The organism is Tateyamaria armeniaca, from assembly GCF_045797845.1.
Classification (GTDB): Bacteria; Pseudomonadota; Alphaproteobacteria; order Rhodobacterales; family Rhodobacteraceae; genus Tateyamaria; species Tateyamaria armeniaca.
In genome coordinates, this window is record NZ_JBHDIY010000002.1 from 966,444 (window position 1) to 1,080,780 (window position 114,337).

General features: G+C 59.4%; 108 protein-coding genes, 1 tRNA gene and 9 pseudogenes (2 of these 118 only partly in view). 57 read left to right on the forward strand and 61 right to left on the reverse strand.

Translation table 11 applies throughout. The annotated features are described in order from the left end of the window. The 12 genes from ACERZ8_RS04790 to hisD form a co-directional block, all read right to left on the reverse strand. A protein-coding gene (locus tag ACERZ8_RS04790) for an aspartate/glutamate racemase family protein (protein ID WP_407594160.1) crosses the window boundary here: on the reverse strand, nt 1-416 show its 5' portion. It extends 238 nt beyond the left edge of the window; only the first 416 of its 654 coding nucleotides appear in the window; the start codon lies at nt 414-416; the stop codon falls past the left edge of the window. A 54-nt stretch (nt 417-470) separates the two neighbouring features. After that, a complete protein-coding gene (locus ACERZ8_RS04795; RefSeq protein ID WP_407590995.1) occupies nt 471-1,769 on the reverse strand; it encodes a TRAP transporter large permease in 1,299 nt (432 codons plus the stop codon). Then, the gene (locus ACERZ8_RS04800; RefSeq protein ID WP_407590996.1) at nt 1,766-2,287 is read right to left on the reverse strand and encodes a TRAP transporter small permease subunit; all 522 of its coding nucleotides are present in this window, start codon (nt 2,285-2,287) and stop codon (nt 1,766-1,768) included. Before ACERZ8_RS04800 ends, ACERZ8_RS04795 begins: the two co-directional genes overlap by 4 nt. A gap of 61 nt (nt 2,288-2,348) precedes the next feature. Further along, the gene (locus tag ACERZ8_RS04805) at nt 2,349-3,317 is read right to left on the reverse strand and encodes a TRAP transporter substrate-binding protein (RefSeq protein ID WP_407590997.1); all 969 of its coding nucleotides are present in this window, start codon (nt 3,315-3,317) and stop codon (nt 2,349-2,351) included. Between the two features lie 38 nt (nt 3,318-3,355). Continuing rightward, nucleotides 3,356-4,612, reverse strand: coding sequence for an NAD(P)/FAD-dependent oxidoreductase (locus ACERZ8_RS04810; RefSeq protein WP_407590999.1), 1,257 nt, complete (start codon nt 4,610-4,612; stop codon nt 3,356-3,358). A gap of 54 nt (nt 4,613-4,666) precedes the next feature. Beyond that, on the reverse strand, nt 4,667-5,773 hold the full coding sequence (locus ACERZ8_RS04815) for an alpha-hydroxy acid oxidase (RefSeq protein WP_407591000.1): 1,107 nt from the start codon (nt 5,771-5,773) through the stop codon (nt 4,667-4,669). A gap of 3 nt (nt 5,774-5,776) precedes the next feature. Further along, the gene (gene comE / locus ACERZ8_RS04820; RefSeq protein ID WP_407591001.1) at nt 5,777-6,331 is read right to left on the reverse strand and encodes a sulfopyruvate decarboxylase subunit beta; all 555 of its coding nucleotides are present in this window, start codon (nt 6,329-6,331) and stop codon (nt 5,777-5,779) included. After that, entirely contained in the window at nt 6,328-6,834 is a 507-nt protein-coding gene (comD, locus tag ACERZ8_RS04825) for a sulfopyruvate decarboxylase subunit alpha (RefSeq protein ID WP_407591002.1), read from the reverse strand. Before comD ends, comE begins: the two co-directional genes overlap by 4 nt. Nucleotides 6,835-6,885: 51 nt before the next feature. Further along, complete coding sequence (locus ACERZ8_RS04830; RefSeq protein ID WP_407591003.1) at nt 6,886-7,299, reverse strand: universal stress protein; 414 nt, start codon at nt 7,297-7,299, stop codon at nt 6,886-6,888. A 30-nt stretch (nt 7,300-7,329) separates the two neighbouring features. Continuing rightward, nucleotides 7,330-8,310 (reverse strand): alcohol dehydrogenase catalytic domain-containing protein, encoded by a 981-nt coding sequence (locus tag ACERZ8_RS04835; protein ID WP_407591004.1) that lies wholly within the window; start codon nt 8,308-8,310, stop codon nt 7,330-7,332. After that, entirely contained in the window at nt 8,307-9,068 is a 762-nt protein-coding gene (locus ACERZ8_RS04840; protein WP_407591005.1) for an SDR family NAD(P)-dependent oxidoreductase, read from the reverse strand. Before ACERZ8_RS04840 ends, ACERZ8_RS04835 begins: the two co-directional genes overlap by 4 nt. Further along, a complete protein-coding gene (gene hisD / locus ACERZ8_RS04845; protein ID WP_407591006.1) occupies nt 9,061-10,368 on the reverse strand; it encodes a histidinol dehydrogenase in 1,308 nt (435 codons plus the stop codon). Before hisD ends, ACERZ8_RS04840 begins: the two co-directional genes overlap by 8 nt. Before the next feature lie 323 nt (nt 10,369-10,691). Here hisD and ACERZ8_RS04850 point away from each other — a divergent pair, with 323 nt between their 5' ends. After that, nucleotides 10,692-11,714: a LacI family DNA-binding transcriptional regulator gene (locus ACERZ8_RS04850; protein ID WP_407591007.1), complete on the forward strand. Its 1,023-nt coding sequence runs from the start codon at nt 10,692-10,694 to the stop codon at nt 11,712-11,714. Between the two features lie 42 nt (nt 11,715-11,756). Here ACERZ8_RS04850 and ACERZ8_RS04855 read toward each other — a convergent pair whose 3' ends face one another. The 7 genes from ACERZ8_RS04855 to ACERZ8_RS04885 form a co-directional block, all read right to left on the reverse strand. Next, nucleotides 11,757-12,740, reverse strand: a complete 984-nt coding sequence (locus ACERZ8_RS04855; RefSeq protein WP_407591008.1) for a DMT family transporter — start codon at nt 12,738-12,740, stop codon at nt 11,757-11,759. Nucleotides 12,741-12,760: 20 nt separating this feature from the next. Continuing rightward, on the reverse strand, nt 12,761-13,864 hold the full coding sequence (gene leuB, locus ACERZ8_RS04860; RefSeq protein ID WP_407591009.1) for a 3-isopropylmalate dehydrogenase: 1,104 nt from the start codon (nt 13,862-13,864) through the stop codon (nt 12,761-12,763). Nucleotides 13,865-13,934: 70 nt separating this feature from the next. Beyond that, nucleotides 13,935-14,951, reverse strand: coding sequence for an endonuclease/exonuclease/phosphatase family protein (locus tag ACERZ8_RS04865; RefSeq protein ID WP_407594162.1), 1,017 nt, complete (start codon nt 14,949-14,951; stop codon nt 13,935-13,937). Next, entirely contained in the window at nt 14,948-15,784 is an 837-nt protein-coding gene (locus tag ACERZ8_RS04870) for a hypothetical protein (RefSeq protein WP_407591010.1), read from the reverse strand. The genes ACERZ8_RS04865 and ACERZ8_RS04870 overlap by 4 nt, the downstream gene beginning before the upstream one ends. Nucleotides 15,785-16,077: 293 nt before the next feature. Continuing rightward, nucleotides 16,078-16,683: a 3-isopropylmalate dehydratase small subunit gene (gene leuD, locus ACERZ8_RS04875; RefSeq protein WP_407591011.1), complete on the reverse strand. Its 606-nt coding sequence runs from the start codon at nt 16,681-16,683 to the stop codon at nt 16,078-16,080. Then, nucleotides 16,683-18,086: a 3-isopropylmalate dehydratase large subunit gene (leuC, locus tag ACERZ8_RS04880; RefSeq protein ID WP_407591012.1), complete on the reverse strand. Its 1,404-nt coding sequence runs from the start codon at nt 18,084-18,086 to the stop codon at nt 16,683-16,685. The genes leuD and leuC overlap by 1 nt, the downstream gene beginning before the upstream one ends. Nucleotides 18,087-18,321: 235 nt before the next feature. After that, nucleotides 18,322-18,810, reverse strand: a complete 489-nt coding sequence (locus ACERZ8_RS04885) for a hypothetical protein (RefSeq protein WP_407591013.1) — start codon at nt 18,808-18,810, stop codon at nt 18,322-18,324. A gap of 229 nt (nt 18,811-19,039) precedes the next feature. Between ACERZ8_RS04885 and ACERZ8_RS04890 the strand changes: the two genes are divergently transcribed. Next, complete coding sequence (locus ACERZ8_RS04890; RefSeq protein WP_407591014.1) at nt 19,040-20,401, forward strand: mechanosensitive ion channel family protein; 1,362 nt, start codon at nt 19,040-19,042, stop codon at nt 20,399-20,401. On the opposite strand, the gene ACERZ8_RS04895 is transcribed toward ACERZ8_RS04890, so the two are convergent. Together ACERZ8_RS04895 and ACERZ8_RS04900 are read right to left on the reverse strand one after the other, a co-directional pair. Beyond that, nucleotides 20,338-20,574 (reverse strand): helix-turn-helix domain-containing protein, encoded by a 237-nt coding sequence (locus ACERZ8_RS04895; protein ID WP_407591015.1) that lies wholly within the window; start codon nt 20,572-20,574, stop codon nt 20,338-20,340. The genes ACERZ8_RS04890 and ACERZ8_RS04895 overlap by 64 nt on opposite strands. Then, nucleotides 20,571-21,104, reverse strand: coding sequence for a hypothetical protein (locus ACERZ8_RS04900; protein ID WP_407591016.1), 534 nt, complete (start codon nt 21,102-21,104; stop codon nt 20,571-20,573). The genes ACERZ8_RS04895 and ACERZ8_RS04900 overlap by 4 nt, the downstream gene beginning before the upstream one ends. Before the next feature lie 67 nt (nt 21,105-21,171). On the opposite strand from ACERZ8_RS04900, the gene ACERZ8_RS04905 reads away from it, so the two are divergent. From ACERZ8_RS04905 to rlmH, 3 genes are all read left to right on the forward strand, one after another. After that, nucleotides 21,172-21,690: a hypothetical protein gene (locus ACERZ8_RS04905; RefSeq protein WP_407591017.1), complete on the forward strand. Its 519-nt coding sequence runs from the start codon at nt 21,172-21,174 to the stop codon at nt 21,688-21,690. A gap of 144 nt (nt 21,691-21,834) precedes the next feature. After that, complete coding sequence (gene rsfS / locus ACERZ8_RS04910; RefSeq protein WP_407591018.1) at nt 21,835-22,191, forward strand: ribosome silencing factor; 357 nt, start codon at nt 21,835-21,837, stop codon at nt 22,189-22,191. Between the two features lie 10 nt (nt 22,192-22,201). Then, nucleotides 22,202-22,672: a 23S rRNA (pseudouridine(1915)-N(3))-methyltransferase RlmH gene (rlmH, locus tag ACERZ8_RS04915; RefSeq protein ID WP_407591019.1), complete on the forward strand. Its 471-nt coding sequence runs from the start codon at nt 22,202-22,204 to the stop codon at nt 22,670-22,672. A 10-nt stretch (nt 22,673-22,682) separates the two neighbouring features. On the opposite strand, the gene ACERZ8_RS04920 is transcribed toward rlmH, so the two are convergent. Together ACERZ8_RS04920 and ACERZ8_RS04925 are read right to left on the reverse strand one after the other, a co-directional pair. Then, nucleotides 22,683-23,036, reverse strand: coding sequence for a hypothetical protein (locus tag ACERZ8_RS04920; protein ID WP_407591020.1), 354 nt, complete (start codon nt 23,034-23,036; stop codon nt 22,683-22,685). 37 nt (nt 23,037-23,073) lie between these two features. Next, on the reverse strand, nt 23,074-23,772 hold the full coding sequence (locus ACERZ8_RS04925; RefSeq protein WP_407591021.1) for a DUF599 domain-containing protein: 699 nt from the start codon (nt 23,770-23,772) through the stop codon (nt 23,074-23,076). Nucleotides 23,773-23,857: 85 nt separating this feature from the next. On the opposite strand from ACERZ8_RS04925, the gene ACERZ8_RS04930 reads away from it, so the two are divergent. The 7 genes and pseudogenes from ACERZ8_RS04930 to ACERZ8_RS04960 all read left to right on the forward strand — a co-directional run bounded on the left by ACERZ8_RS04930 (nt 23,858) and on the right by ACERZ8_RS04960 (nt 30,414). Then, nucleotides 23,858-25,306, forward strand: coding sequence for an FAD-linked oxidase C-terminal domain-containing protein (locus ACERZ8_RS04930; RefSeq protein WP_407591022.1), 1,449 nt, complete (start codon nt 23,858-23,860; stop codon nt 25,304-25,306). A 59-nt stretch (nt 25,307-25,365) separates the two neighbouring features. After that, entirely contained in the window at nt 25,366-26,481 is a 1,116-nt protein-coding gene (gene glcE, locus ACERZ8_RS04935) for a glycolate oxidase subunit GlcE (RefSeq protein ID WP_407591023.1), read from the forward strand. Beyond that, a complete protein-coding gene (locus ACERZ8_RS04940) occupies nt 26,481-26,834 on the forward strand; it encodes a hypothetical protein (protein ID WP_407591024.1) in 354 nt (117 codons plus the stop codon). Before glcE ends, ACERZ8_RS04940 begins: the two co-directional genes overlap by 1 nt. Further along, nucleotides 26,835-28,148, forward strand: coding sequence for a glycolate oxidase subunit GlcF (gene glcF / locus ACERZ8_RS04945; protein ID WP_407591025.1), 1,314 nt, complete (start codon nt 26,835-26,837; stop codon nt 28,146-28,148). A 150-nt stretch (nt 28,149-28,298) separates the two neighbouring features. After that, nucleotides 28,299-29,021: a trypsin-like serine peptidase gene (locus tag ACERZ8_RS04950; RefSeq protein WP_407591026.1), complete on the forward strand. Its 723-nt coding sequence runs from the start codon at nt 28,299-28,301 to the stop codon at nt 29,019-29,021. Continuing rightward, nucleotides 29,018-29,821, forward strand: a complete 804-nt coding sequence (locus ACERZ8_RS04955) for a trypsin-like serine peptidase (protein WP_407591027.1) — start codon at nt 29,018-29,020, stop codon at nt 29,819-29,821. The genes ACERZ8_RS04950 and ACERZ8_RS04955 overlap by 4 nt, the downstream gene beginning before the upstream one ends. A 129-nt stretch (nt 29,822-29,950) precedes the next feature. Next, a pseudogene (locus tag ACERZ8_RS04960) lies at nt 29,951-30,414 on the forward strand (Hsp20 family protein). 133 nt (nt 30,415-30,547) lie between these two features. On the opposite strand, the gene ACERZ8_RS04965 reads toward ACERZ8_RS04960, so the two are convergent. From ACERZ8_RS04965 to ACERZ8_RS04985, 5 genes are all read right to left on the reverse strand, one after another. Beyond that, nucleotides 30,548-32,539: a hydantoinase/oxoprolinase N-terminal domain-containing protein gene (locus ACERZ8_RS04965; protein ID WP_407591028.1), complete on the reverse strand. Its 1,992-nt coding sequence runs from the start codon at nt 32,537-32,539 to the stop codon at nt 30,548-30,550. A gap of 10 nt (nt 32,540-32,549) precedes the next feature. Next, complete coding sequence (gene queG / locus ACERZ8_RS04970; protein WP_407594165.1) at nt 32,550-33,578, reverse strand: tRNA epoxyqueuosine(34) reductase QueG; 1,029 nt, start codon at nt 33,576-33,578, stop codon at nt 32,550-32,552. A gap of 99 nt (nt 33,579-33,677) precedes the next feature. Then, nucleotides 33,678-34,343 (reverse strand): FtsZ-binding protein FzlA, encoded by a 666-nt coding sequence (fzlA, locus tag ACERZ8_RS04975; protein WP_407591030.1) that lies wholly within the window; start codon nt 34,341-34,343, stop codon nt 33,678-33,680. A 55-nt stretch (nt 34,344-34,398) separates the two neighbouring features. Further along, on the reverse strand, nt 34,399-35,067 hold the full coding sequence (gene mtgA, locus ACERZ8_RS04980) for a monofunctional biosynthetic peptidoglycan transglycosylase (RefSeq protein ID WP_407591031.1): 669 nt from the start codon (nt 35,065-35,067) through the stop codon (nt 34,399-34,401). Nucleotides 35,068-35,211: 144 nt separating this feature from the next. Then, nucleotides 35,212-35,862, reverse strand: a complete 651-nt coding sequence (locus ACERZ8_RS04985) for an SGNH/GDSL hydrolase family protein (RefSeq protein WP_407591032.1) — start codon at nt 35,860-35,862, stop codon at nt 35,212-35,214. A gap of 168 nt (nt 35,863-36,030) precedes the next feature. Here ACERZ8_RS04985 and ACERZ8_RS04990 point away from each other — a divergent pair, with 168 nt between their 5' ends. Continuing rightward, nucleotides 36,031-36,267, forward strand: coding sequence for a hypothetical protein (locus ACERZ8_RS04990; RefSeq protein WP_407591033.1), 237 nt, complete (start codon nt 36,031-36,033; stop codon nt 36,265-36,267). Here the strand turns inward: ACERZ8_RS04990 and gltB are convergent, their stop codons facing one another. From gltB to ACERZ8_RS05010, 4 genes are all read right to left on the reverse strand, one after another. After that, nucleotides 36,268-40,797: a glutamate synthase large subunit gene (gltB, locus tag ACERZ8_RS04995; protein ID WP_407591034.1), complete on the reverse strand. Its 4,530-nt coding sequence runs from the start codon at nt 40,795-40,797 to the stop codon at nt 36,268-36,270. After that, nucleotides 40,794-41,495, reverse strand: coding sequence for a hypothetical protein (locus ACERZ8_RS05000; RefSeq protein WP_407591035.1), 702 nt, complete (start codon nt 41,493-41,495; stop codon nt 40,794-40,796). The genes gltB and ACERZ8_RS05000 overlap by 4 nt, the downstream gene beginning before the upstream one ends. Further along, nucleotides 41,492-41,932, reverse strand: a complete 441-nt coding sequence (locus ACERZ8_RS05005; RefSeq protein WP_407591036.1) for a GFA family protein — start codon at nt 41,930-41,932, stop codon at nt 41,492-41,494. The genes ACERZ8_RS05000 and ACERZ8_RS05005 overlap by 4 nt, the downstream gene beginning before the upstream one ends. Before the next feature lie 99 nt (nt 41,933-42,031). Beyond that, nucleotides 42,032-43,501: an NAD(P)-dependent oxidoreductase gene (locus tag ACERZ8_RS05010; protein ID WP_407591037.1), complete on the reverse strand. Its 1,470-nt coding sequence runs from the start codon at nt 43,499-43,501 to the stop codon at nt 42,032-42,034. 217 nt (nt 43,502-43,718) lie between these two features. Between ACERZ8_RS05010 and ACERZ8_RS05015 the strand changes: the two genes are divergently transcribed. After that, entirely contained in the window at nt 43,719-44,522 is an 804-nt protein-coding gene (locus ACERZ8_RS05015) for an undecaprenyl-diphosphate phosphatase (RefSeq protein ID WP_407591038.1), read from the forward strand. Here the strand turns inward: ACERZ8_RS05015 and ACERZ8_RS05020 are convergent. After that, nucleotides 44,519-45,499: a complex I NDUFA9 subunit family protein gene (locus tag ACERZ8_RS05020; RefSeq protein WP_407591039.1), complete on the reverse strand. Its 981-nt coding sequence runs from the start codon at nt 45,497-45,499 to the stop codon at nt 44,519-44,521. The two genes, ACERZ8_RS05015 and ACERZ8_RS05020, sit on opposite strands and share 4 nt — an antisense overlap. Nucleotides 45,500-45,698: 199 nt before the next feature. On the opposite strand from ACERZ8_RS05020, the gene ACERZ8_RS05025 reads away from it, so the two are divergent. From ACERZ8_RS05025 to ACERZ8_RS05040, 4 genes and pseudogenes are all read left to right on the forward strand, one after another. Further along, nucleotides 45,699-45,785, forward strand: a tRNA-Leu gene (locus ACERZ8_RS05025). A gap of 388 nt (nt 45,786-46,173) precedes the next feature. Continuing rightward, a pseudogene (locus ACERZ8_RS05030) lies at nt 46,174-46,737 on the forward strand (MBL fold metallo-hydrolase); the annotation flags it as partial. 187 nt (nt 46,738-46,924) lie between these two features. Continuing rightward, nucleotides 46,925-47,868: pseudogene (locus tag ACERZ8_RS05035) on the forward strand (MBL fold metallo-hydrolase). A gap of 84 nt (nt 47,869-47,952) precedes the next feature. After that, entirely contained in the window at nt 47,953-49,017 is a 1,065-nt protein-coding gene (locus ACERZ8_RS05040; protein WP_407591041.1) for a YeeE/YedE family protein, read from the forward strand. 7 nt (nt 49,018-49,024) lie between these two features. Here the strand turns inward: ACERZ8_RS05040 and hemA are convergent. The 13 genes and pseudogenes from hemA to ACERZ8_RS05105 form a co-directional block, all read right to left on the reverse strand. Further along, nucleotides 49,025-50,227: pseudogene (gene hemA / locus ACERZ8_RS05045) on the reverse strand (5-aminolevulinate synthase); the annotation flags it as partial. Nucleotides 50,228-50,240: 13 nt separating this feature from the next. Continuing rightward, on the reverse strand, nt 50,241-50,669 hold the full coding sequence (locus tag ACERZ8_RS05050) for a DUF302 domain-containing protein (RefSeq protein ID WP_407591042.1): 429 nt from the start codon (nt 50,667-50,669) through the stop codon (nt 50,241-50,243). A 79-nt stretch (nt 50,670-50,748) separates the two neighbouring features. Continuing rightward, entirely contained in the window at nt 50,749-52,023 is a 1,275-nt protein-coding gene (locus ACERZ8_RS05055) for an FCSD flavin-binding domain-containing protein (protein ID WP_407591043.1), read from the reverse strand. Between the two features lie 24 nt (nt 52,024-52,047). Then, on the reverse strand, nt 52,048-52,755 hold the full coding sequence (locus ACERZ8_RS05060; protein WP_407594166.1) for a c-type cytochrome: 708 nt from the start codon (nt 52,753-52,755) through the stop codon (nt 52,048-52,050). Between the two features lie 2 nt (nt 52,756-52,757). Beyond that, the gene (locus tag ACERZ8_RS05065) at nt 52,758-54,080 is read right to left on the reverse strand and encodes a c-type cytochrome (RefSeq protein WP_407591044.1); all 1,323 of its coding nucleotides are present in this window, start codon (nt 54,078-54,080) and stop codon (nt 52,758-52,760) included. Next, nucleotides 54,064-55,326 carry a sulfite dehydrogenase gene (gene soxC, locus ACERZ8_RS05070; RefSeq protein ID WP_407591045.1) on the reverse strand — a complete coding sequence of 421 codons (1,263 nt, stop codon included), beginning with the start codon at nt 55,324-55,326 and terminating at the stop codon, nt 54,064-54,066. Before soxC ends, ACERZ8_RS05065 begins: the two co-directional genes overlap by 17 nt. A gap of 18 nt (nt 55,327-55,344) precedes the next feature. Next, nucleotides 55,345-57,045, reverse strand: a complete 1,701-nt coding sequence (gene soxB, locus ACERZ8_RS05075; protein ID WP_407591046.1) for a thiosulfohydrolase SoxB — start codon at nt 57,043-57,045, stop codon at nt 55,345-55,347. Between the two features lie 93 nt (nt 57,046-57,138). Continuing rightward, nucleotides 57,139-57,972, reverse strand: a complete 834-nt coding sequence (gene soxA, locus ACERZ8_RS05080; RefSeq protein ID WP_407591047.1) for a sulfur oxidation c-type cytochrome SoxA — start codon at nt 57,970-57,972, stop codon at nt 57,139-57,141. 32 nt (nt 57,973-58,004) lie between these two features. Beyond that, nucleotides 58,005-58,334 (reverse strand): thiosulfate oxidation carrier complex protein SoxZ, encoded by a 330-nt coding sequence (gene soxZ / locus ACERZ8_RS05085; protein WP_407591048.1) that lies wholly within the window; start codon nt 58,332-58,334, stop codon nt 58,005-58,007. A 23-nt stretch (nt 58,335-58,357) separates the two neighbouring features. Then, complete coding sequence (gene soxY, locus ACERZ8_RS05090; protein ID WP_407591049.1) at nt 58,358-58,780, reverse strand: thiosulfate oxidation carrier protein SoxY; 423 nt, start codon at nt 58,778-58,780, stop codon at nt 58,358-58,360. A 22-nt stretch (nt 58,781-58,802) separates the two neighbouring features. Continuing rightward, nucleotides 58,803-59,279 carry a sulfur oxidation c-type cytochrome SoxX gene (soxX, locus tag ACERZ8_RS05095; protein WP_407591050.1) on the reverse strand — a complete coding sequence of 159 codons (477 nt, stop codon included), beginning with the start codon at nt 59,277-59,279 and terminating at the stop codon, nt 58,803-58,805. Nucleotides 59,280-59,433: 154 nt separating this feature from the next. Further along, nucleotides 59,434-59,994, reverse strand: coding sequence for a thioredoxin family protein (locus ACERZ8_RS05100; RefSeq protein ID WP_407591051.1), 561 nt, complete (start codon nt 59,992-59,994; stop codon nt 59,434-59,436). A gap of 19 nt (nt 59,995-60,013) precedes the next feature. Further along, nucleotides 60,014-60,754 carry a cytochrome c biogenesis CcdA family protein gene (locus ACERZ8_RS05105; protein WP_407591052.1) on the reverse strand — a complete coding sequence of 247 codons (741 nt, stop codon included), beginning with the start codon at nt 60,752-60,754 and terminating at the stop codon, nt 60,014-60,016. A gap of 79 nt (nt 60,755-60,833) precedes the next feature. On the opposite strand from ACERZ8_RS05105, the gene ACERZ8_RS05110 reads away from it, so the two are divergent. From ACERZ8_RS05110 to ACERZ8_RS05120, 3 genes are read left to right on the forward strand one after another with little or no spacing between them, the layout of a single operon-like run. After that, entirely contained in the window at nt 60,834-61,202 is a 369-nt protein-coding gene (locus tag ACERZ8_RS05110; protein WP_407591053.1) for a hypothetical protein, read from the forward strand. Nucleotides 61,203-61,220: 18 nt separating this feature from the next. After that, nucleotides 61,221-61,592 (forward strand): ArsR/SmtB family transcription factor, encoded by a 372-nt coding sequence (locus ACERZ8_RS05115; RefSeq protein WP_407591055.1) that lies wholly within the window; start codon nt 61,221-61,223, stop codon nt 61,590-61,592. Between the two features lie 42 nt (nt 61,593-61,634). Further along, a complete protein-coding gene (locus ACERZ8_RS05120; protein ID WP_407591056.1) occupies nt 61,635-62,687 on the forward strand; it encodes a YeeE/YedE family protein in 1,053 nt (350 codons plus the stop codon). Nucleotides 62,688-62,742: 55 nt separating this feature from the next. Here the strand turns inward: ACERZ8_RS05120 and ACERZ8_RS05125 are convergent, their stop codons facing one another. Further along, nucleotides 62,743-64,020 carry a calcium-binding protein gene (locus ACERZ8_RS05125; RefSeq protein WP_407591058.1) on the reverse strand — a complete coding sequence of 426 codons (1,278 nt, stop codon included), beginning with the start codon at nt 64,018-64,020 and terminating at the stop codon, nt 62,743-62,745. Further along, nucleotides 64,017-65,387 carry a calcium-binding protein gene (locus ACERZ8_RS05130; protein WP_407591059.1) on the reverse strand — a complete coding sequence of 457 codons (1,371 nt, stop codon included), beginning with the start codon at nt 65,385-65,387 and terminating at the stop codon, nt 64,017-64,019. Before ACERZ8_RS05130 ends, ACERZ8_RS05125 begins: the two co-directional genes overlap by 4 nt. A 320-nt stretch (nt 65,388-65,707) precedes the next feature. Here ACERZ8_RS05130 and ACERZ8_RS05135 point away from each other — a divergent pair, with 320 nt between their 5' ends. The 7 genes from ACERZ8_RS05135 (at nt 65,708) to ACERZ8_RS05165 (ending at nt 73,706) form a co-directional block, all read left to right on the forward strand. Next, nucleotides 65,708-66,697 carry a DUF2793 domain-containing protein gene (locus ACERZ8_RS05135; RefSeq protein WP_407591060.1) on the forward strand — a complete coding sequence of 330 codons (990 nt, stop codon included), beginning with the start codon at nt 65,708-65,710 and terminating at the stop codon, nt 66,695-66,697. A gap of 154 nt (nt 66,698-66,851) precedes the next feature. After that, a complete protein-coding gene (rfbC, locus tag ACERZ8_RS05140) occupies nt 66,852-67,412 on the forward strand; it encodes a dTDP-4-dehydrorhamnose 3,5-epimerase (protein ID WP_407591061.1) in 561 nt (186 codons plus the stop codon). Beyond that, nucleotides 67,409-68,452, forward strand: coding sequence for a dTDP-glucose 4,6-dehydratase (rfbB, locus tag ACERZ8_RS05145; protein WP_407591062.1), 1,044 nt, complete (start codon nt 67,409-67,411; stop codon nt 68,450-68,452). The genes rfbC and rfbB overlap by 4 nt, the downstream gene beginning before the upstream one ends. Then, nucleotides 68,449-69,300: a dTDP-4-dehydrorhamnose reductase gene (gene rfbD / locus ACERZ8_RS05150; protein WP_407591064.1), complete on the forward strand. Its 852-nt coding sequence runs from the start codon at nt 68,449-68,451 to the stop codon at nt 69,298-69,300. The genes rfbB and rfbD overlap by 4 nt, the downstream gene beginning before the upstream one ends. Then, nucleotides 69,297-70,169 carry a glucose-1-phosphate thymidylyltransferase RfbA gene (rfbA, locus tag ACERZ8_RS05155; RefSeq protein WP_407591065.1) on the forward strand — a complete coding sequence of 291 codons (873 nt, stop codon included), beginning with the start codon at nt 69,297-69,299 and terminating at the stop codon, nt 70,167-70,169. The genes rfbD and rfbA overlap by 4 nt, the downstream gene beginning before the upstream one ends. Before the next feature lie 287 nt (nt 70,170-70,456). Next, a complete protein-coding gene (locus tag ACERZ8_RS05160; protein WP_407591067.1) occupies nt 70,457-72,685 on the forward strand; it encodes a M10 family metallopeptidase in 2,229 nt (742 codons plus the stop codon). Nucleotides 72,686-72,839: 154 nt separating this feature from the next. Then, entirely contained in the window at nt 72,840-73,706 is an 867-nt protein-coding gene (locus ACERZ8_RS05165) for a sulfotransferase family protein (protein ID WP_407591068.1), read from the forward strand. Nucleotides 73,707-73,820: 114 nt separating this feature from the next. On the opposite strand, the gene ACERZ8_RS05170 is transcribed toward ACERZ8_RS05165, so the two are convergent. Next, on the reverse strand, nt 73,821-74,624 hold the full coding sequence (locus ACERZ8_RS05170; RefSeq protein WP_407591069.1) for an ABC transporter permease: 804 nt from the start codon (nt 74,622-74,624) through the stop codon (nt 73,821-73,823). 218 nt (nt 74,625-74,842) lie between these two features. On the opposite strand from ACERZ8_RS05170, the gene ACERZ8_RS05175 reads away from it, so the two are divergent. From ACERZ8_RS05175 to ACERZ8_RS05285, 23 genes and pseudogenes are all read left to right on the forward strand, one after another. Continuing rightward, a complete protein-coding gene (locus ACERZ8_RS05175) occupies nt 74,843-76,135 on the forward strand; it encodes a capsule biosynthesis protein (protein WP_407591070.1) in 1,293 nt (430 codons plus the stop codon). A gap of 13 nt (nt 76,136-76,148) precedes the next feature. Beyond that, nucleotides 76,149-76,835 (forward strand): ABC transporter ATP-binding protein, encoded by a 687-nt coding sequence (locus tag ACERZ8_RS05180; protein ID WP_407591071.1) that lies wholly within the window; start codon nt 76,149-76,151, stop codon nt 76,833-76,835. Further along, entirely contained in the window at nt 76,832-78,193 is a 1,362-nt protein-coding gene (locus tag ACERZ8_RS05185; RefSeq protein ID WP_407591072.1) for a glycosyltransferase family protein, read from the forward strand. The genes ACERZ8_RS05180 and ACERZ8_RS05185 overlap by 4 nt, the downstream gene beginning before the upstream one ends. Next, complete coding sequence (locus tag ACERZ8_RS05190; RefSeq protein ID WP_407591073.1) at nt 78,190-79,461, forward strand: glycosyltransferase family 4 protein; 1,272 nt, start codon at nt 78,190-78,192, stop codon at nt 79,459-79,461. Before ACERZ8_RS05185 ends, ACERZ8_RS05190 begins: the two co-directional genes overlap by 4 nt. Continuing rightward, nucleotides 79,439-80,428 (forward strand): glycosyltransferase, encoded by a 990-nt coding sequence (locus ACERZ8_RS05195; protein ID WP_407591074.1) that lies wholly within the window; start codon nt 79,439-79,441, stop codon nt 80,426-80,428. The genes ACERZ8_RS05190 and ACERZ8_RS05195 overlap by 23 nt, the downstream gene beginning before the upstream one ends. A gap of 29 nt (nt 80,429-80,457) precedes the next feature. After that, nucleotides 80,458-81,789: a UDP-glucose dehydrogenase family protein gene (locus ACERZ8_RS05200; protein WP_407591075.1), complete on the forward strand. Its 1,332-nt coding sequence runs from the start codon at nt 80,458-80,460 to the stop codon at nt 81,787-81,789. Beyond that, complete coding sequence (locus tag ACERZ8_RS05205) at nt 81,789-82,802, forward strand: SDR family NAD(P)-dependent oxidoreductase (RefSeq protein WP_407591077.1); 1,014 nt, start codon at nt 81,789-81,791, stop codon at nt 82,800-82,802. Before ACERZ8_RS05200 ends, ACERZ8_RS05205 begins: the two co-directional genes overlap by 1 nt. Before the next feature lie 102 nt (nt 82,803-82,904). Beyond that, nucleotides 82,905-84,107, forward strand: coding sequence for a 3-oxoadipyl-CoA thiolase (gene pcaF / locus ACERZ8_RS05210; RefSeq protein WP_407591079.1), 1,203 nt, complete (start codon nt 82,905-82,907; stop codon nt 84,105-84,107). A 1-nt stretch (nt 84,108) separates the two neighbouring features. Next, nucleotides 84,109-85,086 (forward strand): 1,2-phenylacetyl-CoA epoxidase subunit PaaA, encoded by a 978-nt coding sequence (gene paaA / locus ACERZ8_RS05215; RefSeq protein ID WP_407591081.1) that lies wholly within the window; start codon nt 84,109-84,111, stop codon nt 85,084-85,086. After that, on the forward strand, nt 85,083-85,547 hold the full coding sequence (locus tag ACERZ8_RS05220; protein ID WP_407591082.1) for a DUF3291 domain-containing protein: 465 nt from the start codon (nt 85,083-85,085) through the stop codon (nt 85,545-85,547). Before paaA ends, ACERZ8_RS05220 begins: the two co-directional genes overlap by 4 nt. Before the next feature lie 5 nt (nt 85,548-85,552). Continuing rightward, a complete protein-coding gene (gene paaB, locus ACERZ8_RS05225; RefSeq protein WP_407591083.1) occupies nt 85,553-85,837 on the forward strand; it encodes a 1,2-phenylacetyl-CoA epoxidase subunit PaaB in 285 nt (94 codons plus the stop codon). Next, nucleotides 85,834-86,556: a 1,2-phenylacetyl-CoA epoxidase subunit PaaC gene (gene paaC / locus ACERZ8_RS05230; protein WP_407591084.1), complete on the forward strand. Its 723-nt coding sequence runs from the start codon at nt 85,834-85,836 to the stop codon at nt 86,554-86,556. The genes paaB and paaC overlap by 4 nt, the downstream gene beginning before the upstream one ends. Next, nucleotides 86,550-87,017: a 1,2-phenylacetyl-CoA epoxidase subunit PaaD gene (gene paaD / locus ACERZ8_RS05235; protein ID WP_407591086.1), complete on the forward strand. Its 468-nt coding sequence runs from the start codon at nt 86,550-86,552 to the stop codon at nt 87,015-87,017. Before paaC ends, paaD begins: the two co-directional genes overlap by 7 nt. Continuing rightward, nucleotides 87,014-88,077: pseudogene (locus tag ACERZ8_RS05240) on the forward strand (2Fe-2S iron-sulfur cluster-binding protein). The gene paaD and the pseudogene ACERZ8_RS05240 overlap by 4 nt, the downstream one beginning before the upstream one ends. A 9-nt stretch (nt 88,078-88,086) precedes the next feature. Next, nucleotides 88,087-90,098, forward strand: a pseudogene (paaZ, locus tag ACERZ8_RS05245) (phenylacetic acid degradation bifunctional protein PaaZ). A 67-nt stretch (nt 90,099-90,165) separates the two neighbouring features. Continuing rightward, nucleotides 90,166-90,852 carry a PaaX family transcriptional regulator C-terminal domain-containing protein gene (locus ACERZ8_RS05250; protein WP_407594167.1) on the forward strand — a complete coding sequence of 229 codons (687 nt, stop codon included), beginning with the start codon at nt 90,166-90,168 and terminating at the stop codon, nt 90,850-90,852. 42 nt (nt 90,853-90,894) lie between these two features. Further along, nucleotides 90,895-91,509 carry a ribonuclease D gene (locus ACERZ8_RS05255; RefSeq protein WP_407591087.1) on the forward strand — a complete coding sequence of 205 codons (615 nt, stop codon included), beginning with the start codon at nt 90,895-90,897 and terminating at the stop codon, nt 91,507-91,509. Further along, nucleotides 91,506-92,489, forward strand: coding sequence for a KpsF/GutQ family sugar-phosphate isomerase (locus ACERZ8_RS05260; RefSeq protein WP_407591089.1), 984 nt, complete (start codon nt 91,506-91,508; stop codon nt 92,487-92,489). Before ACERZ8_RS05255 ends, ACERZ8_RS05260 begins: the two co-directional genes overlap by 4 nt. Nucleotides 92,490-92,499: 10 nt before the next feature. Continuing rightward, entirely contained in the window at nt 92,500-93,096 is a 597-nt protein-coding gene (gene lptC, locus ACERZ8_RS05265) for an LPS export ABC transporter periplasmic protein LptC (RefSeq protein WP_407591090.1), read from the forward strand. Between the two features lie 43 nt (nt 93,097-93,139). Next, nucleotides 93,140-93,592 carry an LptA/OstA family protein gene (locus tag ACERZ8_RS05270; protein ID WP_407591092.1) on the forward strand — a complete coding sequence of 151 codons (453 nt, stop codon included), beginning with the start codon at nt 93,140-93,142 and terminating at the stop codon, nt 93,590-93,592. After that, the gene (gene lptB / locus ACERZ8_RS05275) at nt 93,592-94,350 is read left to right on the forward strand and encodes an LPS export ABC transporter ATP-binding protein (protein WP_407591094.1); all 759 of its coding nucleotides are present in this window, start codon (nt 93,592-93,594) and stop codon (nt 94,348-94,350) included. Before ACERZ8_RS05270 ends, lptB begins: the two co-directional genes overlap by 1 nt. A gap of 232 nt (nt 94,351-94,582) precedes the next feature. After that, nucleotides 94,583-95,147, forward strand: a pseudogene (gene hpf, locus ACERZ8_RS05280) (ribosome hibernation-promoting factor, HPF/YfiA family). Between the two features lie 39 nt (nt 95,148-95,186). Further along, nucleotides 95,187-95,651 carry a PTS sugar transporter subunit IIA gene (locus ACERZ8_RS05285; RefSeq protein ID WP_407594169.1) on the forward strand — a complete coding sequence of 155 codons (465 nt, stop codon included), beginning with the start codon at nt 95,187-95,189 and terminating at the stop codon, nt 95,649-95,651. 19 nt (nt 95,652-95,670) lie between these two features. Here ACERZ8_RS05285 and ACERZ8_RS05290 read toward each other — a convergent pair whose 3' ends face one another. From ACERZ8_RS05290 to cysQ, 8 genes and pseudogenes are all read right to left on the reverse strand, one after another. Continuing rightward, nucleotides 95,671-97,098, reverse strand: a complete 1,428-nt coding sequence (locus tag ACERZ8_RS05290) for a sulfotransferase family 2 domain-containing protein (RefSeq protein ID WP_407591096.1) — start codon at nt 97,096-97,098, stop codon at nt 95,671-95,673. 6 nt (nt 97,099-97,104) lie between these two features. Continuing rightward, nucleotides 97,105-98,801, reverse strand: a pseudogene (locus tag ACERZ8_RS05295) (DUF5927 domain-containing protein). Further along, a complete protein-coding gene (locus tag ACERZ8_RS05300; protein WP_407591097.1) occupies nt 98,798-99,808 on the reverse strand; it encodes a glycosyltransferase family 2 protein in 1,011 nt (336 codons plus the stop codon). Before ACERZ8_RS05300 ends, ACERZ8_RS05295 begins: the two are co-directional and overlap by 4 nt. A gap of 47 nt (nt 99,809-99,855) precedes the next feature. Beyond that, on the reverse strand, nt 99,856-100,971 hold the full coding sequence (locus ACERZ8_RS05305) for a glycosyltransferase family 4 protein (protein ID WP_407591098.1): 1,116 nt from the start codon (nt 100,969-100,971) through the stop codon (nt 99,856-99,858). A gap of 139 nt (nt 100,972-101,110) precedes the next feature. Continuing rightward, complete coding sequence (gene galU, locus ACERZ8_RS05310) at nt 101,111-102,004, reverse strand: UTP--glucose-1-phosphate uridylyltransferase GalU (RefSeq protein WP_407591099.1); 894 nt, start codon at nt 102,002-102,004, stop codon at nt 101,111-101,113. A gap of 126 nt (nt 102,005-102,130) precedes the next feature. After that, nucleotides 102,131-103,360 carry a glycosyltransferase family 2 protein gene (locus ACERZ8_RS05315; protein WP_407591101.1) on the reverse strand — a complete coding sequence of 410 codons (1,230 nt, stop codon included), beginning with the start codon at nt 103,358-103,360 and terminating at the stop codon, nt 102,131-102,133. Further along, the gene (locus tag ACERZ8_RS05320) at nt 103,357-104,157 is read right to left on the reverse strand and encodes a 3-deoxy-manno-octulosonate cytidylyltransferase (protein ID WP_407591102.1); all 801 of its coding nucleotides are present in this window, start codon (nt 104,155-104,157) and stop codon (nt 103,357-103,359) included. The genes ACERZ8_RS05315 and ACERZ8_RS05320 overlap by 4 nt, the downstream gene beginning before the upstream one ends. Continuing rightward, nucleotides 104,157-104,954: a 3'(2'),5'-bisphosphate nucleotidase CysQ gene (gene cysQ, locus ACERZ8_RS05325; RefSeq protein ID WP_407591103.1), complete on the reverse strand. Its 798-nt coding sequence runs from the start codon at nt 104,952-104,954 to the stop codon at nt 104,157-104,159. The genes ACERZ8_RS05320 and cysQ overlap by 1 nt, the downstream gene beginning before the upstream one ends. Nucleotides 104,955-105,072: 118 nt before the next feature. Between cysQ and ACERZ8_RS05330 the strand changes: the two genes are divergently transcribed. Then, a complete protein-coding gene (locus tag ACERZ8_RS05330) occupies nt 105,073-105,897 on the forward strand; it encodes an ABC transporter permease (RefSeq protein ID WP_407591104.1) in 825 nt (274 codons plus the stop codon). A gap of 5 nt (nt 105,898-105,902) precedes the next feature. Continuing rightward, nucleotides 105,903-106,505 carry a class I SAM-dependent methyltransferase gene (locus ACERZ8_RS05335; protein WP_407591105.1) on the forward strand — a complete coding sequence of 201 codons (603 nt, stop codon included), beginning with the start codon at nt 105,903-105,905 and terminating at the stop codon, nt 106,503-106,505. 6 nt (nt 106,506-106,511) lie between these two features. On the opposite strand, the gene ACERZ8_RS05340 is transcribed toward ACERZ8_RS05335, so the two are convergent. Then, nucleotides 106,512-106,916, reverse strand: coding sequence for a BLUF domain-containing protein (locus ACERZ8_RS05340; protein ID WP_407591106.1), 405 nt, complete (start codon nt 106,914-106,916; stop codon nt 106,512-106,514). Between the two features lie 66 nt (nt 106,917-106,982). Next, a pseudogene (locus tag ACERZ8_RS05345) lies at nt 106,983-107,581 on the reverse strand (alpha-ketoglutarate-dependent dioxygenase AlkB family protein). Between the two features lie 192 nt (nt 107,582-107,773). Here ACERZ8_RS05345 and dnaK point away from each other — a divergent pair. The 4 genes from dnaK (at nt 107,774) to radC (ending at nt 112,302) form a co-directional block, all read left to right on the forward strand. After that, on the forward strand, nt 107,774-109,687 hold the full coding sequence (gene dnaK / locus ACERZ8_RS05350) for a molecular chaperone DnaK (protein WP_407591107.1): 1,914 nt from the start codon (nt 107,774-107,776) through the stop codon (nt 109,685-109,687). 78 nt (nt 109,688-109,765) lie between these two features. Then, nucleotides 109,766-110,923, forward strand: a complete 1,158-nt coding sequence (gene dnaJ, locus ACERZ8_RS05355; protein WP_407591108.1) for a molecular chaperone DnaJ — start codon at nt 109,766-109,768, stop codon at nt 110,921-110,923. A 54-nt stretch (nt 110,924-110,977) separates the two neighbouring features. Further along, nucleotides 110,978-111,490 carry a GNAT family N-acetyltransferase gene (locus ACERZ8_RS05360; RefSeq protein WP_407591109.1) on the forward strand — a complete coding sequence of 171 codons (513 nt, stop codon included), beginning with the start codon at nt 110,978-110,980 and terminating at the stop codon, nt 111,488-111,490. Between the two features lie 62 nt (nt 111,491-111,552). Next, nucleotides 111,553-112,302: a RadC family protein gene (gene radC, locus ACERZ8_RS05365; protein WP_407591111.1), complete on the forward strand. Its 750-nt coding sequence runs from the start codon at nt 111,553-111,555 to the stop codon at nt 112,300-112,302. A 3-nt stretch (nt 112,303-112,305) separates the two neighbouring features. Here radC and ACERZ8_RS05370 read toward each other — a convergent pair whose 3' ends face one another. Together ACERZ8_RS05370 and ACERZ8_RS05375 are read right to left on the reverse strand one after the other, a co-directional pair. Beyond that, the gene (locus tag ACERZ8_RS05370; RefSeq protein WP_407591112.1) at nt 112,306-113,859 is read right to left on the reverse strand and encodes a substrate-binding domain-containing protein; all 1,554 of its coding nucleotides are present in this window, start codon (nt 113,857-113,859) and stop codon (nt 112,306-112,308) included. Between the two features lie 22 nt (nt 113,860-113,881). Continuing rightward, nucleotides 113,882-114,337 carry the 3' end of a hypothetical protein gene (locus ACERZ8_RS05375; RefSeq protein WP_407591113.1) on the reverse strand. Its footprint extends 552 nt past the window's final position, so 456 of the gene's 1,008 nt are visible here — the last part of the coding sequence; its start codon lies beyond the right edge, outside the window — the gene reads right to left on this strand; its stop codon occupies nt 113,882-113,884.

Here is a 114,337-nt window from a genome sequence, read left to right on the forward strand (position 1 = left end):
ATCGGATCGCTAAAGGCCGCGACGTCCTCCATGCCGCGCACGACGGCCCAGTCAGGGTCTATGCCACAGGCCGACAGATGACGTGCCGACAGATGGCCTGAATGCGCGGTGATCACACCCACGGGACGCCCCCCGACCATTTGGCGCACAAGCGGGACCAATGACAGGCTGGACGCAACAAAGGGGACAGACACGGCGGCGGCCATTTCCGCCTGCACCACGCTCAGGAACCCGCAGGAAGTGGTGATGGCTCGCACGCCTGCCGCCTCAAGATCGCGCGCGGCGGTGATGAACGCAGGTAACATGGCACGCGCCCGATCTGCGCCCGCGACCACCTCGTCCGTGGTCGCGCCCTGCACCACGTGAAAGCGCACCGGAAACGGATAGGTCCGGGCATTGCCCACATCGCCGTGGATTCTGCGGAAACCCGGTGTCGAGCATCAGGATACCAACCGACCGCTCCTCCATCGCTATTTGCTGAGCGTTTCTGGCAGCCACAGGGCCAGACCGGGGAACAGTACTAGCACCACGATGAACACGCACATCACACAGAACATCGGGAACGACGCCTTGGCGATAAAGCCCATGTCCTTGCCCGTCATGCCCTGCAACACGAACAGGTTGAACCCGATGGGCGGCGTGATCTGCGCCATCTCGACCACGATCATGAGGTACACGCCGAACCACAACATGTCGAAGCCCGCCGCTCGGACCATCGGCTCGATCACCGCCATGGTCAGTACGATCGAGGACAACCCGTCAAGAAAACAGCCCAGAATGATGTAGAACACTGTGAGGATCAGGATCAGCATCACCGGCGACGGGTCCCACGCGGAAATCCCGGTCGCGAGCGCCTTGGGGATGCCGGTAAAACCCATGGCCAGCGACAGGAACCCCGCCCCCATAAGGATCAGCATGATCATGGCCGTGGTGCGCACCGATCCCATGATGCTTTCCTGCACGTTCGTCCATGTAAGTCCGCCCTGAAACGCCGACAGGAGGAACGCGCCCAGCACGCCCAGCGCTGCCGCTTCGGTGGCCGTCGCGACGCCGGAATAGATGGAACCAATCACCGCCCCGATCAGGCATAGCACCGGCAGCAGGTCCAGCAGCTTGCGACCCAGATTGGAGACCTCGACCGTCAGGTCAGGCTTGAAGGTCGCCCGGTTCAGAACCGACCAGGCTGCCACGTAGATCATGAAGAACAGGGCCAGACACAGGCCCGGGATCATGGCCGCCATGAACAGCTTGGTGATGCTTTCGTTGACCGTAACGCCGTAGATGATCATCGAGATTGACGGCGGGATGAGCAAGCCGAGGGTGCCCGCGCCAGACAGGGTGCCAATGATCATGGACTCAGGATAATTGCGCGCCCGCAATTCCGGGATCGACATTTTTCCCACTGTCGCCACAGTCGCCGCAGACGACCCCGAGATGGCAGCAAACACTGCCGAAGCACCGATGTTGACGTGCAAAAGCGAACCCGGAAGGCCCCGCATGAACGGCGCGAGGCCCCGAAACAGGGTTTCGGATAATCGGGTTCGAAACAGGATTTCGCCCATCCAGATGAACAGTGGCAAGGCCGTGAGGGTCCACGACGATTGTTCGCCCCAGATGGTGACAGCCATCGAATCCCCGATGGGCGCATTGGTGAACAGGGCCATGCCAAGGATGGCCGTGGCCAGCAGCGCCGCACCCACCCAGACACCAAGGCCCAGCAGGATGAAAAGCGTCGACAGAAAGACGATGATGGACAGGGTTTCAGTCATACTTCACCGGGTCCCGCCGCATGCTCGGGATTGACGGCGTCATAGTCAAAGATCGCCTGTATCAGCGTGTGCACCACGGCCACGGCCAGCAACCACGCACCAGCGGCCACAGGGGCCTGCGGGATCCACATCAGGATCGCATCCGCCCCCTGACTGCGCTCGCCAAAGTCGTAGCTGTCATAGGCCAGCCGGGTCATGTACCACGCGACGAAAATGGCGATGCCGGACATGAAGGCCAGGCTGAACACCTCGATCCGCCGCCGCGCCGGACCCGTGAACCGCTGGACCAGCAATTGAACCCGGATGTGCCCGTTCGAGCGGAAGGTATAGGCCAAAGCCATGAAGGTGCTGGTTGCCATGACATATCCGGCCACATCTGCCGCACCGCCCGCATAAAGGCTGAGGAGGCGCGCCACGATGCTGTAAAGGATCAGGCAACACAGCAGGATCAGCAGCAGCCCCGCCAGGAACCCGGCGATGCGATAGACACCGTCCAAAGCGTTTGAAAGTGCCCGCATGCCGAAATCCTCTCCGTTGTGAACGAGGCGCGGCGGGCGACAAACCCGCCGCGCACGTGCCTTACTTGGCCGCTTCGAACGCTGCGAGGGCCGCAGCGCCCTTGTCGCCTGCACGCTCAAGCCATGCAGCACGCAGATCGTTACCGACCTTTTCGAACTCGGCCTGCATTTCGGGGTTCAGAGTGCCCACGTTCATGCCGTTGGCCGTGAACTGTTCGATGTACCAGCTGTCCAGTTCCTCGGCCTTGGCCCAGCAGGTTTCTTCTGCCGTGGCGGCGGCAGTTTCAATCACGGCCTTGGTGTCGTCATCAAGGGCCGCCCATGTGCGACCGTTCACGATCACCATGTTGCGGGGCAGCCATGCCTTGACGTCGTAGTAAAAGTTCACATGCTCCCACAGCTTACGGTCATAGCCTGTGGACCCGGACGAGATCATCGATTGCGCAACGCCGGTGGCAAAGGCCTGCGCCAGCTCTGCCGCTTCGATAGTGGTGGGGACCATGCCCAGACCATCGGCGAACTTGGATGTGGTCGCATTGTAGGCGCGGAACTTCATGCCCGAGATGTCATCGAGCGAGTTTGCCTCGGACACAGAATAGAACCCCTGTGGCGGCCACGGGCAGGAATACAGCAGATGCACACGGCTTTCTTCCAACGTCTCGATCAGGGTCGGTTTCGTCGCTTCGTAGAGCGTCTTGGCGTCGGCAAAACTGGTGGCGAGGAAGGGCACTGAATCCAGCTCGTAGATCGCATCGTCATTGCCCAGCGCGGAAATCAGTCGCTCGCCAATCGGTGTCAGACCACGGCGCACGGCGTTGAAGATTTCACCACCCGCGAACAGCGACCCCGACGGGTGCGTCACAATCTCGATATCCGAATTTGCGGTGACCTCGGCAGCAAAGGCTGCCGCGATTTCCGAATGGTAGTTGGTTGCGGAATAGGCCAGTGCCATGTCCCACTTTTCGGCCTGCGCGGCCCCTGCCATCAGCAGGGCGGTAGCCCCTGTCAGTACAAAGCTTCTAAATGTCATTTTGGTCTTCTCCCGGTTGGTTTTCTGTTGATCGAATGTCAGCGGATAAAGCGCGATGGCGCAAAGGGGTCGGCCGGTATTTCTGGCGATGTGCCCTCCATGAGGTCGGCCAGTACGCGGGCCGTTCCGGGGCCCGTATTGAAACCGACATGTTGATGCCCGAAGGCAAGGTACAGTCCCGGCCGTCCGGGTGCCGCGCCAATGACCGGACGGCTGTCCGGAAAGGTCGGGCGGCGTCCCATCCAAGGGGTGTTATCCCGCCGTTCGCCCAGATTAATCGCTTCGCGTGCGGACGCTTCCGCAAGGTCAAGTTGTGCGTGATTTGGCGGCGCATCGCAATCGGTGAGTTCAACACCGGTTGTCATCCGCAGCCCGTCCTCCATCGGGGACAGCACATAACCACCGGAAACATCGTAGACCGGGCGGGTCAGAGCCAGGTTGCCACCATCGCCCGCGCCCCCGAAATGCATATGATATCCACGCTCGTAGGCCATGGGCACGCGCATACCCGCCCGTTCCAGAAGGCTGCGCGACCATGGGCCCATTGCGACGACCACACGATCTCCGTCGAACGGCCCTTTTTCGGTGTTGGCCAGCCAGCGATCATCAAGACGTGTGAGCGACGCAACTGACGCCTGCACGATCCGCCCGCCACGATCCGTGAACAGTTTTGCATAGGCTTCGACCACGCGGCCCGGCGCATTCACCGACATCGCATCCTTGATCCAGAGGGCGCGTTCAAAGATCGGGTTCAGCCCCGGCTCAAGATCGCCGAGGCCGCGTCTGTCCAGCGCTTCGGTTTCAACATCGAACCGGTCAAGCATATCCCGCCCGAATGCGCCGGCGTCAAAGGCCGCACTGTTGCGATAAAGATAGATCCACCCGGTTTCGCGCAGCCGATCAAGCACGCCCGCCTCGCCGAGCAGCCGTTTGTGCGCCGGGAAGGACAGGTTGATCAGCCCGTCCATCGCGCGTGCCGTTTCCAGAAACGGAGCCATCCGCGCATTGGCTAAAAACCCGGTGGCCCAACCTATATTGCGCAGCATGAAGGGCCATGAATAGCGCAGACCGACAGATTGATTTCCCAGCAATTTGGGCAATCCCGACCAAAGTGCGGGATTGTTCAGCGGCATCAGGGACGAGCGGGCGATAACCCCTGCGTTGCCATACGACGTCTCTTGCCCGGGTGCGCGGCGGTCGATCAGTGTCACCTGTGCGCCGCGCGTCTGCAATTCGAGTGCTGCACAGACGCCGACCATTCCGGCGCCCAGAACGATAACTGTCTTGTCTTTCAAACCGGCATGCATCTGATCACGATAGGCGGACGCGCGCGGCGTGACCAGCGTCTGTCAGTTGCGTGGATGGGTTGGAATGCGATCCACGCCGATCTGCGCCATCGCGATGCTCATCTCGTCACTCAGCACGTCCCACAACCGGGTCAGACCGGGTTCGCCCGCCGCCGCGATGGCAAATTGCAGGATACGTCCGAAGAACACGAAATCCGCGCCCGCCATCAGAGCTTTCAGCGCATCCTCACCCGACCGCAGCCCACTGTCATAAAAAAGCGGAAAGGTATCGCCAACAGCCTCGCGGATCAGGGGTAACATCTCGATTGGGGCAGGTGCGCTTTCAAGTTGGCGCGCACCATGGCTGGACACCTGAATGGCGTCGACACCCGCATCACGCAAGGCGACGGAATCCTCAACGTCCAGCACACCCTTGACCACCAGATTGCCGGGCCACGCGTCGCGCAGGCGCGCCAACGTGTCCCAATCGGCTTTTGCGCGGCTTTCGGTGCGATCAAACTCGTACCCCGGCATCTCGAAATTCGCCATCTGTGGCTTGCCCGCCGCCAGCGAAGTCAAGGACCAGCGCGGATGCAAGGCAAAGTCGATGAACTGACGCGGGCCGATCTTGAACGGCATCTTGAACCCGTGGCGCAACTCGCGCGGTCGGCGGCCCACTTCGGGCACATCCACAGTCAGCACCAGTGTCTTGTACCCCGCCGCCTTGGCCCGTTCGACCAGCTTGAAGGTGCCCGTTCCGTCACCGCTGAAATAAAGCTGAAACCACGCATGCCCCTCGGCCACTTCGATGATCTGTTCCATCGGGGTGGAGGCGACAGTGGACACGCCATGCGGTATCTTGTGACGTGCGGCAAGACGGGCCAGCATCAGGTCCGCACCAGGGCCGGACAGGTTGCACATGCCCATCGGCGCAATGCCAAAAGGGCGCGCGGTTTCTTCGCCAAACAGGCGGGTGCCAAGAGAACGGTTGCTGACATTGCGCAGGATGCGTGGGCGCAAGGTAAGGGCGTTCATCGCGGCACGATTGCGATCCGCGCCGGTTTCGGCCCCTGCCGATCCGTCGATATAGTCAAAGATCATCCACGGCAGACGGCGGCGGGCCAGCCGCCGCGCGTCTTCCGCGGAATGGATGTGGGCAGCAGCCCCCATACCTTAGCTTGCAACCGCCTTCATAAAGCGGTCCTTGATCACCACAGGATCCATCGTAATGACAGGCAGCTTGATGTTGCCGCTGTCGCATTTGGACACGATGATGGTCATCTGCTTGCTGTCGATGGCCGCCTGCAATGCCTTGCCGGTGTCGACGTCCTGACAGGTCACCACGTTTTCACAGCCACAAGCCGCAGCCACGTTTTCTAGCTTGGTCTTTTTGCCCGCATATGTCGGCTGGTCACCAGTGGAGCCATAGGATCCGTTGTCGATGATCAGCAGGATGAAGTTGTCGGCCACGTTGTTTGCGATCGTCGGCAAAGTCCCAAGGTTGGTCAGGACGGACCCGTCACCATCAATGGAGATGACCGTCTTGTCCTGTGCCGGGGCAAGGCCAAGGCCGATGGAAGACGACAGGCCCATGGTGCCGAGCATATAGAAGTTGCGTTCGTTGTCGTCGATCATGTGCAGTTCCTGGCTGGGCAAACCGATGTTGCAGACAACCAGATGATCCCGAAGGATGGGCGCGATTTCGCGCAGGATTTCTGAACGGATCATTGGTCGCCATAGCCTCCCCAGAAGTTGGCGTCGGTCAGGATCGCCACGGGTTTGTTGCACATGAAGGTGTATTTCAGGATGTTATCGAATTCCTCGACATCCTTTTGCCAGTGAAAGTGGTAGGTCGGGATGTTCATCTGAGCGAGCAGCGCCTTGGTGTGAACCGCCATTTCTACCTGACAGGCGACCGGTTCGCGCAGCTCACCACGATAGGAGATCAGCATAGGCAGCGGCATCCGGTAGTACTGGGTCAGCGTCGCGAGCGTGTTGATGGTGACGCCAATGGCGGTGTTCTGCATGATGATCATCGGACGTTTTCCGCCCATATGAGCGCCTGCGCACAGCCCCATGCCCTCGTCTTCCTTGTTGGCGGGGATGTGGAAGATTTCTTTGCGCGCCTCGACTTCCTCAATCACCCCGGCCAGCTGTTTGCAGGGCACGGTGGTCACAAAGGAAACGTCGTTCGCGACAAGATCATCAACGATCTTCTTGTCGATATTCATGGGGGTTTTCGCCTTTCTTGGGTGAGGCCCGAAGCGGGCCGGTATCGCAGGTTAAGTGTCAGATCGGTGGACGTGCACGGCGCAAGGCGCGTGACGCACCACGCGCGCGGACGTCGAGCCGAGGAAATAATCGCTGAGGCCGGGTTTGTGCGAGCCAAGGACAATGCAGTCGACATCGTGGCTGGCTGCATAGTCGATGATGGCGCGCGCCGAATGGCCTTCGACCAGAACACCGTTGATTTCGGGATGCCCGGCCAGCTTGGCCGACATGTCAGTGCGGGCTTTTTCAAAGCCCGCGGCAATGGTTTTTTCGTCGACATATGCGCGCACGGATCCTTCGGGGGCTTCGTGCACGTGCAGCCCGACAATCTCGCCGCCTTCGTTCAGCAACGCCTTTGCGATGGTGAGTGTCTGTTCGGATACGCCGTGATCAAGCGCCATTGCGACCATGATTTTATTGTACATCCCAATTCTCCATTCTGTCTGGTTTCAACCTCACGCCCATGGGTCCAAGACGATTTTCGGAGCCGCGACTGTGCCTGCGCGCAAATCGGCAAAGGCTTGTGCCCCTTCTTCAAGTGGGCGGTGCTGGACCCAGTCCAGCGGACCAAGTCGGCCGTCGAAAATGGCCTGCGCGGTGTCGCGGAAGTCCTGGGCGGTGTAGGTATAGGTGCCGATCAGGGTGATTTCCTGCAAGGTCATGCGGCGGATATCGAGGCCGCCGGTGTCCTCGCCCAGACCCACATGCGCAATCGCGCCACCTGGTGCCGCAAGGGCGGATGCGGTGGCACGCGTGGCGGCATATCCGACTGCGTCAATAACAACGGCAAACTGGCCTTCGGCAAATTCGACGGCCTCTTGCCCGCATGTGTCAGTCAGAAAAGCACGCCGCCCTGCATTGGGTTCGGCAATGACGACGTCCTGAACCCCCATCGCCCTGAGAGCGAGGGCGGCTGCCAGCCCAATGGCCCCGCCACCAAGAACCAGCGCGCGCTGTTCCATCGCCGGATGCAGACCAGCAAGAGCAAGGCGCACGGCGTGCCAACTGACGGCCAACGGTTCTGCGAGCGCGGCAATGTTCAGCGCGATGTTGTCCGGCACATCCACTAGGTTGCTGTCCGGCATGGTGATGAACTGGGCAAAAGCCCCTTCGCGCGGCTGCATCGAGATGATCTGCCGTATCGGGCACAGGTTCTCACGACCCGACAGGCAGGCGGCACAGACATTGCAGGTGACCAGCGGATTGACTGTCACACGCGCACCATCACGCGGCCCACCCACAATCACGCCTGCAGCCTCATGGCCGAGGATCAGGGGCGCAGGCCGTCGCGCGTCGTGCCCGAGATAGGCATGCATGTCCGACCCGCAAATACCGACGGCCTCAACCTTGATCAGGTGTTCGCCGTCCTGCGCCACCGGATCGGGCACATCACGTATCGTCAGCGTTTCGACACCTTCATAGACAAGCGCTCTCATTTCGCGGTGAACCCCCCGTCAACCATCAGGATTTGCCCGGTGACATATGCGGATGCGTCCGAGCATAGAAACAGGATCGGGCCGTCCATATCCTCCATCGTGCCGTTGCGATTCATGCAGGTTTGCGCGGCATTCCGCGCCGCACGCTCTGGGTCGGAAAACACGGCTTGTGTCAACTCGGTCGGGAAAAACCCCGGGCCTATGGCATTTGCGGTGATGCCGTCACCCGACCACGCTTCGGCCATGGCTCGGGTCAATTGGCCAATCCCGCCCTTGGTCGCGCCATAGGCGATGCCTGACGGAAAGGCGCGCGTGGTCTGCAAAGAGGCAAAATTCACGATCCGCCCCCACCCCTTGGCCCGCATCGCAGGCACCAGCGCCTGGGACAAAAAGAACGGAGCCGACAGGTTCAGCGCAAGGGTCTGATCCCACGCCTCTGCTGTGACGTCATCTGCGGCCTGCCTCGGGTTCAGACCGGCGGCGTGGATCACGATATCCGGCGCGCCAAAAGGGTCCGAAATCGCAGCGCAGGTTGCGTGCACCGCATCGCGGTCCGCCACATCCGCCACAACGACATCCGCACTATCGCCAATGTCGTCCTTGAGCGATTGCAGCGCCTCGGCGCGCCGCGCCACGCCAATCACCTTTGCGCCTGCAGCTGCCAGAACCATAGCAGTACGCCGACCGATGCCAGAACTGGCCCCGGTCACACATGCCACGCGGCCTGTCAGATCAAACAGGCGGCACGGATCATCCATCTGCAGACAGATCGAAGTTTTCGCCGGGGAAGTATTTCGCCAGACGCACATCCGCCGCGCGCGCGTGGCCTTCCATGCCTTCAAGCCGTGAAATACGCGCCGTCGCTTCGGCCACGGCCTTGGATCCGTCGCGTGTGGCGCGCTGCCATGTGACGATTTTCATGTATTTGTGCACGCTCAGACCACCGGTATAGGAGGCTGCACCTGACGTGGGCAGCACGTGGTTGGTTCCGGTCGCCTTGTCGCCGTAGGACACAGTGGTTTCTTCACCCAGAAACAGCGAGCCGTAGCAAGTCAGCTTCTTGAGCCACCAGTCGAGGTCAGCGGCCTGCACGGTCAGGTGTTCGGGCGCGTATTCATCCGAACAGGCGGCCATGTCCTCGCGATCCTTGCACACGATCACCTCGGCATAGTCGCGCCACGCAGCAAAGGCGTTTTCGCGGTTGAGCTCGGGCAGATCGTCGATCAGGCCGGGGACCATATCCATGACCTTGACGGCCAGATCACGATCATCCGTGACCAGCCAGACGGGCGAGTTATACCCATGCTCGGCCTGGCTGACGAGGTCGGTCGCAACGATATGGGCGTCCGCGTCCTTGTCGGCGAGGATCAGGCTGTCCGTGGGGCCCGCGATCATGTCGATGCCGACGCGGCCAAAGAGAATGCGCTTGGCTTCGGCCACGAACTGGTTACCGGGTCCGACAAGGATGTTGGCGCGCGGCAGTCCGAACAGACCATAGGTCATCGCCGCGACACCCTGCACACCGCCCATGGCAAGGATGTTGTGCGCGCCGCAAATGTGGGCCGCATAGACGATGGCCGGGGCCACACCCACACCGGGGCGCGGCGGTGAACAGGCCGTGATGCTCTTGCAGCCCGCAACGCTCGCTGTTGTCACGGTCATGATGGCGCTGGCGATGTGGCTGTAGCGCCCGCCCGGGACGTAGCACCCGGCTGCATCCACCGGGATCACCTTTTGACCGGCAACAAAACCGGGCGTGATCTCCATCTCCACATCGGTGGTCGTGCCCTTCTGCAACTCTGCAAAACGGCGCACGTTGTCATGGGCAAAACGGATATCGGCCTTGAGCTTTTCGGGAACAAGATCGCATGCCGCGTCGATCTCGTCTTGCGTCATCAACACGTTGCCCTCGTAACGGTCGAACTTGGCCGCATATTCCCGCGCTTTGTCGTCACGGCCAGCCTCGATGTCGGCAAGAATGGACTTGACCGTTGCGTGGACTTCGGATGCGTCCGACGCGGGCGTAAGTGACGCTTTTTTCAGGTATTCACGTGTCATGATCTGCGGATCCTAGTCATTTGTGGCCATCTGGCGCTGATCGGCGCGGATTGGCATCGGGATGGTGAGGCGCGGAGGCATCGAATGGGCAAAATACAAAAGCAAAACGGCGTCCCGTGACATTCAGACGATACCCGGTTGCAGCGGCCGACGTCCTGACCAGACATCGGTGATCGCATCTGAGCGCCCTGAGAACAGCACGATTCGTGGGTCAATCTAGGCGTTTCCATACCTCAAATGCAAGCGCTTACATTTTGTGCGCGACATTTCGATTTTTTGGAATATGATGTTCGAGATACATGAATCTCTACACCAGGTTTTTGATGTCCAGCTTGCGATCCATCCCAACCCTAGACGATGTTGCCCGCGCCGCAGGCGTGTCCACGGCAACCGTATCGCGCTGTCTCAATTCCCCCGACAGGGTGATCGAAAAGACCCGGATCAAGGTGATGGCAGCGGTGGAACAGCTTGGCTACACGCCCAACTTTGGCGCACGTGCGATGGCTGCCAAGCGTACCTTCACCATTGGTGCCATCATCCCGACCATGGAAAACGCGATCTTTGCGCGCGGGCTTCAGGCCTTTCAGGAGGCGCTGCATGCACGCGGCTATACCCTGCTTGTGTCCAGCAGCGGTTATAAAGCGGATGTAGAGGCGGAACAGATCCGCGCGCTGGTCGCAAGGGGTGCAGACGGGCTGTTGCTGATCGGTCGCGACCGCGATCCGTCTATTTATGAATTCCTGCAGCACCGGTCCGTCGCAACCCTGATCGCATGGACGTTCGAGAAGGGCAGCACGCAGCCGTCCATCGGCTTTGACAACCACGCAGCGATGAAAGCGTTGGCCACAGCGGTCATCGGCAAGGGGCACCAGCACATCGGCCTGATTTCGGGCATCATTGAAGGCAATGACCGGGCGGCGGGACGGTATGCGGGGATATGCGACGCGTTGCGCGCCCATGGGCTTGATGCGACAGCGATGCCCATCATCGAAACACCTTACGAAGTCGAAAATGGTGCCGCCGCCTTTGCGGACATGATGCAGCGCACACCCCGCCCGACTGTTGTTATGTGTGGCAACGATGTTCTGGCCGTTGGTGCGATGAAGCGGGCGCGTGACATGGGATTGCGCGTGCCCGAGGACGTGTCGATCACCGGCTTTGATGATATCGAACTGGCCCGCATCGTCACGCCGGAACTGACGACCATGCACGTGCCCCACCGCGATATGGGACAGCGCGCGGGCGAAGAGTTGGTGAACATGCTAGAAGGCACAAGCGCCGGGTCGGTTGTCGAGTTGGAATGTGCGCTGAAGCTGCGGGCGTCACTGGGCCCACCGCCAGCATGACCTGTCGTTGCCGGGCAGGTGCCGGGCCCGGATCGCCCAGCGCTATTGCGGAGGTTTCTCTGTCTCGGCAACCTTGTCGCGGTGCCGCCCGCTGGTCATCATATCGCTGATCCGGAACGTGGATGGCGTGCCAATGCGGCTGCGGGTGCGCAGCACGGGTGTGTTCGCCGAATTGCCCCCACGGCTTTCGCGGAACACGATGAACACGCCGGAGGCGATGATGATGGCCGCGCCAATCCCTGTGTAAAGGTCCAGCCCCTCGTTGAAGAACACGAACCCGTACACGGTGGCCCACAGGATTTGGGAATACTGCATAGGCGCGACGATCGCCGCCTCGCCCGTCTGATACGCGGCAATGATGATCCGTCCACCAACCCAGGCAAAGACAGAAATGATGGCGAGATATCCCAGATGCTCTATCGGCATCGGAATGTAGACAAAGGGCAGCATCGCCCCCATCACCACGAAATTCGCCACCATCGGATAAAGCATCACGACCACGGGACGTTCTTCGCCCCCGATCTTGCGCAACACGATAGAGGCAAAGGCCCCGGTGAACGCGGCCAGCAGGGCGGCGGCGTGACCCAGACCCAACTCGGACCCGCCGGGGCGCAGTACCACCATCACTCCAATCAGCCCGACCAGAACCGCCAGCCAGCGTGGCAGTCGCACCTTTTCCCCAAGGATCGGGATCGACAGCACCGTGATCAGCAACGGAGTGGCAAACAGGATCGCATAGGTCTGGGTGAGCGGCAGATTGGAGAACGCATAAAACGCGGCAAAGCCGGTGATCACTGCCGCTACGGTGCGCATCGCAATCCACCACGGGTGCACCGGCATCAGCGTGCTGGGCGCGCGATCCCGCATGAGGGCAATGGTCGCCAGTGGAAAGCTGAGCAGGACGCTGAAGAACACCAACTGGATCGGCGAATAGGTCGCGCCGAGAGTTTTGATGAACACGTCATGGGTCGAATAGACACCAAACGCCAACAGGGCCAGCAATGCGCCTTTGATATTCGGAGACATGTGGCTGACCCTTTCGCGGGTTACGGGCTGGCGTCCAGAGCGGCGAGGATCACATCCCCCATTTCAGTGGTCGACAAAGCGGTGCCGCCTTCGGGACCCATCAGGTCAGCGGTACGTGCGCCATCGGCGAGCACCTTTTCGATCGCGTTCTCAAGGCGCGTCGCCTCGTCGCCATGATCAAAGGAATACCGCAACGCCATTGCAAAGCTGAGCATACAGGCGATCGGGTTCGCCTTGCCTTGCCCGGCAATATCGGGGGCCGAGCCGTGCACAGGTTCGTACATCGCGCGGGCCCGACCGTTTTCCATCGGCGCGCCAAGGCTGGCGGAGGGCAACATGCCGAGCGAGCCGGTCAGCATCGCGGCGCAATCCGACAGAATGTCGCCGAACAGGTTGTCGGTGACGATGACGTCGAACTGCTTGGGCGCACGCACCAGCTGCATCGCGCCGTTGTCGGCATACATGTGCGAAAGTTCGACCTCGGGGTAGTCCTGGCCGACCCGCGTCACAACCTCGCGCCACAGAATGCCGGACTCCATCACGTTGGCCTTTTCCATGCTGCACAGCTTCTTGCTGCGCTTCATGGCCAGATCAAAGGCGGAGCGGGCGGCCCGTTCGATCTCGCCCTCGGTGTAGCGTTGGGTATTGATGCCCACACGTTCATTGCCTTCCTCGAAGATGCCGCGCGGTTCGCCGAAATAGACGCCTGAGGTCAGCTCGCGCACGATCATGATGTCGAGGCCCGCAACGATGTCCTTTTTCAGCGAAGAAAAGTCCGCAAGCGCGTCAAAGCATTGTGCAGGGCGTAAGTTGGAAAACAGGTCCATCTCTTTGCGCAGGCGCAGCAAGCCCCGCTCGGGTTTGACCGAGAAATCAAGGTCGTCGTATTTCGGTCCACCCACGGCACCCAAAAGAACTGCATCGACCTGAAGCGCCTTGGCCATCGTGTCATCATGCAACGGCGTGCCGTGTGCGTCATAGGCCGCACCGCCCACCAGATCCGTCGACACATCAAAGGGCATGTCACGCTTGGCACCAAACCAGTCGATCACGCGGACGACCTGATCCATGACTTCGGGGCCAATGCCGTCACCGGGCAGGATCAAAAGAGATGGGTTGGACATATGTGAACTCCTGAAATCGACGTTTGGCTTCGACTACGCGCGCAGGGATGCGGCGTCAATAAGGCGGGGTTCAATAAGACAGGTCGACCCAGACAAGGTGGTGACGACTGGCCGTGGTCGCTGTTTTTGCAAGCGGATCATCGGGTGCAGGCCACAGCACGCCGCTGTCGATCACCCGCCAGTGGGTCGATGGCAGCACGTAATCCGAGCGCAAGTCACCGGGCACCGGATCGTCCCAATCTGCGGTGTCCGTGCCCGCATACCCGGACGGTCTCACATCTTGCAGTTTGTCCGAGCCAAGCAAGGCATGGATGGCGTTTTTGATGCCCGACCCGTCCACCGGATCAAGGTTCGCATCGCCCGCAATTACAAACGGACCGGGTGGTGGTGTCCCAATGACGCCGTCCAGCACCTGTAACCACAGCATGATCTCATCATGGTTGCGCTTGCCATTGCGATCCTCGGGGCCGTCAAACACAGGCGGGCTGGCGTGGAACGTCATCACGTGGAATGGGCCCTGAGGCCCCATAATCGGAACAATCCAGTGCCCGGTGGTCGACAGCCGTTGAATGGCTTGGGCCTCTTCACTTGGAAATGGCGCGCCATTCACCTCGGGCAGCAAGGCACCGGGCACATTCTTCCACAACAGGGCGGATAGGTCCTGCACGTTGGCGGCATCGATGGGGAACCGCGACAGGATCGCCATACCACCCTGCCCGGAAAACCGCCCATAGCTTTGCGCATCGCGGGGACCGCCAAGCCGCCCATCACCGTCCATATCCAGACCGGTTGGCATGCCGGTGTTGGGACGCCGCGCAAAGTAATGGGGGTATCCCGCCATATCCGCAAAACGGCGCAACGCTTCGCTTGTCAGATCATAATCGATGCCTTGCAGCGCCAGAACATCTGCGTCCGCTTCGGCAATAATGGCCAGAACTGCGCCGATCTGTTCATCCTGCCCGCGCGCCAGATCACGCAGGAACAGGCCCGGCCCGTCACGTTGCAGTTCAGTGTTGTAGGTGGCGATGCGCAGGGTTTGCGCCTGTGCAACTGTGCCTGCAATCAGGCACAGGCACAGGGCAATCAGGCGACCTGAAACTCGTTTTCGGCGGTGGCGTAGGCGCGCTTGCGCTGATCCCGGATCATCTCGGCGATCCGCTGCAAGGCGATACCACGCATGATCATGCTGGCAGGAAGGAAGGCCCATGCGCTCATTGTCCAGATCAGGGTTTGCGGGTTCTCAAGCGAGATCGGGTTTATCAGATCAGCGGCCAGTTTGACCACTGCAGGAATGGCGAAAGGCAGCAGGAACCCCAAAACGATGTTGATGCGCGCATCACGGTTCAGACGCTGCAACACGTCGCCACCGGTGGTCGGATCAAACAAGGGCAGATTCACCCAGACGTTGAATGCACCCTTGCGTGACGGCCAGCCAAGAACACGCACCAGCACAAGGAACGCGGCCATGGCCGTGAGCGACGCAAGGTAGGACAGACCGGCGGCAGTGCGCACGGACTGGACCACTTCGTAGTCCGAACCCGCAGGCAGCATCAGCACAACCAAGCGGACAGGCGAGTAGGGGAAATCGATGCTGTTTCCGACAATTGTGCCGACGGATGTCAGCGCGTTTGTGGTCGTTGTCGGGTCGACTTTGCCTTTGCAGATCAGGCTCAGCATCAGGACCGTGACGAACAGCGCGATGAAACGAAGACGGTTGAAGGGCGCGGCATCTCGGAATTCGACGATGCTTGGGCTGGCGGAATTGTATTCGACGAATGTAAGGAAGGCGGCCAAAAGCGCAACCAAAACAGTGGCTTGCGAGGTGTCTATCGACATGCCGGGCACAATCAATGCCGGCAGGGCGATCATTAACGCCATCAAAAGGCCGCGTATCGCGGCACCATATAGTCGTGCTATCACGTCTCGTTCCCTTCAAACTGGTCAGCCGCGATGCATTGCCGCGTGCTTGTCCCAACTTGATCCCACCGGGTCAGGCGGGTGCCTCATTGTTGCCCCATTTGTGCCTTGATTGACCCGGTCGCTCAAGTGTTGTGGTTAACTTGACGCAACTCCTTGGACATTTTCAGGGAAGGGGTGGTGCCATTGTGCATCATTACTATGGCGGGTTTTAGGCAAAGCCCAAGATGTTGTGCTTGGGCTTTGCGAGACGCATACCGATCTTAACTTTTCTACCTCAGGTGGTTAATTTTTGCTCACACCCAGGGACGCGCTTGCGCAGCTTGTGCCTCAAAGCTCTGGATGCTGTCAGCCTTGGCCATGGTCAGGCCAATGTCGTCCAGCCCTTCTAGCAGGCAATGCTTTTTGAACGCATCCACCTCAAAGCTGAACACCTCACCATCGGACGTGGTCACCGTCTGCGCTTCAAGGTCTACGGTCATGCGGGCGTTGGCACCCTTCTCGGCGTCCTTCATCAACACGTCCACCGCTTCGGCGGGCAGGGCGATGGGCAGAATGCCGTTCTTGAAGCAATTGTTGTAGAAGATGTCCGCAAAAGAGGTCGAGATCACGCAGCGGATGCCGAAATCCTTGATCGCCCAAGGCGCATGTTCACGGGACGACCCACAGCCAAAGTTGTCCCCGGCCACAAGGATCTCTGCATTGCGATAGGCATCCTGGTTCAGCACGAAATCGGGAATTTCATTGCCCTGTCGGTCAAAACGCATCTCATCAAACAGGTTCACGCCAAGGCCCGACCGCTTGATCGTTTTCAGGAACTGCTTGGGGATGATCATGTCCGTGTCGATATTGACCAGCGGCATCGGTGCCGCGATGCCCGTCAGTGTGGTGAATTTGTCCATTACATCATCTCCCGCACATCGGTGAGTTTTCCTGTGATGGCCGCCGCTGCTGCCATACCGGGCGACACCAGATGCGTTCTGCCCTTATAACCTTGCCGTCCCTCGAAGTTGCGGTTGGAGGTCGACACGCAACGCTCCCCCTCGCTCAGCTGGTCAGGGTTCATCGCGAGGCACATGGAACAGCCCGCAAGGCGCCACTCAAACCCGGCCTCCTTGAAGATATCGGCCAGGCCTTCTTCCTCCGCCTGCGCGCGCACGAGGCCCGAACCGGGGACGATCATGGCGCGTTTGACCTTGATCTTCTTGCCCTTGAGGATTTCAGCAGCAGCCCGCAAATCCTCGATCCGGCCATTGGTGCACGAGCCGATGAAGACCGTGTCGATTTCGATATCCGTCAGCGGTGTGCCAGGGGTTAGGCCCATATAGTCAAGCGAACGCTGCGCCGCGCCAACCTTGCCACCCTCAAAATCGTCTGCCGATGGCACCGATGCGGTGATTGGCAGAACATCCTCGGGCGATGTGCCCCACGTAACCACTGGTGCGATGTCTTCGCCCTTAATGGTGACAACAAGATCCCAGTGGGCGTCATCGTCTGAATAAAGCGTCCGCCACCATGCTTCGGCCGCTTCCCATTGCGCGCCTTTGGGGGCGTGCGGGCGGCCCTTGCAATAGGCATAGGTCTTTTCATCCGGGGCAATCAGACCGGCGCGCGCGCCACCTTCAATCGCCATATTGCAAACGGTCATGCGCCCTTCCATCGAAAGATCGCGGATCGCTTCGCCGCAATACTCGATCACGTAGCCGGTGCCGCCTGCAGTGCCGGTCTTGCCGATCACCGACAGGGTGATGTCCTTGGCGGTGACACCGGGGGCGAGTTTTCCCGTGATCTCGACCTTCATGTTCTTGGACTTTTTCTGGATCAGCGTCTGGGTGGCCAGCACGTGCTCTACCTCGGAGGTGCCGATACCATGAGCCAGCGCGCCGAATGCGCCGTGGGTCGCAGTGTGGCTGTCACCGCACACGACGGTCATGCCGGGCAGCGTCCAGCCCTGTTCAGGACCAACGATATGCACGATGCCCTGCCGGATGTCGGAAACAGGGTAGTAATGAATGCCGAAATCCTTGGCGTTCTTGTCGAGCGCTTCGACCTGCACGCGGCTGTCTTCTGTCATCGTGGCCGCGTTGGCGCGGTCAAGCGTCGTGGGCACGTTGTGGTCGGGCACCGCGATGGTCTTGTCCGGCGCGCGCACTGTCCGCCCCGTCATACGCAGCCCCTCAAAGGCCTGCGGGCTGGTCACTTCGTGTACCAGATGGCGGTCGATATAAAGCAGGCAGGTGCCGTCCTCGGCCTCGTGGGCGACGTGGGCATCCCAGATTTTGTCATAAAGCGTCTTGGGGGACATGTGGTCCTCTCCCTTGGATGTAGATGTGGAAACAGCAGGCGTCGGAGGCGTCATGTGACGCCTCGTTTATAGGCGTGCCAGCACCGTGTGCGTCGCCCCGAAAAAGCGTTCGCGCAGGCGCGCGCGGTCGTCCATATCAAACAGGCGTGTCATGAGAGATGCTGTTATCGGGATTCCCCGAGCCAATCAAGCAAGCGCATCATTCAACAAGGCAAGCCTTGATTAGCGGTGCCCGTCAGGGACGGGCTGTTGTGACGCGGGGCGGAACTGTCGGGCGTTTCGGGGAAATACGCGGCGGCCTGCCGTCCGGATGTGGCAGAACGGCCAGAAACAGTGCGGACCACCACATTGCCCCGGTCAAAAGCAAACTTGGCAGTGCAGTGAGCGTCGCAAGGTTGCGCGATGTGGGTTCTGGCAAATTCATGTTGATCACCGCAAGATACCCCAGCGCCATGGCCACGATAAAGACAGCCGACGACGCAAGCATCGCACCAAAGCCCTGCAACAGTCCCATGGGTTCGCGCAAAAATACTGGCTGCCATTGGGGTTTGCGCAATACAAGAGCAACGGCAAGCGCAATCAGCGTGAACACCAGCGAACGCATCAGAACGCCATCCAGCACAAAGATCGGCATCGTAAAGAAGGACAGGCCGACAAGCAGCATCATATAGCTGCTTTGCAGATGCAGGGCCAAACGATAGGTGCTACGGATAAAGCGATGCATGGCGCAATCCTTTGTGTTGCTTTGGCTGCTTGGCTACGGGCGAACTGTGCAAGGACTGTGTTCGCGGTTGGGCCATTTATCGCAACCAGACGGGCCCTTGCTTCGCTTGTCCTGCTCTGCCACGTTTGAAGCAACACGAGGAGCAGTATGGCCAACCACACGACTGAGCCAGTCATCGATTCCGTGACCGATGCCCTGGCGTCCACGGCAGAAGCCGCCGCCAGCGGCGATGGGGCGACCTTGGTCGAGATCGGTGTCGGAGCTGTTCCAGTCGCTGGTTCTGGCAGCCGAAACCATGTTGATGTCGCTGTTGCGGCCATGGGTCGGGTATCAGGTGCTGATCGCGCTTGCGTTGTTCGTGATTGCCCATTTGCTGCGCCGGTGGCTGGGCCCACCCATCCGCACCTGGATGGGCACGCGCGAAGGGTGGCCCAAATGGCGCATGCGGGTTCTGGTGGTCATTCATCAGCGGCTGCGCCAGATCTTTTTTGTCACCCTGATATGGCTTGTCGTGCTGGTCATGCGCGAAGTCACATGGCCATCGCGCAGTTACATCCTGTCGCTGGTCGGTACACTCGCGCTGGCATGGCTGCTGGTCACCTTTGCCACGCGCCTGATCCGGTCGATCCTTCTGCGTCGTCTCGTCCGGCTTGGCGCGCTGATATACGTCACGCTTTATATTCTTGGCATCGTGGATCAGGCGTCGCGCATTCTGGATGCAGCGGCGATCAGTATAGGCGAATTCCGCCTATCATTGTTGATGATCGTGCAAGGGATTGTGGTTATTGGCGTCCTGCTGGCCCTTGCCCGCTTTGTCACCACGACAACCTCGGCGCGCGTCGCCAGAAACGAAGATATTTCACCGTCCATGCGGGTGCTGATCACCAAGGTGGTCCAGATCGTCTTTTATGCGCTGGCGTTCTTTATCGGGGTACGCTCGCTCGGGATCGATCTGACGGGGCTTGCGGTTCTGTCCGGGGCGATCGGTGTCGGCCTTGGCTTTGGCCTGCAAAAAGTCGTGTCGAACCTCGTGTCGGGCGTCATCATCCTGCTCGACAAGTCGATCAAGCCGGGGGATGTGATCAGCCTTGGGGACACCTTTGGCTGGATCCAGACACTGGGCGCGCGCTATGCCTCTGTGGTCACGCGGGATGGCCGCGAATACCTGATACCGAACGAGGATCTGATCACCGGGCAGGTGGTGAACTGGTCGCATTCGAACGAATTTGTGCGGCTCGACATCTATTTCGGAACAGCCTACGGCGACGATCCGCATGTGGTGCGAAAACTGGCCGTTGAAGCAGCCGGAGATGTCGAACGGGTCCTGACCAGCCGCCCTCCCGTGTGCCACATCGTCGGCTTTGGGGACAGTTCGGTCGACTATATCCTGCGCTTCTGGATCACGGACCCGACCGGGGGCCTGACCAACATACGCGGCAACGTCTATCTGGCGCTATGGGACATCTTCAAGGAAAACGACATCTCGATCCCCTTCCCCCAGCGCGAGGTGCTTTTGCTGGGCCGGGATCAGCCCACGGACACATTCGCAGATACGCCTGCGCCTTCCGCTTCCAGCAAGTCCCCCGGCTGACAGTCAAGTGCTGCGCAAAGCCGGGCAAGCGTTTCAAATCGCACGCCCTTAACTTTGCCCGACTTCAGCAGGCTCAGGTTCTGTTCGGTGATGCCGATCTGCGCTGCCAGATCCCGGCCTTTGATCTTGCGCCGGGCCATCATCACGTCCAGCCGGACAATAATGCGGGTCATACGAACGCCTCGTTCTCTGCCGAAATACGGGCGGCTTCGGCCTGGATCCAGCCAAACAAGGCAACCAGACCCGCGGTCAGGAACAGGAACAGCTCGGACGAGCCAAACCCAACGGCCAGAGAGCGCTGGCCCGCCGGATTGCCCCAGGTCAGTGCTGCCACGACAATCGTGTGGTCGATCACGCTGACACCCGCAAGTGTGAGCAGCCCAATCCCCATCCGCCGGATCAGGCGAGCCGTTGTTGCTGCAAACACCTCGCCCTGCGCGCAGGCAACCAACCACGTGCGAAGGCACCAGATGACCCAAAGCAAAAGCGCCATCTTGGTCGCCTCGACCCCCGCCCAGATCAAGACAGGTGTCGTGCCCAACTGCTCTGGCAGGCTCAGACCGGCATAGTGCGCGCGCAAGGCGTCTTCGTTCACGCCGCCCGTGGCCAACAGTGCCAAAGCGCCTAACGGCAAGACCAGAAAGCATGTCATAGCCAGATAGGACAGCCAGCGGGCCCGGTGCGAGATTTTATCAGTCATCATTTTGAGCTTCCCTTTTCAGAACTACTTTTTATTGTAAAACAGTAATTTTTGATTCGAAAGAGTGAATATGCGTAAACAACTCCTACTTGCCGGTCTGATCCTCATCGGGGCGTGCAGTCACATCGCGCCTCGCACGCTGTTCGCCTTGCGCGACCTCGATCCGCTGACGGCAGACCCAGCGGATATCGCCGTGATGATCGACGTGCCCGACAGCGTCGCCGTGCAACGCGGAACGGCCATCCTGACATTTGGTGCCCGGCAAGACGCCGGTTCGCAGATCGAACGAAACTTTGTTCTGGCACGGCAGGCCAACACCTTCTTTGTGGATCAGCAGGATCACGCTGACCTCGCCGCCCTTCAGGCGCGCATCAAGGCGTGGAAGGATGACGATCCTGACGGAACCACCGGCTCAATATCGATCCATTTCCAACCCTGCAAAACCATGCCTGACATACCCGATGACCTGCGCGGTTCCGTCGCCATCCAATTGGAACAGGACGGCCCATTTCTGCCCCTGTTCACCGATGCACCCCTCGATGCATTGCTGAGCAAAGAGTCGCAGGAGACGATGGAACCCTGCTCATAATCCCGGCATTCATTGAAATGTCACCAAGGCGTTGTTACCATAAGGGTGTCCCAGCGCCGGGGACGTTGGCGGCGCGATGAAAAGGAGGACGATGTCCTGTCAATCTCTGCAGAAGCGGTGCGCGCCGCTGATGGGGCTGCGGCTATGGTAGCCACAGCCAAAACGCAAGCCACAAGCGAGCTACTCCTTGCGGCTGTTCTTTCCTCTCTCTCCGATGACAAAGCCGAAGACGTTGTGCAGATCGATCTGCGCGGCAAGACCGAGATTGGTGACTACATGGTCATCTGCTCAGGCCGTTCGACACGTCAGGTGTCTGCCATGTCGGAAAAATTGGTGGAGCGGCTGAAAGGCGAATTCGGCGTCAACGCCCGTACCGAAGGCAAGGGAACAGGCGATTGGGTGCTGATTGATACGGGCGACGTGATCGTCCACGTCTTCCGCCCCGAAGTGCGCGAGTTCTATCAGTTGGAAAAAATGTGGCAGCCCACCGCCACCAACTGATCGCACACTGATGCGCGTCCATATCTGTGCTGTGGGCCGCCTGCGCGGCGGGCCCGAGGCAGACTTGATTTCAGACTATACCACCCGCTTTGACAGAACGGGCCGGGCGCTGGGCCTCGGCCCGCTTTCGATTTCAGAGGTCGAAGACCGCAAGGGCGGCGGCATGACAGCCGAAGCCGATCTGCTGCGCCGCGCGATACCCAAAGGGGCGGTGATCTGTTGTTTGGACGAACGAGGCCGCGTCGAATCTTCGCCAAATTTTGCCAATCGGCTGGCCGCGTGGCGGGATTCCGGACGCAGCGATGTGGCCTTTGTCATCGGCGGGGCGAACGGGACTGATCCCTCCCTGCGCGGCGATGCCGATCATTTGCTGTCCTTCGGTGCTATGGTCTGGCCGCACATGCTGGTGCGCGTGATGCTGGCCGAACAGCTATACCGCGCCGCCTCGATCCTGGCCGGATCGCCCTATCATCGGGCATAAGCCCACACCGTTACGGCAGATCGACGATCACTGTGCCTTCGTTCCAGCCTGCAGGCAGATCACGCGCCTGCACCTGAACCTGTCCCGTCCCAGCAGGGATTTTCACGCCATCAAGGCTGCGCGTGAAGGGTTGTTCATCGACATGAGGGTGAAACAGAACCCGCATGCCCAACTCATTTCCATTCATATCCAGCACACGCCAGCCATCTGCGTAGTGATCCCAACCCGTGTCAGGGTGCCGGATCGTGACAGAAAAACGGTAGGTTTCGGGTGCTGTACGAGTGACAGCCACATCTTCGATCACAGGGTCTTCGGCCAGCGCCGGGGACGCTGCGATCAGCAGGGCAAGAACAAGTTTTTTCATGGGCACAGCATAAACCCGCCACGCCTCGCTTGTCTTGTCACGTCTGTGTGCCCAGCAAAATTGTGCGGGAATTCGAGGCGAATTCACGCCGCCAGATCACTCCGATGGTAAAGAGTGTCGCGGCGATCAACGGCACAGGCCCGGCAAGCCATGCCGCGCATGTCAGCCCGAAATAGACCGACCGCAGACCGCGATTGAACGAACGTGCGGCCGCGATGTTCACCTCTGCTGCCTGCATCGCGCGCGGTTCGCACAAGGAATCCGTCGCATCGTTCGGCACGGCCGCCATAACCACTGCCGCATAGCCAAACAGGCGGTTGGCCCAGACGAATTTCAGAAATGCATTGGTCAGGAACAGGCACAGGATGACCAGCTTGACCTCCCAGACAAAGGCGGGCGCGTCCATCAGGGTGAGTTCGTTGGCGATGTCCGTCACCCGTTCGGCGTTGCCAATCACCGCCAATGTCCCGCCAATCGCAATTACCGAAGTCGAGGCAAAAAAGGCCGTTCCCTGACGCAGGCTTGCAACCACCTGCGCATCGAAAATGCGCGGTTCACGGGTGATCATCTGACGCATCCATTCGCGGCGATACCCGGCCATGATCTGCGATGTGGACGGATGGCGTGACGTCGGATGTTCGATCCGCCAGCCAATCACCAGCCACGCAACCACCAGCAGCGATAGGGCTGCGATATCCAGCGTCGAAAAGAATGCGATACGTTCAAGCCATGTCATGGCTGCGCTCTTACACCGCAACAATTCAGATTGCATCCTGCCAAAATTGGTCATATTATTTTACCAATCCTAGAGGAGACGTTCGATGGAGATGCCAGTCCCTGATCCTGCCGTGCTTGCGCGCAAGGCCCGTGTGGTCGAGTGTCTGCGTGAGGTTTTGCCGCACGACGCGGTGATCGACGATCCTGCCCAGACGCGTGCTTATGAATGCGACGCCCTGACGGCCTACCGCTGTCCACCCATGGTCGCGGTGCTGCCATCGTCCACCGCTGAAGTGTCTGAAACCCTGCGCATTTGTCACGAGATCGGCGTTCCGGTTGTGCCGCGCGGATCGGGTACGTCATTGGCCGGTGGCGCGCTGCCCACGGCCGACTGTGTGATCCTTGGCGTGGCGCGGATGAACGAGGTTCTGGAAACCGACTACGACAACCGTTTTGTCCGCGTACAGACGGGCCGCACCAACCTGAGCGTCACGGGCGCCGTCGAATCGGACGGTTTCTTCTACGCCCCCGACCCATCCAGCCAATTGGCCTGCGCCATTGCAGGCAACATCGCGATGAATTCCGGCGGCGCGCATTGCCTGAAATACGGAGTAACGACCAACAACCTGATGGGCGTCACCCTGGTGCAGATGGACGGCACAGTGGTCGAGATCGGCGGCGCACATCTCGATTCCGGTGGGCTCGACCTGCTGGGCGTCATCTGCGGGTCCGAAGGGCAGCTTGGCGTGGTGACCGAAGCCACCTTGCGCATTTTGCACAAGCCCGAAGGCGCACGCCCCGTTCTCATGGGTTTTGACAGCGCCGAGATCGCGGGCGCCTGTGTCGGAGACATCATAAAAGCAGGCGTGTTGCCCGTTGCCATCGAATTCATGGACCGCATGCTGATCGAAGTGTGCGAGGACTTTGCCAAGGCGGACTATCCGTTGTGCGAGGCCCTGCTGATCGTCGAGGTCGAGGGATCAGAGGCCGAAATCAACGACCAGCTTGCGCTGATCACCGACATTGCCAAACGCCACAATCCCGTTGCGCTGCGCGAAAGCGCCTCGCCGGAAGAGTCCGCGCGCATCTGGGCCGGGCGCAAGGCAGCATTTTCGGCCATCGGGCGGGTCAGCGACTACATGTGTCTCGATGGCACAATCCCGGTGTCGGAACTGCCGTATGTCCTGCGCCGTATCGGCGAGATGTCAAAGGAATACGGTCTGCCCGTGGGCAATGTGTTCCACGCGGGCGACGGCAACATGCACCCGCTGATCTGTTATGACGCCAACAAACCGGGTGATCTGGAAATCTGCGAAGAGTTCGGTGCCGAAGTCCTGAAACTGTGCGTAGAGGTTGGCGGATGTCTGACCGGCGAACATGGCGTGGGCATCGAAAAGCGTGACCTGATGACCCATCAATACGCGCCCAACGATCTGGAGGCGCAGATGGCCATAAAGGATGTGTTTGACGCCAAATGGTTGCTGAACCCGGCCAAGGTGTTTCCCCTGGCGGTGTCAGAAGCCCGCCGTCGCCCTGCACTGGCCGCCGAATAGGGGCCAGCCCGCTCGGCGCTGCGCGCGTCGCCCACTGAGATTTTTTGGAATCAGAGAAGATGACCACATTAAAAAGTGAAGCAGACGTGGCGGCCGCCGTGCAGGATGCGAAAGGGCCATTGGTCATTCGTGGTGGGGGCACGCGTCTGGTTGGGCGCCCGGTTGAGGGTGACACGCTGAACGTTTCCGGCCTGTCCGGTGTGACACTTTACGAACCCGGCGCGCTGACAATCGTGGCCAAATCCGGCACGCCCGTTTCGGACATCGAGGCGACATTGGCCAAAGAGAACCAGCGCCTTGCATTTGAACCTTACGACCTGACGGGCCTGTTGGGCACCACCAGCAAGTCAACCATCGGCGGAGTGATCGCCACCAATGCAAGCGGGCCGCGTCGCATTCAGGCCGGTGCTGCGCGTGACTTCGCCCTTGGGGTCCGATTTTTGGACGGTGCGGGCAACATCATCAAGAACGGTGGCCGGGTGATGAAAAATGTTACCGGCTATGATCTGGTCAAACTGATGAGCGGATCGTGGGGAACCTTGGGCGTGTTGACCGAAGTCAGCCTGAAAGTGCTGCCATCTGTCGAGTCCACGATCACCCTTGTGATTGCCGATCTTGATCCGGTGCAGGCTGTTGCCGCGATGAGCGCTGCTCTTGGCTCGCCTTACGAAGTGTCGGGGGCTGCGTGGATCGACGGCGCGGTGTGGCTGCGGGTCGAAGGGTTCGCATCATCCGTGGACTACCGCGCCAAGGCGTTGGCCGACCTGTTGGCCTCGCATGGAACCATCACCCACAATGAGGATGCCGATTGGACGCGCGTGCGCGATGCCGCACCCCTGCATGGTTGCGCAAATGTCTGGCGCATTTCGGTCAAACCAGGCGACGGCCCGGCAGTGATTGCGGCGCTGCCCGAAGGCAGTCATGCGGTGATGGACTGGGGCGGCGGGCTGGTCTGGGCCGGGCATGACACTGCCGACGCGGCGACACATGGTCATATTCAATCGACCGTCGCCACCTTGGGGGGCCACGCCACATTGATGAAGGCGCCCGAAGCGCTGCGCGCAGCCGTACCCGTGTTCCAACCGGAAGCCGCAGGCGTTGCCGCGCTCAGCACGGCGCTGCGCGCCCGCTTTGATCCGCGCGGTATTCTCAATCCCGGGCTCATGGCGGCCTGATGCTGCTTGTTCTGTTCACAATGGCCTTTGTGCTGGGCCCGGCCCTGTTTCTGGCCCTTGTGCGCTATGACATCCGGCGTTTGCCGCTGGCCCTGATCGCCTCGGTGCTGGTGATTGCCAGTTTCGTTTTGCGCAGCGAGGCCAGCCTGACACTGGGGATCGATCCGGTACCTGTTTTCCTGAGCATCCTGTCCATCTGGCTGGCGTGGATTTTGGTGCTGGTGGTGGTCACGCGTGCCGTGCGCGCCGCGTATCCCGGCGCCGCCGCCCGCCGGTGGAGCCGTTCGATCGGTGCAATGGGCACAACCGTGCCGTGGTTCGGCTTTGCCGCTGCCCAAATGATGGTGAAATGAATGCAGACGACCTTTACCCCCGAACAGCTCAAGGACCCCGCCATCGAGCGCAGCAACGAAATCCTGCGCAACTGTGTGCATTGCGGCTTCTGCACGGCAACTTGTCCGACATATCAAGTGCTTGGGGACGAATTGGATTCCCCGCGCGGGCGCATTTATCTGATCAAGGACATGCTCGAAAACGACCGCGTGCCGGACGAGAAAGTGGTCAAGCATATCGACCGCTGCCTGAGTTGCCTTGCATGTATGACCACCTGCCCGAGCGGAGTACACTACATGCATCTGGTGGATCACGCCCGCGAGTATATCGAGGACAATTACAAACGTCCCCTGACGGACCGCGTGCTGCGTTGGGTGTTGGCACAGATTCTGCCCTATCCGATGCGCTTTCGCGTGGCGCTGCTGGGGGCCAAGATCGGGCGGCCATTTGCGTGGCTGATGCCCGATGCGCGGCTGCGGGCGATGCTGGAGATGGCTCCGAAACACATCCCCGCAGTCAGCCGCAATGATGATCCGCAAAGCTTTGCGCCCAAGACCGCCAAGAAGATGCGTGTCGCGCTGATGACCGGCTGTGCACAAAAAGCGCTGAACACCGACATCAACGATGCCACCATTCGCCTGCTGACGCGGCTGGGCTGCGAGGTGGTGGTGGCCGAAGGGGCCGGATGTTGCGGCGCGCTGACCCATCACATGGGCAAAACGGCGGAAAGTCACGGTACCGCGGCCAAAAACATCACCGCCTGGGCGCGTGAAATGGACGGCAATGGGCTGGACGCTATCGTGATCAACACGTCGGGCTGCGGCACCACCGTCAAGGATTACGGCCACATGTTCCGCAACGAAGCGCTGGCCGAGGACGCAGCGCGTGTGTCAGCCATCGCAATGGATGTCAGCGAAGTGTTGATGAAATTGGACCTGCCCGCAGGCGCGCCGCAGGACATGACAATCGCCTATCACGCCGCCTGTTCGCTGCAACATGGCCAGCAGATCAAGACCTATCCAAAGGATCTGCTGAAAAAGGCGGGTTACACCGTGGTCGAACCCGCCGACAGTCACCTGTGTTGCGGATCGGCAGGCACCTACAACCTGATGCAACCCGAGATTTCCGGGCAGCTCAAGACGCGAAAAGTGCGCACATTGATGGCAAAAAATCCTGACATTATCGCCGCCGGAAACATCGGCTGCATGATGCAGATCGGCTCTGCTGCCGGGGTGCCCGTGGTGCACACCGTTGAACTGCTGGATTGGGCCAGCGGAGGGCCACGACCGCCCGCCTTGGATCGCACGTTTTCGGACGTCCCAATTTTGCGCTAATTTGTGTCACTTGCCCTAATTCTGCCCCGTTTCCCACCTACACACGGACCTCACTAAGGTACGAAGTTAGGTAGTATATGCGTCGTTGGATGGCCCTTTCGATCATGACGCTTGTTGTGACGACCACTGCGTTTGCGCAGGATCTCGCAATTGCGCAGACTGACCACAGGCGATGACGCCAAAGCATGGGAAGCTGTCGGGCGACTGAATATCGGCGGCACCGGCTTTTGCACGGGTGCCCTGATTGCCCCCAATATGGTTCTGACGGCTGCGCACTGCCTGTTCGACAAGGACACCGGTCTGCGCATCAACCATACGCAGGTGGAATTCCTGGCCGGCTGGCGCAATGGGCGCGCGTCGGCCTATCGCTCGGTCAAAGAGGCGGTGGTTCATCCCGACTATCAATACATCCGACACGTCAACACCGAAGGTGTCGGCAATGATCTGGCGCTGCTCCAGCTTGATCACCCGATCCGCAACGGAAAAATCCAACCTTTTTTGACCGAGGCCAAACCGGAACGCGGCGCAAAAGTGGCCGTGGTCAGCTATGGGACAGGCCGGTCCGATGCACCGTCCCTGCAAGAGTTGTGCAGCGTGCTTGCCTTGCAACAAGGGATGCTGGTGACATCGTGCAGCGTTGATTCAGGCAGTTCAGGTGCGCCGATCTTCATGGTGCAGGACGGCGAAGTTCAGATCGTTTCCATCGTGTCTGCCAAGGCCGAAGTAGAGGGACAGGCCGTGTCACTTGGCACATCCCTCGGCGCGCCACTGGCACAGTTGCGGGCCGAAATGGTGGCACAGCAGGCCGTTCGCAACGGCCGCATCCGCCCGGGCATGCGCAATGACACCGGCGCAAAGTTTTTGAAACCATGAGGTGGCTTGCGATCATTCTGTGCCTCATGACAGGCGGCGTTGCCAGCGCGCAGACGACATCGTTGCGCACGCTTGATACCGACTATTCAGCGGCCAGCTGGAAGGCCGTCGGGCGTATTGATTTTGGGCGCGGGGCATTTTGTTCGGGCACGCTGATCGCACCGGACCTCGTATTGACGGCGGCACATTGCCTCTATCAGCCCGGATCGAACCGGTTGTGGCCCACGGACGCAATCCGTTTTCGCGCAGGCCTGCGCGATGGCGAGGCCGTAGCAACACGCAGCGCCAAGGGGGCGGCTGCCCATGCCAAGTTCGACCCAATTGGCCCGCTCAGCGTTTACAACGTGGCGCATGACGTCGCGCTTATTCAACTCAGTGAACCGATCTCGACATTCGACGTTCCGCCTTTCTACATCCACAATGATCGGATTGCGCCCGGGCCTGTCAGCGTCGTCTCTTACGGGCGCGACCGTGCCAATGCCCAAACCCGCCAAAAGCAGTGTCAGATGCTTGCGCAACTGGGCGATGCGATGGTCTTTGACTGCGATGTGACCTTTGGATCGTCCGGATCGCCGGTCTTTTCGCACCTCAACGGGCGCGGGCGGATTATGGCGGTGATTTCCGGCATGATGGATGTCGAAGGGCAAAAACGTTCTGTTGGCATGGCACTGCCGGACCGTGTGACCGAAGTGAAACGGCAGTTGCGTCTGCAAGTTGCACCCCTGACCGCCAAGGTCCGTCGCATCACGGTGGGCAATGGCCAGCGCAACAATACGGGCGCAAAATTTGTTCGCCCCTAGGGGTCTTGAACACGCAAAAATTCTCACCACATGTGTGCTATCGGATGCCCGCACGGGGTCCGACCATAGCAACCCGCGGGTCTGTCCATGAGGGAAGGCCCGCCTGTCATCGCTCAAGTGAGGATAACAATGCGTACATATGATTTTGCACCGCTTTACCGCGCAACCGTTGGTTTTGACCAGATTGCCGACCTGATGGACCGGGTCACGGCAAAGGACACAAACGCCAATACCTACCCCCCTACAACATCGAAAAGACAGATGACGATTCCTATCGCATCTCTGTGGCTGTGGCCGGGTTTTCCGACGCGGATCTCAGTGTCGAAGTGCGGGAAGGCAGCCTGATCGTATCGGCCAAGAAAGCCGAAGAAGAGGACAAGACCTACCTGCACCGCGGCATCGCAACCCGCGCGTTCGAGCGCCGGTTCCACCTTGCGGACCACGTCATCGTGACGGGTGCGTCGCATGTGGACGGTATGCTGCACATCGATCTGGTCAAGGAAGTGCCCGAAGCACTGAAACCTCGCCAGATCGAGATTGTGGGCCAAAAGGCGATTGAGACTGACGTGGTGGACGCAAAAGCCGTCAACTGATCCAGTCTAGCCAAACGAAGGCCCGGCGCACTCGCGTCGGGCCTTTTCTTTTTGGGGCCGTGTCGGATTGCTTATGGACCTCTACCAATCAAATCGTCCATGAATTTAGAAAACCGCGTTCGGCACAACTGAACTAGCCCACGGCAACCCTTGGGCGTCCCGCGGCCTCGACTGTGAGGGTTGCCTCGACGAACACTTCGCGCGCTTCGGCCTGCGCTGTGCGGATATCGCGACTGATCCGCACGTCGATCTCTTCGGCGCCTGCCGCAACCGCCGCCGCCATAGCCTGATCCCTCAGCACGGCCTCAAGCCGGGCCAGCGCCGGATCGGCACTGGCGAAATCCTCTGGCCCACTGTCCAGATGCACCCGAAACCGCCCCTCGCTGGGCGAGGTCACTGTCCCGCTGTGCCGCATCGTGACGCGACCAACAACTGCACCGATGGCATTGGCTACGCTTGCGTCTTCGGGCAGGATCATTTCCGTTCCCAGAAGCGTTCCGACCGCCGGATAATACGTCGCCGCGGACGCCCCAAGGCCCACAACAGGCACCGCGAGCCCAGTATCCAGACGCAGTGCACCTGTATGCCCACCCAGACCTTTCTGGACCAGCACATGCGTGGCCAACCCCTCGTCCAAGCCGTCCTCGGCCAATGCAGCCTGCAACAGGGCCAGTCCGGTCTGATGGGTCAACTGATCCACGATCATCTGCGCCATATCCGATGGATCAGCGGCCAGCTGGTCGCCTGCCCCCGTGCGGCGACGTCCGAACAGCTCGCACGCGATGCGGGCAGCGTTCGCATCCCACGCATCAAGCCGCCCAAGGACGTGACACGCATCTGACGGGGTCAGCGCAGACACCTGCACCAAGCCACGCGCCACCAGACGCTTGAGCGCACCCTGTTCCATCCGCGTACGCAGAACGGCACCCAAGGGGTGAACACCATCTCCGATCCGCGCCAGCAGATCACCCTCACGCGCGCCCAGCCCGCCTGCGTGTACTCCCTGCACAGCACGCACGAACCGCCCGTCATGATCACCCGGCGCAGTGGCGCGCAACTGTGCCTCAAGCGCGGGCAAGACCACGCCCGGAAACTCAGCAGCCAGCAGAGAGACCGGAACAACCCGGCGTGGCCCCAGCGTCACACCGCCGCGCAGACCAGAACCGACGAAATGCACTTCGCTGTCGCCGCCTAGCCCGGTTGTGCGCATGGCGACCGCCTCGACCATGGTGCGATGCGGGCCGACCCGCGCGCCGTTCGGGTCGATGACGGGCCGCCCGTCAGTCAGCATCGCCACGTCTGTGGTTGTCCCGCCAATATCACTGACCAACGCAGTGTCCGCCCCCGTCAACCAGCGTGCGCCCACAATCGACGCGGCAGGCCCGCTCAGGATGGTCTCGATTGGCCGCTGTCGCGCCTGGACTGCAGACATCAGCGCGCCATCACCGCGCACCACCATCATGGGCGCATCAATCCCGATGGCGCGCAATTCATCCTCTGCCCGACCAATCAATGCGTCGATCATCCCGATCAGACGGGCGTTCAGCACAGCCGTCAGCGCCCGCTTGGGACCACCCAGCTTGGCCGACAACTGATGGCTCGCCGATACGGGCGCACCCGTTACTTCGCGCACCAAGGTCGCCACGCGCAGCTCATGCGCGGGATTGCGGGTCGCGAACTGTGCAGCCACGGCAAATCCGCTGACATCGGCCTTATGTGTCTCCAGAAAGGCCAAAAGAGTGGGTTCATCCAGCGCTGCCGCCTCTGATCCGTCGTGATGATGACCGCCGGTCAGCACGCATACGGGATCACCGGCGAGGGTCTCGGCCAGCCCTTGCGTTTCCAAATCCTTCTCGCGAAATCCGACATAGATCAGGGCAACACGGCCCCCGTGTCCCTCGACCAGCGCGTTTGTGGCGAGGGTTGTCGATAGCGACGCCATGCCAACGTCGCGCGCATCTATTCCCGATGCGGCCAGAACTGCGCGCACAGCCTCGCCCACGCCAACGGCCAGATCGTGCCGCGTCGTCAACGCCTTGGCGCGCGCAAGCACAACTTCTTCGTCGCGCAGCAAAACCGCGTCCGTATAGGTGCCGCCCGTATCGACGCCCAACAAAATCGCCATGACCGATCCTCTATGCTTTGCCGCGCAGTCGGGCCACGGCCCAGATTGCGGCGTCTGCAACGGTGTCATCAACATCACCGCACAAGGATTGCGCAACCGAAATCAGACCCGGATCGCCGGAATTTCCGATTGCATAGAGAACATTGCGGACAAACCGATCCCGTCCAATCCGCTTTATGGGGGAGCCTGAAAACCGTGTGCGAAACGTGGCATCGTCCAAGGTCGCCAATTCGGCCAGCGGCGGCGCACCGACCACGCCTAGATACCGCATGTCGCTGGCGGCCACCGCAAATTTGTTCCACGGGCAAACCGCCAGACAGTCGTCACAGCCGTAGATGCGGTTGCCGAGGGCCGGGCGCAGTGCGAGGTCTACCGGCCCCTTATGCTCAATGGTCAGATACGAAATGCACCTGCGCGCATCGAGTTGGTAGGGCGATGGGAACGCATCCGTCGGGCACACATCCAGACAGGCCCGGCACGACCCACAGTGATCTGTCTCAGGCGCGTCCGGTTCCAGCTCCAGCGTGGTGAAAACAGACCCTAAAAAGGCCCAGTTGCCCCAGTCGCGGCTGACCAGATTGGTGTGCTTGCCCTGCCAGCCAAGGCCCGCAGCCTGCCCCAACGCCTTTTCCGGCACGGGGGCGGTGTCGACAAACACCTTCACCTCTCCGGCCGCAGTCTCGATCAGCCAGCGCGCCAGACGTTTGAGACGCTTTTTGACGATGTCATGGTAATCGCGTCCCTGCGCATAGACGGACACCGCGCCCAGATCAGGACGTTCCAGCACGGCCAGCGGATCATGTTCAGGCGCGTAGCTTTCGGCCAGCATGATCACTGTGCGCGCCTCGGGCCAAAGTGCGGCGGGATCGCCACGCCAATGCATCCGTTCGGCCATCCACCCCATCTGCCCGTGATGGCCAGCATCGACAAAGGCCGCCAGACGATCTGCCACTTCGGGGACTGCATCGGGGCGGCAGAACCGGGCCATCACAAACCCCTCTTCGAGGGCGCGCGTGGCAATGCGTTCTTTCAAGTCCATCTCTTGTTCTGACTGGAAACGCCGCGGGGGGTCACCCATGGAGCGCTACCGACCCGAGCGACGATGGCGACGGGCCAACCACCGATCCGACAGCGAAAATCAGAAATCCAGATCATTGTAGTGTTTGGGGGGCGGAAAGCCCGGCACCTGATCGGCCAGTATAGACCGAAACGCAGGGCGTGACTTGATCTTGGCATACCAGTCCTTGACCACCTCACTGCGGTTCCAATCCACGTCCGAGATGTAATCAAGTGCTGACAGATGTGCGGCCGCCGCAAAATCAGCGAGAGTCATAACATCCCCGGCAAGCCATCGGCGATGATCCAGCAGCCATGTCATGTAGTCGAGGTGATACTTGATCGCCTTGGCACCATCCTTGACGTTACGGCTGTCGGGAAATCCCTGCCCCATGACTTTCTTGTTGACCCGCTCATAGAGCAGCTTCGAAGTCACCTCGTTGTGGAATTTGTCGTCAAACCAGCCCACGAGACGACGGACCTCAAGGCGTTGTTCCGCACCTTTCGGCATCAGGGACGGATCAGGGCGGGTTTCCTCGATATATTCGCAGATGGCGGCACTTTCGCTCATCATGATGCCATCAAGGCGCAGCACGGGCACTTTGGCCGCCGGGTTGCGACGCAGGAAATCGGGATCAGCCTCCCAATACCGCTCTTCGACCAGTTCCACCTCGATCTTCTTTTCCGCCAGCGACAGGCGCACCTTGCGGCAGAAGGGGGAAAGAGGGACGTGAAACAGTCGGGCCATGATCAATCCGGGGCAAGTAGTGGTCTGGCATGCATGCACTTACGGCACGGCATTTTCAACTCTGGAAACACCGCGCGCGCCCATCCGCGCGGATCGTGGCCGCCCCATCAAGGATCTGGCTGGCCCGTTTGCGCACGTAATTTGAGGGCTGACGGGCCGAGCGGCCCTTGGGATCCGGCAGGATCGCCGCCAGTCGCGCCGCCTGCACATTCGACAATGATGCGGCGTCCACACCGAAATAGTGCTGCGCGGCGGCCTCAACCCCAAACACGCCTTCGTCAAATTCGGCCACGTTCAGATAGACCTCTAGGATGCGCTGCTTGGACCACAGCGCCTCGACCAGCGGGGTCATGCCCGCCTCCATCACTTTGCGCAGCCACGACCGCCCGTGCCACAGGTACACGTTCTTGACGACCTGCTGGCTGATCGTTGAGGCACCCCGTGCACTGCCTTCGTCGATGGCCTTGCGAATGGCCGTAACGTCCAGACCCCAATGCAGGCAGAAATTCGCATCTTCAGCAGCGACGGCGGCGCGGGGCATGATAGAAGCCATTTGTTCAATATCGACCCACGTGCGGTCCACCCCACCCAGTCGACGGGATTCCTGCAACATGTAAAAGGTCGTGGGCGGGTTCAGCAGCGACCACAACAGCGTCGCGACGACGGCCACAAGAAAGACGACAGACACCAGCCGCAGCGTCCAGCGCAACAGCCAGCGTTTCAATCCGAACGACCGCTTCTTTGAAGCCCTTTTTTTGAGGCACTGCTCTTTTTTGCCATAACGCAGCTATAGCCCCAAGGATGCGGGGTCGCCAAGACATGTTGGACCATGTCAGGTCCATTCCCCCGCAGCACGTGCAAACGGGCACTACTGTGTCAGGGATTGCGCCAGATAGGCCCCGATGCGCTGCGCACCTTTGGGCGATGGGTGAATGCCGTCAAAGGCAAACAGGCTGCGATCGTCCCGGTCAACCGCTGCTTCGCTGTCGATAAAGGTCAGACCGGGCGTCTGATCGGCGAGACGGGCCAGACGTGCATCGTATTCCACCAGATAAGGGCGGCACCCGGTGAATTGCCCGGACCGCGCACTGGCATAATAGCCCATCCAGACAACCTCGACCCCGCTGGTCAGAACCTCGGCAATCATGGTTGCCACTTCACCGGTCAGATCGGCGGCGATCAACCCGTCAAGCACGGTGTCACACGCATTGCAGCCGCAATCAGCGAGAAAATCGTTCGCCCCGCCATTCATCAGCACGATATCCCACGGACCCCGCCGAAACTGCGCGCGCACGTCAAACCCGGCGGCGCGACCAAGCGTTGATGCGTTGGAAAAGCGGGCCCCTGCCACAGCGTCATTTTGCACCTCGGCGCCCAGTATGCTGCCCATTTCAGAGGGAATGTCGCGACCGGTCCACTTGTGCCACGCCAGTATGCTGTCGCCGATGGCCAGTATCCGCAAGGGTTCCGCCACCGCCGGTGTGGACAGGCAAATCAGCAGTGCAATGATGTATCTCATGCCCGTTAGATATGACACAGGCCTGCACTTGCCAGACGTCAACGAATAATTCACCGTAATCTCGAAAAACTCTATTCAATTACAAAGTGTTAATTGCTCACGACTCAAATCTGCTTCTGCTATCGTCGTTATGTCCCGAATGATGTCACCCTATCTCGGAGATTGGAGATGATAGAGCCCACAACACCCCAAATCCCCGGCACCGTGCCGCAGCAGTTTCGCGTTCTGAACGCGGCAGACGCAGCACTGGTCTGGGTCCTCAAATGGTCAGGCGACGCGGACCACGTGATCGCGCACAAGCTTGGCACCATGCCCAGCCGTGTGACCGACGTGTTGTCCGAAAACACACATGTCGGAAGCCGCGATCAGGCGACCAAGATGGTCGCCAAATCGGACGAGCACTGATCACTCTGCCGGAATAGCCCCTTTGTCGAGGCTGAGCGGGGCGGGCAGATGCACCAGCATCTCCTTCGGACAGACCTGAAGGAAATGATGCTGTTCGCTGTCCCAATGCTGCAGGATGTTGGCCGCCTTGGCACTGCCCGTTTCGCGCAGGTGACGTTCCAGCAACTCTTCGAGCTGGGTCATCCAGTGCAGGACGGTCACCGGGCAGGCGACAAGCGTTTCCATGTTCATCAGATCCATGGCGACGCCTTCGGGATCGTACAGATACGCCATCCCCCCTGTCATCCCCGCGCCAAAGTTGGCCCCGATTTCACCCAGGATCACAGCGACGCCACCGGTCATATATTCGCACCCGTTGCTGCCGCAGCCTTCGATAACGACCTTGGCCCCCGAATTGCGCACGGCAAATCGTTCGCCTGCACGGCCTGCAGCAAACAGATACCCATCCGTCGCCCCATAAAGGACAGTGTTTCCGATGATCGTGTTATCCGCCGCCACGATGGGCGATGACATGGGCGGGCGCACGACGATGGTGGCCCCGGACAGACCCTTGCCCACATAGTCGTTGGCATCCCCGGACACTTCCAGCTTCAGCCCCGGCGCGCCGAATGCGCCCAGCGACTGCCCGGCCGATCCGGTCAGCTTGACCGTCAAATGATCGGGTTGCAGCGTGTTGCGCATACCGAATTTGCGCACGATATGGCTTGATGTGCGCGTTCCGACGGTGCGGTGCGTGTTCTGCACCGCATAGGACAACTGCATCTTTTCCCCGTCTTCAAGGAAACGCGCCGCGTCGCGCACGATCTGCGCATCCAGCGTGTCAGGCACGGCATTGCGGTCCTTGTCGCGGTTGTAGACGATGTCCGCCGCGCCATCGACGGTGATCAAAAGCGGGTTCAGGTCCAGATCATCCAGATGAGCAGAGCCACGCGACACCTGTGTCAGCAGGTCCGCACGCCCGATCACGTCATCCATGCTGCGGGCGCCGATTTCGGCCAGCAGCTCGCGCACTTCCTGCGCGTAGAAGGTGATCAGGTTGACGACCTTGTCTGCATTGCCGGTGAACTTGTCGCGCAACGCCTCGTCCTGTGTGCACACGCCCACGGGGCAGGTGTTGGACTGGCACTGGCGCACCATGATGCAGCCCATGGCGATCAGGGCGGCGGTGCCGATGCCGTACTCCTCAGCCCCGAGCATCGCCGCCATGACGATGTCGCGGCCTGTGCGCAAACCTCCATCGGTGCGTAGGGTTACGCGTTCGCGCAGGTTGTTCATGCTGAGCACCTGATGCGCTTCGGTCAGCCCCATTTCCCAGGGCAAGCCCGCATATTTGATCGACGTCGCAGGCGACGCGCCCGTGCCACCGTTGTGCCCTGAAATCAGGATCACGTCAGCTTTGGCCTTGGCCACACCGGCAGCGATGGTGCCAACGCCGCTGGAGGCCACAAGTTTCACCGTCACCTTGCAGCGCGGGTTGATCTGCTTGAGGTCATAGATCAGCTGCGCCAGATCCTCGATCGAATAAATGTCATGGTGCGGCGGGGGCGAGATCAACGTCACGCCCTTGGTCGAATGGCGCAGACGGGCAATCAGGTCAGTGACCTTCATCCCTGGCAACTGGCCTCCTTCACCGGGCTTGGCGCCTTGGGCGACCTTGATCTCCAGCTCTTCGCATTGGTTCAGGTACTCAGCCGTCACGCCAAAACGGCCAGAGGCAACCTGCTTGATCTTGGCCGACGGGTTGTCGCCATTGGGTTCGGGGTGGAAATGCGCGGGGTCTTCGCCGCCCTCGCCACTGTCTGACTTGGCCCCGATCCGGTTCATTGCAACGTTCAGCGTCTTGTGCGCCTCAGGCGACAACGCGCCCAGCGACATGCCCGGCGTCACGAACCGTTTGCGGATCGAGGTGATGCTTTCGACCTCTTCCAGCGGAATGGGCGCGCCCAGCGGTTTGATGTCGAGCAGATCGCGCAAATGGATCGGCGGCGCCGAGCGCATCTTGGCCGAATACTGCTTCCACATCGCAAAGGACGCCTTGTTACAGGCCGTTTGCAGCATGTGCATGCTGGTCGCTTCCCATGCGTGGGTCTCGCCCGAATTGCGCGCTTTATAAAAGCCGCCGATGGGCAGCACGTTGGTGCCGGCCCAACCGAGCCTGTGAATGTCTTCGGCCTTGGATTGGATGCCTTTAACGCCGATCCCACTGATGCGGCTGGTCATGCCGGGGAAGAATTCCGCACACATCGCACGGGACAGGCCGACAGCCTCAAAATTCAGACCACCGCGATAGGAGGACACAACCGAAATCCCCATCTTGGCCATGATCTTGAGAAGACCCTGATCAATGGCGTTGCGATAGCGCGCAACCGCCTCGGTCAGGGTGCCGTCCAGCAAGCCCCGGTCAATGCGATCCGCCAGCGAATCCTCGGCGAGGTAGGCGTTGACCACTGTGGCGCCGCAGCCAATCAGCACGGCAAAATAGTGCGGGTCGATACATTCGGCCGACCGTACATTCAGCGAGCAGAAAGTGCGCAGACCCTTACGGATCAGGTGGCTGTGCACGGCAGATGTCGCAAGGATCATCGGCATTGCCACCCTGTCGGCGTTTGAGTGCTGATCGGTCAGCACGATGTGGCCGGCACCAGAGCGCACGGCGTCTTCGGCTTCGTCCCGGATGCGGGCAAGGCCCATGTTCAGCGCGAAATCGCCAGGTTCAAAGGTACAATCGATCTCGACAAGTTCCGCATTCAAATGGCCGGTGATCTCATCCCATTGGGCATTGCCCACAAAGGGACTGTCGAGCGTAATGATCTCGGTTTGCGCGCTGCTTTCGTCCAGCACGTTCTTGAGGTTTCCAAACCGTGTCTTGAGGCTCATCACCCGGAATTCACGCAAGGAGTCGATGGGCGGATTGGTGACCTGGCTAAAGTTCTGCCGGAAGAAATGGCTGAGCGGGCGATACTTTTTGGACAATACCGCACTGGGCGTATCATCGCCCATAGACGCGAGCGCTTCCTTGGCGTCCTCGGCCATGGGGGCGAGGATCTGTTCCAGTTCCTCTATGCTGTAGCCGGCGGCAATCTGACGGCGGCGCAATTCATCGCCTGAAAACAACGCTTTTTCCATCACGCCCGTGATGTCGGTTTCCAATTCCTTGATCTTGCCGACCCAATCGCCAAAAGGCTGGCTGGCGGCCAGACGATCCTTGATTTCAGTGTCGTGATACAGCTTGCCCTCCGCCATATCGACAGCCAGCAACTGACCCGGGCCCAGCGCACCTTTTTCGATCACGTTCGCCTCGTCCAGCGGCACCATCCCGGTTTCGGAGCCCGCAATGACCATCCCGTCGCGCGTCACGACATAGCGCATCGGGCGCAGTCCATTCCGGTCAAGCCCTGCGCAGACCCAGCGCCCGTCGGTCATCGCGAGGGCGGCGGGGCCATCCCAAGGTTCCATCACCGAGTTGCAATAGGAATACATATCACGCCACGCTGCGGGCAGTTCGACCGCCTGTTTGGACCACGATTCAGGCACCAGCATCGTTTTGGCCATCGGCGCATTGCGCCCCGCGCGCACCAGCACTTCGAATACGGCATCAAGTGCTGCACTGTCGGACGATCCGCTGGCCACAATCGGTTTGATGTCTTCGGCCATGTCGCCAAACGCACCGCTTGCCATCCGGATTTCATGGCTTTTCATCCAGTTGAGGTTGCCTTTCAGCGTGTTGATCTCGCCGTTGTGGGCGAGCATGCGGAACGGTTGTGCCAGCCACCACTGCGGAAAGGTGTTGGTGGAATAGCGCTGATGATAAATGGCAAACGCGCTTTCAAAGCGCTCGTCCATCAGGTCGGGGTAAAACTCCGCCACCTGTTCGGCCAGCATCATACCCTTGTAGATGATGGACCGGCACGACATCGACGCAATATAGAGGGTCGGTACCTGCGCGGCCTGTGCCGCCTTTTCGATGCGGCGACGGATGACATACAGCTCGCGCTCGAACGTCTCTTCATCCACACCTTTTGAGTTGGATATCAAGATTTGTTCGATCTCGGGGCGGGTCGCATTCGCCTTTTCCCCGAGACAGGCGATGTTCACCGGCACATGGCGCCATCCGTAGATGTAATAGCCCATCCGCAGCACTTCGGTTTCGACAATCGTGCGGCAGGTTTCCTGCGCGCCAAAGTCAGTACGTGGCAAAAACACCTGCCCGACAGCCATAAGCGTGCCGCGGTCAGGTTTGTGGCCGGTCCGCTCGATCTGATCATAGAAAAACGGTACGGGAATTTGCACATGGATACCGGCCCCATCACCCGTTTTGCCATCGGCATCGACAGCACCGCGGTGCCAGATCGCCTTCAGCGCCTTGATGCCGTTTTCCACTACTGCGCGACTTTTTGAGCCATCGACAGATACGACGAGGCCAACCCCACAGGAGCTGTGCTCTTCACCTTCGGAATACAGACCCTTTTCGGCCATATAAGCGCGTTTGGCTTCCTCGCGGGCGACCCATTCGGCATCATATTTGGTCATTGGTCATATCCTTTCACGGTCGGGACATAGCGGGCCAAAGAGGACTCGCAGTCATAGAGCGGTGTCTTGGTGAAAAACCCGGGTTCGCCGGGATAGATGAAATCGACAGGAGAGCCGTCACTCTCGAACGCTCCGTTCGCGCCGGTGCCGGAATAGGTACCTGCGATGAAACGGCGGTGACGGACCGACACATATTCATTGCCGGACACTTCCAGAATGGTGCCGCTGGTTGTTTCATGGCGCGCTTCGAACTCAGTGACGAGCAGCGGTTCGCCGTCGATTACGACTTCATCCCCGGTCAGTCGGTCATAGCCCACAACCCGGATCGGTCCGGTCTCGCTGCGCTGTACAAAATCGTAGCTGTCCGTGCCGGTTTCCAGCAATTCCGTCAGGCTGGCCGGGTCAGGTGCAGGCTGCACTAATGTTTCGCGGCGCATGGGGAACATGTCATAGCTTTCCAGCCACTGGGTTTCGCTGTCGATCTTGGACAGGAAGATGGGGCCATCAACATCAAACTCGATGCGCCAGTTTTCACCCGGTTGATCCGCCGCACAGGTGTAGATGTTCGAAACAGAACAGCCGCGCGACTGCACGGTCAGTTGCGGCGTGCACCCCTCGGGCGGATAGAACCGATCAGAGTCTTGCGCATAGGCTGGAACCGCCAAAAGAGCGGTGCAAAAGATCATCGTTGCTTTCACTTTGTCCCCTCCAGATCAGGGTTGAGCGCAAGCACGTCGGCGCGTGTCAGACGTTTGTGATCGTCACCGGCATAGGCAAAGCTGTCCGGTTTTTGATCGACGAAAATCTCGTGTGTCAGGGTAAAGCCGTCAGGGTCATCAAACACACCAAGCGGCACTTCGGTGCTGCCGAACCATTTGTCGCGTTTGGTATGGCGAAAATACATGTTGGTGCCGCAAGTCTTGCACCACGCCCGCTCAGCCCAACCGCTGCTGGTGTGTACGGCAATATTGTCTGCGCCATGCCAGGTCAGGTCTTCGGTCTTGATACTGACCTCAAGCAGGGCAGATCCGGTCCAGCGGCGGCACAATTCACAATGACAGATGCCGTACGTGTCGGGCACATTTGCGGCGTCAAAGCGCACAGCTCCGCACAGACATCCTCCCGACTTGTTCATCTCGTTTCTCCACTTCAGTCAGCCGCGCTGACCTATCACTCTGCCTTGCCTGATGGTCGCTGCATGTTTGATGCACGTGACCCTGTCTCGATTTCCCTATTATTCCGCCGCAATTGCTGCTGTGCCGAACTCTGCCAGAATGGCGTCTGCACAGTCGCGCCCGTCCCGGATGGCCCACACGACCAGGCTGGCACCGCGCACGATATCGCCCACGGCATATACCCCGTCCATTTCCGTTTTGCCGGACGTAAACGCCGCCTTGATTGTGCCCCAGCGCGTGACTGCCAGTTCGGGTTGATCCCACAAGGTTGGCAGCGCCTCGGGCTCAAAGCCGAGCGCTTTGATCACAAGGTCGGCTTCTTCGACATAATCCGCGCCTTCGATCACCTCGGGGGCCTGACGCCCTGTCGCATCCGGCGCGCCAAGACGCATTTTTTGCACCATGACGCCGGTGACGCGGCCCGCTGGATCTGCGGGGTTGTCCGCATCGGTCACTGCCAGATCAGTGGCAAAGCCTTTAGGCGCGGACAGCCATTCAAATACTACGCCTTCTTCCTCGGCGTTTTGCACTTCGCGCTGGCTGCCGGGCATGTTGGTCCGGTCGCGACGGTACAGACATTTGACCGACTTGGCACCTTGACGGATCGACGTGCGCACGCAGTCCATTGCCGTGTCACCCCCGCCAATCACAACGACCCGCTTGCCGCTTGCATTGAGACGGCCAGAGTCAAAATCAGGAACCTCGTCACCAAAGCTTTTGCGATTGCTTGCGGTCAGGAAATCAATTGCCTTTTCAACGCCTTGCGCCTGACTGCCGTGCAAGGACAGGTCGCGGGACTTGTAGACACCCGTGGCGATGATCACAGCATCATGTTCTGCCCTGATCGATGTGAAGATGTCCGCGTCGACATCGCAATTCAACTCAAAGGTCACGCCGCCCAGTTCAAGCTGTTCGTTGCGGCGCATCACCACATCCTTTTCCAGCTTGAAGCCGGGGATGCCGTAGGTCAGCAGACCGCCCGCGCGATCATACCGGTCATAGATCGTGACTTGCACCCCGGCCCGGCGCAGCACATCTGCCGCGGCCAGACCACCGGGACCCGCGCCAATGATGCCAACGGATTCAGTACGCTCGACTGCCGGTTTGATGGGCTGCACCCATCCCTTTTCCCACGCAGTGTCGGTAATATATTTCTCGACAGACCCGATGGTGACAGTGCCATGCCCCGACTGTTCGATCACGCAATTGCCCTCGCACAATCGGTCCTGCGGGCAAATACGACCACAGATTTCGGGGAACGTGTTTGTTGCCTGAGATACCTCGTACGCTTCCTGCAACCGCCCCTCGGCAGTCAGGCGCAGCCAGTCGGGGATGTTGTTGTGCAGGGGGCAATGGGTCTGGCAGTAAGGTACACCGCACTGCGAACACCGGCTGGATTGCTCTGCGGCCTTGGCGGCGGCATACTCTGCATAGATCTCGTTGAAATCCTCGCGACGTACCTCCGCGTCACGCTTTTCGGGCATGTCGCGTTCAATCTTGGTGAATTTCAGCATGGGCTGTTCAGCCATCGGAGTCTCCTGCCGGTCAGGGGTGGTTCACGCGCAATAAATGATCTGATCACGGAATAAAAGGCAACCATGCTGACCTATTATAAGATTCTTTTCATGAACCAAGCATGTTGCGGCCCATTTTTCACAATTTTTAGGTCCGTTTCGGACCATTATGGGCATTTGCGTTCAGAATCATGGGCTTGTACACAGACGGTATCACAAGGATGCGCAGGCCATGACTCTTTTTCAACTTCTGATCGTGGCTATCATTCAGGGCGTGACTGAGTTTTTGCCTGTCTCCTCTTCGGGTCACCTTATTTTGTTGCCTGCTTTGACCGGTACACCAGATCAGGGATTGGCGATTGATGTCGCCGTGCATGTGGGCACCTTGTTGGCTGTGATCCTCTATTTTCGAGCTGACGTGAAAATTGCGGCAGGTGGGCTGATACGTCTTGCCAAAGGGCGCATTGATACGCCGGGGGCATTCCTCGCGCTGTGCCTGATCGTCGCGACGATACCTGCCCTGATCGTCGGTCTTGCCATCAAGGCCACAGGTCTGGACGAGGCGATGCGATCTGTCGCCGTGATCGGCTGGACTATGCTGATCTTTGGCCTTGTCCTTTATTGGGCGGATCGTTTTGGCAAGACCACGCGCGGCGCTGGCGACTGGACGCTGAAACACGCAGCGCTGATGGGACTGGCCCAGTGCCTTGCCCTGATCCCCGGCACCTCGCGCTCGGGCATCACAATCACTGCCGCGCGGCAATTGGGGTACGGTCGCGAGGGCGCGGCCAAACTGTCCATGCTGATGTCGATCCCCGTCATCCTCGCCTCTGGCGCGGTGCTGAGCCTGGATGTCATCGGACAAACCAATTGGGCGCTGGCACGTGATGCAAGCATTGCCGCCGCCTTTGCGTTCGCCGCTGCCCTTGGCGCACTGGTGCTGATGATGCGCCTGTTGCGCAGCGTCAGCTTTACGCCTTACGTCATCTATCGGGTGTTACTGGGGATCGGCCTGCTGATCTGGGCCTACGCTTAGGCGCGCAGGTTCTTGGCACTTTCCTTGATCGCATCATATTGGCCCGACGGACGGAAGCGCCACAGATAATCGGGCAGCACGGATTCCATCGCGACAGGTTCGATGCCCAGATCGGCCAGCCCTTTGGCCCGCTCACTCACAACATTGTCACGGCGCAGGTTGCGCACCTGATCACGCGTGATTTGCGCGCGCACCAACCCGAGCGACAAGGTTTGGACAAGCTCGAGCCCAAATGCCATGACGTTTGCAACCGGGAAGGGGATGTTCACAATGGCGCGGCGGCGCCGGATGATATTCAGCATCATGGTCATGAGTGCCCGGAACGATTTCACATCTGGCCCGCCAAGTTCATAGATGCCCGATGCGTCTTTGCCGGTCAGCCCAACCTCGGCCGCCTTGGCGACATCGCCGACATAGACAGGTTGAAACAGCGTGTCCGCCCCAACGACCGGCAGAACCGGACCCATTCGGGTCATACCGGCAAAGCGGTTGAAAAATCCGTCTTCGGCCCCGAACACGATGGACGGGCGCAAGATGACGGCATTTGGCATATGCTGAAGCACAGCGGTCTCGCCCAGCCCTTTTGTCCGCGCATAGTCGCTGTCACTGTCCACATCGGCGCCTATGGCCGAAATCTGCACCATCTTGGTAATTCCGGCCTGCGCGGCCAGACGGGCAACGCGGCCCGCGCCCTCGGCCTGCACAGCGTCAAAGGTGTTTTTGCCGTCTTTTGCGAGAATGCCAACGCAGTTCACCACCGCGTCCGCACCCTGCATGACCTGCGCCACCGATGCGTCATCGCGGATATTGCACAGCACCGGCTCGACCTGACCGACAACGCCATAAGGTTTGACAAAGATCGCCTCGTTCGGGCGGCGCACTGCAACGCGCACGCGCCATCCGGCTTTGGCCATCCGCTGCGCGATGTACCGCCCGACAAACCCCGAACCGCCGTAGATGGTGACCAGTTTGGACATAACCCGCTCCTCGCGCCTGATGACCTCAATTGTCTATCGACACGCCGCAACACAGACAAGACGCCAAATTGGCGCGTTTGCGTGGTTCGTCCGGTCTGACAGTATCCGACCCGAAGCGTTTGTGCACGCGCTCCAACGGGACTGAGAATCGGATTGACAGCCCTAGCCTGTGTGCTTAAACGCCCCCTTACCAACCCGTGCCCAGATGGCGGAATTGGTAGACGCGCTGGCTTCAGGTGCCAGTGACCGCAAGGTCGTGGAGGTTCGAGTCCTCTTCTGGGCACCATATATCCCCAACACTCATATGTATTGCCTGGCGCTGCGTCGTATCAGTTCGTTCTGGGCCATCATTTGCGTGTCCCCCTTTTACGGGCTGGCATGGCCGCGTGCGCGCTTAGTGGTTTTCCATTCGGAATGTACAAAACGCTTCCACGCCCAGTGCACATTTCCTTGTATTAAGACAAAAATACCGTCATATTCAGATATAAGAATTTAATGTGAAGGGAGAGACCATGGGCTTGTCACGCCGTTCTTTTTTGGGAGGTGCCGCCGCCGCGCCTCTGGCTGGTTCTCTACCCCACTTGGCCACGGCGGAAACGTCCCTAGGCTCGGCAACTTTGACAACTGTCAGCGATGGATCCCTCATGTTGCCCGGCAGCTTTATCTTTGACTCAATGCCAAAGGACGAACTCGGTTCAGTTCTGGCGGAGTACGGCCTTTCGGATGACCGGCTGACACCGGAATGCAACCTCGCCCTTTATCGCGACGAGACGAACACCGTGCTGTTCGACGTGGGTTCCGGTCCGGATTTCATGCCCACTGCGGGTACCATTCTGGACAGCCTTGAGGCTGCGAACGTCGCGCCCGAGGATGTAACGCATGTTGTGTTCACCCATGCCCATCCCGATCACATTTGGGGCCTGATCGACGAATTTGACGAACCGCTGTTCTATGATGCCACCTACATGATGGGGCGGGCAGAGTGGGATTATTGGTGGGACCCGGAAACCGTGAAAACCATTAGCGATGCGCGGGCCGCCTTTGCCGTCGGCGCAAAGCGCCGGATGGAAGTGATTGAGGACAGCGTGCAACTGTTCGATGCCGGGCAGGAAATCCTCCCCGGTGTTGCCGCGGTGTCCACACCGGGCCACACGCCCGGTCACATGAGCTTTGAGTTGCGCAGTGGCAGTCAAAGCGCCCTGGTCATCGGGGACGCCATTGGGAATCACCACGTGGCGTTTCGAAAGCCGCATTGGATCAGCGGGTCGGATCAGGATGGTGACCTCGCGGCGGCAACACGCGCGATGCTGTTTGATCGCATCGTTTCCGAGCAAATGCAGATCGTGGGCTTTCACCTGCCTCAAGGCGGGATGGGGCACGTCGATCAGGATGCCGAGGGGTACGTATTTGTGCCCGGGGGGCGTGATGCGCGTGCTGGCTGTCCTTGGGGCATGTCTCGCCCTGCCGGCTTTGGCAAGCGAGGATATCGCGGATCAGTATCCGGGCTCAATGCTCTATTCCAAACCGGTCGAGGTGATACCGCATGTCTGGTCCGCCATCGGTGCGACTGCTCCGCCGACCTACGAGAACAGCGGACACAACAACAACCTCAGCTTTATCGTGACGGGCGATGGCGTGATCGTGATCAACGGCGGCGCCGCGTATCTGCTGGCCAAGGCCCTGCATGACGAGATCAGGGCGATCACCGACCAGCCCGTGAAATTGGTCATTGACGAAAACGGGCAGGGCCACGCGATGCTTGGCAACTCGTATTGGGCGGAACAAAACATACCCATCCTCGCCCACGTGGACGCCGCGCATGAGATTGAGGAAAACGGCCGCCGCATCCTTGAAGGCATGAAGCGCTACAATCGCGACAAGGCCGAAGGCACATCCGTGGCCCCCCGACCCAGACGTTCGAAGACAAACACATCATCGAAATGGGCGACTTCCAGATCGAGGTGCTGCACCTTGGCCCCGCGCACGGCCCTGGCGACACACAGGTCTGGTTGCCAGACCAAGGCCTTGTGATTGCGGGCGACATGGCCTTTCACGAACGGATGCTTCCCATCTTCGAAGACACGATAACGGCCGACTGGATCGAAACGTGGGAGACTGGATTTGAGGCGCTGAATGCAACCTACGTGATCCCCGGTCACGGGCACCCGACCAACATGGATCAGGTGCGACGTTATACGCGCGACTACCTTGTCTACCTGCGCGCACAGATCGGTGCGCATTTGGAGGATGGCGGTGATCTGGCTGACGCATACTACGTCGATCAAAGCCCATATGCCCATCTGGACACGTTCGAAGAACTGGCCACACGGAATGCCGGTCGCGTCTATGAACAGATGGAATTCGAATAAACCACGCCAGTTTGCGCTGCATCAAAGCGGGCGTGCCGCCATGCTGTCACACCGCACCGCAGAAGACGAAGCCGGGGGCGTGTGGTGCTTGAAAGCCTGACAGATCGTTTTGGCGAACCAGCCGTGATGTGCGCGACTGGTCTGTTTGTCGGTCTGTTGTTCGGGGCTGTGGCCCTGCATTCGAAATTCTGCCTGCGTGCTGCTGTCGTCGAGGTGACCGAGGGCCGTCCTGGCCCGCGTCTCGCGATCTGGTTGGTGGCGTTCTTCGCCGCACTCGTGACTGTGCAGACGGCGGTGCTGGGCAAGATTTTGGATACAGGTGAGGCGCGCCAATTGGCAGCGACGGGCAGCCTGTCGGGTGCCATAATTGGCGGTTTGATGTTCGGCGCAGGCATGATCCTTGCCCGCGGTTGTGTCAGCCGATTGCTCGTTTTGTCTGCAACCGGAAATCTGCGCGCCATCGTGACCGGGCTGATGGTCACGATTGTGGCCCAAGCGGCGCTCAGCGGTGTGCTATCGCCTCTGCGAGAGAGCCTCGCCCTGTTGTGGACCGTTCCGGGTGGGTCAGCGCGCAACCTTGCCACGTTGATGGGCATGGGACTTCCAATTCTGACATGTCTCGCCGCTCTGGCATTCTTGGGCGCTTTGGTCTTTGGCCATCTCAATCGCGTACCATGGTCCGCACTTGTCGCCTCGGCACTGGTTGGTGTTGCTGTCTTTGTCGGCTGGGCTGCGACATACGCGATTGCGCAAGTGTCGTTCGAGGTCATCCCGGTCCAGTCCGTCACCTTCACCGGCCCCTCGACCGACACGTTGATGGCGCTTGTCACAACGTCGGATGTTATTCCCACCTTCGGCCTTGGACTGGTGCCGGGAGTTTTCTTTGGCGCGCTTGTGATGGCCTTGATCAAGGGAGAGGCACGCATCCAGCGTTTCGATGCCGATACGCCCATGGAGCGCTATCTGGCAGGCGGTGTCCTGATGGGGTTCGGCAGCATGCTGGCAGGGGGCTGCGCCGTTGGTGCGGGCATGGCCGGAGGGTCCATAATGGCGCTGACAGCGTGGGTGGCCGTGTTCTGCATGTGGCTGGGGGCCATGATCACTCACCGGTGGCTGATACTGCGGTCCCAACAGACCCGTTCGGCCTGACCGGGTGCTACTGCGCCGCCACGGGCATGCGCGACAACTGGCACTGCGTCCACAACGCCTCAAGTGCGGATACCAAACGCTCTACATCTGCGTCGCTGTGTACGGGTGACGGCGTGATACGCAACCGCTCCGTTCCGACAGGAACCGTGGGATAGTTGATCGGCTGGATGTAGATTCCGTGTTCGCGCAGCAACGTGTCAGAGATGAATTTGCACTTGATCGCATCGCCCACCATCACGGGGATGATGTGGCTGGGGTTATTGATATGGGGCAGGCCGATCTCATCCAGTCGCGCGCGCACCTGCGCCACCCTCACTTTCTGCGCGTCACGTTCGGCAGAGCTGTGTTTGAGATGCCGGATCGACGCGGCTGCACCCGCTGCAACAGCGGGCGGCAAGGCAGTGGTAAAGATGAATCCGCTCGCAAAAGAACGCACGAAATCACACAACTCTGCGCTGGCCGCGATATAGCCGCCCATGACACCAAAGGCTTTGCCCAACGTCCCTTCGATCACCGTCAGTCTGTCCATAAGGCCCTCACGCTCGGCAATGCCGCCGCCGCGCGGGCCATAAAGGCCACCGGCGTGCACCTCATCCAGATAGGTCATGGCATCGTAGCGATCTGCCAGATCGCAAATTTCGGCAATCGGCGCGATATCACCATCCATGGAGTAAACGGATTCAAAGGCGATCAGCTTGGGCACGTCTGAGGGCAGTGCTGCAAGTTTGGCCTCAAGATCGGCAATGTCATTGTGCTTCCAGATAATCTTTTGCGCGCGGCTGTGGCGGATGCCCTCGATCATCGAGGCATGGTTCAATTCGTCAGACAATACGATGCAACCGGGGATGCGCGCCGCCAGCGTGCCAAGTGCCGCCCAGTTCGACACGTAGCCCGAGGTGAACAACAACGCGGCCTCCTTGCCATGCAGATCTGCCAACTCGGCTTCGAGCAGCACGTGATCATGCGTGGTTCCGGAAATGTTGCGCGTGCCCCCGGCCCCTGCACCGGTCCGGTCAAGCGCTTTGTGCATGGCGTTTAGCACATCGGGGTGCTGCCCCATGCCCAGATAGTCGTTGGAACACCAAATCGTCACTTCGCCCGGTCCGTTGTGACAGGTGGCAGCAGGGAACGCGCCACGGTGACGCTCAAGCTCTGCAAAGTCACGATAGTTGCCGCTGTCCCGCAGGGCGGTCAGCTCGGACCGGAAAAATCGGAGTAGTTCATCAGTTCTCCACTGCGTCCGCGACGATTCCGGCCAGCAGCGCTTGAACTTGCTGCATCTCACCTTCCGGGTATTCACGGTAGCCAACCATCACGCCATCCGCGTTCTCGGCCACAAAGACGCCATAGGGGCAATGGGCGATATTCATCGGATCGGCTTCCATCACGTCGCGCGACACGACGGCTGAACAAAAAACAAAAATGTCCGCTTCCTTGAAAAGCTGAACATCGCTGCCGACATCCGCGCCTGTACGGTTCAGCATTTCCCCGACATGGCTGACGTAATCAATGACGAGCCCACGATCAACAATCGCGCTTTCCACGGCAAAGGTCGCATCTTCGAAACTGCCATCGAATGGCACCACGACGGAACTGTCGGCATGAGCGGCGTTGGCAAGGGCCAGCGTGACTGCAAGTACGGTCTTTTTCATCATATCCTCCTGATCATGCCGCAGGATAGCGCGGTGCTGTCGGAGGGGCCTTGAGATGCATCAAGGCCCCGCCGCATTCTCAGGCCTTTGCGCCGAACATGTCGGCGGTGATGCCCGCGTACCAGCCTTCGGATTCTTCGTACGTCGCCTTGCGCACATCCGAGGTTTCGCCGGTTTCCGAGATGAACCCATCGACCTTGGCGATCTTTTCGTCGGTGGCCTCGTAGGTTGCCCCAACCTTCACGCCGTCATTGGTGTCAATCAGCGACCAGCACGTGTTCGAGAACTTCGCCGGGAAAACCTTGGATCCGGTCAGCGCACCACGCACAGCATTGGCGCAAACCTTGGCCTGGCTGTTTGCCGAAAAGCCCGATTTGGGCATGTCGCCCTGTTGGCTCGCATCGCCGAGAACGTAGATGTCCGGGTCGGCCTTGGTCGACATATCGGCAGCGTTGACCGGGGCCCAGTTGCCATCGGTCACGCCAGCGATATCTGCGATGCGGCCCGCTTTCATTGCGGGTATCACGTTGCAGACATCCACCGCGGTTTCTTCACCATCAATGGTCATGGTCATTGCAGCCGGATCAACCGACACGACACCGCCGCCAAAGTCTTCGCCAATCCAGTCGATCATGCCGGCGTAGTGATTGTTCCAACCTTCCTGGAACAGCGCCATTTTCGAGAATTTTGCCTTGGGGTCGGCCACAATGATCTTGGCTGTCGGATTGTTGTTTTTCAGATAGTGAGCCACCATAGATACACGCTCGTATGGACCGGGTGGGCACCGATAGGGGTTGGGCGGTGCGACCATTCCAAATGTCCCGCCTTCGGGCATCGCGGCCAGTTGCGCCTTGAGCAGTTCGGTTTGCGAACCTGCCTTGTAAGCGTGCGGCATCGCATTCTGGGCCGAGATGTCCCAGCCGGGTACTGCCATGTCGACAAAGTCGATTCCGGGGCTGAGGATCAGCTTGTCGTATTTCAGGGTGGCACCACCGGCCAGCGTCACCGATTTGGCGTCGCGGTCTACCCCGACGGCCCAGTCATGCACCACGTTCACGCCGCTTGCGGCCAGACCGCCATAGCTGTGGCCGATTTCGTCAATCTCTTTGAACCCGCCAAGATAGAGGTTCGAAAAGAAACATGTGTAATACGTGCGGGTCGGTTCGATCAGCGTGACGTCGACTTCGCCCTTACTGTCCTTGGCGATATAGCGCGCAGCCGTGGCACCGCCCGCACCGCCACCGATCACGACGACGCGCGGTTTGCCGTGCCCGTCCGCCAGCACCATCGGGGCCGCAAGGCTTGCCGCGGCAACGGCAGATGTTCCAAGAAACGTCCTTCTGTTCAATGTCATTTTAGTCTCCTCCCTAATTTGACCTCAGTTTTCGAGGTCTTTGAAATATGCAGCGAGCGCTGCAATCTCGTCGTCGCTCAACCGCCCGGCGATCATCTGCATGACCGGATGATTGCGTTGTTTGCGCTTGTAGGCATGCATGGCCACGACGAACTGTTCTTCGGGCCAAAGCGTGATCGATGGAATCCCGGCATCACCCCCCGCTGCCTGATGGCAGGTCGTGCATTCTCCGCTGAGGTAAGCGCCGTATTCCGGGTCACCCACAAGCGCGAGAATGGCGGGATCAAGGTCATGATCAACGCCTTGCGCCGTCGGGTCAGCCTCGGGAATGTTCGCAGGGTCATCCGAGAACTGACGCAGGAAAGCGATCAGCTGTCTCCTGTCCTCCGCGTTCTTCACGCCGCGAAAGCTCATCCTTGTTCCGCTGGTCATCGCGCGCGGATTCTCAAGAAACACATCAAGTGTGTCTGCGTGCCATTCCAACCCGCCCGCTCCGGCGCGCTGAAAGCTTTTGGAGTACCGGAAATCCTCAAGACCTGCGGCGTTGCGCCCGAACAGGGCATTCAGATGTGGGCCAATCGCGTGCTCTGCCCCTGCGCCAACCTGATGGCAACCTTTGCACTGCTGGAACACTTTCTCGCCCGCCTCAATGTCGGCTGTGTCGGCGTAGAGGGGCGACGATATCAACCCGGCAACAGCGAGTGTAGCGAGATATCGAGACACCCGATCCATCATCACTCGGGAAAGCTTAAGAGGTAAGCGACAATGGCGGCGAGGTCCTCTTCCTTCTTGAGACCTGCAAAGGCCATTTTGGTGCCCGCCATGTAGGATTTGGGATTGGCAAGGAAGGCCGTCATTTCCTCGACCGTCCAAGTTTTGCCCTCTGCGTTGGCCTCAACAAAGCCGTCGGAGTATTTGAACCCGTTGACCGCACCAAAGGTCCGCCCGATGACGCCGTTCAAATGCGGGCCGACCTTGTTTTTGGCACCGTCCCCGACGGCGTGGCACGCCTTGCATTTGCGGAACACTTTTTCGCCCTGCGCAATCAGCGCGTCTTCGCCGGCGGGCTCGGCAGGCGTTGGCGCTGGGTCTGCCGCAGGTTCAACAGCTACGTCGGGTGCGGGTGCTGCAGTGGGAATAAAGGACGGACCCTGCGCGGTGAACGACGGCAAATCATCGACAGTAGCCGGGTTCATGACCGAATTCGACCCGCCCTCGGGTGGCGTTTCAACCAGAAAGACGGACCGCATTTTGATCTGGACCTCTTCCTTGCAGTTTTCCATGCAAGGCTCGGTTCGCCATTCCGAGTATTCCGTGTCAGCCCGATCATCCACGACAAAGCCGTCGGCGTTCGGCATCTCGACATCCATGAACGTCTCGCGGCTCAGAACAAAATCGTCGTCCACCAGATCATTGGAATAGAGAATGTACGCGACGATGGCATAGGTTTCATCCGCCGTCAGCGTACCTGCCGCGCCAAAGGGCATGGAGCGGTGAACATAGTCGTACACAGTCGACAGGTACGGCCAGTAACTACCCACAGTCTTGACCGGATCCTTGTCGGCCAGCGTGTCGAACCCGCCTGCAAGCACGGGCCAGTTGTCGACCCCTTCGGCAAAATCGCCGTGACAGGACGCGCAGTAGTCAACAAAGACTTCCTCGCCTGTCCAGACGTCGCCACTGCCTTCCGGCAGACCACGCCCATCGGGCAGGACATCCACATCCCAGGCTGCGATTTCCTCTGTAAGCGCGGCCCGTCCCAGACCATACCGACCTTCGATTTGCGGTGCAGGTTCGGCGATGGACCCGGCGGCGACCCGCGACTGTGCGGCTACCTGTATCTCAGCAACCTTCACTTCCAGTTCTGCAGCGCGGGCCGCTTCTGCCGCCGCCATGTCTGCGGCCATGTCGGCCTGCGCGGTCGCCTGATCAACGCGCGTTTCCAGCGTGTCGATCTTGTCTGCGGCATAGTCCCTGTTCATCAGGCCAAAGGCGACACCCATGACCAGCGCGGCGCCACCAAGCGCGGGGATGAAAATGTTAGGAGACTTCGACATTCTCGGCGATCCCTTGTGCGTTCACATACCAGGTCTGGATGCAGTTGTTGTGATAGACCGAGTTTTCGCCCCGCTTTTCACGAAGCTGTTCCTTGGTCGGCTGAACATATCCAGTGTCATCAATGGCGCGTGATTGGAGCAGCATCGGTGCGCCATCCCAATCCATGTCCACATAGAAGCGGGTCAGCGCCTTGGTGTCGCCCTGCTTGCCCAGTCGCGCGGTTTCCCATGTGATGCCGCCGTCTTTGGAGACATCGACGCGGGTGATCTGGCCATGACCGGACCAGGCGAGGCCCGAGATGACCAATGGGCCAGCGCCGTGTGTAATCGGCATTTGGGGGCTGGGCGACGTGATGACGGATTTCGCATCCATCTCCCATGTCCATTTGCGGGCCGTGCCGTCCTCAAGCACATCTGTGTACTTCGAGGTTTCCTCACGGCTTTCGACCGCCATGTCGGTCACTTCGATGCGGCGCAGCCACTTGACCCACATGTTCCCTTCCCACCCCGGAACGACGAGGCGCACTGGGTATCCGTGCTCCATACGCAAAGCCTCGCCGTTGGCCTTGAAGGCGACAAGTACGTCGTCCAAGGCTTTGTCCATCGGGATCGAACGGCCGTTCGAGGACGCATCAGCCCCCTCCACATAGACCCACTTGTCGGTGCTGATGTCTGCGCCTGCCTCTTGCAGCAGGGTGCGCAGGGGCACGCCGGTGTACTCCATGTTGTGGATCATGCCGTGGGTGAACTGTACGCCATTCAATTGCGCGCCGGCCCATTCCATGCCCGTGTTTGCCGCGCATTCGCAGAAATAGACGTGGTTTTCGCGCGGGAAGCGCATCAGATCGTCATAGGTGAAGACCAGCGGTTGATCGACCAGCCCGTTGATCATCAGCCGGAAATCCTGCTTGGACAATTCGATTGCCCCCGAGTGGTGGCGTTCAAACGCGCAGCCCTGCGGCGTGATCGTCCCGTCCAACGCATGGATCGGCGTAAAATTAATCGAAGAGATCGGCGACGCGGTCAGCCATTCGACGTTGCGGCGCACCACGTGGCTCTCGAAACTGATCGGCATGCCATAGGGCGTCTCGTCCACGCCGACGCCGGTATAAGACGCCCAATCCTGCAACTCGGTGATCAGCGGATCAGGTCCGTTGGCCGATGCCACCCCCGCGACGGTTCCCGCAGCCACAGCGGCCGAGCCGCGAAGGAAGGCCCGTCGGGATGGTTTGAACATGTCATCCATGGTGAAGGGTTCCCCTACTTAAACGCCGGTCACGACGACGCTGTTGTTGTCCGGGTTCGCGGTGACGGTGCCCATCTTGGCGATGTGGCTTTCCACAACATCCCATATCTGCGGACCCTCGGTGTCTTCGTTGACCGAGGCCCAGCCTGCGACCACGTAATTGCGTGCGGGGTCAATCGCCTCACCGGTGCTGAGCAATGTCATGTTGCTGATGCGGCTGCCCTGCGGCTGGCTGACATCGATGTGGTAGCCAAGGCCGCCCGTGCGCACCATGTCGCCGCCCTGCTGGTAGTAGGGGTCGGGGTTAAAGATGTTGTCCGCGACATCCTCCAGAACGACCTTGAGGAACTCGCCGGTCATTTCGGTGCGATAGGCCTTGCCGTAGGTCATCGAGGTGACGTTGAAGATATCTTCGCGCGTGATGTCCTGACCGGGGATCAGGGACGGCCCCCAACGCACGCCGGGGCTGAGCGCGATTTCGGCGTCTCGCTCGCTCAGCAACGCGTCACATATCAGGTCGTCCCACGTGCCGTTGAAGTTGCCACGCCGGTACAGCAGGCTGTCGGTCTGGCCAATGACTTCGGACAGTTCGGATACGTATGGTGCGCGTTGTTCATCAATCAATGCCGCCATGTCCGCGTCAGGCGTTATGACATCGGAAAAAATGGGGATTAGTTTCGAGCGATACCCCTTCATGCGACCGTCGCGAATGTCCAAATCAATCCGCGTCACGAACTTGCCATTTGAGCCGGACGGGAAGATCAGCGTCTCGCCCGAAACGACGGGTTCAGGCAGGGCGTCATGGGTATGGCCGGACAGGATCACGTCGATGCCACCGACGACGGTCGCCATTTTCTTGTCGACGTCAAAGCCATTGTGGCTGAGCACAACGACACATTCCGCGCCCGCTGCGCGCACTTCGTGCACCATGGCCTGCATGTTCTCGTCCCGGATGCCAAACGCATATTCTGGGAACATCCAGCCGGGATTGGCGATGGGCATATACGGAAATGCCTGCCCGATCACGGCGATCTTTGTGCCGCCGCGTTCGAACATCTTGTAGGGCGGGAACAGCTCGGTCGGTTCGTCCCATTCCACGTCAAATATATTCTGGCCAAGGGCGGCGAAAGGCAGGCTTTCGACCAGTTCCTGCACCCGGTCCGACCCAAGCGTGAATTCCCAGTGGAACGTCATCGCGTCGGGTTGCAGGGCGTTCATCACGTTGACCATGTCCTGCCCTTGGGTCTTGAGACAGGTGTAAGAGCCGTGCCACGTGTCGCCGCCATCCAGCAGGATCGCATCGGGGCGGTCGGCGCGGATGGCCTTGATCACCGTGGCAACCCGGTCCAGCCCGCCAACGCGGCCATAGCCCTGCGCAAGGGAGGAAAAATCGCCAGAGCTGAGCGCGTAATGCGAGGGCGAGCCGTCTTCTATGCCGTAAAGCTTTCGGAACTCGGCGCCGGTCACGTGGGGCACGGCCCCCTTGTTGCCGCCCACGCCGATATTCACAGACGGTTCGCGGAAATAGATCGGCTTGAGTTGCGCGTGGATGTCCGTGATGTGGATCAGGGACACGTTGCCAAAGGTGTCGAATTCCAACAACTGATCCTGCGTAAGTGCCTGTTGCGCCGCCAGCCGCGCCCAGTTGCCAAAACCCGAGGCACCGACCAAGGCCGATGCCGCCATGCCAACCTGAAGGAAGTCTCGCCGCGAGATCATGTCAGAACATCCCTTCTTACATATGCGTATGTTTGAATTCATACGCCGGAAAAAAGGGGCGCTGCCCGTGGCGCGCCCCTTTCAAGTCAGTGATTACTGTCGGACGGCAGGTGTCTCGATGTCCAAACCGTTTGCGCGGCTTGCCACATAAAGCTCAAGTGCCTTGAATTCGTCCGACCCTTCGGCAAACGTTTCGGCCCGTGTGTCCCGGATGCAGCCACGGAAACGGTTGTGACGCGAGATCAGCTTGGCCTGTTTCAGACGGTATGTCGGAAAGCCGTTGATCATGCCCTGGCTCAGGTGATCGGCCCGGATCATGTTGCCGTAATTGTCTTCGTGGCAATTGGAACAGGACAGCTCAAGCTGGCCGTAGCGGGTGTAGTAGATTTCCTTGCCCTTTTCCCAATACGGCGCTGCATCCCCATCGATCGCAACATCCATTGGCATGCCACGCGACTGCAGTCCAATCAGGGCCACCATCGCCTGCATGTCCGCACCGGACCATTTCAATGGCTCGGCGCCCATGACATCCTGACGATGCGTGTTGATCAGATCCTCCATCACCATCAGCTTGCCATCGACAACCTTGGGCATCTGCGCGTGCAGGCCCGCAAATTCCTCTGGTCCGTCGGTATGGCACGAGGCACAGGATTTACCTTCGGTGCCGTCGACTGCGTTGAACAGGTCCATGCCCTGATCCACAAAGATCATCGCCGGGTTGTCAAAGTCGTCGATCTGAAGCGCCTGCGTTTCAGGTGTGCGGAACCGCCAGCCGGAATAGATCGTGCTGATGTTTTCCAGATGCTCGGGCGCTTTGGTTTCGGTGACAAATACCTCGCCATCAATCGACAATGTGCTGTCGTCTTGCGCACACGCGGCCCCGGCCATGCCGATGAACGCTGCTGTCATCCATGGTTTCAAGTTCATTCTCGTCCCTCCCTGGCGAGATCCCTGTCTTCTTAAGAGACTTCGATCTTCTTGCTTGTTTCATAGACGTCGCCGTCGTCGTCATACCATGTGAACTTAAACTCACCGGTTTCAGGCACGATGGCTTCGAACTGAAAATACGGGTTCGTCGAGATCGCCGGTTCCAGCGTCACGTCGATCACGTTCTGGCCGTTGAAGTCAGCGGTAAAGCGATTGATGATCGAGCGAGGAATGACGTTGCCATCATCGTCTTTGCGCTGACCGCTTTCCATCTTGTGGCTGATCAGGGTCTTGATCGTGATCGTCTCGCCAGCAGCCGCCGTTTTGGGGACCTTGACGCGGGGTTTTACACCAGATGCCATATCTTATCTCCTCGTCCTTGGGATCAGCCGCCGCAGCCGCCGATGGTCACTTTTACGTTTGCGGTTGCCTGCTGGAATGAACCGTCTTCCATCTTGGCGATGGCGACGACATCCTGCGTGGTGGCAAGACGAATACGGGTGGATGCGTTGCGCGATCCGCTCAGTGGGCCGAAGTTGAACGTGGCCACATTGGGAACCGGGTTGCCGGAGGCAAACAACGTGATCGACACCGCGCCGGGTGCGCTGACCTCGATCGGAACGGTGTTGCCGTTTTCCGCGATTTCAGGGGCCGTCAAGGTGATCGCACCCTCGCCCAGTTCTGCGCCACCTGTCAGTTCCGCAATTGCGTCATCCGTCAGGCTGGCAAAAGCCGGCAGGGCAGTCAGGCTCGACAACGCGACTGCGCCAGAGCCAAGTACAAGCAATTTTCGCCGTGTCAGTTCCATCGAACTCTCCAAATGTCTCGTGTTACTCTTCTTTCAGGGTCACAAGGAACGACACCACGTCCTCGATGTCCTGGGCGGTGAGAAGGGGTTGCACCGATCCGTCGGCGTGCGCCTTGCCAGTATAAGCGTCACCCAGACGCGTGAACCCTTCGGTCTTGTAAAAAGCAGGCATCATGGTCCCGTCGAACATGACTTTAGCATTGGCAACGATCCCGCGCAGTTCTGCTTCGCTCCAGCGGTCTGCAACGCCGTCCAGCGGTGGGCCAACTTCGCCATGGAACGGCAGATGTGACAGCGCCTCAACCGAGTGGCAGGCGATGCAATTGCCCGAGCCCTTGTTCATCAGGATCGCGCCATTGTCCGGATCACCTGCCTGGCCGCTCAGCGATACAGCAACGGCACCGTCCTCATAAACAACTGCGGTGGGGTCCACCGGCTCTGCGAACACCATTGTGGCTGCGAATGCCGTTGCAAAGCCAAGTCCGATTACATGTTTCATTTGCCCTCCATTGGACGATTCCCGTCCGTTCTTGGTGGGTACACTACTGTACACATTCTCGATTACGCAACATCAAATTCAACTAAGTGAATTTTTGTATTTGTTCGCGGCCGCAGCATAGGACGCAACAATCACTTTGCACATGCAGCATTGCCTAGCCCTTTTGCGCCTCGAACTTTCGCGCGTGGTATTTCTGGAACGGCTCGTCACCATCATACCCTTTTTCGACAACCCAGGTCAGCATGTTGAGCGTGGTCCAGCGGCCAAAAGCACCCGGCATGTTGGCCACCGCAGCCTGTGTGGCTGTCATATCGTCACTCACATCTTCGGGTAAGAAGTAGATGCTGGGCGTGAATAATGCGCCCCACCGTTTCACCATGTCCCTTTCCGGCAGGGTGGTGCCGTCGAAATCAGTCACTTCGACATCGCCGAACATATTGATCTGCACCACAAAGAAATTGTCTTCGATGTATTGCGCGATCTCGGGAACGACAAAGACTTCCTCGTGCATCTTCTTGCAGTAGATGCATCCGCGCTGTTCGATGATCAGCATCAGGCGTTTGCCCTCGGCGTTGGCCTCATCAAGATCTTCGGTCAGGTCCTTGAACGTGTCGCGCATCCACGGTGCCTTGTGCAGACCGTCATCCCCCAATTCCGCCGCGCCCAGCGGCAGCGCAATGCAGAGGGCCATCAGTGGTGCCAAGAAACGAAACATGCCTATCCTCCCTTTTGGTTTATCCAATCGCGCTGAACCACGGCACGTGCTCCAGCATCCATTGGGCGATGTAATTGATGGAATTGGTTGCGATCAGCACGCCGAACAGGATCAGCAACACTCCCATCATCTTTTCGATCAGGCCAAGGTGACGGCGAAATCGGGCCAGCCATGACATGAACGGGCCGATGAAAAGGGCCGCAACCACAAATGGCAAAGTCATGCCAAGCCCGTAAACAAACAGTAGGCTCGCCCCTTGCGCCGCTGTGTCTTGCCCGGCAGCAGTGAACAGGATGGCCGCCAGCACCGGGCCAACACATGGCGTCCAGCCGAAAGCAAAGGCCAGCCCGATCACAAAGGCTCCCACTAAGCCGACATTCGATGTGTTCCCGGCATCTGCGCGGAACTGGCGGTATAGAAACCCGATCCGTACGACGCCCAGAAAATGCAGCCCCATCGCGATAATGATTGCTGCTGCCACCCACCGCAGCATGTCGAAGTATTCCCGCACCAACTGCCCAAAGGCTGTGGCGGTCGCACCAAGACCCATAAAGACGGTGATCACGCCCAGCGCAAAGCAGCAGGCGGCCAGAAAGGCACGCAGCCTGACCTGTCGCGATATCTCGGCCTCGGCAGAAATCTGATTCATGCCGACACCGGCAAGATAGCTCAGATAGAACGGGACAATCGGCAGAATACAGGGTGACAAAAAAGACAGCAGTCCCGCCAGCAAAGCGCCCAAATATGTCACATCAAACATGTCTCGTCGGCCCCTAGCCTTGAGATATTCAAAAATTAGATTATGATAAAAGGTGAAGCGGCGTCAATCGGAGCGGGTCGTGAAAGCACTCAAGACATGGCTGATCACGGCCCTTCTGGCGCTGCCCTTGCCCGCGGCAGCGCAGACATATTTGCTGATGGCAGAAGAAGTCGGTTGCATCTGGTGCGCGCGATGGAACGAAGACATCGGGCATATTTATCCAAAGACGGAAGAAGGGCAGGCAGCGCCTCTTCAACGCTATGACCTTCACAGCGAAACGCCGGATGTCACCCTGAAACAACGGGTCCACTTCACCCCTACTTTCATCCTTGTGCAGGATGGCGTCGAAGTTGGGCGGATCGAAGGATATCCGGGCGAGGATTTCTTTTGGGGTCTGCTCACAATGATGTTTGAGCGGGCGGACATCCCCTTGGACAAGGCAGGTTAGAACGCTATGACGCTTGATATGACCAGCGAACCGGATCCACAGATCGACACCCCGTCACGCCTGCCCGTCTTTGATGCCAACATGTGCGCCGAAGACATGGAACGGATGATGCGCAACGCACAGGCGGCGTCCAATTTCCTCAAAGCTATCAGTCACGAGGGGCGGCTGATGATCTTGTGTCATCTTACGTCAGGCGAAAAATCGGTGACCGAGCTTGAGGATTTGTTGTCCGCCAGGCAGGCCGCCGTGTCTCAGCAACTGTCCCGCCTGCGGCTTGAGGGGCTGGTGAAACCACGCCGCGATGGCAAGGCGATCTACTACAGCTTGACAGACGACCGACCCAGGCAAATCATGGAAGTGGTCTACGACCTGTTTTGCAGGGAAGACTGACCGGTTGCCTCGCCAGCGATCGGTCCGGGGGAGGAAGCCGATATGCTGGAACTGCTTGGAGAAGCCAACACTGTTGCTTTGATTGGACTTTTGGGCGGCATCGCCCTGGGTTTGGCTGCACGTATCGGACGCTTTTGTACGCTCGGTGCTATCGAAGACCTGCTCTATGGCTCTGATGACAGACGAATGCGGATGTGGGCCATTGCCATAGGTGTGGCGATCATCGGCGCCCACGTTGCGATGTCGTTGGGGTGGTTTGACTCCGCGCAATCGGCATACCTTGATCGGGTTTGGAATCCTATCGGGACGATCATCGGCGGGCTCATGTTTGGCTATGGCATGGCGCTGAGCGGGAATTGCGGCTACGGCGCTCTGGCCCGGTTGGGCGGTGGCGATTTACGTTCTTTCGTGATCGTTCTTGTGATGGGATTATCTGCTTATTTCGTCATGTCTGGCCCGCTGGCCCATTTACGCGTCATGCTGTTTCCGGTCGAAACCGACGCGTCGTCTGCGCAAGGGTTCACTCAATTACTTGATGGCTTCGGGGTCGCACCGCTGGCCACCGGCATCATTGCCGGAGGAATTCTGCTGGTCGTGGCGCTGATGTCGGCCGACATGCGCCGTTCGTCTGGGCACATATTCTGGGGCACGATTGTCGGCCTTGCTATCGTGTCGGGCTGGATTGGAACCTACTGGGTTGCGATGCACGGTTTCGAGGCAGAGCCGATTGAAACCCACACATTCGCGGCCCCCATCGGTGACACGATTTTCTACTCAATGACCGCCTCGGGCAACGCGCTGTCGTTCAGTGTCGGATCCGTGGTTGGCGTCGTTATTGGCGCGGCCCTTGGGTCATATTCCAAGGGGCATTTCCGATGGGAGGCCTGCGAAGATCCGCGCGAGTTGCGACGGCAAATCCTTGGAGCAGCGATCATGGGTCCCGGCGCAATCATCGCCGTTGGATGCAGTGTCGGTCAGGGCATCTCTGCTTTCTCACTGCTGGCGTTCAGCGCCCCAGTCACTTTTCTGGCCATCTTTGCCGGTGCCGCTTTGGGCTTGAAACAGTTGATCACCGGCTTTGCGCCCGCAGAGTAGTTACTATTAGCCTGTTAGCTCATGAAATGGTCCGCGTCAGTGGTTTCGCGCCACGCTAGAAGACAAAGTCATCCGCACCCAGATCGGCAAGATTGACATCAAGCAGACGAATTGAACTGTTCGACCCGGTTGAAATCAAAACATCCGAGCCAACTTGCTGCGACGCAGCAAGGACACTGTTGACTGTGTCGAACACGGACAATTCCGAGAAATCCATCAGCTCAAACCCGTTATTGGCGTCAAAGTCACCGATCGTGTCATTGCCATGATCGTTCGCAAACACAAAACGGTCGGCGTTGAAGTCCCCCAACAACAGATCGTCGCCCGTGCCGCCAATCAAGGTGTCAAACCCGGCACCGCCATAAACTGAATCATTGCCGGATTCACCCATCAGGATGTCATTGCCCGAACCTCCAAAGAATCGGTCATCTCCTGCTCCGCCCCATGCGGTGTCGTTGCCTTGATCGCCGAAATGCCCGTCATTGCCCGAACCGCCAATCAATTGATCGTCACCCGCACCACCGAACAGCCGGTCAAGGCCCTGACCACCGAACATCGTGTCATTGCCCGCGCGCCCGTAAAGGTTGTCGGCCTGATCACCGCCATCCATCAGGTCATTGCCGTCGCCGCCATCCAGCAGGTCAAAGCCTGCGTTGCCGAACATGGTATCGTTACCTTCTTCGCCCCAAAGCCCATCGACGGTGAGGCCGAAATTGATACCCGCACTCATCCAGTCGTCGCCCGCACCGCCGTAAAGGCGGTCGGCAGTGTCGCCCGACCACATTGTGTCATTGCCGTCTTCGCCAAACATCTGGTCGAAACCTGCGCCGCCGATCATCACGTCGTCGCCGTTGCCGCCATAAAGCGAATCCGCGTTATCACCGCCGACAATCGTATCGTCGCCGTTCTTGCCAAAGATCGTGTCAAATCCGATGCCGCCAAAAATCAAGTCGTCTCCGGCTCCGCCATCAATCAGGTCTTCGCCGCCGTCACCGCTGAGGGTGTCATGCCCGAAATCACCGACAATCGTGTCATCCCCGGCATTGCCGAAAATCACGTCGTCCCCGTTCGTACCGTTGGTTTGTTCTGGTGCGGCACCGCCCTGAATGCTGCCTGCCGCATCAGGCAGGGCAAAGGTCGGTTCCGAAATCCAGATCGGTGCAGCAGGCTGTGGCCCGGCGCTTTCGGTCAGCGGATGAATGGGGTCGGTGACCGGTTCTTCTACCTCATAGACTGACGGGTCGGTGGGTGGGCGGTTGCCAATGATGATCGCATCACCAGCAAAATCCGAAGCGGAGAGCGACGAACCATTGGCGGACCGCACCTCAATCACGGAGGTGCCATAACGCAATTCGGCCCCCAGCTGCGCGATGAGATAATCAGGTTTTCCACTCCGCCGACGACGCCCAGCGCCGAGATATCGATGCGATCCTGACCCGGTTGAAAGTCCAGAATGACGTCTGTCGCATCATCCTGGGTCAGCACGAACAGGTCCGCACCTGCGTCGCCGCGCAGGGTGTCGCTGCCTGCCCCATCAATGATGATGTCGTTGCCAGCACCGCCTTGCAGCAGATCGGGGCCATTGCCCCCGTTCAGAATGTCATCCCCACCTGTTCCGTTGACAGTGCCACCAGCGGCATCTGCCACCCGTGTCACGCCGGGAGCGTCATGGGTGATCGCATATTCGACCAGAAACGGAGCAGATTGGGTGGACACGAAAAGGCGCGTGCCCGTCGCAGTTTCCACTGCTTCGATGCCAGATATGTTGTTAAGCGGGCTTTCGATGCTGCCCTCGATGGTTTCGACATGCTGCAAGCGTCCACCGTTCAGCATCACGAACAGGCTGAGGCCAGAATCCGTGCCCGCCGCCACAACATAATCCTGACCGTTGATGGTGACTGTGCTGACATAGCTGGCATCGTCGAACCGCGTATCAAGCGTGTCCAGCACATGATCCACCATGCGCATCCCGGTTCCGTTTTCGTCAATTTCGAGGACGGACAGCGATCCACTTCCCGAGGCTGTCACAACAACGTACAGCGCGCCATCTGCGCCAATCACAGTTGTCATCGCACCGGGGCGGTTGGCCCACAACCCATCCTCAACATCCAGGTCGGCCATGTGCTGCACGGTGCCGTTGCCTGCCATTCGGAACAGAGACACCGTATTGTCCGCGCCATATGTGACGACGGCCACTGTTTGCCCGCCATGTGTTGCAGTGACAATATCGGTGACAGAGCGACCGTTCATGGCCGTCCCTTGGCCCACAGATACGCTTTCCATCTGGGTGCCGCTGCCAAATGTGACATGAGACAGGCCACCACCGCGCAACGCCACGAGCCCGCCGGAGCCATCGTCCCACAATGCCATTTCCGTGATGTCGCCTGCATCCAGCCCTGTGGCGGACCTGCTGATGGCAGCATCAATCGTATTTGATCCTGCACCGGCGTTTACTGTCACGCCCTGCAATGCGTCACTATTCAGGCCTGCCATATACAGTTCAAATCCACTGCCGCCGGTCTGGCGGATTTCAATGTCCGTGCTTTCAAGCTGCAGATAGGACGACGCGATAGACCAGCTGTCGGATTGGGCGGTGTCGCCCGCGTTTGTACCCAGATCAAAGGCCGTCAGCCAGCCGCCGCCGCGTGTGGCCGCAAACAGATAGGTGCCGCTGCTGGTCTGGACCACGTCCAGATCCATCACCCCCACCACAGAATCTACGTTCGAAACCGAAACAGCGCCGTGCGCCGTAAATGACATCCGCATTGTTACCCCCAAGGTATCGCGTTCTTGAGGAGATATCTGGCGGTGCGACGTGCAATCACGCGGACGAGTTTGTGGCGCTTCTGCGACCTATCACATGGATTTTAACCTATCGCGCAAGGCCCCGTTTACCATGCGAGATCACGAGCGGCGTTGCTACACAGGGTAAACAACCGTGCGCTGCCTTTTTCGGAAGTTAACGCCAAGCGAGGAACGTACGCTGAATTAACCCGCGCTTTCCCGAAAGGACCGCCTGCATGTCTGAGACCTCACCGATCCTGTCATTGCCCTACATCCAGCCGTCGCAGGCACAAAAGCATGTCACCCACAACGAGGCGCTGCGCCAGCTTGACGCCATTGTGCAACTGGCGGTCATCTCGGCAGAACTGACAGCACCCCCGACAACCCCGGATGAAGGGGACAGATACATTGTCGCGGGCGGTGCAAGCGGTGCGTGGTCAGGTCAGGACAATGCCGTCGCCGTCTGGGCAGACAACGCATGGACATTCCACGCGCCGCTCACGGGCTGGCGCGCCGATGTGCAGGGCACCGGAACGGTTGTGCGTTTCGATGGGTCCGACTGGGCCGTACCAGAACTCGCACCATTGCAAAACGTCGCCTATGTCGGAATCAATGCGGCGGCCGACGACACCAACCGCCTGACTGTCACGTCACAGGCCACATTGCTGAACCATGCAGGCAGCGGCCACCAACTGAAGCTGAACAAGAACACCGACGGTGACACTGCAAGCCTTCTGTTCCAGACCGGCTTTTCCGGTAGGGCCGAAATGGGCACGGCAGGAAACGATGACTTTGCAGTCAAGGTGTCTGCCAACGGAACGCTTTTCAACACCGCCATTGTCGCGGATGCAGCCGATGGCGCCGTGCGGTTTCCACAAGGCAAATGCTACTTCGACGAAGTGTTTATCGCAGATGATGCGGCCTATGGCTTTGACATTCCGTTCTCTGACCCTGCGCGGATCATGATGTGGCTCTCGCTTGATCTGGCAGGTGAGTTTTATTTGTTCTCGGTGACCGGAACATTGGCAGGCGCCAGCAACTTTGCCGCGATGTTCAACAGCCCCGCAGGCAGCCTGAATTTTCTGAGCGGTGTGCTTGATGGAACGACCGGTCCGGACAATGCCATCAGCATCTCGATTGACACCAGCGGCGCGGCGCCACGCATGTATCTGGAAAACCGCCTTGGGTCCGATCGGACCTTCACGATGTCCACCTTGGGCAAGTAAGGTCGACAGGTCCGCGCGGCACGCGCGCAAATAGAACAAGACGGTAGAAAACTGCCGCTGCACGACAGGGTTTGCGGGTTCAGCCCACATCTTTCGTGACATCCAAACACCCCTTTGTTATGCGCCACACAGCATTGCAAAGGGACCCTCACACGTGAAGATTACCGAGACCGCGCTCCCCGGCGTCCTGCTCATTGAACCCCGCCGGTTTGGCGATGATCGCGGGTTTTTCAGCGAAAGCTGGAACCGCAAGACCTTTGCGACCCACGGCATTCACACGGAATTCGTACAGGACAATCATTCGATGTCCGGCGCTGTCGGCACGGTGCGCGGCTTGCATTTTCAGGCCCCCCCGTCCGCACAGGCCAAGCTGGTGCGCTGCGGGCGCGGTGTCCTGGTTGACGTGGCCGTCGATATCCGGCGCGGCTCGCCCACCTATGGCCAATGGGTGGGCTACGAGCTCAGCTTTGACAACGGATTGCAGTTGCTGATTCCCGAAGGGTTCCTGCACGGCTTTGCCACCCGCACGCCCGATACCGAGATTATCTATAAGTGCTCTGACTATTACGATGCGACCGCCGACGGCGCCGTGGCATGGGACAGTTGCGGCATCGACTGGGGCCTGACCGGCGACCCAATCCTGTCTGAAAAGGACGCAGCCGCCCCGGCACTGGCCGATTTCGACAGCCCCTTTACCTACGAGGCAGCGCCATGAAACTTCTTGTCACCGGCGGCGCCGGGTTCATCGGATCAGCAGTTGTGCGGCAGGCCGTGGCGGCCGGTCACGAGGTGATCAATCTGGATGCGCTGACCTATGCGGCCTGTCTTGAAAACGTGGCCTCGGTCGGGAACGCACCGAACTACACCTTTGTCGAGGCGGACATTCGTGACCGCCCCGCGCTGGATGCCGCTCTGCAAACTCATCAGCCCGACGCCATCATGCATTTGGCTGCCGAGTCTCATGTGGATCGCTCCATCGACGGACCCGGCACCTTTATCGACACCAATGTTATGGGCACCTTTCACCTGCTCGAAGCGGCGCGCAGCTATTGGGAGGGCGCGGGCCGCCCTGACACGTTCCGTTTTCACCACATTTCGACAGACGAGGTGTTCGGCTCGCTAGGCGCGACAGGCATGTTCACCGAAGAGACCCCTTACGATCCGCGCAGCCCCTATTCTGCCTCGAAAGCATCGTCAGACCATCTGGTGCGCGCATGGGGCGAGACTTATGGCCTGCCGGTTGTCCTGACCAACTGTTCGAATAATTACGGCCCCTTCCACTTCCCGGAAAAGCTGATCCCGGTGATCATCCTGAAAGCGTTGGCCGACAAACCGCTGCCAATCTACGGGGATGGATCGAACGTGCGCGACTGGCTTTATGTCGAAGATCACGCCGATGCCCTGTTGCTGGTTGTGCAAAAGGGTGCTGTGGGGCGCTCCTATAACATTGGGGGCGAAAACGAACGCTCCAACCTCGAACTGGTCAAGACGCTGTGCGCCATTCTGGGCGAGGTGCGGCCCAAGCCGTCGGGCTCTTACGCGGACCAGATCACCTTTGTGACGGACCGGCCCGGGCATGATGCGCGCTATGCCATTGATCCGACCCGCATCCGCGAGGAACTGGGTTGGTCGCCCTCGGTTACGGTCGAGGATGGGCTGCGCCGCACGGTGCATTGGTATCTGGAAAACGAGGCGTGGTGGCGTGCGTTGCAGGATCGCGCGGGCGTGGGTCAACGGCTGGGCACTGGCGGATGAGCATTCTCGTCTTTGGATCAACCGGGCAGGTGGCCACGGAACTCGCCGCGCTGTCCGACACGGTTTGCCTAGGGCGTGCGGACGCTGACCTGAGCGAGCCGCAAGCCTGTGCCGCCGCCATCCGCGCCCATGCCCCCCACGCCGTCATCAACGCGGCCGCGTACACCGCCGTGGATAAAGCCGAATCCGAAGAAGAACTGGCAGCGATCATAAACGGTCACGCCCCGACGGCGATGGCAGACGTCTGCGCGGACCTCGGTATCCCAATGGTCCACATCTCGACCGATTACGTGTTCAACGGCAGCGGCAGCGATCTGTGGAAACCCGACGATCAAACCGACCCGCTTGGCGCTTATGGGCGCAGCAAACTGATCGGCGAAAACGGCATACAGGCGTCAGGGGCAGTGCATGCCATCCTGCGCACCTCTTGGGTCTTTTCGGCGCATGGCGCGAACTTTGTTAATACGATGCTGCGTCTGGGGGCAGAGCGGGACGCGCTCACCATCGTGGCCGACCAGATCGGCGGCCCGACACCAGCACGGGGCATCGCCGGTGCGTGCCACGCGATCGCGACACATTTGATGTCCAGCCCAGATGCCGCTGGCACCTATCACTTTTCCGGCGCGCCGGACTGTTCGTGGGCCGATTTTGCGCGCGCCATCTTTGAGGACGCGAACATTGACTGCTGTGTAACGGACATCCCCACATCCGCCTATCCCACGCCCGCAGCCCGCCCTGCCAATTCCCGGATGGACTGTGCGTCGCTGGCAGAGACATTTGGCATCGTACGGCCGGACTGGCGCGCTGCCTTGCGCGAAACCATCAAAGAGTTGAAAGAGACGTCATGACCAAACGCAAAGGTATCATTCTGGCCGGTGGTTCTGGCACGCGGCTTTACCCGATCACCATGGGTGTCTCGAAACAGCTTCTGCCGATCTATGACAAGCCGATGATCTACTACCCGATCTCGGTGCTCATGCTGGCCGGGATACGCGAGATTGCGATGATCACGACGCCGCAGGATCAGGACCAATTCAAGCGCACGCTTGGGGACGGAAGCCAGTGGGGCGTGACGCTCACCTATATCGTGCAGCCGTCGCCGGACGGTCTGGCACAGGCCTATCTGCTGGCCGAAGAATTCCTTGATGGCGCGCCATCGGCCATGGTGCTGGGGGACAATATCTTCTTCGGGCATGGCCTTCCCGAACTGCTTGCCGAAGCGGACGCGCACGAAACGGGCGGCACGGTGTTCGGATACCATGTCTCTGATCCGGAACGCTATGGTGTGGTCGGGTTCGACGCGGAGGGGATGGCACGTGAGATCATCGAGAAACCGACCAACCCGCCGTCGAATTATGCGGTCACAGGCCTCTATTTTCTCGACGGTGATGCACCGCAGCGCGCGCGCGAGGTTCAGCCGTCTGCACGGGGTGAACTGGAGATCACAACCCTGCTCGAAATGTATCTGGCCGATGGAAACCTGCGGGTGAACCGCATGGGGCGTGGTTATGCGTGGCTGGACACGGGCACCCATGGAAGCCTTCTGGATGCGGGCAATTTCGTACGCACGCTGACCAACAGGCAAGGATTGCAGACAGGCAGCCTTGAAGAGATTGCCTATGAACAGGGCTGGATCACCAAGGACGATCTGAAAAAACGGGCGGCCATGTTCTCCAAGAACGACTACGGCGCGTATCTGGACGGCCTTATCGACTGAAAGATAGCGACCCGGTTCGGCCCCTCGGGCCAACACACCTGCTTCACCAAAACGGACATGCGGGCGATCCCTGACGGGTATCGCGCGCGCACAGCCATGCGCGCCAAACGGACAGCGGATACGATTGTTTAACGTGCGCAATGCTAAGCTGAGAGTCCGGCTACAGCCCTGATTTTGAATAAAAACGTCAGGATTTGCAGCCCGCGGCGCCAAAGTTGCGCCCGATTTCTGGCTGAAAGCCTGTCCCATCACTTTTCACTGTTTGTTGCAACGAGGGCCCCTTCGCTATGTGTTCGATCTGTTTCGCCACCCGCACCTTTGATCCACTGCGCCATGATGAGGGCGGGGATCCGGAATTTGCGAACCTGACCGAAGACCCGAATGCGCCGGATTCGATCCTGACGACCAACACCATGTCCGTGGGGGACACGTTTTCCGGCGCATTGTCCGAAAGCGGAGACGAAGACTGGATCGCGATCAGTCTCACAGCAGGCGAGCAATACCAATTTGCCCTTGATGGCGGATCGTTGAGCGACCCGCTTGTCCGCCTGTTTGATGCGCAAGGCAATCAGGTCGCCGCCAACGATGATGGCGGACCGGGTCTGAATTCACTGCTTGTGCATACGGCGAGCTCCAGCGGCACCTATTTTATCATCGCGGATGCCTTTGCGACCCAATCCGGCAGCTATACGCTGAGCGTTACGGACAGTTCCAGCACACCCGAACCAACTGGCGCGGGCAGCCTTGATGATCTGGCGCTGTTCCTGACCGAAGGGTTCTGGGGTGACCGTCAAATTACTTTCAACACTACTCAGTCCAATGTCATCACCGTCAGCATCGAGGGCCTGACAGCCGCCGCCCAGCAACTCGCAACGTGGGCCATGGAGGCTTGGGAAATGGTCGCGAATCTGGACTTTCAGATTGTGACCACGGGCGAAATGATCACCATGGACGACGAGTTGAGCGGCGCATTTGCCTATGCACCCAACAGCGGATCATCAGGCGGCGTTGAATTGAATGTATCGACCAATTGGGTGTCCACCTATGGCACCTCAATCGATACCTATTCCTTCCAGACCTACATGCACGAGATCGGGCACGCGATCGGGTTGGGCCATCAGGGTGACTATAACGGCAGCGCAAATTACAGCACCGATGCCACCTTTACCAATGACAGTTGGCAAATGTCGCTGATGTCGTATTTCAACCAGAACGAAAACACATCCATCACCGCGACATACGGGTATACTGCAACGCCGATGATGGCCGACATCCTTGCGATCCAAAACCTCTACGGCGCGCCGGACGTTCAAAGTGTAACTGCGGGCGACACAACCTTTGGTCTGGGTGCACAGCTGGGGAACTACCTGGATTCAGTGTTCGAGTGGATGGCCGGGGGGGCGACAAATTCCGAGGTTACTGGCAACGCGATGGTGTTCACCCTGTACGATCAGGGCGGCAGCGACACGCTGGATCTGAGCTATATGCAGGACGCCGCGCGCCTTGATTTGCGCGAAGAGACCTTCTCGGACTTCGGCAACCTGATCGGTGTGATGGGCATCTCACGTGACACCGTCATCGAAAATGCAGTGCTGGGCAGCGGCAACGACCGGGTGACGGGCAATGACGCCGCAAACGTGATCGACCTTGGCGTTGGCAATGACAGCATCACGGCAGGCGACGGGAACGACCATATCTCTGGCGGTATCGGTTTCGATACGATGGAAGGTGGCACCGGCAATGACAGCCTGTTCGGAGGAAACGGCGCCGATTCCCTGATGGGTGGTGCCGGCAACGATCTGATTGAAGGCGGCGATGGGTACGACCAGATCAACGGCGGTACGGGCGACGACAGGATACTGGCGGGCGCAACGGCGGATCGGGTTTATGGCGGTGACGGCGACGACTGGATCAGTGGCGGTTCCAACTTTGGCCTGACGGTGGACGGGCTTTGGGGTGAGGCGGGCAATGATACGATTGTCGGCGACGGCGGCTTTGACCTGCTGGATGGCGGCGACGGCAATGACCTGCTGGATGGCGGGGATCAGGCCGACAACCTTTATGGCCGTGACGGCAACGACGTGATGCGCGGCGGCAATGGTCTGGACCGTTTGTTCGGCGGGAACGATGACGATCTTGGCCACGGCGGCAGCGGCAACGACGGCCTGTTCGGAGAAGCGGGAAACGATACGCTTTACGGCGAGGACGGCAATGATCGCTTCTTTGGCGGCAGCGGCAATGACCTGCTTTTTGGCGGGGCTGACAATGACACACTGAATGGGGGCTCCGGTTTCGATACAATCGACGGAGGGGCGGGGGACGACAGCCTGTTCGGCCAGTTCAATGCCGACACTTTTGTGTTCGCCGACAATCACGGTAACGACACGATTGGCGACTTCAACGCGTTGAACAACTTCGAACGAGATCGATCTGTCTGGCATCAGCACAATCACGGGTCTGGGCGATCTTGCGCTGGCAGACAGTGCAGCGGGTGCTGCAGTTCAGTCGGGCAGTGACGTGGTGATAACCACTGGCAGCAACAGTTCCATCGTGTTGTCCAATGTCAGCCTGTCCGATCTTGACGCATTCGACTTCATCTTCTGAGGGCGATGTCAAAATGCTGGACTTAGTTACTGGAAATTAACCAATTCCACCAAAAATGTCCGCGGTATGCAGACACCCAAACCCTTTGACAAACTGTTCCTCAGCATCGGCGCGATGAAGGCGGGGACAACCTGGCTTTACGCAGTTCTGGGTCGACACCCGGAACTGCATTTCGCGATGGAAAAGGAAATTCATTACTTCTACCACCGCTTTGTCAACTCAGACCAACTCAGCGAAAAGCGGAGGTTGGAGGAAGCGCACAACCGCTACATCCCGCGCTTTGATCCCAAGACCAGCCATGTGGATGTCGTGCGCCATAACCTGCGTTGGATCGCGGCCTATCTGGATCGCCCTGTCGACGATCTGTGGTATCGCAACCTCTTTCAATTGCGCGACCACGAAACATATGCTTGCGATTTCTCCAACCTGAACGCACATCTTCCGGCCGAGGCCTGGCCGCGCATCGCCGACAGCTGTCACGACTTGCGCGTGCTTTATACGCTGCGCCATCCGGTCAAACGATTGTGGAGCCATACGAAATTCCACCTCGAAGTTATAGGTTCAGCAGACAAGCTGGACACTTGGCGAGAACGCGATTTCGAGAAGTTTTTGCGCCAGCCTCACATCTGGGACAACGCAGAATACGGTGCCGTACTGCGCCGCGTGAAATCTGGATTGCAGCCCGCACAGTTCAAGGCCATCTTTTACGAAGACCTGCATGCAGACCAACGCGGAACACTTGCCGAGATCGAAGAGTTTCTGGGCATCGCCGCGTTTGACTATCCTCAATCCTTGCTCGAACGGCGCTTCACCGAAAGCGTCAAACGTCCGATGCCCGCCTTCTTCCCAAAGCTGGTCGAACGGGATGTCGCCCGCATCAACGCCGAAGTGGAAGCCGAAGGGTATCGCATTCCAGAAAACTGGCGTCAGTAAGCCGCCCGGAACAATCTTTCATTACACCTTCGAACGGAACCCCCGGCAGACAGGCGGCGCGGGCGCCACGCTGCCAAACCTGCGGCCATTCGATCTGAACCGGCGCACTGACCCTCACTTGTCCAAAATGTCGCGATGAAACCTGTTCAACAGGAACAACCCAACCAACGCCATGCCGCCGCCCACCGCGATCGGATACATGACCGAGATGAATGTCGGCTGATAAAAGGGATAAAACCCGTCCCGCATCACGCCCACGACATGCACAAGCGGATTGAACCAAAGCACATCGCTGTAGGGTTGTGGCACCACCTCAAAATTGAAGAAAATGCATGAAATCAGGAACAGGGGCCGATTCACCACGGCCCATGCCGTCTGCCAGACCGGATACGCCAGCGTGAGAAAGCTGTTGAGCGTTCCGACACCAAAGGCAAGCGACAGCAGCATCATATAGGCCAGCGCGATTTTTGATGCGTCGAATGCCGTATCGGGCCGTTGCATCACAATGATGAACCCAAGAACCAGACCATGGACGACCAATTGGGTTAGGGTGTTCAGCAAGAATCGTGCCAGCAAAGCATCCACAAACGTCACCCGTGGATAAGCAAGAAGCGCGCGACTGAACTGAACAGTCTGCCCGATTTTTCCGGACACATCGGAATACATCAAAAAGGGCAAAATGCCCGCCGCATAGAAGAGGGCAAAATTCGTTCCGAGGGGTGGGCTGCGAAATCCTGCGGAAAAGATCAGTGTGAGCAAGGCGATACCGGCGGCGGGCTCCAGCACAGCCCACAGGTATCCCCCCGGCGAGCGTCCATAGGTCGTTGAAACCTCTCGCAATATCAGGGCCGAGACTGCGCGGAACGTGGCCAACCGCGGGGTGTGCCGCTGCTCAAGCGCTGCAGAACTGGGATACATTCGATTCCCCTCTCATCTGTAGAAAATCTTAAGGAGTTCAGGCTAGCCAAGTGAGAACAACAAACACTTAACCCACGATGGAATCGAAACTCATGGCGCACAGCACTTCAAAGTCGGCGGTCCTAGACGTGAACACTTCATCGAGAAAACCGCGTGTCCTGAGAGCCAAACAAAGGGCCGATGCGGCCATCGATAGTATCAAGTCCGATACCGCAAAGGTGCAGCAGCCAAGCCCTCAGCCCCAGCCCGACGCAGAAACACAATCGGCAAACCCGGCCACGTCGCGGGCACCAACGGCAACACCGGAAACGGCAAAGCCGCAAACTGCTGAGCCGCAAAACAGCGAAGCCCGAATCGCCACGCTCCCCCTTCCGGTCACGCCTGCACCGGCCCACCGGGCACGCACCCGCGGGCGACACTGGTTTCTGGCACTGTCCTTTCTGCTGGTCTGTGCCGCACCCGTTGCCGCAACCGCCTATTACCTCTGGACCTATGCGGCAGATCAATATGCCTCGAACCTCGCCTTTTCAGTCCGGTCAGAAGAACAGGGATCGGCCGTCGAGTTGTTGGGGGGTGTGACCGAGCTGTCGGGCTCAAGCTCCGCGGATACCGACATCCTTTTTGCCTACCTGACCAGTCAGGAACTGGTGTCAAAGGTCAATGATCGCCTTGATCTGGCGCGTGTCTGGAGCAGGGTGCCGATCACTTCTGACCCTGTGTTTGCCTATGATCCCACGGGCACGATCGAGGATTTGCTGGCCCATTGGCAGCGCAAGATTTCCATCATCTATGACAGTGGAACGCGCCTGATCGACGTGCGTGTTCTGGCCTTTGATCCCGGCGATGCGCAGGCCGTTGCGCAGGCGGTGATGGATGAGAGCACTGCGATGATCAACGCGCTGTCCGACATCGCACGTGACGACGCCATCAAATACGCACGTGACGAACTCGCCGTCTCGTCTGGCCGGTTGAAAGAGGCGCGCCAAGCCCTGACCCGCTTTCGCAATCGTACGCAGATCGTCGATCCCAGCATCGATACGCAGAATCAGATGGGCGTTCTGGTCACGCTGCAACGGCAACTGGCCGATGCATTGATCGAATTTGACCTTTTGCAGGACACGACACGGGCGGGTGATCCGCGCATCTCGCAGGCCACGCGGCGGGTCGACGTCATCCAGAAACGGATTGACGCCGAACGCCAAAAACTCGGCCTTGGTACAGGCGCTGAGGGCGGCGTTGTTTTCGCCGATCTTGTTGGCGAATACGAAGGGCTGATCGTGGACCGTGAGTTCGCCGAGGCGGCCTATACCAGCGCGCTGGCCACACATGACGCCGCACTCGCCGAAGCCCGCCGGCAAAGCAGATATCTGGCCGCGCACATCCGCCCGACGCTCGCACAGCAGGCCGAGTACCCCGAGCGGATGAAGTTTGTTCTTCTGGTGGCGCTGTTCGGGTTCCTCGCGTGGACCATTTTGAGCCTTGTGTATTACAGCCTGCGCGATCGCGCCTGAGAGGGGGAATGCCATGATCAGTTTGGATCGACTGACCAAGACGTTCTGGGCGAAAGGTGGACGCAAACACGTTGTGGACAACGTGAGCGCCATCTTCCCGACCGGCGCAAGTGTTGCTCTTTTAGGTCGCAATGGTGCAGGCAAAAGCACACTGTTGAAGCTGATTGCAGGCACGGTCCGTCCGACGTCGGGGCGTGTCCTCTCAACCGGATCGATTTCGTTTCCTGTCGGGTTCGCGGGGTCGTTTCACCCGGACATGACAGGCCTTCAGAACGCGCGGTTTGTTGCGCGTCTCTACGGTATCGATACCGACGAACTGGTCGATTTCGTCGAGGATTTTGCCGAACTGGGCCCCCATTTCAGGATGCCATTGCGCACGTATTCATCGGGCATGCGTGCGCGCCTTTCGTTCGGCGTGTCCATGGGAATTCCGTTCGACACCTACCTTGTGGACGAAGTGACATCCGTGGGTGACGGCGCATTTCGCGACAAAAGCATCGCGGTGTTTGATGAACGGCGGCGCAACGCAGGCGCTATCGTGGTGTCACATTCCGAGTTCATGGTCCGCCGGATTTGCGACATGGCCGCGGTGCTGGAAAACGGCAAGATCACGATACATACCGATGTCGAAGCCGCGCTTGAGCATCACGCAGAGAACCTCAGCCGCGCTCCGACCCACCAGTTGCAACGCGCGTCATGAGTACGACGGAGTCCATGAAGGTTGGGGGCGCGGGTGCGATGTTGCGGGTGCTGCGGCAGTCATTTCGTCTGTCGTTGCTGCACCGGTTTGTAACAATCGCCCGCCAGGATGGTCTGATCCGCGCAACCGCCAAGGCGCGTGGCTTTCTCAGCATGCAATGGCGCGGCTCTTCCCATACTGTCTTGCGTGATGCATCAAGCGGCGCTCAGGGCGAGACGCAATACCTGCACGGCATCTGGCAGCAACTGGCGCAGGGTGAGGCATTTCATGTCAGCACCCCGACACAGTCTGCCGATCATCGGTTTGTGGCCATCATCGGCGATCTCAACCTTCCTCAATGTCGCAAATACCGCGTCGAGCAACTGGCGCATTTCTGGCAAGCGCGCGGTGTGTCTTGCGAATACGCCCATTACGAAGACTTGCCGCGCGTCACACGTTTGTTGAGCCAGGCGACGCATGTCACCGAATATCGGCTGCCATCAACGCCACTGACAGAAATGCTGCGCTACGAGGCAAGGCGGCTGCGATTGCCGATCATCTACGACATCGACGACCCGCTGTTTTCCGTTTCAGCCTATGAAACCTATGGCAACATGACGGCGCTGACGCCGTGGCTCAAGCAGCACTTTTTGGCCGAGGCGCCCAAGTACCTGTCCATGATGAACGGGGCAGACATGATCACTGTTTCAACCCCCGGATTGGCGCAGCATACCGCACTGTACTCCGCGCGCCCGATCCATGTGCGCCGCAACTATGCGGACGAGGCCACGTTGACGGCGGGCGCGCGTGCCTTGGCCTTGCGCGGCGAAGATGACGGTGTGTTCCGCGTCGCCTTTGCCAGCGGGTCGCAAGGTCACGAAGTGGACTTTGCCGAGATCGCAGAGGCGATGGAGGAATTTGTGACGGCCGCGCCAAACCGCCGGCTACTATTGCTTGGGCATATCGATCAGAGCGCATTGCCCAAAGCGCTCTCTCAGCGCACGGAAGCAGTCCCGTTTTCAACCTATGACGACTATCTTGCAGCGCTGGCGCGCGCCAACTGCGCCGTGATGCCATTGGCCGATGATGCATTCAATCAGTGCAAAAGCGCTGTACGGGTGATTGACGCGAGCGCAGTTTCCGTACCCTCCATCGTCAGTTCTGTGGGCGATCTGGCACAGATGATCGCCCCGGGCGAAACCGGCCATGTCGCGCGCGCACCCGGGGATTGGCTCAACCACCTCAACACGCTGGCAAAAGATCCGGCCAAGACCGCACAGATGGGCAAGGCCGCTCGGCAAGCGCTGGAATCACGGTGGTCGGGCGCGGGCACTGCCCAGATCGTGGATCAGGACATACTCGACTGGGTTCATGGATGAGCAAAAGGCACATTCTGCTCGCAAATGTGTTCTACGCTCCGTTCACCTATGGCGGCGCGACAATTGTAGCCGAAGAGCTGGCCAAAGCACTCGTCGCGCGCGGTGATTGCCGGGTTACAGCCGTATCCCTTTGCACCCGCGCCGAGCTGAAGACCTACACCGTGGTCAAATCCGAGCGTGACGGCATCGTGAATTACGTGATCAACGTCCCCGAACACCGCAGTTATCACGAGATGTACAACAACCCACACGTCACGGCGCTGCTGGGCGAGTTGATGGACGGGCTGCGTCCCGACCTTGTGCACGCACATTGCATTCAGGATATGGGCAGCGGAGTTCTTGAGGCGGCCAAGGCCCGCAACATCCCCACCATCCTCAGCATCCACGATTTCTGGTGGATTTGTGAACGCCAGTTCATGATCCGACCAGACGGCAGGTATTGCGGGCAATCCCCGGTCAGCATTGACGCCTGTCGTGGTTGCGTGGGTGATATGGGTGCTGCGCGGGCACGGTTCGATCACCTTCAACGGATGGGCGCATTGGCAGATTGCGTGACCTATCCCAGTCAGTTCGCCCACGATCTGGTCACAGCCTCGGGTTTTGCACCACTGCGTGGCGTCGTCTTAGAAAACGGGGTGCGCCTGCCTGACCCGGGCTTTGCCGACAAGCAGCGCGCACGCCGCGCCGCTGATCCAAGGCTGACCTTTGGCTTTGTCGGGGGGCCATCGCATATCAAAGGCTGGCCGCTGATCCGGTCTGCGTTCCGGAATATGCAGCAGGATGATTTCCAGGTTCTGTTGGTCGATGGCAGCAACGATGGATCATGGTGGACCCCTTTGGACATCGAAGGATTGCCTGGCGACTGGCGCATTCACCCGCGTTTCGATCAGGTCGATATGGATGATTTTTACGCACAAATCGACGTGCTGCTGTTCATGTCGCAATGGAAAGAAACGTTTGGACTGGCCATCCGCGAAGCACTCGCACGCGGCGTGAAGGTCATCCAAACCGACAGCGGCGGCACTGTAGAGCACGTCGCGGCCAAATCCGCCGACTTGATCCCGATTGATGCATCTCCATCCATTCTGCAGGCCCAAATTTCCGAAGCACTGGACCGGCATCCGACGCCAACCACGCCCGTTCCCGTCACCAGCTATGCGGATCAGGCAGCCGAGTTTCACCAGATTGTGGAGTATGCCCTTGCCATCCCCGCCAGACGAACACCCGGATCGCGTTCACATTCTGATGGCCGTGTTCAACGGCGCTGACACGCTGCCCGCCCAACTGGCCAGTTTCGTTGACCAGACACACAAGAATTGGTCTCTGCTGGCAAGTGACGATGGGTCGCTGGACGATACGCGATCTGTCTTGAATGGGTTTCGCAACACGCATGATCACGCCCGCATTGAGATTATTGATGGGCCGAAAAACGGTGCTGCTGCCAATTTCCTCGCCATGCTGCGCCACGTCGCAAATCAAAAATCCGCACCTCAATGGATCGCGTTTTCCGATCAGGACGACGTGTGGCTGCCGGACAAGGTGGCGCGCGCGCTGACAGCGCTGAAAAAGCAGGATCCGACGGTGCCTGCGCTCTATTGCGGACGCACTTGGGTGACGTGCCCATCGCTTTCGACGCGACGGCTCTCTGCGCCAAGACCCAGAGCGCCCGATTTTCGCAACGCCCTCGTCCAGAACATCGCGGCGGGCAACACAATCGTGTTGAACCCCGCGGCGGTCAAATTGGTGCTGAATGCAGTGCGCAAGGTCAGGACTGTCGTGGTGCATGACTGGTGGCTTTACCAGTTGATTACCGGTGTCGGGGGCGTGGTCATTCACGATGATGCGCCCTGCCTGCTTTATCGTCAGCACAGCAGAAATCAGATCGGCGTGAACGACACGATGCGGGCGCGACTTTACCGAATGATACAGTTGCTGCGGGGGATTTCCGAGCATGGAACCGAACCAATATCGCTGCGCTGCGCGCCACGGCGAACATGCTGGACCCTCACAATCGCGCCCGGCTCGAAGCCTTTGCCAAGCTGCCATCGCAACCCCTTTGGCGCCGCTTGGCATCACTCAGGAACTTGCGGCTATACCGCCAGACACTTGGTGGCACAGCGACGCTGTGGTTCGCCGTGGTGTTCCGTTTGGTGTGATCCCGGGCACAGTCGCCGGTGCCCTGCGAATGCTTGGTATTCTGGGCTTGCGCTGCATCCCGTTCTGCTCAAGACATAGGAAGAGCAGAAAATTCATGGAGTAAACTCATGAAAATCGCGGTGATTGGCACAGGCTATGTCGGTCTTGTTTCAGGCGTATGTTTTTCGGACTTTGGCCACGACGTCGTGTGCGTCGACAAGGATGCCTCCAAAATCGCGACTTTGAAACAGGGCGAGGTGCCGATCTACGAGCCCGGTCTTGACGCACTTATGATCAAGAATGTCGAGGCGGGCCGCCTGTCCTTCACCGACGATCTGACCAGTGCCATCGACGGCGCGCAGGCCATCTTTATCGCCGTCGGCACGCCGACCAGACGGGGCGACGGGCACGCCGATCTTACCTACGTGATGGCCGCGGCAGAGGAAGTGGCAAAGCTGGCGTCGGACTACGTGGTGATCGTCACCAAATCGACGGTGCCCGTGGGTACCAATCGGCAGGTCAAGCAGGTGGTGCGCAAGGCCAACCCGGACCTTGATTTTGACGTGGCCAGCAACCCTGAGTTCCTGCGCGAAGGTGCTGCGATTGACGATTTCATGAAACCTGACCGCGTTGTCGTCGGTGTCCAGAACGATCGCGCTGCCGACGTGATGGCCGAGATTTACCGCCCCCTCTTCCTGCGTGACTTTCCCATCGTGACCACCGATCTGGAAAGTGCGGAGATGATCAAATATGCCGCCAACGCCTTTCTGGCGACCAAGATCACCTTCATCAACGAAATCGCCGCCCTGTGTGAACGGACCGGCGCGGACATCAAACAAGTGTCCAAGGGCATGGGGCTGGACGGGCGCATCGGAAACAAGTTTCTGCATGCAGGGCCCGGTTATGGCGGGTCATGTTTCCCCAAGGACACCAAGGCGTTGGCCCGGATCGGTCAGGAACACGCCGTGCCCATGCAAATCACCGAGACGGTCATCAAAGTCAATGAAGAGACCAAGCGGCGCATGATCGACAAGATTTTTGACCTTTGCGATGGTCAATTGTCGGGCAAGACGGTCGCCATTCTCGGGGTCACCTTCAAGCCAAACACGGACGACATGCGCGACGCCCCGTCGCTGACCATCTTGCCTGCGTTGATCGGGGCCGGGGCCAAGGTGCGGGTGACAGACCCCCAGGGCCAGCACGAAGGCACGGCCCTTTTGCCGGGTGTGCAGTGGTCTGACAATGCCTACAAGGCCGCGCAAAATGCTGATCTTGTGGTTATCCTGACCGAATGGAACGAGTTTCGCGCGCTTGACCTCAAGCGCTTGGCACGGCGCATGGCGACCCCGCGCATGGCTGACCTGCGCAACATCTATTCTGCACAAGATGCTAAGCGTGCAGGGTTCGCAGCATATGACAGCATCGGGCGCGCCGCCTGGACTGCGGAACAGGCCGAGTGATGCCAAAGGTTCTGATCACTGGTGGTTCGGGCTTCATCGGGTATTTTCTGGCCAAACGGCTGCTGGAAGACGGGTTCGAAGTGATCGGTTTCGATGCCCTCACCGACTATTATGACGTCACTCTGAAACAGCGCCGCCAGCAGATGCTGCTGCAACATCCCGGCTTTCGCGCCGTCAATGAACGGGTCGAGGCCGAAGGTGTGCTGGCCACTCTGGTGGCCGAGGCGCAGCCAGATGTCATCGTGCATCTCGCCGCCCAAGCCGGCGTGCGCTACTCCATCGATAACCCGCGCTCTTACGTGGATTCCAACTTGATCGGCACGTTCAACTTGCTTGAGGCGGTGCGCAAAACGCCTTGCAACCACCTGCTGATCGCCTCCACATCCTCAGTCTATGGCGCCAATGCCAAGATGCCTTATGCCGAAACGGACAAGGCCGACTTGCCCATGTCCTTCTACGCCGCCACCAAAAAGGCGACCGAGGCGATGGCCCATTCCTATGCCCATCTCTACGGTCTGCCGATCACGATGTTTCGGTTTTTCACCGTCTATGGGCCGTGGGGCCGCCCGGACATGGCGCATTTCAAATTCACCCGCGCCATCCTCGAAGGCGAGCCCATCGACATCTATAACCATGGCGATATGTCGCGCGATTTCACCTATATCGACGATCTTGTGGCGGGTATTCGCGGGCTGATTGACGCCGTGCCGCAGCGCGTTTGCGACCCCGATGAGATCGAAGAGGGCGATAGCCTGTCCCCCGTCGCCCCCTACCGTGTGGTCAACATCGGCAACTCTGCCCCCGTGCCGCTGATGGAGTTCATCGGCGCGATTGAATCGGCGCTCGAGCAAGAGGCACAAAAGAATTTCATGGAGATGCAGCCCGGCGACGTCCCGGCGACATGGGCTGATGGCACCTTGTTGTCCCGCCTGACCGGCTATGAGCCGCAAACAACTGTTCAGGACGGCGTGGCCCAATTTGTGGCATGGTATCGCGATTATTATCAGGTATGACGCAGCAACGCGTTACAGAAATCGACGACCCGGACGTAATTGTGTAACATTTCATTTGCCGCGACTCGCGAGCGCCCTTATGTTGAGGCACGGGAGGACGGAATGGACGCACTGATTTGTGACGCGCAGCGCACACCGATCGGCCGCTATGGCGGCGCTCTTTCAGCTGTGCGCACTGACGATCTTGCAGCAGCGCCCATCGCCGCGCTGATGGCCCGCCATCCCGATCTGGATTGGTCCGCCATCGACGACGTGGTCATGGGCTGTGCCAATCAGGCGGGCGAGGACAACCGGAACGTCGCCCGCATGGCCGCCCTGCTGGCAGGCCTACCCGTGGACGTGCCCGGCATCACCGTCAATCGCCTGTGTGCCTCAGGTATGGATGCCGTCGGGATTGCAGCGCGCGGCATCAAGTCCGGCGATCTGGACATCGCCATCGCGGGCGGCATTGAATCGATGACACGCGCCCCTTTCGTCATGCCAAAGTCCAACGCTCCGTTCAGTCGGGCGGCGCAGGTTTACGACACCACCATCGGATGGCGCTTTGTGAACCCCGCGATGCAGGCGGCCCATGGCATCGATTCCATGCCCGAAACCGCCGACAACGTCGCCGAAGACTGGGGTGTCAGTCGTGCGGATCAGGACGCATTCGCCGCGCGGTCTCAGGCACGGTGGGCCGCTGCCCACGCCGCAAATGCCTTTGCCGATGAGATCGCCCCCGTCACGATCCCGCAGCGCAAGGGCGACCCCGTGATCGTGGACACTGACGAACACCCACGCCCCGACACAGACACTGATATGCTGGCCAAACTTCGCGGCATCAACGGACCGGACAAGACGGTCACCGCTGGCAACGCTTCGGGCGTGAACGATGGCGCAGCGGCCCTGCTGATCGCCTCGTCCGACGCCGCGGAGAAACACGGGCTGACCCCCATGGCGCGCATCGTCGCGATGAACGCCGCAGGCGTGGCCCCCCGCGTGATGGGCATCGGCCCCGTCCCCGCGTGCCGCAAGGTGCTGGACCGCGCAGGGTTAAGCATCGACCAGATGGACGTCATCGAACTGAACGAAGCCTTCGCCGCACAGGGTCTCGCCACCCTGCGCGACCTTGGCGTGGCGGACGAGGACCCGCGCGTGAATGCGCAAGGGGGTGCCATAGCCATCGGCCATCCGCTCGGCATGTCCGGCGCGCGCCTTGTCATGACCGCCGCCTATCAACTTCAACGCACCCAAACCCGATATGCGCTGTGCACCATGTGCGTCGGCGTCGGGCAAGGGGTCGCGCTTATCCTCGAAAGGGTCTGAAATGTACGCACAGATGATCAAATCCGAAGCCTCGACAGACGATCCCGAAAAACTCGCCGCGTTCCAGGCCCGCATCGACGCAGGCGACAAGATCGAGCCCAAGGACTGGATGCCGCAGGGTTATCGCAAGACCCTGATCAGGCAGATCGGGCAGCACGCGCACAGCGAGATCGTCGGCCAACTGCCCGAAGGCAACTGGATCACCCGCGCGCCTACGCTGGAACGCAAGGCGATCCTGCTGGCCAAGGTGCAGGACGAGGCGGGGCATGGTCTGTACCTCTATTGCGCCGCCGAAACGCTTGGGGTCAGCCGCGACGAGATGACCGAGATGCTGCTAGACGGGCGGATGAAATACTCATCCATCTTTGCCTATCCGACCCTGACATGGGCGGATATGGGCGCGGTCGGTTGGCTGGTCGACGGCGCGGCGATCATGAATCAGGTGCCGCTGCAACGCACCAGCTTTGGCCCGTATGCCCGTGCGATGGTGCGCATCTGCAAAGAGGAGTCATTCCACCAGCGGCAGGGCTTTGACATCATGATGAAGATGGTGAACGGGACCGAGGCGCAAAAACGCATGGCGCAAGATGCGCTCAACCGGTTCTGGTATCCCGCGTTGATGATGTTTGGCCCGTCGGACGCCGAAAGCGTGCATTCCGAACAGTCCATGCAGTGGAAAATCAAGATGAACGGCAATGACGAGCTGCGCCAGAAATTCGTGGATCAGACTGTGCCGCAGGCCGAATATCTGGGCCTGACCATCCCCGACGAAGACCTGAAATGGAACGAGGACAAGGGCGGATATGATTTCACCGGCCCCGACTGGTCCGAGTTCTTCGACGTTCTCAAAGGCAACGGCCCCTGCAGCACCGAACGCATCGAGGCCCGGCAAAAGGCGTGGGACGACGGTGCATGGGTGCGCGAGGCACGCATAGCCCACGCCGCCAAGAAACGCACAGCACGGGTGGCTGCAGAATGAAACTGGCGCAACTCAATGTCGGCTATGCACGCTATCCCACAGATGATCCGCGCATGGCCGAGTTCATGGATAACCTCGACCGGATCAACGCGCTGGCCGAACGCAGCCCCGGCTTTGTCTGGCGAATGCAGGCGGGCAATGGCAATGCCACGGATATCGCGGTGCCGGGCGATCCGGACCTGATCGCCAACCTGTCGGTCTGGACGGATGTGGCCAGCCTTGGTCACTACGTGTTCAACACGGTCCATGCGCGGTTCTATGAAAAGGGCGACCATTGGTTTGACCCGATGAAGGTGCCACATGTGGTCATGTGGCATATCGCTGACGGTCATATCCCTGATCTGCACGAGGCGATGGATCGGCTTCATTACCTGCGCTCCCATGGTTCGACCGACCATGCTTTTGGCTGGGATGCAGTCGACGCAAACGCGTGGCGGCGCTGCGCCACGGCAGCGGAGTAACGCACATGTCGACAGAATGGCCCCTTTGGGAAGTCTTCATTCGCGGGCAGCACGGGCTGTCCCATCGCCATGTGGGCAGTCTGCACGCGACAGACGCTGCCCACGCCATCCAGAACGCCCGCGATGTCTACACCCGCCGCAAGGAAGGCGTCAGCATCTGGGTCGTGCCGGCCGCCGAAATCACTGCCTCGTCGCCCGATGACAAGGGCGCGCTGTATGATCCGGCGGATGATAAGGTGTACCGCCACCCCAGCTTTTACGACATTCCCGACGACGCAGGCGCGATGTGAGCATCAACGGCCTGATACGACTGGGGGACAATGCGCTGGTGCTGGGCCAGCGCTTGTCGGAATGGTGCGGCCACGCCCCGGCACTGGAAGAAGACATCGCGCTGGCCAACATTGCCCTCGACCTGATTGGGCAGACACAGTTGTGGCTTGGTCTGGCTGGTGAACGCGAAGGGGCCGGGCGCAGCGCAGACACGCTCGCCTTTCACCGCGACGCATGGGATTTTCGCAACCTGCTGCTGGTCGAACAGCCCAACCGCGATTTTGCAGTGACAATGATGCGCCAGTTCCTGTTCGACGCATGGCATTTCGAGGCGCTGACGGCGCTGAGCACGCATGACGACGACGAGATCAATGCCATCGCCCAAAAATCGCTGAAAGAGGTCACATATCACCGCGAGCGAGCCACGGATATGGTGATCGCCCTTGGGGACGGGACCGAGGAAAGCCATGACCGGATGCAGGGCGCGCTTGATCGTATGTGGCCCTATGTGGGCGAAATGTTCACCACGGACGCCGACGACCTGACGGATATGACCGCTCTGCGGCCCCGGTTTGACGCCCACGTAATGGCCGCGCTGGCCGAGGCGACCCTGACTCGACCGAAATCGGACTTTGCGCATCTGGGCGGTAAGACCGGCACACGCCACTCCGAACATCTGGGGCACATGCTGGCCACGATGCAGGTCCTGCCCCGCAGCTATCCGGACGCGACATGGTAGAAACACGCGCCTCGGTATCGGATGTTTGGGCGTGGTTGTCTGACGTGCCCGACCCGGAAATCCCGGCGATTTCGCTTGTCGATCTGGGCATCATCCGGGACATCGCATGGCAGGGCGACACGCTCGAAGTCACAGTGACGCCGACCTATTCCGGCTGCCCCGCCACCTCCGTCATCAACTTCGAAATTGAGGCGGCGTTGCGGGCTCATGGCATCCAAAACCTGTCTCTAAAAAGGCAGATTGCGCCACCATGGACCACCGACTGGCTGTCAGATGCCGGTCGCGCCAAGCTTGAGGCCTATGGGATCGCTCCGCCCCAACCCGCAGGCGGGCCGCAGCATTGCCCGTTGTGCAAATCGACATCTGTCGAACGGATCAGCCAGTTTGGCTCCACTCCCTGCAAGGCACAATGGCGGTGCACCGACTGCCTTGAACCTTTTGACTACTTCAAATGCATATGACCGAATTTCAACCCCTCACCGTCAGCCACATCCATCACACGATCCGGGACGCCGTTGTGCTGACCCTGGCGCCAAAGAACCCCGGCGCATTCGTGTTCGTCCCCGGCCAGTATCTGACGTTCAAACAAGATTTTGACGGTACCGAGTTGCGCCGCAACTATTCAATCTGCGCAGGCCTTGACGACGGCACGTTGCAAGTTGGCGTCAAACGCGTTCAGGGGGAGCGTTTTCCACCTTTGCCAATACCGCACTCCGTGTCGGCGATACGCTGCATGCGATGCCGCCGATGGGCAGTTTCCGCGTCGATATCGAGCCTGAGAAGGGTAAAACCTACCTCGCCTTTGCGGGCGGGTCGGGGATTACGCCGATCCTGTCGATCCTGAAAACGGTTCTGGCGCGCGAACCTGCCAGCAGTTTCACCCTGATCTATGCCAACCGCGCAGTGCACACGATCATGTTCCGCGACGAGCTTGAAGATCTGAAAAACCGGTATATGGACCGGTTTACGTTGATCCACGTGCTGGAAACCGGGCAGGATATCGATCTGTTTTCGGGCCGTGTGGACGCTGAAAAGTGCGCCACTCTGTTCAAGTCGTGGATTGATGTCAGGTCCATCGACACCGCTCTAATCTGCGGACCAGAGCCAATGATGTTGGCCATTTCCGCCGCGTTAGAGACGCATGGACTACGCAAGGACCAGATCAAATTCGAGCTGTTCGGCGCAGGCCAGCAGGGCAGGCTGGCGCAACAGGCGTTGAAAGACGCCAGTGCTGACGCGCCCGACACCCATGGGCAGATCACGATTGATGGCACCACACACCAGTTGGAACTCGCCAAGGACACCTCGGTGCTTGAGGCCGCCATCCAAGCGCGTCTTGATCCACCTTTTGCCTGTCGCGCCGGGGTGTGCAGCACCTGCAAGGCCAAGGTGACCGAGGGCGAATACCAGATGCTGAGCAACCACGCCCTTGAAGACTATGAAGTCGAGGCAGGGTTTGTGCTGACCTGCCAGTGCTATCCGCTGAGTGACACGCTCACCGTCGACTACGACCAACACTAGGGGGCCATCATGCGCGAAGTTCACAGTTTTGCCGCCGGTCAATGGATTGGCCCCGGCGCTGGCGTACGCGGCATTGAAAGCGCCATCACCGGTGAGGTGATCGCGCAGGCCGGCAACGACACGCTGGACGTTCAGGGGATGCGCGGCTTTGCGCGCGAGGTCGGCGCACCCGCCCTTCAGGCCATGACGTTCCATGACCGCGCGCGCATGCTCAAGGCGCTCGCGCTGCACCTGCGTGAGCATCGCCAGATGCTCTATGACCTCAGCTTTGACACCGGTGCCACGCAATCCGACCACCTGATCGACGTGGATGGCGGGATCGGCACGATGCTGGTCTTTGCCTCGAAAGGGCGGCGCGAGATGCCGGATGGGCAAGTCTATCTGGATGGACCTCCGGAACAGCTTGGACGGACGGGGCAGTTCATGGGGCAGCACATCTGCACCCCGCTGCACGGGGTGGCCGTTCACATCAACGCCTTCAACTTTCCCGTCTGGGGGATGCTTGAAAAACTCGCCCCGACCCTGCTTGCGGGTATGCCTGCGATCATCAAACCGGCCACCGCCACGTCCTATGTGACCGAGGCATGCGTGCGCCTGATTACCGACAGTGGCATCTTGCCCGACGGTGCGCTGCAACTGATCGCGGGCGGCACCGGCGATCTGCTGGATCACCTTGATTGTCAGGACGTGGTCGCCTTTACCGGATCAGCGAGCACCGCAACCAAGCTGCGCGACAACCCGAACCTGCGTGGCAACGCCGTGCGGTTCACAGCGGAACAGGACAGTTTGAACGCGACAGTTCTTGGGCCAGATGCCACCCCCGGCACAGCCGAATTCGACGTCTTCATTACAGAGACAGTGCGTGAGATGACGGCCAAGGCGGGTCAGAAATGCACCGCCATACGTCGGATCATCGCGCCCCAGTCCCAAGTCGACGCCGTGATCTCGCATCTTACTCAAAAGCTCTCGGAGATCGTTTTCGGCGACCCCCGTGCAGAGACGACGCAGATGGGCGCATTGGTCTCTAACGCGCAGAAAGCAGACGTTCTGTCAGCAGTCAAACGGATTGAAACTGACGCTGAACACGTATTTGGCGATGTTGAGGATTTTGCGATGGCGGGCCATCCGGGCGCGTTTGTGCCGCCGATGCTGTTTCATTGCGCAGACCCGGACACAGCTCACGCCGTGCACGATGTCGAGGCGTTCGGGCCTGTTTCGACTGTCATGCCGTACCGTGACCTTGATCATGCGGCGCGCCTGCTCAATCGCGGGAAAGGGTCGCTTGTCGCTTCGGTCATCACGCATGATGCACAAGCCGCCCGAGCGCTTACCATCGCGTCTGCTGCATTTCACGGGCGGCTCTATTTCAACAACCGCGACTCGATGGCGGAAGCGACCGGGCATGGAGCCCCCTTGCCGCACATGGTCCACGGCGGACCGGGGCGCGCAGGCGGAGGTGAGGAATTGGGCGGGATACGCGCCGTCAAACACTATATGCAGCGCACAGCGATACAGGGTAGCCCCGACATGCTGTCTGCCATAACCGGACAGTGGATACCCGGCGCGACCGAAGCGGTGGAGCAGGCACATCCCTTCACCAGGACTTTTGCAGAACTCAACATAGGCGACACGCTGCACACACCGTCACGCACCATCACGCTGGACGACATAGACACGTTCGCCCATTTCACGGGCGATACGTTCTACGCACATATGGATGACACTGCGGCAGCGGCGAACCCGTTCTTTCCGGGGCGCGTGGCCCACGGGTACCTGCTGCTCAGCTTTGCGGCGGGGCTGTTTGTGCAACCCGATCCCGGCCCCGTTCTGGCCAATACCGGCCTGGATTCCTGCGGTTCATAAAGCCGGTCGAGGCCGGTGACAGCATCAAGGTGCGCCTGACGGTCAAATCAAAGACACCCCGCAATGACGATTATGGCGAAGTGCGCTGGCACGTCACGCTGACCAACCAAAATGACGAGGCAGTGGCAGAATATGAACTGCTGACGATGAATGCCTGACGACGCGCATCAGCGGGCAATTGCGGCCCTCAGTGCATTGGGGCCTTTGCGTGTTTGGTCCTTGTTAGTGACTGTTTTTGGCGATCTCGCGCCTGATGGTCCTTTGGACGGCCCGACCCTGTCCAGGCTGATGCACGGCATTGGGATCAAGCCCGAGGCCACGCGCGTGGCCTTGCACCGCTTGCGCGCAGATGGGTGGATCACCTCGCACAAACAGGGACGTATCAGCGCCCACAGCCTGACACCCAAGGGCCAGAAGGATAGCATCGCCGCACGTCCACGTATTTACGGACAGCCAGACACTGAAGGCCAAAGCGCGAAGCTGGTGCTGATGCCGGAGCCTGGCACAGATTTGAACCCCACTGATTTTGCGCAGGTGGCACCGCGCCTTTATGTCTGCGCGCAAGACACTCCGGTTCCCGATGGGGCGATGATCCTTGCACCGCAAGAATTTCCACCTTGGATCGCACGTGACATGGAGTCGGACAGTCTCAGGGCCAGCTATGCCGCGCTGTTCAGTGTTCTTGAGAAAATTGAGGCCGACATGAATGATACCGGCCACCTCAGCGCACATGACATTGCGCTTTTGCGGGTGATGATCGTTCACGCGTGGCGCCGCCTAGCTTTGAAACACCCAATGCTGCCGCGTGATGCCCATTCGCCTGACTGGCGCGGGCACGCCTGCGGGACCCTGGTAACCAAGCTTCTGGATCGATACCCGCGGCCCAGCCGCGAACAGCTCAAAGCGACATAAACCGCGCTTTCCCATCAGCGGCGCAACGGTTATAGCGTGCCCATGACAAACCATCTGCATATCTCTGACCTGCCGGACGACCTTGATCTGGGACCGATCGTGGCGATCGACTGTGAAACCATGGGCCTGCACCCGCACCGCGACCGGCTGTGTGTCGTGCAACTGTCCGGGGGTGACGGCGACGCGCATGTTGTTCAGATCCGGCAGGGTCAGACAGAAGCGCCCAATCTGTGCGCGCTGCTCACCGATCCGAACGTCCTCAAGCTGTTTCACTTTGGCCGGTTCGACATTGCTGCGATGCAAAACGCCTTTGGGGCTGTCACGGCGCCGGTCTATTGTACCAAGATCGCAAGCCGCCTTGTGCGCACCTATACGGATCGGCACGGGCTCAAGAACTTGCTGCAGGAACTGCTCGATGTGGACATCTCAAAACAGCAGCAATCCAGTGACTGGGGGGCGGAAACGCTCAGCAAGGCGCAGATCGAATACGCCGCTTCGGATGTGCTGTACCTGCATCGTTTGCGCGACGTGTTGAACGAACGGCTGGAACGGGAAGGACGGATGGAGATCGCGCAGGCTTGTTTCGATTTCCTGCCGATGCGCGCAAATCTCGACCTTGCCGGTTGGCCCGAAACAGACATTTTCGCGCACGCATGACCGGCGAGACACCCTTTATAGACACCGCCCGCAGCGTTATCCGCATCGAAGCAGAGGCGCTTGTCACCCTTGCCGACAGCCTCGATGACAGCTTTCGCGCCGGTATCGACCTGCTGCTGGCGGCCAAGGGGCGCGTGATCGTCACGGGTATCGGAAAATCAGGGCATATCGCCAACAAGATCGCCGCAACCCTCGCCAGCACCGGCACGCCGGCACAGTTTGTGCATCCGGCCGAGGCAAGCCACGGCGATCTTGGCATGGTCACGCGCGACGACGTGATCCTTGCGATTTCCAACTCGGGCGAAGCGCCGGAACTGGCGAACATGATCGCCTACGCGCGACGGTTCGACATTCCGCTGGTCGGCATCACCAAAGCACCGGGGAGCGCCCTTGGCAGCCAATGCGACGTTGTTTTGCGCCTGCCCGATCTGGGCGAAGCCTGCGGCACCGGGATCGTGCCGACATCTTCCACGACCATGACACTTGCGATGGGCGATGCCCTTGCTGTGGCGCTGATGCGGCACCGGGCCTTTACGGCGGAACATTTTCGCGACTTCCACCCCGGTGGCAAGCTGGGCGCATTGCTGACGCGGGTGCACGACCTGATGCACACGGGCGACGCGATGCCGTTGGTTGGGGTTGAAACGCCTATGCAGGACGCGTTGATCGAAATCAGCCAAAAAGGGTTTGGCGTTGTCGGGGTCACGGACGCCGACGGCACGCTTGCCGGTATCATCACAGACGGCGATCTGCGTCGACACATGAGCGACAAGCTCCTGCACTTGAAGGCGCAGGACGTGATGACCACATCACCCAGAACAATCGACCCCGGCATTCTGGCACAAGAGGCCGTGGGGATCATGAATGGACAGGATGGCGGACGTTCGGTGACGTGCCTTTTCGTGACCGACCCGGACAAGACAGACGCGCCATTGGGCCTGATCCACATTCATGACTGCCTGCGGGTCGGACTGGGCTAGGGAACGTGGCATGGATGGCTATTCAAGACTGGTGGCATGGCTCAAGGTGCTGCTGCCTCTGATGGCGCTCTTGTTGCTGTCGACGCTGTTCCTGCTGTCGCGCAACATCGATCCAATGACGACTTTGCCCTTTGCAGAGACTGAAATTGATGACCGCCTGCGCGAACAGCAAATCACCGCACCCTTCTTTTCCGGGACAACCGATGCCGGCGATCAGGTGTCGGTGTCGGCCAGCACGATGGCCACGCGCAACGAATTGAACAACGAAGCAACGGATTTTTCCGCCCAGATCGACCTTGCTTCGGGCACGCGCATCAATCTGATCTCTGATCAGGGGCAGTTCGATCTGCGCGGGAACACCTCGACCTTGCAGGGAAATGTGGTGATCACCACCTCGTCCGGCTTTGATCTCAGCAGCGAGGAAATGATTGCCGAATTTGACACGCTTGCGCTGGAATCTCCGGGACCGGTGCAGGGCACGGGGCCCTTGGGAACGCTCGATGCAGGTCAGATGCGATTGCAACGGAATGGGGTGGATTCAAACGCCCATTTGATTTTCACAAACGGGGTGAAGCTGATATACACCCCGGAAATAAGAGAAGAGTGATTAATTCGTGAGATTCCTTCGTTCCCTTGCCTGCATTTGTCTGTTGGGCCTTTCAACTCCATTGGCCGCGCAGGGCACCCAGGTTGCCTTTGGCACAATCCAGCAAGACACCAGCGCCCCGGTCGAAGTAACCGCTGACGAATTGAACGTCGATCAGGCCACGGGCGAGGCGATCTTTACCGGGAATGTGGTGATTGGTCAGGGTGATATGCGTTTGTCCGCGGCACGTGTCGTCGTGATCTACCGTGAAGACAGCGCGGGGATCGAACGCCTCGAAGCAACCGGCGGCGTCACGCTGGTCTCTGGGCCGGATGCCGCCGAATCTCAACGTGCCGATTATGACATCGACAGCGGCGTGATTGTCATGTCCGGCGACGTGCTGATGGCACAGGGTCGCAGCGCGCTCAGCGCGGATCGGATGACCGTCGATCTGGATGGTGGCACCGCACGGATGCAGGGCCGCGTCAAAACGATCCTTCAGACCGGCGACAACTGATGGCCAAACCCAAGCTTACATTGGCCGAGGGCACATCAGGCCTCAAAATTTCGCACCTGCGCAAGTCCTATAAGAAAAAGCTGGTGATCCGCGATTTTTCGATGGAATTGCAGCGGGGTGAAGTCGTGGCATTGCTGGGGCCAAACGGATCCGGCAAAACGACCACCTTTTACGCTGTCGCGGGCCTTGTCGTGCCCGAAGGCGGTACCGTCTTGCTGGACGGCGCGGATGTCACGGCCTTGCCGATGTACCGCCGCGCGCAAATGGGGATCGGGTATCTGCCGCAGGAAATGAGCATTTTCCGCGGCCTCAGCGTACAGGACAACATCCTCGCCATCCTCGAAATTGTGGAACCCGACCGCCACAAACAACGCGAGCGACTCGAAGAGTTGCTGAGCGAATTTTCCATCGAACACATGCGCCGTGCACCTGCACTGGCATTGTCCGGCGGGGAACGGCGGCGGGTCGAGATTGCGCGATCACTCGCGGCAAACCCGAAATACTTGCTGCTGGATGAACCCTTTGCCGGGGTTGACCCGATCTCGGTCGGGGATATCCGAAATCTGGTCGCCGACCTCAAGAAACGGGGCATCGGTGTTCTGATTACGGACCATAACGTGCGCGAAACGCTCGAAATTGTGGACCGCGCTTACATCCTGCACGATGGACAGGTGTTGATGTCGGGCACCCCCCAAGATGTTGTACAAAACGAGAATGTGCGGCGGGTGTATCTGGGCGAAAACTTTCGCATTCAATAGGCGGCGACCTGTGCGGGCCTTCCAGTTTTGATTGACAGGACGGGTGTTTGTGGCGTGCAATGGATACATGGCTTTGACGCTGTCCATGACTCACGAACGCCGTTTTGCACTGTCAGGGTGCATGGGGTGCCATAACAGCACACAGCCTATTCCGTTTAACTGACTTTCACCCTCTGGTTGCACCCGCAACCCGTCCGTGTTGTCTGTGCGGAGCCCAAGTAAAGGAGAGACTATGCAGTATCAAATCAGTGGCAAACAGATCGATATCGGCGACGCCCTGCAAACCCACGTGCGCAATGATCTGGGCACCGTTGTCGAGAAATACGCCGAGCGTCCGACAAACGCCCAAGTCGTGTTTTCCAAGTCAGCGCATGAGTTTGTCTGCGAAGCAACCGTGCACCTGTCGACCGGCCTGACAGCACAAGCAAAGGCCCATGCTACTGAAATCTATGCTGCTTTTGACGCTTGTTCCGAAAAAATGGAGAAGCAGTTGAGGCGCTACAAACGCCGTCTCAAGGATCACCACAAGGAGCGCGCGCACCCTGTTGAACTCTCTGGCGCGTCCTCGTATATCCTCGCCTCTGACCTCGGGATCGGACGATGCGGAACCCGAAAGCTTGCAGCCGATCATCGTGGCCGAGATGGAAACCAACATCCCATCTTTGTCCGTGGGCGAGGCGGTCATGCAAATGGAATTGGCGGGCGCACCTGTGTTGGTGTTCCGGAACGAAGGCAAAAAAGGTCTGAATGTCGTGTATCGTCGGGATGACGGGAACATCGGCTGGATCGACCCCTAAAGGATCGGTGTCGACATGGGCACTGACGGTGCGAACAAGATGGCATTTGGAAATCTGCTGAAACCGGAGGCGGTAAAGGTCGTGATGTCTGTCACCTCCAAAAAGCGTCTGTTGCAGGAAATCGGTGATCTCGTACAGTCCGCGCATGGCGTTCATGCGGGCCTTGTGACCGAGGCGCTGATTGCACGCGAGGCGTTGGGCCCCACAGGCGTGGGCCACGGTGTGGCACTGCCCCACGCCCGCCTTGACGGGATTGATCACGTGATGGGCGTGTTCGTGTTGCTGGACAAACCTGTCGATTTCGACGCCGTGGATCGTCAGCCCGTCGATATCGCTTTTGGACTGTTCGCCCCCGAAGAGGCCGGTGTCGAACATCTCAAAGCACTGGCGCTGGTGTCACGGACGCTGCGGGATACCAGTGTTTGCACAAAATTGCGCGCCAACCCGGATGCGTCCACCCTGTATGCCATCCTAAACGAAGCCAAACCGGCGAAAGCAGCCTGATCAGACCGGTTTTGCCGGGTCACTCTGGCGTCCAGTCCCCAGATCCGAACAGCAGATAATCGCGGCCATAGGCTGCGCGGGCCAGCTTTTCGATCTCTGCATCATAGATGTCAGCCAGCGCCACCGGTTGTTGCGTAGCGGCCTCGGGCAAGGGCGGTACGTCCTTTAACCCAACTGAATTGGCTAGTGGCGCGAGATCTTTAGCAAGCGTTTCATGACGGATCAACCTGTCGGGCAACAAAAACTCCGCAAATCCTTCGATGATCTTGGATTGACTCGCCCAATCCGGATCAACCCGGATCGCTGTTTGACCTGCAAGGTTCGGCTTCAGGAATTCAACAAACTGGGCAAAGGCTGCTCGATGCTCGGCCTTGCCAAAGCCTGCATCGGTTGGATCATCGGGCAAGGACATCTTGTAACGATTGGTCAGCGTCGTGCGAATACCACCATACCCGCCCTGACCTGTGTTCAGGATACGGTGGCAAAACACGGCGTGGGCACGGGACAGCGGGTGGCGCAAAACGGTAAAGCTGCGATGGCCGGGATGAGACCGCATCCATTCGCGCAATTCGTTCTGTGACAGCTTTGAGGCTGGTTTGGCACCTGCCACGCGATCAATCGCCTTGAGCCACGCCAGCACAGGATCATTCCCGCCGCCACGCACAGGCAGATAGATCAACGGCGCAGAGGTGCTGGCGACATATGTGGGTGCAGCCGCACCGCGCCGGGGCTCAAAATTCGGCGTTCGTGTCAGGTTGAACTGATCGACCTCTGCCAGCGCAGCGGCCATCTGGCCGTAATTGGCAACCTTGTCAGACAGCGCGCTGGGGTTTTGCACCTTCAGGTTCTTGTCCAGCCCTTCCAACCGCGACTCCACACCCAGCCACGCGGCCAGACCGTTCATCACGTCCAGCGACTGCAAATCTTCATAAGCCACATAAAACGCCGTCTGGCCGGACACCTGCAATCGGTTGAGCAGCGTGACCTGAAATGCCTGAAGCGCTGCGAGGTGAGCAGAAAACTCATCCGCATCAAACTGCGCCTTACCGCTTTTGCGCGCCTTGGCATCCGTCAATTTCCACTGGCCAGTGCTTTGCGCAATCTTCCAGGATACATAGCTGTCGACCGGGTTGCGGGTCAGAATGATCTTGGCACATCTGGGATCGTCCATAACCTTGTCGAAAACGCGCGGGTCGTGATCGTGGAAATAGCGGAACCCGCTCAGCTCGGGCGTCTGTTTGATCGCGCGCAGCAGGCGTTTGGGTTGCTCATCGCGGGCGGCCTGAGTGACGTCGAGGATCGAGTCGCGGTTCGGATATCCGATGAAATGCGGGTTGAACGCCTCTCCATGACAGGCGAGGTCATCAAACGCGTTCAGGTTGGCCTCAAGGAAATTCGAACCGGTGCGCATTTCGGCAAACACCACGAAATAGTCAAATTGTGCCATGCCGAATTACCGCACCAGATAGGGTTTCCTCGGGCGATCTTGCGCAGGTTTCGGGCCCAGCGCCACCGGAAAGTCGCCCATCAGATACGGGTGCATGCCCTGGTTCTTGAGGTTCTGAAGAAACTGGCCAAAACCTGTCAGGTCTACCATCTGCGGCACTTCGGCAAGGCGGCGGGCCTGGGTCTGGCCAATTTCGTCCAGAATCCCCTGCAAAGGCTCCATCGGGGCCTCGATGAATTCGGCCATCGTCCAGATGCGAATGCGCGCCTTGGCAAACGGTGCGCGGAGTGTATTCAGGTGATCGCTTTCCACCTTTTGCAGGCGTGCCGCTTCTTTCCGAATGTCGATAAAGTTCATGTTGGAGCGGAAAAGCGGCACCGCCCATGCCCCCGAAATCACCGAGACCTGCGCGTTCGGATCCTTGGCGATGCGCCATGTGACTTTCTGGTTGTCCGCGGGCCCAAACTGAAAACACTGCCGTTCCCCGCGCGTGTTCCAGATCAGGTTGGTCAGAAACGCATTGGCGTTGTAATCGCGCGCAGCGGCACTATCGCTGAGCGCGCCATTCAGGGTGGTCTGCCCCTCCGCATACTCAACGGCATCCGGGTGAAACAGATGACCGTGCACGCGGGCACCTGTTGCCTTGGATAACCATGGTTCGAAATTCTCAAAAATCTCGGTAAAGCCCTGAAAGACCGAATAGGGCGCGGCCGTCACGCCATTTTCCCAATCCTCATTGGGAAAGCGGCTTTGCATGTAAAGGCCCGGCCGCCCGCGCGTCCGCCGCTCGACCGCCTTGGCAAAGATGCGGTCGATCTTGCCCGGATTGGGTTCTGTGCGTTTCATCGCGCCCGCAGGGTCAGTCAGGAAGGCGTCGTAAAGGCGATCTGCATGCGGCCAGATCTTGCGCGCCACGAAACAGTCAGACCGGCGCAAAAGCTGCAAATGGTCATCGTAAAAGATGTGCGGTTTGCCCTGAAAGTCGAACTTGGACAGAGTCAGTGAGCGACTTTCGATATTGGTCGAAAACTGCCGCGCGAGGGTCTGGTAATAGCTTTCGTCCGGAATCCACACGTGGCGGAAATAGGCATCATATTCCCGCCTGTCCGCGCCTTGCAAAATTGCGGACAGTGTTTGCCGCGTCAGGCACCACCACTGACTGCCCATATGTGGAACAAGGCCCTTCGGCACCTTGCGCTTGAATTTGAGCCGCCTTTGCAACTCAACGTATTTGTCGAACAGGAACCGCTGCCTTTTCCACGAAAATGGAAAGCGCAATGTGAACCGTTCCTGATCAAGGCCACCGACCGTCCAGGGCACATCAGCCGTTGTCGCACTTTCAATGAAATCGGTGCGGGGGCGGTCGGACAGGTATTCGCTCAACTCTTCGACCGGGCGCAGGGGCAGGCAAGACCCCGAGGCAAGGTAGACGTGGCGTACATCGTCAAATTCGGCCAGCATCAATTCGGACGCTGCCTGACTGGCCGCCACGATACCCCAACTGCCCCATTCGCAGCGATAGCGTTTGGAAAACAGGATCGACGGCACATCCGACAGCGCATTCACAAAGGCATTGTAGGTTTTGCGGGGCACAAAGGCATCCACATGGATCACCACCGGGCACCCCCCATCGCCCAGTGCCGCGCGGCCTGTTCGGCCCTGTCGAGCGCGGTGTGGACAAGCATGACAATCCCGACACTCATGCCCAGTTGCCTTTCGACATGAGGCCCAGAATTTCAAGCTGTCGCCAATTGATGTATTTTTCAGACCACTTGCACCACATGTCAGGATTTTCATCCATCATGTTTGCATAGGCTTTGTATTCGACAGAGGCAGCGTAGTGTTGTTTGCGATCCAGCTCCTCGGCAGCCTTGGTGTTGAACGTGTCTAGGAATTTCGCGTGCAGAAGCGCACCAGACGCCTTTTCACCGCCCCATTCATCGTAGACCTGATTGAGTCCACGCGGCAAAAGCATGTGGGTCGAGCTGACATAAGCGTATCGGCGTTCCCATTTGACCAAAGGTATCTTGTTGAGAGCCGGTGCCTTGGCCGGGCGATCCGGAAAGAACACACGCGCACGCGGCCCACCCTGAATCCACAGATTGCCGAACTTCTTGTTGCGCGAGATCGTATAGTTTCCACTGTCAAACCAGCTTGCGGTATCCAACGGATTTTGCCCCACCTCGTAGGGTTGTTCGTCCAACCGGCCCTTGGGGTACATGTCCAAGAGCATCGCGGAGAATGATTTGATCGATGAGGCATCCAGCCAGTCCGTCAGCGCCCGCAATGGTCGTGTGTCGCAAAACGGATAAACCAGAAATTCGTCCGGATCGACGACCAGATTCCAGTGACCATGCCCATATTTCGATTGCAGCCAGTTCAGCCAATCGACCCCAAAGCGCGCGCGTTTATAGCTGGCCTCGGTCGACCATACGGACACATCTGGCTGCGACGCGAGGTAATCGAGCGAGCCATCCGTGCTGCCATTGTCCACGATCAGGAATTGATTGATCCCCATGTCGCGGTAGTAATTCAGGAAAAACGGAAGGCGCACCGCCTCGTTGCGCAGTGTCGAAAAGGCAAGCAAATCACCGGGCCTGATCTGGTCCGTGCGGCTGACGACACGTTTGAGTTCCCGACGCTTACGGAACGCACGAATGCGCCACCGCTTGCGCTGAAGCCTCAGCCGATATGACTGCCAAGCGCCCAATCAGAACCGTCCTCTACCCGCCGCCAAGTGCGACACCGACGCACGTATCAGGTCAACCTTAACACAGTCTTGAAATGTGCGTCCCATTTCGGCGGGACAAACGGCTGCTGCTTCGACGCGTCTGGCCCTCTGCTGGCCAACTCTTTTATCTTATTGATCCATAGATAACGATCTGAAACGCTTGCGTAAATGGGAATATCGCCAAGGATTTCTCGCATAACTGGAAGATCGTTAACAATTACGGGTACGCCGCGCGCAGCTGCCTCGGTCGCGGGCAAACCAAAGCCTTCGGCATGGGTCGGGAACAGAACACCGGCAGATCGCTCGACAAGGGCGGCCAGCGCACCATCACTCAGCCCCGCAACTTCCCGCACAGGGCCATCTGATTGCAGCGCATCAAGCCGCGCAAACACCGCTTCATTGTTCCACCCACGCCCACCTGCAAGGATCAGACCGGGGGCATCCGGCCCCATTTCGGCCCAGATATCGAGCAGGAAAGCATGGTTCTTGCGTGGCTCAATTGTGCCAATCGAAACGAAAAATGGTGCCTTAATGGGCAATCCAGCCGGGATGTCATCGGGTGCTGGTGCCGCGACGTCTGTTCCCAAATGCGAAACAATAGCTTGGGGTGGCACAGGCAAATGCGCTTCTGTTCGCATCTTGGTATCCTGGGAATTATAGATCATCAGATCGGCATATGCGCCAACCCGCGCAATCATCTGCGCAAAAGGCTGCACCGTTCCTGCGCGCTGAAACTCGGGAAAATCCAGCGGGATCACATCGTGGATCAGTACCGTGATCCGGGCGTCTAGGGCCCGCATGGTTCGCAAAACACGTTCCGTCAGATTCGAGTGCCCGACGTTGAGATAGGCAAAACCGGCAGGCATTTTGCGCCCCAGCATCGGCTTGAGCAGCACAGGGGGCACACGCCCGATGGAACACCTGCGCGCGCAACGCCAAGTGTCTCGGTGATGCGTGTCGGCACTGGCATTGGGGGCGGAGAAGTAAGGGCGCAGTTCGGCAAGCCCCGCCTGATCCAACAAAATGTACCCGATTTTTGACCTGATCAGACCAAAGACCGGGACTGCATCCTGCAGCAACGCCGTGAGGTACGCCAATTCAACCCGGTCCACGCCAGTCAGCACTTTGCCCGATCGGCGCATCAGGCGGGTGATGTCCAAAAGGCGCGCGGCTGGCGGTTTATGCGTGGTGTGGGTCAGTCCGATGCCTTTTCACGTCGACAGTCTGCACCGCATGCATAGCAGAAGTGACATCAGAAATGCGCGACAAAGGCACCCGCCTTTATTCGGCCGCCTGATCCATCTGAACAACATCGCGGATGTATCCCAACAGATCATGGCGCAATTCCTCACGCGCAAGGCCGAAAGACACAGTGGCCTGAAGGAAACCGGACTTCGATCCACAATCAAAACGCTGGCCACGGAAGCGGTAGCCATACACGCCTTCATTGCTGCCAATGGCTTGCGCAATGGCGTCTGTCAGTTGAATTTCGCCACCCGCACCGGATTTCATCTTGTTGAGCGAGCGCAGAACCTCAGGCGACAGAATATAGCGCCCGATCACGGCAAGGTTCGACGGCGCCTCGCCAGCAGGGGGCTTTTCGACCATCCCTTTGACCTGAACGATCTGACCGTCTTCGGCCTCTACGTCCAGCACACCGTAAGAAGACGCTTTTTCCGGCGGAACCTCCATCGCGGCGACCATATTGCCGCCGGTTTCGGCATAGGCTTCGACCATTTGCTGCAGGCAGGGCTTTTCAGCAGCGATGACATCGTCCGGCAAGATCACAGCGAACGGTTCGTTGCCGATCAGACGACGCGCACACCACACGGCATGGCCAAGGCCCAGCGCCTTGTGCTGGCGGATATAGGCAATCGCGCCGCTGTCCATGTTGGTGTCCTTGAGGATCTCAAGAAGCTGATCCTTGCCCTTTTTCCGCAATTCCTGCTCAAGCGTAGGGGCGTGATCAAAGTAGTCCTCAAGCGCGCCCTTGCCGCGCGAGGTCACAAATATGAATTCCTTGATGCCAGCGGCCCGCGCCTCGTCAATTGCGTATTGGATCAGCGGGCGATCCACCAAAGTCATGATCTCTTTCGGAACCGACTTTGTAGCAGGAAGAAATCGCGTCCCCAGCCCGGCGACCGGAAAAATCGCTTTCGTTACCTTCTTACGCATACAAACCTCAAAAATTTTAATTGCCCGTGTTCTGGCCCTATCTACTCATAGAATACGACTGGAAAATGTCCAATTCCTGAATTCGCGCTGCCTACGGGGAATTTTCGCAAAGACGCGCCTATTTTGTCAGTCGACAAGGCGTTGACCGGCGATACGTCGCCGCTCGCGGGCAATACGCCCGGAAAATGACCAGAATGCAAACAACGGATCGCTGCGATCTGATCGCCCGAAAAGACCGCCACGATGTTCCCAATATCCATCCGGATGAAAGCGGATGCGGTGAAAAAAGGCGGTGGGTGACAAGAGAATGAGGGTCACATTCTCCCCCCCGGCAGCACGTTTGGCCGCTTCCTCGCGCAGTCGTTTCGCCTGCCAGATGCGACCCGACAGGACAATCGCCGGACGCAGACCCCGAAATCCCGGCTTGAAAGGCGCAACCGGGCTGCGCGACACCTGCGCGCCACCGCGCGGACGCTCAATACCGGCCTTGTATCCTTCATCCAGCCGCTTGAGCAGACGCAGCACGTCACCCGGCAGCAACCGGCCAGCGACCATATGTTCAAGGCAGCGCATCCGTTGGCCGTTGCGGATGTCGCGCCAGTGCGCGGCCGTGTCCGCCTCATCCATATGCTTGCGTTGAAACACCGCCCAGCTTGCCCCGATGTCGAACAGATCGCGCGGCACACGATCCGCGCGACGGCGCGTGCTGGCGGCAAATCCATGGTGCACCTCGGCCATGGGCACAATCGCCGTTGCATGTCCGGCCCGCGCAAGGCGCACGTTCAAATCGGTTTCATCCAGAAAAAACGCAAAGCCGGGATCAAACCCTTCGAGCGCGATCAGCACGTCGCGCCGCACCGCCATGTTGGTGCCTTCCGTCTTTGTCGCCCGGTGCCCTTTGGGGGTCAGAACAGTGGCGCGTTCGGGGTCCAGTTCCAGCGGTTCGGTCGCGCCGGTTTCATCCACACTGCGCCCCATCCACTGAAACGAAATCCCGTTGCGCCCCCGCACAAACCCACCCGTTGCCGCAACATGGGATTGCTGGAAAGGCGTGATCAGGTGGGTCAGCCAACCGGGTTCCGGAACGGCATCATCATCGATGAAGGCGATGATATCCCCGGCGGCATGACTGATGCCCAGATTGCGCGCCTCCGAAATGTTGGGGTGCTCAAATGGAACCACCTTCAACTGATCGACAAAGGGCAATTCAGAAACGGCTGTGCGACCATCCTCGTCCGCCACAACGACAACTTCGAACGGTGCGAACTGTACCTGGGCAAGGCCCGTCAGACAGCGCATCAGCGCATCCGGCCGGTCGCGGCTGACAACCACAACACTGACCGGAAGTTGGGTCATTCCAGACCCATCTGCGCCATCATTGCCTCGATCCGTGGGACATCGGCGGGGTTGTTCAGCTCCCAGAACTGGCGCCCGCGCGCCTCAACCTCGACGCACAGAACCTGACGTCCGTTTTCCAGAAAACGCAACTGTTCCAGCCCTTCAAGCTGTTCCAGCGGTCCTACCGGCCAACCGGGATACGCAGCCAATGCGCCCGGGCGATAGGCATAGACCCCGACATGGTGGAAGACAGGCGTGTCGGCCTCATCGGCATATGTCTTGTTGGTATAGGGAATGACCTCTTTGGAGAAATAGAGGCCCTGATTCTGTGCCCCGAACACTGCCGTTGTGCCACCGACGCGACCCGCCTTGCGGTCCTCAAGAAATCCGTTGAGCGTCGCACCGTCACAGCGCAGCACGGGCGTTGCAATCTCGGCCTCGGGCGCGGCGCGCAGACCCTCGACAAGGCCTTCGATGAACCACGCCGGTGTCAACGGCGCGTCGCCCTGCAGGTTCACCACGATGTTAAAACCACCGCCCAGCGCCGCATGGGCCTCGGCGCAGCGCTCCGTGCCGTTGCCGCACAACTCGGATGTCATCACGACTTCTGCACCAAACGCCTCTGAGGCCACCTTGATACGGTCATCGTCCGTCGCAACCACCACGCGATCAATCCCAGACACCTCCATCGCCGCACGCCAACTGCGTTCGATCAGGCTCTGTTCAACGCCGGTTGCACCTTTCAGCGGAACAAGGGGTTTGCCGGGATAGCGGCTTGATGCGTAGCGGGCGGGGATGACAAGCAGGACAGACATCAGGCGGGCTTCAATTCGACGGACGGGGCATAGGCGATAAAGAACGGGTTGGCATAGCCATCCTTGCCATAGACCAACGGCGTGTGATCATCGAAACGCACCACCTTGCCACCCGCACCTGACAGGACAGCATGGCCAGCGGCCGTGTCCCACTCCATCGTCCGCCCCACGCGGGGATACAAATCCGCCTCGCCAGTCGCGATCAGACAGAATTTCAGGGACGATCCGGCACTTTTCATGTCCTTCACGCTGTATTTGTTGATGTAATCATCCGTGGCCTGATCGCGGTGCGATTTCGAGGCGACAACCAGCAAGGCCGCGTTGTCGCTGTCGGCCACGCGTATCGGGGTCAAGTCACCCATCGTGTCTGTGTCGAGCGCGCCTGTTTCCTCAACCGATTGCCCATCGGCCTGGGTAAAGAACATACGACCCTTGGCCGGGGCATAGACCACCCCACGGGTCGGCACACCGCCCTCGACCAAGGCGATGTTGACTGTGAAATCACCCCGGCGGTGCACGAATTCCTTGGTGCCATCCAGCGGATCAACAATCAGGAACGTATCGCCCGAGGTCCTATGGGTCGCTGCCTGTTCTTCGGTGACCAGCATGACATCCGGAAACGCGGACCGCAGTCCTGCCGAGATCAAGGCGTCCGCCGCCTCGTCCGCTGCGGTGACCGGGCTGTCATCAGACTTGGATTTCACGTCAAAGTCGTCCTGCCCGTAAATCTCCATGATCTTGTCACCGGCTTCCAGCGCGAGCTTTCGGATCACGGGGATCAACACGTCATAATTCATAAAAGCGCTCCTTGGCCGGGCATTTGTTGAAAAACCGTTGCGCGGCCCTTATGCTGCGACGCTAACGGAACGGCAAGAATTCCCTGCGAACATACCCGCAATCGAGGCAGACGCGTACATGTTTGAAACATCCAGAAAACCGCAGTCCAGCTTCGGAACAGCCATCGCATTGGCCGAGGTCATCTACCATTCCATCGTGCGCTCTGTGCGCAAGACCCACAACAACGCGTTCATGGCCATCGCGATGAACATGTTGCAGATGGTGATTTTTGTCATGGCGTTCTACGTCATGTTTTCGGTGCTTGGCCTGCGCGGGTCTGCAATCCGTGGCGACTTTCTGCTTTATATCATGACCGGCATCTTTCTTTATATGACCCATGCCAAGACGCTGGCGGCTGTCGTTGGGTCCGAAGGACCGGCAAGCCCGATGATGCTGCACGCGCCGATGAACACAATTGTGTCGATCTGTTCGGCGGCCCTTGGGGCGCTGTACATTCAGGTGTTGTCGCTGTTGATGATCCTGTTCATCTACCATGTGGCGTTCACGCCGATTTCTATCGACCAACCCTTTCCCGCCTTTGGCATGCTGCTGTTGGCGTGGTTCACTGGGGCAGCCCTTGGGCTGGTTCTGCTAGCGATCAAGCCGTGGTTTCCGACATTCGTGTCGATTTTTTCCCAAATCTATCAGCGCGCCAACATGATCGCGTCCGGCAAGATGTTCGTCGCCAATTCGCTGCCCGGTTTCATGCTCGCCATGTTTGACTGGAACCCGCTGTTTCACGCCATCGACCAGTCGCGTGGCTATACGTTCATCAACTACAATCCGCGTTACACGTCGTGGGAATACGGTTTCTGGGTCGGTGTGGTCCTTATCATGATCGGGCTGATGGGTGAGTTTTACACCCGACGCCACGCCTCGGCCAGTTGGGGCGCACGGCGGTAGGGGCGATGTCCTCTGTCTCCGACTATGCACGGCTTGCGCCGGACGTCATCGCAGCACATGCGACACTATCGGACGCCGAAATCTTCCACCCCGTGGCAGCGTTTTTGCCCAAGGTTCCGTCTACACTTCTCGACATAGGGGCCGGGATCGGGCGGACTGCCGCGTGGTTTGCAAGCCAAGGCGTGCAGGTGACGGCCCTGGAACCGGTCACAGAACTTCGCGCTGCGGGGCAAGCGCGCTTTGATACTCTGCCGTTTCGATGGGTTGACGATGAACTGCCGAACCTCAACCACACGACAGGGCTGAAAGAGCAGTTTGATACTGTCATCCTGTGTGGGGTCTGGCACCTGCTCCCGCCGGAACAGCGGGATACAGCCATGCAGAACATCCGCCACGTGACAGCGCCGCGCGGGCGGGTGCTGATGTCGCTGCGGCATGGCCCGGCACCAGACGGCATCACAACTTACCCGGTCGATGTGCGCAGTACGGTCAAATGCGCGCGGTCCTATGGGTTGAAAGCTGAATTCCAAACCACTGCACGTTCGGTACAACAGACGAACCGGACCAGGGGTGTCACATGGACCTGGCTGGTGCTGAACAAGACCTGAGACCGCTTAGTCGACCGTCGCCTTGGCTGCCAACCCCGCAAAAACCGCCGTTACGTCATCGGGCGTCGCGCGGTCCAACGCGCCATCGATGATCTCTTCACGGGTCCACAGCCAAGACTTTGCCGGATCGTGCAGCATGTCCCAGGCGCCAAACATACGTTCATCAACAGCCTCGGACGCAAGCACCCGGATATCCAGATGCCGGTCATCACCACGAATGCGCTCAAACGTCGCCGCGACCTGCTGTTCAGGCCCCTCCAACATCTGAAGGTAGATATCGGCCCGGCAGATCAATGCACCCGTGATTCCATCCCGTTTGTTGCAGCGCCGGGCGTCGAGCAGAATACCGGCCAGAACGGATTCATCGTAGCCAAATGGCTGGGACGCATAGATAAGGTGGGAAAGGCTCATGGCGCAGTCTCCTCTGTGCACAGATTTTACCTTAGCCCTGAACGGGCACAGAGTCTCAGGCGATCATCACAGCACAACCCGGCAGGTCAGATTGATCCGTCCGCCCTTGGGCAGCAGCGACGACGAACCAAACCTGATCCGGTCGACCCCGTGATAGGTCAGCCGCGCCGCACCTCCCATTACCACCACATCCCCGCTCTCCAGCCAAAGCGACTCGGTCTTGCCGCCGCGCGTCGTATTGCCGATGCGAAACAGACCCGCATCGCCCAAAGACACCGACAACACCGGCCAGTCAAAGCTCGCCTCGTCCTTGTCCTGATGCATGCCCATGCGGGCACCTTCGCCATAGTAGTTGATCAGGCAGCAGTCCGGGGCACGCGCCAACCCGGTCAATTCATGCCATAGGTTCAGCACAATGGGGGAATTGGCGGCCACGGATCACCGCTCGGATGATGAGGCGTGTATCGATATCCCGACCGATCTGCAAACCATCCCACCGCCCCCGCAGAAGTCATGCGCACCGACATCGGCTTGCCATAGGGCGTTTCCGGCGAAAACATCGGAGCGGCCCCCGCAACGTCGCGCACATCGCCCACCAATTGACGTTGGGTATCGGCGTCCAGATGGCCCTTGAAGATGTCAAAACCCCGAATGTTTGCCCGCATCGCCCCATATCCCGCCATAATGCGCAAATTTTGCCGGATTCAGCCCCGTCCGAACGGTTGCAGCGCCAAATGACCCTCCTTATATACGCCGCAGCGCGCTCGGAAACGTGCGCAAACTTTCGTGGCGTCGATGCCGACTTCGGGTCGCCGCTTCGTGTCATCGCCTTGAACTAGATAGAGGGATCGAAAAACATGGCCAAAGTCATTGGTATTGACCTGGGAACCACAAACAGCTGCATCGCCATCATGGATGGCAGCCAGCCCCGCGTGATCGAAAACGCGGAAGGCGCACGGACCACACCGTCCATCGTCGCATTCACCGAATCCGAACGCCTTGTCGGGCAGCCCGCCAAACGGCAGGCGGTCACCAACCCCGACAACACGATCTTTGGCGTCAAGCGCCTGATCGGCCGCCGCAATGACGACGCGGATCTGGCCAAGGACAAGAAAAATCTGCCCTTCAACGTGATTGACGGTGGCAATGGCGACGCATGGGTCGAAGCCCGCGGCGAAAAATACTCGCCCAGCCAAATCTCTGCCTTCATTCTCGGGAAAATGAAGGAAACCGCCGAGAGCTATCTTGGCGAAGACGTAACGCAAGCGGTCATCACAGTTCCTGCCTATTTCAACGACGCCCAGCGTCAGGCGACCAAGGACGCAGGCAAAATCGCCGGCCTCGAAGTGCTGCGGATCATCAACGAACCGACAGCCGCCGCGTTGGCCTATGGCCTCGACAAGGAAAACTCGCAAACCATCGCGGTCTATGACCTTGGCGGCGGTACGTTCGACGTGACCATCCTCGAAATCGACGATGGCCTGTTCGAAGTGAAATCGACCAACGGCGACACGTTCCTTGGTGGTGAAGACTTTGACATGCGCATCGTGAATTACCTCGCCGAGGAGTTCAAAAAAGAGCATGGCGTCGATCTGACAGCTGACAAGATGGCCCTGCAGCGTCTGAAAGAGGCAGCAGAGAAAGCCAAGATCGAACTGTCCTCGTCCAGCCAGACAGAAATCAACCAGCCCTTTATCTCGATGGGCAGCAACGGCCAGCCGCTGCACATGGTGATGAAACTGACCCGCGCGAAACTGGAATCGCTGGTCGGTGACCTGATCAAAGCCTCGATGAAGCCCTGCCAGGCTGCGTTGAAAGACGCGGGCCTCTCTGCAAGTGACATCGACGAGGTTGTTCTGGTCGGCGGTATGACCCGCATGCCCAAAGTGGTTGAAGAAGTGACCAAATTCTTCGGTAAAGAGCCCCACAAGGGTGTGAACCCTGACGAAGTCGTTGCCATGGGTGCCGCGATCCAAGCCGGTGTTCTGCAAGGCGACGTCAAGGACGTCGTTCTGCTCGACGTGACGCCGCTGTCGCTCGGGATTGAAACGCTGGGTGGTGTCTTCACCCGTCTGATCGACCGCAACACCACGATCCCAACGAAGAAATCGCAAATCTTCAGCACGGCGGAAGACAACCAGAACGCCGTGACGATCCGCGTGTTCCAGGGTGAGCGCGAGATGGCGTCCGATAACAAGATCCTCGGTGCGTTCAACCTTGAAAATATCCCGCCTGCCCCGCGTGGTATGCCCCAGATCGAAGTGACCTTTGACATCGACGCCAACGGCATCGTGTCTGTCGGCGCCAAGGACAAAGGCACCGGCAAGGAACAGCAGATCACGATCCAGGCCTCGGGCGGACTGACCGACGAGGACATCGAACAAATGGTCAAGGACGCCGAGGACAATGCCGAGGCGGACAAAGAGCGTCGCGAGCTGATCGAGGCGAAAAACCAGGCCGAAAGCCTCATCCACTCGACCGAAAAGTCGATGGAAGAGCATTCGGACAAGGTCGACCCGACCACGATCGAAGCGATCGAGCTGGCCATTGCCGCGCTCAAGGACGATTTGGAAACAGACAATGCCGACAAGATCAAATCCGGCATCCAGAACGTGACCGAAGCGGCCATGAAACTGGGTGAGGCGATCTACAAGTCGGCTCAAGAAGACGGCGAAGCGGACGAGCCTGCCGGCGCGGACGAACCTCGCAATGCGGACGACGACATCGTGGATGCCGAGTTCGAAGACCTGGACAACGACAAGCGCGCGTAATCTGCGTGGCTGACGGAACCAATCACGAGGCCGGCCCACACAGGCCGGCCTCAGACGTTCCAGCAAAGGACATGATCCATGGCAAAACGTGACTATTACGATGTTTTGGGCGTCAAGAAAGGCGCAAGCGCAGACGAAATCAAAAAGGGCTACCGCGCCAAGGCCAAGGAACTGCACCCGGACCGCAACGCGGATAAACCCGACGCAGAAGCGCAGTTCAAAGAGGCCAACGAGGCCTATGACGTCCTGAAAGACCCAGACAAGAAAGCGGCCTATGACCGTTTTGGCCATGCTGCGTTCGAAGGTGGCATGGGCGGCGGCGGGCGGCCCGGTGGCGGCTTTGGCGGCCAGCAGGGCGACTTTGGCTCGGCGTTCTCAGACGTGTTTGACGACCTGTTCGGCGACTTCATGGGCGGCCAGCGCGGTGGCGGCGGTGGTGGACGACGGGCCGCACGCGGCTCTGATCTGCGCTACAACCTGCGCGTCACACTTGAAGACGCCTATTCCGGTCTGCAAAAAACCATCAACGTCCCAACATCCGTCGGGTGTGACAGCTGTGATGGATCGGGCGCAGAAGGTGGCTCCGAACCCTCCACCTGCCCCACATGTTCGGGCATGGGCAAGGTACGAGCGCAACAGGGCTTTTTCACCGTTGAACGCACTTGTCCGACCTGTTCCGGCATGGGCCAGATCATCCAGAACCCCTGCAAATCCTGCGGCGGCGCGGGCCGGGTCGAAAAAGACCGCTCATTGTCCGTGAACATCCCCGCGGGTGTCGAAACCGGCACCCGCATCCGCCTTGCAGGCGAGGGCGAGGCAGGCATGCGCGGCGGGCCATCGGGCGACCTTTACATCTTCATCGACGTGGCGACGCACGACCTGTTCGAGCGTGATGGCAACAACCTGTTCTGCCGCGTGCCTGTGTCTATGAGCGCGGCGGCCCTGGGTGGCTCCATCGAAGTGCCCACCATCGACGGTGGCCGTGGTCGCGTGCAAATCCCCGCCGGGTCACAATCGGGTCGCCAGATGCGTCTGCGGTCCAAAGGCATGCCCGCCCTGCGTGGCGGCGGAAATGGCGACATGTTCATCGAACTGGCCGTCGAAACGCCGGTGAACCTGACGAGCCGCCAAAAGGAACTTCTGCGCGAGTTTGAAGAGTTGAGTTCCGAGAACAACCCGGAATCCTCTAGCTTCTTTTCGTCGGTCAAATCCTTCTGGGATTCGATGAAAGGCTAAGGCAGCCGGAAAACATCGTTGTGTAAGATGGGCAATATTGCCCATCTTGCCATTATGCGCCTCACACTCGACTCAACAACGCTACGCCGTCTCTTTGTAACCGACCTGCGCGCTTTTCAGGCCTACCGCAACGATCCGGTCGTCGCTGAATTCCAAAGCTGGGACCAGATGGACGATGACCGGGCCTCCGGGTTCCTGCATCATAGTGCGACAGTGACGCCGCTGATGCGCCCCGACAACTGGACCCAGATCGCCGTTGCAGACACCGAGACAGATGCGCTCTTGGGCGACATGGGTCTGCATCTGTCAGCGGACGGTTCAGAGGCTGAACTGGGCATTACCCTCGCCCACGCCGCTCAAAAGCACGGCCACGCCACCCGTGCAGTTGCGATGGCGGTTGGTTTCCTCTTCGACGCAACAGCTATCACAGGCATCACTGCCTGGGCAGACATCCGAAATATGGCGTCCTGCCGCCTGATGCAGCGCGCTGGGTTCACCCAGAACGGGGTCGAGGTGACGGATGGTGTCACCGAAGCCGTCTTTGTGCTGAAACGCCAAGATGGATAACATCCGATCTCTTTCTGCTGCGCATTAACCAGTCGCTAACCACCACGCGGCAAGGTCAGGGTATGACACATTTCGCTGAACAGCCCCTGCCCTTTGACATGGACGAGGCCGCGCCCGTTTCGCTGCCCAAGGGGCGCATGCCATCTTACATGGCTGATCACCGCAAGCGTCTGCGCACCCGGTTCATGGACGGCGGGGCCACTGCCATGCCCGACTACGAAATGCTGGAACTGGTGCTGTTTCGCGCCATCCCGCGTCAGGATGTGAAGCCACTGGCACATCTGCTCATGGCCGAATTCGGCGACTTCAATCGAGTGGTATCCGCCCCCGCAGAGCGGCTGCGCGGGATTAAGGGGGTTGGGGATGCAGTGATCGTTGAGCTTAAGATTATCGAAGCCGCTGCACAGCGCCTCGCCCGCGCCAAAGTCTTGAATGCACACGTGATTTCCAGTTGGGATGCATTGGTCGATTACTGCCACACCACCATGGCGCACCGTGAAACTGAACAGTTCCGCGTGCTGTTTCTGGACCGCAAGAACGTGCTGATCGCGGATGAGGAACAGGGCAAAGGCACCGTCGATCATGTGCCCGTCTATCCGCGTGAGGTGGCCAAACGGGCGCTTGAACTCAACGCCTCTGCGCTGATCCTCGTACACAACCACCCGTCGGGCGATCCGACGCCCAGCCAGTCCGACATCGACATGACAAATCAGATGGAAAACGCCTGCGGGGCGCTTGGGCTGACCTTGCATGACCACCTGATTGTCGGAAAATCCCGCGAACTCAGCTTCAAATCCGAAGGCTATCTTTAGGTCTCAGCGCACCCACACTTCAACCCGCCGGTTGGCTTGACGCCCCCATGCACTGTCGTCACAGGCCATGGGCAGCGCCTCTCCGAAAGCGTCGACATCCATCTGAATGCGGTCGAAATTCACGGTCTCCGCCGCCGCGATCACTGCCCTGCGCACAGCCTCGGCACGCCGCAAAGCAATGTTGCGATTGGCTGTTGCCGGGCCATCCCCGTCGCTGAACCCGACCAACAACATCTGGCGGGCATCATAGGTCCCCTGCTCAAGTGCGCGCGCCAGTTGTTGCACGTTGGATCGCGATTGCGCGTCCAGACGCACCGACCCCGCCTCGAACCGGAATGAGGTTGTCAAACGCGCCATTCCATACAACGTCCGGGTCATCCGCTGCAGCTCTTCCAGTGACACTTCAGGCCCCGCAGAGGTGACTGCATTGGCAAATCGGTACCCCTGATCGTTGATCGACACCTCCTCAGGAGCCTGATCGACAAAGCCCGCGCGGCGAATGACGATCTGGGCGGACGATCCGCGCATATAGGCGAGCAATTCGCGCGCGACTTTGGGCAACCGTCGGGCCGGGATGTAAAGAAACATGGGCGCGGTCAGCGGATAATCTTCGGTCTTGATCGTGCCCCGCGCCGCAGACAGGGAAAACCCGCACGCGCCCGTCAGGGTCAGCGCACGGCCATTGCCCGTTTCGGCGTAACTGGCGATCCCGATGGCAAAAGGATCCGCCAAGACGGCATTCACCACGTCCCCGGCGCGGTCATGCCGCACGATGCCTTCTGCGAAGGGCAGATTGATCGGGCCCATCACCTTGTCCTCGACTGACTGGCCCAACCCGGTGCGCGCGCCCGGCAGATGCAGTGAAATCGGTGCATCTGCCCCGCCCAGAACGGACCAGTTGGTAATACGCCCGGCAAAAACCTCGGCCAATGCCTGCGGTGAAATCTGGTCTACGGGGTTTGACGGCGACACAATCGGCACCATCGCGTCCAGCGCCAGAACGCGGCTGCGATTGGCCGCTGTCATGTCGCCCATACCAGCCTCGCGGGCGCGCTGGCGTTCGTCGGGTCGGATTTCGCGCAAGGCCATGACGATGTCGGCGTCGTTGGCTAGTAGGTCGGCAAACCCTTCGTCTGTGGTGGACGCTTGAATATAGAACCGTGCCACGGCCTTGTCCGTGCCCGCATCCACCAGCACATAGACAAAGCCAAAGGGCTCAAGAGGTTCACGGCGCACGTCATAGTCGTTGCGCAACGCGAACCCTTCGATCAACGCGGGGATCAGAACCGCGCCCATGGTCGAGGAGCCTGAAATCGACACCTCGGCCACAAAGTCCTGCAAATTCGGGCAGGCGGGTCCCTCGCACAGCACGCCCGATCCGTCGACCGTCAACTCGCCATAGACCGTTTCGATGCGATAAAATTCGCCGTCAAAGCCAAGCAACGTGCCGCTGAGTTCAACCTGCCCGTCTGGCGAGGTCAGCGTCACATCCTGCGCAGCAAGTGCTGTGCCCCAAAAAGAAAGTGCGGCGAAGATCGCCGCACGTGCCCAAGCCATAAAGTGCCCTTTGTCGCAACGGTCAGTTGCTGGCGACTTTCAGGTCTGAGACAAGATTGTTCAACACCAGAAAACTACCAACTGCATCGCATTCCGGCACAGACAGGGTCAGGTTGCGCGTTTTGAGCGCGTCCGACCCGCTCATTTCCAACGATTGCGCTTCAATTTCGAGGCCGCAATTGTCCGCTGTCACTTCGGTTTCCACGCTCATGTCGATCACGCCGGGGCGTGCGGACATCAAGCGGGGGAAAGTGTAGATTTCCGCCATCAATGGGTCGACCGACAGAGTGTCCCCGAGGCGGGTGATCATACCGTTGGCACCGGATGCAAATCCTTCGGCATTGGGCGTGCTGCCCGACCACAGGTGTCCCGGCTGGCCATATTCAGCGCCAAATTCGCGTGCATGCAGTTCAAAGCCCGCATTGCCACGCCATTGCAGGACAACACGATCATATTCTGCCACATCGGCGACAGTGGT

Coding starts and splice junctions, on each gene's coding strand:
- soxZ (WP_407591048.1), bottom strand. CDS start 58,334: ATGGCATCTGGTGTAAAACCCCGCGTCAAGGTCCCCAAAACGGCGGCT.
- ACERZ8_RS05135 (WP_407591060.1), top strand. CDS start 65,708: ATGTCTGAGACCTCACCGATCCTGTCATTGCCCTACATCCAGCCGTCG.
- ACERZ8_RS05315 (WP_407591101.1), bottom strand. CDS start 103,360: ATGACCCAACTTCCGGTCAGTGTTGTGGTTGTCAGCCGCGACCGGCCG.
- rfbA (WP_407591065.1), top strand. CDS start 69,297: ATGACCAAACGCAAAGGTATCATTCTGGCCGGTGGTTCTGGCACGCGG.
- ACERZ8_RS05330 (WP_407591104.1), top strand. CDS start 105,073: ATGTTTGAAACATCCAGAAAACCGCAGTCCAGCTTCGGAACAGCCATC.
- radC (WP_407591111.1), top strand. CDS start 111,553: ATGACACATTTCGCTGAACAGCCCCTGCCCTTTGACATGGACGAGGCC.
- rlmH (WP_407591019.1), top strand. CDS start 22,202: ATGCGCGTCCATATCTGTGCTGTGGGCCGCCTGCGCGGCGGGCCCGAG.
- galU (WP_407591099.1), bottom strand. CDS start 102,004: ATGCGTAAGAAGGTAACGAAAGCGATTTTTCCGGTCGCCGGGCTGGGG.
- ACERZ8_RS04895 (WP_407591015.1), bottom strand. CDS start 20,574: ATGACCCGCATTATTGTCCGGCTGGACGTGATGATGGCCCGGCGCAAG.
- leuD (WP_407591011.1), bottom strand. CDS start 16,683: ATGGACAAATTCACCACACTGACGGGCATCGCGGCACCGATGCCGCTG.
- ACERZ8_RS04795 (WP_407590995.1), bottom strand. CDS start 1,769: ATGACTGAAACCCTGTCCATCATCGTCTTTCTGTCGACGCTTTTCATC.
- paaB (WP_407591083.1), top strand. CDS start 85,553: ATGTCGACAGAATGGCCCCTTTGGGAAGTCTTCATTCGCGGGCAGCAC.
- ACERZ8_RS05340 (WP_407591106.1), bottom strand. CDS start 106,916: ATGAGCCTTTCCCACCTTATCTATGCGTCCCAGCCATTTGGCTACGAT.
- ACERZ8_RS04835 (WP_407591004.1), bottom strand. CDS start 8,310: ATGAGAGCGCTTGTCTATGAAGGTGTCGAAACGCTGACGATACGTGAT.
- hisD (WP_407591006.1), bottom strand. CDS start 10,368: ATGACACGTGAATACCTGAAAAAAGCGTCACTTACGCCCGCGTCGGAC.
- ACERZ8_RS05305 (WP_407591098.1), bottom strand. CDS start 100,971: ATGCGCCGATCGGGCAAAGTGCTGACTGGCGTGGACCGGGTTGAATTG.
- ACERZ8_RS05165 (WP_407591068.1), top strand. CDS start 72,840: ATGCAGACACCCAAACCCTTTGACAAACTGTTCCTCAGCATCGGCGCG.
- ACERZ8_RS05360 (WP_407591109.1), top strand. CDS start 110,978: ATGCGCCTCACACTCGACTCAACAACGCTACGCCGTCTCTTTGTAACC.
- paaA (WP_407591081.1), top strand. CDS start 84,109: ATGTACGCACAGATGATCAAATCCGAAGCCTCGACAGACGATCCCGAA.
- soxC (WP_407591045.1), bottom strand. CDS start 55,326: ATGGATGACATGTTCAAACCATCCCGACGGGCCTTCCTTCGCGGCTCG.
- ACERZ8_RS04815 (WP_407591000.1), bottom strand. CDS start 5,773: ATGGGGGCTGCTGCCCACATCCATTCCGCGGAAGACGCGCGGCGGCTG.
- ACERZ8_RS05180 (WP_407591071.1), top strand. CDS start 76,149: ATGATCAGTTTGGATCGACTGACCAAGACGTTCTGGGCGAAAGGTGGA.
- ACERZ8_RS05020 (WP_407591039.1), bottom strand. CDS start 45,499: ATGTCCAAACTGGTCACCATCTACGGCGGTTCGGGGTTTGTCGGGCGG.
- soxX (WP_407591050.1), bottom strand. CDS start 59,279: ATGAAACATGTAATCGGACTTGGCTTTGCAACGGCATTCGCAGCCACA.
- leuB (WP_407591009.1), bottom strand. CDS start 13,864: ATGTCCAACCCATCTCTTTTGATCCTGCCCGGTGACGGCATTGGCCCC.
- ACERZ8_RS05170 (WP_407591069.1), bottom strand. CDS start 74,624: ATGTATCCCAGTTCTGCAGCGCTTGAGCAGCGGCACACCCCGCGGTTG.
- ACERZ8_RS04840 (WP_407591005.1), bottom strand. CDS start 9,068: ATGGATGATCCGTGCCGCCTGTTTGATCTGACAGGCCGCGTGGCATGT.
- fzlA (WP_407591030.1), bottom strand. CDS start 34,343: ATGGCCCGACTGTTTCACGTCCCTCTTTCCCCCTTCTGCCGCAAGGTG.
- ACERZ8_RS04830 (WP_407591003.1), bottom strand. CDS start 7,299: ATGTACAATAAAATCATGGTCGCAATGGCGCTTGATCACGGCGTATCC.
- lptB (WP_407591094.1), top strand. CDS start 93,592: ATGGCCAAACCCAAGCTTACATTGGCCGAGGGCACATCAGGCCTCAAA.
- soxY (WP_407591049.1), bottom strand. CDS start 58,780: ATGGAACTGACACGGCGAAAATTGCTTGTACTTGGCTCTGGCGCAGTC.
- ACERZ8_RS04965 (WP_407591028.1), bottom strand. CDS start 32,539: ATGGCGATTTTGTTGGGCGTCGATACGGGCGGCACCTATACGGACGCG.
- ACERZ8_RS05130 (WP_407591059.1), bottom strand. CDS start 65,387: ATGGATCTGGACGTGGTCCAGACCAGCAGCGGCACCTATCTGTTTGCG.
- ACERZ8_RS05005 (WP_407591036.1), bottom strand. CDS start 41,932: ATGAACAAGTCGGGAGGATGTCTGTGCGGAGCTGTGCGCTTTGACGCC.
- ACERZ8_RS05285 (WP_407594169.1), top strand. CDS start 95,187: ATGGCATTTGGAAATCTGCTGAAACCGGAGGCGGTAAAGGTCGTGATG.
- rfbD (WP_407591064.1), top strand. CDS start 68,449: ATGAGCATTCTCGTCTTTGGATCAACCGGGCAGGTGGCCACGGAACTC.
- ACERZ8_RS05255 (WP_407591087.1), top strand. CDS start 90,895: ATGACAAACCATCTGCATATCTCTGACCTGCCGGACGACCTTGATCTG.
- ACERZ8_RS04925 (WP_407591021.1), bottom strand. CDS start 23,772: ATGACATGGCTTGAACGTATCGCATTCTTTTCGACGCTGGATATCGCA.
- ACERZ8_RS04850 (WP_407591007.1), top strand. CDS start 10,692: ATGTCCAGCTTGCGATCCATCCCAACCCTAGACGATGTTGCCCGCGCC.
- rfbB (WP_407591062.1), top strand. CDS start 67,409: ATGAAACTTCTTGTCACCGGCGGCGCCGGGTTCATCGGATCAGCAGTT.
- cysQ (WP_407591103.1), bottom strand. CDS start 104,954: ATGAATTATGACGTGTTGATCCCCGTGATCCGAAAGCTCGCGCTGGAA.
- ACERZ8_RS04900 (WP_407591016.1), bottom strand. CDS start 21,104: ATGATGACTGATAAAATCTCGCACCGGGCCCGCTGGCTGTCCTATCTG.
- ACERZ8_RS05065 (WP_407591044.1), bottom strand. CDS start 54,080: ATGTCGAAGTCTCCTAACATTTTCATCCCCGCGCTTGGTGGCGCCGCG.
- ACERZ8_RS05120 (WP_407591056.1), top strand. CDS start 61,635: ATGCTGGAACTGCTTGGAGAAGCCAACACTGTTGCTTTGATTGGACTT.
- ACERZ8_RS05100 (WP_407591051.1), bottom strand. CDS start 59,994: ATGTTTCGTTTCTTGGCACCACTGATGGCCCTCTGCATTGCGCTGCCG.
- ACERZ8_RS04805 (WP_407590997.1), bottom strand. CDS start 3,317: ATGACATTTAGAAGCTTTGTACTGACAGGGGCTACCGCCCTGCTGATG.
- ACERZ8_RS04930 (WP_407591022.1), top strand. CDS start 23,858: ATGGAGATGCCAGTCCCTGATCCTGCCGTGCTTGCGCGCAAGGCCCGT.
- pcaF (WP_407591079.1), top strand. CDS start 82,905: ATGGACGCACTGATTTGTGACGCGCAGCGCACACCGATCGGCCGCTAT.
- gltB (WP_407591034.1), bottom strand. CDS start 40,797: ATGACCAAATATGATGCCGAATGGGTCGCCCGCGAGGAAGCCAAACGC.
- ACERZ8_RS05115 (WP_407591055.1), top strand. CDS start 61,221: ATGACCAGCGAACCGGATCCACAGATCGACACCCCGTCACGCCTGCCC.
- dnaJ (WP_407591108.1), top strand. CDS start 109,766: ATGGCAAAACGTGACTATTACGATGTTTTGGGCGTCAAGAAAGGCGCA.
- ACERZ8_RS05220 (WP_407591082.1), top strand. CDS start 85,083: ATGAAACTGGCGCAACTCAATGTCGGCTATGCACGCTATCCCACAGAT.
- ACERZ8_RS05055 (WP_407591043.1), bottom strand. CDS start 52,023: ATGACATTGAACAGAAGGACGTTTCTTGGAACATCTGCCGTTGCCGCG.
- comD (WP_407591002.1), bottom strand. CDS start 6,834: ATGAATATCGACAAGAAGATCGTTGATGATCTTGTCGCGAACGACGTT.
- ACERZ8_RS04985 (WP_407591032.1), bottom strand. CDS start 35,862: ATGAGATACATCATTGCACTGCTGATTTGCCTGTCCACACCGGCGGTG.
- ACERZ8_RS05370 (WP_407591112.1), bottom strand. CDS start 113,859: ATGGCTTGGGCACGTGCGGCGATCTTCGCCGCACTTTCTTTTTGGGGC.
- ACERZ8_RS04990 (WP_407591033.1), top strand. CDS start 36,031: ATGATAGAGCCCACAACACCCCAAATCCCCGGCACCGTGCCGCAGCAG.
- ACERZ8_RS05260 (WP_407591089.1), top strand. CDS start 91,506: ATGACCGGCGAGACACCCTTTATAGACACCGCCCGCAGCGTTATCCGC.
- ACERZ8_RS05190 (WP_407591073.1), top strand. CDS start 78,190: ATGAGCAAAAGGCACATTCTGCTCGCAAATGTGTTCTACGCTCCGTTC.
- glcE (WP_407591023.1), top strand. CDS start 25,366: ATGACCACATTAAAAAGTGAAGCAGACGTGGCGGCCGCCGTGCAGGAT.
- ACERZ8_RS05060 (WP_407594166.1), bottom strand. CDS start 52,755: ATGGATCGGGTGTCTCGATATCTCGCTACACTCGCTGTTGCCGGGTTG.
- ACERZ8_RS05205 (WP_407591077.1), top strand. CDS start 81,789: ATGCCAAAGGTTCTGATCACTGGTGGTTCGGGCTTCATCGGGTATTTT.
- ACERZ8_RS05320 (WP_407591102.1), bottom strand. CDS start 104,157: ATGTCTGTCCTGCTTGTCATCCCCGCCCGCTACGCATCAAGCCGCTAT.
- ACERZ8_RS04955 (WP_407591027.1), top strand. CDS start 29,018: ATGAGGTGGCTTGCGATCATTCTGTGCCTCATGACAGGCGGCGTTGCC.
- ACERZ8_RS05200 (WP_407591075.1), top strand. CDS start 80,458: ATGAAAATCGCGGTGATTGGCACAGGCTATGTCGGTCTTGTTTCAGGC.
- ACERZ8_RS04855 (WP_407591008.1), bottom strand. CDS start 12,740: ATGTCTCCGAATATCAAAGGCGCATTGCTGGCCCTGTTGGCGTTTGGT.
- ACERZ8_RS05160 (WP_407591067.1), top strand. CDS start 70,457: ATGTGTTCGATCTGTTTCGCCACCCGCACCTTTGATCCACTGCGCCAT.
- leuC (WP_407591012.1), bottom strand. CDS start 18,086: ATGTCCCCCAAGACGCTTTATGACAAAATCTGGGATGCCCACGTCGCC.
- queG (WP_407594165.1), bottom strand. CDS start 33,578: ATGGACTTGAAAGAACGCATTGCCACGCGCGCCCTCGAAGAGGGGTTT.
- ACERZ8_RS05010 (WP_407591037.1), bottom strand. CDS start 43,501: ATGGCTGAACAGCCCATGCTGAAATTCACCAAGATTGAACGCGACATG.
- soxB (WP_407591046.1), bottom strand. CDS start 57,045: ATGATCTCGCGGCGAGACTTCCTTCAGGTTGGCATGGCGGCATCGGCC.
- paaD (WP_407591086.1), top strand. CDS start 86,550: ATGGTAGAAACACGCGCCTCGGTATCGGATGTTTGGGCGTGGTTGTCT.
- ACERZ8_RS05335 (WP_407591105.1), top strand. CDS start 105,903: ATGTCCTCTGTCTCCGACTATGCACGGCTTGCGCCGGACGTCATCGCA.
- rsfS (WP_407591018.1), top strand. CDS start 21,835: ATGGTAGCCACAGCCAAAACGCAAGCCACAAGCGAGCTACTCCTTGCG.
- comE (WP_407591001.1), bottom strand. CDS start 6,331: ATGATCCGTTCAGAAATCCTGCGCGAAATCGCGCCCATCCTTCGGGAT.
- ACERZ8_RS05195 (WP_407591074.1), top strand. CDS start 79,439: ATGGCCGTGTTCAACGGCGCTGACACGCTGCCCGCCCAACTGGCCAGT.
- ACERZ8_RS04885 (WP_407591013.1), bottom strand. CDS start 18,810: ATGCATCGCTTTATCCGTAGCACCTATCGTTTGGCCCTGCATCTGCAA.
- glcF (WP_407591025.1), top strand. CDS start 26,835: ATGCAGACGACCTTTACCCCCGAACAGCTCAAGGACCCCGCCATCGAG.
- lptC (WP_407591090.1), top strand. CDS start 92,500: ATGGATGGCTATTCAAGACTGGTGGCATGGCTCAAGGTGCTGCTGCCT.
- dnaK (WP_407591107.1), top strand. CDS start 107,774: ATGGCCAAAGTCATTGGTATTGACCTGGGAACCACAAACAGCTGCATC.
- ACERZ8_RS04920 (WP_407591020.1), bottom strand. CDS start 23,036: ATGAAAAAACTTGTTCTTGCCCTGCTGATCGCAGCGTCCCCGGCGCTG.
- ACERZ8_RS05290 (WP_407591096.1), bottom strand. CDS start 97,098: ATGGCACAATTTGACTATTTCGTGGTGTTTGCCGAAATGCGCACCGGT.
- ACERZ8_RS04940 (WP_407591024.1), top strand. CDS start 26,481: ATGCTGCTTGTTCTGTTCACAATGGCCTTTGTGCTGGGCCCGGCCCTG.
- soxA (WP_407591047.1), bottom strand. CDS start 57,972: ATGAACTTGAAACCATGGATGACAGCAGCGTTCATCGGCATGGCCGGG.
- ACERZ8_RS04800 (WP_407590996.1), bottom strand. CDS start 2,287: ATGCGGGCACTTTCAAACGCTTTGGACGGTGTCTATCGCATCGCCGGG.
- ACERZ8_RS04890 (WP_407591014.1), top strand. CDS start 19,040: ATGGGGCGACCTTGGTCGAGATCGGTGTCGGAGCTGTTCCAGTCGCTG.
- ACERZ8_RS04905 (WP_407591017.1), top strand. CDS start 21,172: ATGCGTAAACAACTCCTACTTGCCGGTCTGATCCTCATCGGGGCGTGC.
- ACERZ8_RS05015 (WP_407591038.1), top strand. CDS start 43,719: ATGACTCTTTTTCAACTTCTGATCGTGGCTATCATTCAGGGCGTGACT.
- ACERZ8_RS05105 (WP_407591052.1), bottom strand. CDS start 60,754: ATGTTTGATGTGACATATTTGGGCGCTTTGCTGGCGGGACTGCTGTCT.
- ACERZ8_RS05050 (WP_407591042.1), bottom strand. CDS start 50,669: ATGAAAAAGACCGTACTTGCAGTCACGCTGGCCCTTGCCAACGCCGCT.
- ACERZ8_RS05185 (WP_407591072.1), top strand. CDS start 76,832: ATGAGTACGACGGAGTCCATGAAGGTTGGGGGCGCGGGTGCGATGTTG.